Source organism: Nocardioides marmorisolisilvae, assembly GCF_003725775.1.
GTDB lineage: Bacteria > Actinomycetota > Actinomycetes > Propionibacteriales > Nocardioidaceae > Marmoricola > Marmoricola marmorisolisilvae.
In genome coordinates this window covers 185-110,185 of record NZ_RJSG01000003.1, presented here as the reverse complement: position 1 = coordinate 110,185, position 110,001 = coordinate 185, and the positions used below count along the sequence as shown (strand labels likewise).

General features: G+C 69.5%; 117 protein-coding genes, 1 tRNA gene and 1 riboswitch. Of the genes, 66 read left to right on the top strand and 52 right to left on the bottom strand.

What is annotated here, in order from left to right; genetic code table 11:
• A partial coding sequence (locus EFL95_RS19605; RefSeq protein WP_183407218.1) for a hypothetical protein occupies nucleotides 1-890 on the bottom strand: 890 nt, incomplete at its 3' end.
• A 448-nt stretch (nucleotides 891-1,338) separates the two neighbouring features.
• Here EFL95_RS19605 and EFL95_RS15990 point away from each other — a divergent pair.
• From EFL95_RS15990 to EFL95_RS15975, 5 genes are all read left to right on the top strand, one after another.
• Nucleotides 1,339-1,542, top strand: a complete 204-nt coding sequence (locus tag EFL95_RS15990; RefSeq protein ID WP_123235114.1) for a cold-shock protein — start codon at nucleotides 1,339-1,341, stop codon at nucleotides 1,540-1,542.
• A gap of 131 nt (nucleotides 1,543-1,673) precedes the next feature.
• Nucleotides 1,674-1,820 carry a hypothetical protein gene (locus EFL95_RS19600; protein ID WP_183407251.1) on the top strand — a complete coding sequence of 49 codons (147 nt, stop codon included), beginning with the start codon at nucleotides 1,674-1,676 and terminating at the stop codon, nucleotides 1,818-1,820.
• Between the two features lie 107 nt (nucleotides 1,821-1,927).
• Nucleotides 1,928-2,545, top strand: coding sequence for a DUF47 domain-containing protein (locus tag EFL95_RS15985; RefSeq protein ID WP_123235113.1), 618 nt, complete (start codon nucleotides 1,928-1,930; stop codon nucleotides 2,543-2,545).
• A 3-nt stretch (nucleotides 2,546-2,548) separates the two neighbouring features.
• Nucleotides 2,549-3,553: an inorganic phosphate transporter gene (locus EFL95_RS15980; RefSeq protein WP_123235112.1), complete on the top strand. Its 1,005-nt coding sequence runs from the start codon at nucleotides 2,549-2,551 to the stop codon at nucleotides 3,551-3,553.
• Between the two features lie 156 nt (nucleotides 3,554-3,709).
• Nucleotides 3,710-4,600 (top strand): DUF559 domain-containing protein, encoded by an 891-nt coding sequence (locus tag EFL95_RS15975; RefSeq protein WP_183407217.1) that lies wholly within the window; start codon nucleotides 3,710-3,712, stop codon nucleotides 4,598-4,600.
• Between the two features lie 69 nt (nucleotides 4,601-4,669).
• On the opposite strand, the gene pstB is transcribed toward EFL95_RS15975, so the two are convergent.
• From pstB to EFL95_RS15950, 5 genes are all read right to left on the bottom strand, one after another.
• Nucleotides 4,670-5,449: a phosphate ABC transporter ATP-binding protein PstB gene (gene pstB, locus EFL95_RS15970; RefSeq protein WP_123235110.1), complete on the bottom strand. Its 780-nt coding sequence runs from the start codon at nucleotides 5,447-5,449 to the stop codon at nucleotides 4,670-4,672.
• Between the two features lie 12 nt (nucleotides 5,450-5,461).
• Nucleotides 5,462-6,532, bottom strand: coding sequence for a phosphate ABC transporter permease PstA (pstA, locus tag EFL95_RS15965; RefSeq protein WP_123235109.1), 1,071 nt, complete (start codon nucleotides 6,530-6,532; stop codon nucleotides 5,462-5,464).
• Nucleotides 6,529-7,464, bottom strand: coding sequence for a phosphate ABC transporter permease subunit PstC (gene pstC / locus EFL95_RS15960; protein WP_246005000.1), 936 nt, complete (start codon nucleotides 7,462-7,464; stop codon nucleotides 6,529-6,531). Before pstC ends, pstA begins: the two co-directional genes overlap by 4 nt.
• A gap of 24 nt (nucleotides 7,465-7,488) precedes the next feature.
• The gene (pstS, locus tag EFL95_RS15955; protein WP_123235108.1) at nucleotides 7,489-8,580 is read right to left on the bottom strand and encodes a phosphate ABC transporter substrate-binding protein PstS; all 1,092 of its coding nucleotides are present in this window, start codon (nucleotides 8,578-8,580) and stop codon (nucleotides 7,489-7,491) included.
• A gap of 154 nt (nucleotides 8,581-8,734) precedes the next feature.
• Nucleotides 8,735-9,637 carry an NUDIX hydrolase gene (locus tag EFL95_RS15950; RefSeq protein WP_246004999.1) on the bottom strand — a complete coding sequence of 301 codons (903 nt, stop codon included), beginning with the start codon at nucleotides 9,635-9,637 and terminating at the stop codon, nucleotides 8,735-8,737.
• Nucleotides 9,638-9,689: 52 nt separating this feature from the next.
• Here EFL95_RS15950 and EFL95_RS15945 point away from each other — a divergent pair, with 52 nt between their 5' ends.
• Nucleotides 9,690-10,766, top strand: coding sequence for a hypothetical protein (locus tag EFL95_RS15945; RefSeq protein WP_123235107.1), 1,077 nt, complete (start codon nucleotides 9,690-9,692; stop codon nucleotides 10,764-10,766).
• A 9-nt stretch (nucleotides 10,767-10,775) separates the two neighbouring features.
• Here EFL95_RS15945 and EFL95_RS15940 read toward each other — a convergent pair whose 3' ends face one another.
• Nucleotides 10,776-11,714, bottom strand: coding sequence for a sulfotransferase family 2 domain-containing protein (locus EFL95_RS15940; protein WP_123235106.1), 939 nt, complete (start codon nucleotides 11,712-11,714; stop codon nucleotides 10,776-10,778).
• 31 nt (nucleotides 11,715-11,745) lie between these two features.
• Nucleotides 11,746-13,917, bottom strand: coding sequence for an RNA degradosome polyphosphate kinase (locus EFL95_RS15935; RefSeq protein WP_123235105.1), 2,172 nt, complete (start codon nucleotides 13,915-13,917; stop codon nucleotides 11,746-11,748).
• Between the two features lie 51 nt (nucleotides 13,918-13,968).
• On the opposite strand from EFL95_RS15935, the gene EFL95_RS15930 reads away from it, so the two are divergent.
• Complete coding sequence (locus tag EFL95_RS15930; protein WP_123235104.1) at nucleotides 13,969-15,021, top strand: alpha/beta hydrolase; 1,053 nt, start codon at nucleotides 13,969-13,971, stop codon at nucleotides 15,019-15,021.
• Between the two features lie 112 nt (nucleotides 15,022-15,133).
• Here EFL95_RS15930 and mshD read toward each other — a convergent pair whose 3' ends face one another.
• Together mshD and EFL95_RS15920 are read right to left on the bottom strand one after the other, a co-directional pair.
• Complete coding sequence (gene mshD, locus EFL95_RS15925; RefSeq protein WP_123235103.1) at nucleotides 15,134-16,042, bottom strand: mycothiol synthase; 909 nt, start codon at nucleotides 16,040-16,042, stop codon at nucleotides 15,134-15,136.
• Nucleotides 16,039-16,755, bottom strand: a complete 717-nt coding sequence (locus tag EFL95_RS15920; protein ID WP_123235102.1) for a response regulator transcription factor — start codon at nucleotides 16,753-16,755, stop codon at nucleotides 16,039-16,041. Before EFL95_RS15920 ends, mshD begins: the two co-directional genes overlap by 4 nt.
• Before the next feature lie 40 nt (nucleotides 16,756-16,795).
• Here EFL95_RS15920 and EFL95_RS15915 point away from each other — a divergent pair, with 40 nt between their 5' ends.
• From EFL95_RS15915 to fabG, 3 genes are all read left to right on the top strand, one after another.
• A complete protein-coding gene (locus tag EFL95_RS15915) occupies nucleotides 16,796-17,098 on the top strand; it encodes a MoaD/ThiS family protein (RefSeq protein WP_246004998.1) in 303 nt (100 codons plus the stop codon).
• A gap of 100 nt (nucleotides 17,099-17,198) precedes the next feature.
• Nucleotides 17,199-17,441, top strand: a complete 243-nt coding sequence (locus tag EFL95_RS15910; RefSeq protein WP_123235100.1) for an acyl carrier protein — start codon at nucleotides 17,199-17,201, stop codon at nucleotides 17,439-17,441.
• Entirely contained in the window at nucleotides 17,441-18,181 is a 741-nt protein-coding gene (fabG, locus tag EFL95_RS15905; protein ID WP_123235099.1) for a 3-oxoacyl-ACP reductase FabG, read from the top strand. The genes EFL95_RS15910 and fabG overlap by 1 nt, the downstream gene beginning before the upstream one ends.
• On the opposite strand, the gene EFL95_RS15900 is transcribed toward fabG, so the two are convergent.
• A complete protein-coding gene (locus EFL95_RS15900) occupies nucleotides 18,171-19,529 on the bottom strand; it encodes a lipopolysaccharide biosynthesis protein (protein WP_183407216.1) in 1,359 nt (452 codons plus the stop codon). The two genes, fabG and EFL95_RS15900, sit on opposite strands and share 11 nt — an antisense overlap.
• A 96-nt stretch (nucleotides 19,530-19,625) precedes the next feature.
• On the opposite strand from EFL95_RS15900, the gene EFL95_RS15895 reads away from it, so the two are divergent.
• Nucleotides 19,626-20,330 (top strand): FkbM family methyltransferase, encoded by a 705-nt coding sequence (locus EFL95_RS15895; protein ID WP_123235097.1) that lies wholly within the window; start codon nucleotides 19,626-19,628, stop codon nucleotides 20,328-20,330.
• Nucleotides 20,331-20,510: 180 nt separating this feature from the next.
• Nucleotides 20,511-21,512: a class I SAM-dependent methyltransferase gene (locus EFL95_RS15890; RefSeq protein WP_183407215.1), complete on the top strand. Its 1,002-nt coding sequence runs from the start codon at nucleotides 20,511-20,513 to the stop codon at nucleotides 21,510-21,512.
• A gap of 18 nt (nucleotides 21,513-21,530) precedes the next feature.
• On the opposite strand, the gene EFL95_RS15885 is transcribed toward EFL95_RS15890, so the two are convergent.
• From EFL95_RS15885 to gmd, 3 genes are all read right to left on the bottom strand, one after another.
• The gene (locus EFL95_RS15885; protein ID WP_123235095.1) at nucleotides 21,531-22,337 is read right to left on the bottom strand and encodes an SGNH/GDSL hydrolase family protein; all 807 of its coding nucleotides are present in this window, start codon (nucleotides 22,335-22,337) and stop codon (nucleotides 21,531-21,533) included.
• Between the two features lie 62 nt (nucleotides 22,338-22,399).
• A complete protein-coding gene (locus tag EFL95_RS15880; RefSeq protein WP_123235094.1) occupies nucleotides 22,400-23,203 on the bottom strand; it encodes an SGNH/GDSL hydrolase family protein in 804 nt (267 codons plus the stop codon).
• Between the two features lie 18 nt (nucleotides 23,204-23,221).
• On the bottom strand, nucleotides 23,222-24,199 hold the full coding sequence (gene gmd / locus EFL95_RS15875; RefSeq protein ID WP_123235093.1) for a GDP-mannose 4,6-dehydratase: 978 nt from the start codon (nucleotides 24,197-24,199) through the stop codon (nucleotides 23,222-23,224).
• Nucleotides 24,200-24,364: 165 nt separating this feature from the next.
• Between gmd and EFL95_RS15870 the strand changes: the two genes are divergently transcribed.
• From EFL95_RS15870 to EFL95_RS15845, 6 genes are all read left to right on the top strand, one after another.
• Complete coding sequence (locus tag EFL95_RS15870) at nucleotides 24,365-25,342, top strand: NAD-dependent epimerase/dehydratase family protein (RefSeq protein ID WP_123235092.1); 978 nt, start codon at nucleotides 24,365-24,367, stop codon at nucleotides 25,340-25,342.
• A gap of 23 nt (nucleotides 25,343-25,365) precedes the next feature.
• Nucleotides 25,366-26,556 (top strand): glycosyltransferase family 4 protein, encoded by a 1,191-nt coding sequence (locus tag EFL95_RS15865; RefSeq protein ID WP_123235091.1) that lies wholly within the window; start codon nucleotides 25,366-25,368, stop codon nucleotides 26,554-26,556.
• Between the two features lie 274 nt (nucleotides 26,557-26,830).
• Nucleotides 26,831-27,331, top strand: coding sequence for a DUF4395 domain-containing protein (locus EFL95_RS15860; protein ID WP_123235090.1), 501 nt, complete (start codon nucleotides 26,831-26,833; stop codon nucleotides 27,329-27,331).
• The gene (locus EFL95_RS15855; RefSeq protein WP_123235089.1) at nucleotides 27,328-28,176 is read left to right on the top strand and encodes a sulfurtransferase; all 849 of its coding nucleotides are present in this window, start codon (nucleotides 27,328-27,330) and stop codon (nucleotides 28,174-28,176) included. Before EFL95_RS15860 ends, EFL95_RS15855 begins: the two co-directional genes overlap by 4 nt.
• Complete coding sequence (locus EFL95_RS15850) at nucleotides 28,176-28,472, top strand: DUF1416 domain-containing protein (protein WP_123235088.1); 297 nt, start codon at nucleotides 28,176-28,178, stop codon at nucleotides 28,470-28,472. Before EFL95_RS15855 ends, EFL95_RS15850 begins: the two co-directional genes overlap by 1 nt.
• Nucleotides 28,473-28,577: 105 nt before the next feature.
• Nucleotides 28,578-29,429, top strand: a complete 852-nt coding sequence (locus EFL95_RS15845; protein ID WP_123235087.1) for an NADase-type glycan-binding domain-containing protein — start codon at nucleotides 28,578-28,580, stop codon at nucleotides 29,427-29,429.
• Nucleotide 29,430: 1 nt separating this feature from the next.
• Here EFL95_RS15845 and EFL95_RS15840 read toward each other — a convergent pair whose 3' ends face one another.
• The 3 genes from EFL95_RS15840 to dtd all read right to left on the bottom strand — a co-directional run bounded on the left by EFL95_RS15840 (nucleotide 29,431) and on the right by dtd (nucleotide 32,799).
• On the bottom strand, nucleotides 29,431-30,795 hold the full coding sequence (locus EFL95_RS15840; protein WP_123235086.1) for an O-antigen ligase family protein: 1,365 nt from the start codon (nucleotides 30,793-30,795) through the stop codon (nucleotides 29,431-29,433).
• Nucleotides 30,796-30,820: 25 nt separating this feature from the next.
• A complete protein-coding gene (locus EFL95_RS15835) occupies nucleotides 30,821-32,194 on the bottom strand; it encodes a tyrosine-protein kinase domain-containing protein (RefSeq protein WP_123235085.1) in 1,374 nt (457 codons plus the stop codon).
• 176 nt (nucleotides 32,195-32,370) lie between these two features.
• On the bottom strand, nucleotides 32,371-32,799 hold the full coding sequence (gene dtd / locus EFL95_RS15830) for a D-aminoacyl-tRNA deacylase (RefSeq protein ID WP_123235084.1): 429 nt from the start codon (nucleotides 32,797-32,799) through the stop codon (nucleotides 32,371-32,373).
• 66 nt (nucleotides 32,800-32,865) lie between these two features.
• On the opposite strand from dtd, the gene EFL95_RS15825 reads away from it, so the two are divergent.
• On the top strand, nucleotides 32,866-33,687 hold the full coding sequence (locus EFL95_RS15825; protein WP_123235083.1) for a beta-keto acid cleavage family enzyme: 822 nt from the start codon (nucleotides 32,866-32,868) through the stop codon (nucleotides 33,685-33,687).
• Nucleotides 33,687-34,613 (top strand): DUF1707 SHOCT-like domain-containing protein, encoded by a 927-nt coding sequence (locus tag EFL95_RS15820; protein ID WP_123235082.1) that lies wholly within the window; start codon nucleotides 33,687-33,689, stop codon nucleotides 34,611-34,613. The genes EFL95_RS15825 and EFL95_RS15820 overlap by 1 nt, the downstream gene beginning before the upstream one ends.
• A gap of 58 nt (nucleotides 34,614-34,671) precedes the next feature.
• On the opposite strand, the gene EFL95_RS15815 is transcribed toward EFL95_RS15820, so the two are convergent.
• The gene (locus tag EFL95_RS15815) at nucleotides 34,672-35,031 is read right to left on the bottom strand and encodes a DsrE family protein (protein WP_123235081.1); all 360 of its coding nucleotides are present in this window, start codon (nucleotides 35,029-35,031) and stop codon (nucleotides 34,672-34,674) included.
• A 142-nt stretch (nucleotides 35,032-35,173) separates the two neighbouring features.
• Here EFL95_RS15815 and EFL95_RS15810 point away from each other — a divergent pair, with 142 nt between their 5' ends.
• Both EFL95_RS15810 and EFL95_RS15805 read left to right on the top strand, forming a co-directional pair.
• Entirely contained in the window at nucleotides 35,174-35,680 is a 507-nt protein-coding gene (locus tag EFL95_RS15810; RefSeq protein WP_123235080.1) for a heme-binding beta-barrel domain-containing protein, read from the top strand.
• 5 nt (nucleotides 35,681-35,685) lie between these two features.
• Nucleotides 35,686-36,120, top strand: a complete 435-nt coding sequence (locus EFL95_RS15805) for a Fur family transcriptional regulator (RefSeq protein ID WP_123235079.1) — start codon at nucleotides 35,686-35,688, stop codon at nucleotides 36,118-36,120.
• Here the strand turns inward: EFL95_RS15805 and EFL95_RS15800 are convergent.
• On the bottom strand, nucleotides 36,072-37,547 hold the full coding sequence (locus EFL95_RS15800; protein ID WP_148045073.1) for a flavin-containing monooxygenase: 1,476 nt from the start codon (nucleotides 37,545-37,547) through the stop codon (nucleotides 36,072-36,074). The genes EFL95_RS15805 and EFL95_RS15800 overlap by 49 nt on opposite strands.
• A gap of 95 nt (nucleotides 37,548-37,642) precedes the next feature.
• Between EFL95_RS15800 and ygfZ the strand changes: the two genes are divergently transcribed.
• The 4 genes from ygfZ (at nucleotide 37,643) to EFL95_RS15780 (ending at nucleotide 40,893) form a co-directional block, all read left to right on the top strand.
• Nucleotides 37,643-38,593 (top strand): CAF17-like 4Fe-4S cluster assembly/insertion protein YgfZ, encoded by a 951-nt coding sequence (gene ygfZ / locus EFL95_RS15795; RefSeq protein WP_123235077.1) that lies wholly within the window; start codon nucleotides 37,643-37,645, stop codon nucleotides 38,591-38,593.
• Between the two features lie 95 nt (nucleotides 38,594-38,688).
• A complete protein-coding gene (gene manA, locus EFL95_RS15790; RefSeq protein ID WP_123235076.1) occupies nucleotides 38,689-39,909 on the top strand; it encodes a mannose-6-phosphate isomerase, class I in 1,221 nt (406 codons plus the stop codon).
• A 10-nt stretch (nucleotides 39,910-39,919) separates the two neighbouring features.
• Nucleotides 39,920-40,309: a PPOX class F420-dependent oxidoreductase gene (locus tag EFL95_RS15785; protein WP_123235075.1), complete on the top strand. Its 390-nt coding sequence runs from the start codon at nucleotides 39,920-39,922 to the stop codon at nucleotides 40,307-40,309.
• Between the two features lie 131 nt (nucleotides 40,310-40,440).
• Nucleotides 40,441-40,893 carry a hypothetical protein gene (locus tag EFL95_RS15780; protein ID WP_123235074.1) on the top strand — a complete coding sequence of 151 codons (453 nt, stop codon included), beginning with the start codon at nucleotides 40,441-40,443 and terminating at the stop codon, nucleotides 40,891-40,893.
• 307 nt (nucleotides 40,894-41,200) lie between these two features.
• On the opposite strand, the gene cysN is transcribed toward EFL95_RS15780, so the two are convergent.
• From cysN to EFL95_RS15750, 6 genes are all read right to left on the bottom strand, one after another.
• A complete protein-coding gene (cysN, locus tag EFL95_RS15775; RefSeq protein ID WP_123235073.1) occupies nucleotides 41,201-42,499 on the bottom strand; it encodes a sulfate adenylyltransferase subunit CysN in 1,299 nt (432 codons plus the stop codon).
• On the bottom strand, nucleotides 42,499-43,413 hold the full coding sequence (gene cysD, locus EFL95_RS15770) for a sulfate adenylyltransferase subunit CysD (RefSeq protein ID WP_123235072.1): 915 nt from the start codon (nucleotides 43,411-43,413) through the stop codon (nucleotides 42,499-42,501). The genes cysN and cysD overlap by 1 nt, the downstream gene beginning before the upstream one ends.
• Before the next feature lie 142 nt (nucleotides 43,414-43,555).
• Nucleotides 43,556-44,233: a histidine phosphatase family protein gene (locus tag EFL95_RS15765; RefSeq protein ID WP_123235071.1), complete on the bottom strand. Its 678-nt coding sequence runs from the start codon at nucleotides 44,231-44,233 to the stop codon at nucleotides 43,556-43,558.
• A 9-nt stretch (nucleotides 44,234-44,242) separates the two neighbouring features.
• Nucleotides 44,243-45,205: a sulfite exporter TauE/SafE family protein gene (locus EFL95_RS15760; protein ID WP_221176471.1), complete on the bottom strand. Its 963-nt coding sequence runs from the start codon at nucleotides 45,203-45,205 to the stop codon at nucleotides 44,243-44,245.
• 21 nt (nucleotides 45,206-45,226) lie between these two features.
• On the bottom strand, nucleotides 45,227-46,384 hold the full coding sequence (cysC, locus tag EFL95_RS15755; RefSeq protein WP_123235070.1) for an adenylyl-sulfate kinase: 1,158 nt from the start codon (nucleotides 46,382-46,384) through the stop codon (nucleotides 45,227-45,229).
• 23 nt (nucleotides 46,385-46,407) lie between these two features.
• Nucleotides 46,408-47,397: an asparaginase gene (locus EFL95_RS15750; RefSeq protein ID WP_123235069.1), complete on the bottom strand. Its 990-nt coding sequence runs from the start codon at nucleotides 47,395-47,397 to the stop codon at nucleotides 46,408-46,410.
• Between the two features lie 188 nt (nucleotides 47,398-47,585).
• Between EFL95_RS15750 and EFL95_RS15745 the strand changes: the two genes are divergently transcribed.
• The 5 genes from EFL95_RS15745 (at nucleotide 47,586) to EFL95_RS15725 (ending at nucleotide 51,612) form a co-directional block, all read left to right on the top strand.
• Nucleotides 47,586-48,038 (top strand): helix-turn-helix domain-containing protein, encoded by a 453-nt coding sequence (locus EFL95_RS15745; protein ID WP_123235380.1) that lies wholly within the window; start codon nucleotides 47,586-47,588, stop codon nucleotides 48,036-48,038.
• A gap of 1 nt (nucleotide 48,039) precedes the next feature.
• Nucleotides 48,040-48,630 carry a hypothetical protein gene (locus tag EFL95_RS19595; RefSeq protein ID WP_183407214.1) on the top strand — a complete coding sequence of 197 codons (591 nt, stop codon included), beginning with the start codon at nucleotides 48,040-48,042 and terminating at the stop codon, nucleotides 48,628-48,630.
• A 141-nt stretch (nucleotides 48,631-48,771) separates the two neighbouring features.
• The gene (locus EFL95_RS15735; RefSeq protein WP_183407213.1) at nucleotides 48,772-49,077 is read left to right on the top strand and encodes a DUF2516 family protein; all 306 of its coding nucleotides are present in this window, start codon (nucleotides 48,772-48,774) and stop codon (nucleotides 49,075-49,077) included.
• A complete protein-coding gene (locus tag EFL95_RS15730) occupies nucleotides 49,074-50,555 on the top strand; it encodes a sugar transferase (protein WP_123235067.1) in 1,482 nt (493 codons plus the stop codon). The genes EFL95_RS15735 and EFL95_RS15730 overlap by 4 nt, the downstream gene beginning before the upstream one ends.
• A gap of 7 nt (nucleotides 50,556-50,562) precedes the next feature.
• Entirely contained in the window at nucleotides 50,563-51,612 is a 1,050-nt protein-coding gene (locus EFL95_RS15725) for a hypothetical protein (RefSeq protein ID WP_148045072.1), read from the top strand.
• A 71-nt stretch (nucleotides 51,613-51,683) separates the two neighbouring features.
• On the opposite strand, the gene typA is transcribed toward EFL95_RS15725, so the two are convergent.
• Complete coding sequence (gene typA / locus EFL95_RS15720) at nucleotides 51,684-53,585, bottom strand: translational GTPase TypA (protein ID WP_123235065.1); 1,902 nt, start codon at nucleotides 53,583-53,585, stop codon at nucleotides 51,684-51,686.
• 91 nt (nucleotides 53,586-53,676) lie between these two features.
• Between typA and EFL95_RS15715 the strand changes: the two genes are divergently transcribed.
• Nucleotides 53,677-54,228: an arsenate reductase/protein-tyrosine-phosphatase family protein gene (locus EFL95_RS15715; RefSeq protein ID WP_123235064.1), complete on the top strand. Its 552-nt coding sequence runs from the start codon at nucleotides 53,677-53,679 to the stop codon at nucleotides 54,226-54,228.
• A gap of 28 nt (nucleotides 54,229-54,256) precedes the next feature.
• Nucleotides 54,257-55,123 (top strand): N-acetylmuramoyl-L-alanine amidase, encoded by an 867-nt coding sequence (locus EFL95_RS15710; RefSeq protein ID WP_246004997.1) that lies wholly within the window; start codon nucleotides 54,257-54,259, stop codon nucleotides 55,121-55,123.
• Here the strand turns inward: EFL95_RS15710 and EFL95_RS15705 are convergent.
• Nucleotides 55,120-55,887 (bottom strand): SDR family oxidoreductase, encoded by a 768-nt coding sequence (locus tag EFL95_RS15705; protein ID WP_123235063.1) that lies wholly within the window; start codon nucleotides 55,885-55,887, stop codon nucleotides 55,120-55,122. The genes EFL95_RS15710 and EFL95_RS15705 overlap by 4 nt on opposite strands.
• 49 nt (nucleotides 55,888-55,936) lie before the next feature.
• Between EFL95_RS15705 and EFL95_RS15700 the strand changes: the two genes are divergently transcribed.
• The 6 genes from EFL95_RS15700 (at nucleotide 55,937) to EFL95_RS15675 (ending at nucleotide 60,018) form a co-directional block, all read left to right on the top strand.
• Complete coding sequence (locus tag EFL95_RS15700; RefSeq protein ID WP_123235062.1) at nucleotides 55,937-56,341, top strand: hypothetical protein; 405 nt, start codon at nucleotides 55,937-55,939, stop codon at nucleotides 56,339-56,341.
• A 96-nt stretch (nucleotides 56,342-56,437) separates the two neighbouring features.
• A complete protein-coding gene (mshA, locus tag EFL95_RS15695; RefSeq protein WP_123235061.1) occupies nucleotides 56,438-57,748 on the top strand; it encodes a D-inositol-3-phosphate glycosyltransferase in 1,311 nt (436 codons plus the stop codon).
• Nucleotides 57,745-58,242: a type III secretion system chaperone family protein gene (locus tag EFL95_RS15690; RefSeq protein WP_123235060.1), complete on the top strand. Its 498-nt coding sequence runs from the start codon at nucleotides 57,745-57,747 to the stop codon at nucleotides 58,240-58,242. Before mshA ends, EFL95_RS15690 begins: the two co-directional genes overlap by 4 nt.
• A 74-nt stretch (nucleotides 58,243-58,316) precedes the next feature.
• Nucleotides 58,317-59,246: a DMT family transporter gene (locus EFL95_RS15685; protein ID WP_123235059.1), complete on the top strand. Its 930-nt coding sequence runs from the start codon at nucleotides 58,317-58,319 to the stop codon at nucleotides 59,244-59,246.
• A gap of 87 nt (nucleotides 59,247-59,333) precedes the next feature.
• A complete protein-coding gene (locus EFL95_RS15680) occupies nucleotides 59,334-59,609 on the top strand; it encodes a hypothetical protein (RefSeq protein ID WP_148045071.1) in 276 nt (91 codons plus the stop codon).
• Nucleotides 59,610-59,700: 91 nt separating this feature from the next.
• Nucleotides 59,701-60,018: a hypothetical protein gene (locus EFL95_RS15675; RefSeq protein WP_148045070.1), complete on the top strand. Its 318-nt coding sequence runs from the start codon at nucleotides 59,701-59,703 to the stop codon at nucleotides 60,016-60,018.
• Here the strand turns inward: EFL95_RS15675 and EFL95_RS15670 are convergent.
• The 5 genes from EFL95_RS15670 to EFL95_RS15650 all read right to left on the bottom strand — a co-directional run bounded on the left by EFL95_RS15670 (nucleotide 59,981) and on the right by EFL95_RS15650 (nucleotide 64,564).
• Nucleotides 59,981-60,802: an NAD-dependent protein deacetylase gene (locus EFL95_RS15670; protein ID WP_221176470.1), complete on the bottom strand. Its 822-nt coding sequence runs from the start codon at nucleotides 60,800-60,802 to the stop codon at nucleotides 59,981-59,983. The genes EFL95_RS15675 and EFL95_RS15670 overlap by 38 nt on opposite strands.
• 20 nt (nucleotides 60,803-60,822) lie before the next feature.
• Nucleotides 60,823-61,383: a hypothetical protein gene (locus EFL95_RS15665; RefSeq protein WP_123235055.1), complete on the bottom strand. Its 561-nt coding sequence runs from the start codon at nucleotides 61,381-61,383 to the stop codon at nucleotides 60,823-60,825.
• A gap of 64 nt (nucleotides 61,384-61,447) precedes the next feature.
• Nucleotides 61,448-62,731, bottom strand: coding sequence for a serine hydrolase domain-containing protein (locus EFL95_RS15660; RefSeq protein WP_123235054.1), 1,284 nt, complete (start codon nucleotides 62,729-62,731; stop codon nucleotides 61,448-61,450).
• A 16-nt stretch (nucleotides 62,732-62,747) separates the two neighbouring features.
• Entirely contained in the window at nucleotides 62,748-63,425 is a 678-nt protein-coding gene (locus tag EFL95_RS15655) for a response regulator transcription factor (RefSeq protein WP_123235053.1), read from the bottom strand.
• On the bottom strand, nucleotides 63,422-64,564 hold the full coding sequence (locus EFL95_RS15650; RefSeq protein WP_123235052.1) for a sensor histidine kinase: 1,143 nt from the start codon (nucleotides 64,562-64,564) through the stop codon (nucleotides 63,422-63,424). Before EFL95_RS15650 ends, EFL95_RS15655 begins: the two co-directional genes overlap by 4 nt.
• 122 nt (nucleotides 64,565-64,686) lie before the next feature.
• Here EFL95_RS15650 and phoU point away from each other — a divergent pair, with 122 nt between their 5' ends.
• Nucleotides 64,687-65,340 (top strand): phosphate signaling complex protein PhoU, encoded by a 654-nt coding sequence (phoU, locus tag EFL95_RS15645; protein WP_123235051.1) that lies wholly within the window; start codon nucleotides 64,687-64,689, stop codon nucleotides 65,338-65,340.
• 108 nt (nucleotides 65,341-65,448) lie between these two features.
• Here phoU and EFL95_RS15640 read toward each other — a convergent pair whose 3' ends face one another.
• The 3 genes from EFL95_RS15640 to EFL95_RS15630 all read right to left on the bottom strand — a co-directional run bounded on the left by EFL95_RS15640 (nucleotide 65,449) and on the right by EFL95_RS15630 (nucleotide 67,514).
• Nucleotides 65,449-66,192, bottom strand: coding sequence for a phosphoglyceromutase (locus EFL95_RS15640; RefSeq protein WP_123235050.1), 744 nt, complete (start codon nucleotides 66,190-66,192; stop codon nucleotides 65,449-65,451).
• Nucleotides 66,189-66,698, bottom strand: coding sequence for a hypothetical protein (locus EFL95_RS15635; protein ID WP_123235049.1), 510 nt, complete (start codon nucleotides 66,696-66,698; stop codon nucleotides 66,189-66,191). Before EFL95_RS15635 ends, EFL95_RS15640 begins: the two co-directional genes overlap by 4 nt.
• An 87-nt stretch (nucleotides 66,699-66,785) precedes the next feature.
• A complete protein-coding gene (locus EFL95_RS15630; RefSeq protein WP_123235048.1) occupies nucleotides 66,786-67,514 on the bottom strand; it encodes a UbiA family prenyltransferase in 729 nt (242 codons plus the stop codon).
• 191 nt (nucleotides 67,515-67,705) lie between these two features.
• Between EFL95_RS15630 and EFL95_RS15625 the strand changes: the two genes are divergently transcribed.
• Both EFL95_RS15625 and EFL95_RS15620 read left to right on the top strand, forming a co-directional pair.
• The gene (locus EFL95_RS15625) at nucleotides 67,706-68,191 is read left to right on the top strand and encodes a CarD family transcriptional regulator (protein ID WP_123235047.1); all 486 of its coding nucleotides are present in this window, start codon (nucleotides 67,706-67,708) and stop codon (nucleotides 68,189-68,191) included.
• Between the two features lie 63 nt (nucleotides 68,192-68,254).
• The gene (locus EFL95_RS15620) at nucleotides 68,255-68,809 is read left to right on the top strand and encodes a glycosyltransferase family protein (protein ID WP_246004996.1); all 555 of its coding nucleotides are present in this window, start codon (nucleotides 68,255-68,257) and stop codon (nucleotides 68,807-68,809) included.
• Here the strand turns inward: EFL95_RS15620 and EFL95_RS15615 are convergent.
• From EFL95_RS15615 to ispF, 3 genes are all read right to left on the bottom strand, one after another.
• Nucleotides 68,790-69,479 (bottom strand): IspD/TarI family cytidylyltransferase, encoded by a 690-nt coding sequence (locus tag EFL95_RS15615; protein ID WP_123235045.1) that lies wholly within the window; start codon nucleotides 69,477-69,479, stop codon nucleotides 68,790-68,792. The genes EFL95_RS15620 and EFL95_RS15615 overlap by 20 nt on opposite strands.
• Complete coding sequence (locus EFL95_RS15610; protein WP_123235044.1) at nucleotides 69,476-70,345, bottom strand: alpha/beta fold hydrolase; 870 nt, start codon at nucleotides 70,343-70,345, stop codon at nucleotides 69,476-69,478. Before EFL95_RS15610 ends, EFL95_RS15615 begins: the two co-directional genes overlap by 4 nt.
• A 65-nt stretch (nucleotides 70,346-70,410) precedes the next feature.
• A complete protein-coding gene (gene ispF / locus EFL95_RS15605; protein WP_123235043.1) occupies nucleotides 70,411-70,908 on the bottom strand; it encodes a 2-C-methyl-D-erythritol 2,4-cyclodiphosphate synthase in 498 nt (165 codons plus the stop codon).
• Between the two features lie 94 nt (nucleotides 70,909-71,002).
• On the opposite strand from ispF, the gene EFL95_RS15600 reads away from it, so the two are divergent.
• Genes EFL95_RS15600 through EFL95_RS15575 form a run of 6 tightly spaced genes read left to right on the top strand, consistent with a single transcriptional unit; the run spans nucleotide 71,003 to nucleotide 77,705 of the window.
• Nucleotides 71,003-72,529 carry a molybdopterin-dependent oxidoreductase gene (locus EFL95_RS15600; protein ID WP_123235042.1) on the top strand — a complete coding sequence of 509 codons (1,527 nt, stop codon included), beginning with the start codon at nucleotides 71,003-71,005 and terminating at the stop codon, nucleotides 72,527-72,529.
• 16 nt (nucleotides 72,530-72,545) lie between these two features.
• Entirely contained in the window at nucleotides 72,546-73,328 is a 783-nt protein-coding gene (locus EFL95_RS15595; protein WP_183407212.1) for an SDR family NAD(P)-dependent oxidoreductase, read from the top strand.
• Between the two features lie 22 nt (nucleotides 73,329-73,350).
• Entirely contained in the window at nucleotides 73,351-74,736 is a 1,386-nt protein-coding gene (gene cysS / locus EFL95_RS15590) for a cysteine--tRNA ligase (RefSeq protein WP_123235041.1), read from the top strand.
• A 2-nt stretch (nucleotides 74,737-74,738) separates the two neighbouring features.
• The gene (rlmB, locus tag EFL95_RS15585; protein WP_123235040.1) at nucleotides 74,739-75,695 is read left to right on the top strand and encodes a 23S rRNA (guanosine(2251)-2'-O)-methyltransferase RlmB; all 957 of its coding nucleotides are present in this window, start codon (nucleotides 74,739-74,741) and stop codon (nucleotides 75,693-75,695) included.
• A 7-nt stretch (nucleotides 75,696-75,702) separates the two neighbouring features.
• Complete coding sequence (locus EFL95_RS15580; protein WP_246004995.1) at nucleotides 75,703-77,196, top strand: metallophosphoesterase family protein; 1,494 nt, start codon at nucleotides 75,703-75,705, stop codon at nucleotides 77,194-77,196.
• A gap of 44 nt (nucleotides 77,197-77,240) precedes the next feature.
• Nucleotides 77,241-77,705, top strand: coding sequence for an RrF2 family transcriptional regulator (locus tag EFL95_RS15575; RefSeq protein ID WP_123235039.1), 465 nt, complete (start codon nucleotides 77,241-77,243; stop codon nucleotides 77,703-77,705).
• Nucleotides 77,706-77,768: 63 nt separating this feature from the next.
• On the opposite strand, the gene EFL95_RS15570 is transcribed toward EFL95_RS15575, so the two are convergent.
• Nucleotides 77,769-79,529 carry a glycoside hydrolase family 13 protein gene (locus EFL95_RS15570; RefSeq protein WP_183407211.1) on the bottom strand — a complete coding sequence of 587 codons (1,761 nt, stop codon included), beginning with the start codon at nucleotides 79,527-79,529 and terminating at the stop codon, nucleotides 77,769-77,771.
• A gap of 104 nt (nucleotides 79,530-79,633) precedes the next feature.
• On the opposite strand from EFL95_RS15570, the gene EFL95_RS15565 reads away from it, so the two are divergent.
• The 4 genes from EFL95_RS15565 (at nucleotide 79,634) to EFL95_RS15550 (ending at nucleotide 81,125) form a co-directional block, all read left to right on the top strand.
• A tRNA-Thr gene (locus EFL95_RS15565) sits at nucleotides 79,634-79,706 on the top strand.
• A gap of 27 nt (nucleotides 79,707-79,733) precedes the next feature.
• Complete coding sequence (locus EFL95_RS15560; RefSeq protein WP_148045069.1) at nucleotides 79,734-80,048, top strand: hypothetical protein; 315 nt, start codon at nucleotides 79,734-79,736, stop codon at nucleotides 80,046-80,048.
• Nucleotides 80,049-80,280: 232 nt separating this feature from the next.
• A complete protein-coding gene (locus EFL95_RS15555) occupies nucleotides 80,281-80,682 on the top strand; it encodes a hypothetical protein (RefSeq protein WP_123235036.1) in 402 nt (133 codons plus the stop codon).
• On the top strand, nucleotides 80,649-81,125 hold the full coding sequence (locus EFL95_RS15550; RefSeq protein ID WP_183407210.1) for an ImmA/IrrE family metallo-endopeptidase: 477 nt from the start codon (nucleotides 80,649-80,651) through the stop codon (nucleotides 81,123-81,125). Before EFL95_RS15555 ends, EFL95_RS15550 begins: the two co-directional genes overlap by 34 nt.
• Here EFL95_RS15550 and pdxY read toward each other — a convergent pair.
• Entirely contained in the window at nucleotides 81,115-81,984 is an 870-nt protein-coding gene (gene pdxY, locus EFL95_RS15545; protein ID WP_123235034.1) for a pyridoxal kinase PdxY, read from the bottom strand. The genes EFL95_RS15550 and pdxY overlap by 11 nt on opposite strands.
• A gap of 107 nt (nucleotides 81,985-82,091) precedes the next feature.
• On the opposite strand from pdxY, the gene EFL95_RS15540 reads away from it, so the two are divergent.
• Nucleotides 82,092-83,714, top strand: coding sequence for a GMC family oxidoreductase (locus EFL95_RS15540; RefSeq protein WP_123235033.1), 1,623 nt, complete (start codon nucleotides 82,092-82,094; stop codon nucleotides 83,712-83,714).
• Nucleotides 83,715-83,816: 102 nt separating this feature from the next.
• Here EFL95_RS15540 and EFL95_RS15535 read toward each other — a convergent pair whose 3' ends face one another.
• The 5 genes from EFL95_RS15535 to EFL95_RS15515 form a co-directional block, all read right to left on the bottom strand.
• Nucleotides 83,817-84,596: a dioxygenase family protein gene (locus EFL95_RS15535; RefSeq protein ID WP_183407209.1), complete on the bottom strand. Its 780-nt coding sequence runs from the start codon at nucleotides 84,594-84,596 to the stop codon at nucleotides 83,817-83,819.
• An 83-nt stretch (nucleotides 84,597-84,679) separates the two neighbouring features.
• Nucleotides 84,680-85,348 (bottom strand): uracil-DNA glycosylase, encoded by a 669-nt coding sequence (locus EFL95_RS15530; RefSeq protein ID WP_123235376.1) that lies wholly within the window; start codon nucleotides 85,346-85,348, stop codon nucleotides 84,680-84,682.
• 45 nt (nucleotides 85,349-85,393) lie between these two features.
• Nucleotides 85,394-86,284 (bottom strand): SGNH/GDSL hydrolase family protein, encoded by an 891-nt coding sequence (locus EFL95_RS15525; RefSeq protein WP_183407208.1) that lies wholly within the window; start codon nucleotides 86,282-86,284, stop codon nucleotides 85,394-85,396.
• Nucleotides 86,285-86,311: 27 nt separating this feature from the next.
• Nucleotides 86,312-87,178, bottom strand: coding sequence for an SGNH/GDSL hydrolase family protein (locus EFL95_RS19590; protein ID WP_183407207.1), 867 nt, complete (start codon nucleotides 87,176-87,178; stop codon nucleotides 86,312-86,314).
• The gene (locus EFL95_RS15515; protein ID WP_123235030.1) at nucleotides 87,175-88,524 is read right to left on the bottom strand and encodes an alpha/beta fold hydrolase; all 1,350 of its coding nucleotides are present in this window, start codon (nucleotides 88,522-88,524) and stop codon (nucleotides 87,175-87,177) included. The genes EFL95_RS19590 and EFL95_RS15515 overlap by 4 nt, the downstream gene beginning before the upstream one ends.
• A 67-nt stretch (nucleotides 88,525-88,591) precedes the next feature.
• Between EFL95_RS15515 and EFL95_RS15510 the strand changes: the two genes are divergently transcribed.
• Complete coding sequence (locus EFL95_RS15510) at nucleotides 88,592-90,136, top strand: FMN-binding glutamate synthase family protein (protein ID WP_123235029.1); 1,545 nt, start codon at nucleotides 88,592-88,594, stop codon at nucleotides 90,134-90,136.
• Nucleotides 90,137-90,181: 45 nt separating this feature from the next.
• On the opposite strand, the gene EFL95_RS15505 is transcribed toward EFL95_RS15510, so the two are convergent.
• On the bottom strand, nucleotides 90,182-91,570 hold the full coding sequence (locus EFL95_RS15505) for a WS/DGAT/MGAT family O-acyltransferase (protein WP_123235028.1): 1,389 nt from the start codon (nucleotides 91,568-91,570) through the stop codon (nucleotides 90,182-90,184).
• A gap of 52 nt (nucleotides 91,571-91,622) precedes the next feature.
• On the bottom strand, nucleotides 91,623-93,095 hold the full coding sequence (locus tag EFL95_RS15500; RefSeq protein WP_123235027.1) for an alpha,alpha-trehalose-phosphate synthase (UDP-forming): 1,473 nt from the start codon (nucleotides 93,093-93,095) through the stop codon (nucleotides 91,623-91,625).
• A gap of 195 nt (nucleotides 93,096-93,290) precedes the next feature.
• Between EFL95_RS15500 and EFL95_RS15495 the strand changes: the two genes are divergently transcribed.
• From EFL95_RS15495 to EFL95_RS15470, 6 genes are all read left to right on the top strand, one after another.
• A complete protein-coding gene (locus EFL95_RS15495) occupies nucleotides 93,291-93,587 on the top strand; it encodes a DUF3263 domain-containing protein (protein WP_123235026.1) in 297 nt (98 codons plus the stop codon).
• 98 nt (nucleotides 93,588-93,685) lie between these two features.
• Nucleotides 93,686-94,159 (top strand): LytR C-terminal domain-containing protein, encoded by a 474-nt coding sequence (locus EFL95_RS15490; protein WP_183407206.1) that lies wholly within the window; start codon nucleotides 93,686-93,688, stop codon nucleotides 94,157-94,159.
• Nucleotides 94,160-94,193: 34 nt separating this feature from the next.
• On the top strand, nucleotides 94,194-95,045 hold the full coding sequence (otsB, locus tag EFL95_RS15485; RefSeq protein WP_123235024.1) for a trehalose-phosphatase: 852 nt from the start codon (nucleotides 94,194-94,196) through the stop codon (nucleotides 95,043-95,045).
• Nucleotides 95,046-95,109: 64 nt separating this feature from the next.
• A riboswitch (SAM riboswitch) is annotated at nucleotides 95,110-95,260 on the top strand.
• An 11-nt stretch (nucleotides 95,261-95,271) separates the two neighbouring features.
• On the top strand, nucleotides 95,272-96,537 hold the full coding sequence (gene thrC, locus EFL95_RS15480; RefSeq protein WP_246004993.1) for a threonine synthase: 1,266 nt from the start codon (nucleotides 95,272-95,274) through the stop codon (nucleotides 96,535-96,537).
• 24 nt (nucleotides 96,538-96,561) lie between these two features.
• Nucleotides 96,562-96,840 carry a MoaD/ThiS family protein gene (locus EFL95_RS15475; protein WP_123235022.1) on the top strand — a complete coding sequence of 93 codons (279 nt, stop codon included), beginning with the start codon at nucleotides 96,562-96,564 and terminating at the stop codon, nucleotides 96,838-96,840.
• Nucleotides 96,841-96,877: 37 nt separating this feature from the next.
• Nucleotides 96,878-97,264: a hypothetical protein gene (locus tag EFL95_RS15470; protein ID WP_123235021.1), complete on the top strand. Its 387-nt coding sequence runs from the start codon at nucleotides 96,878-96,880 to the stop codon at nucleotides 97,262-97,264.
• Nucleotides 97,265-97,416: 152 nt separating this feature from the next.
• Here EFL95_RS15470 and EFL95_RS15465 read toward each other — a convergent pair whose 3' ends face one another.
• On the bottom strand, nucleotides 97,417-97,971 hold the full coding sequence (locus EFL95_RS15465; protein WP_123235020.1) for a hypothetical protein: 555 nt from the start codon (nucleotides 97,969-97,971) through the stop codon (nucleotides 97,417-97,419).
• Between the two features lie 124 nt (nucleotides 97,972-98,095).
• Here EFL95_RS15465 and EFL95_RS15460 point away from each other — a divergent pair, with 124 nt between their 5' ends.
• A complete protein-coding gene (locus EFL95_RS15460; RefSeq protein WP_123235019.1) occupies nucleotides 98,096-98,740 on the top strand; it encodes a Pr6Pr family membrane protein in 645 nt (214 codons plus the stop codon).
• Here EFL95_RS15460 and EFL95_RS15455 read toward each other — a convergent pair.
• From EFL95_RS15455 to EFL95_RS15445, 3 genes are read right to left on the bottom strand one after another with little or no spacing between them, the layout of a single operon-like run.
• Nucleotides 98,715-99,602, bottom strand: a complete 888-nt coding sequence (locus EFL95_RS15455; protein ID WP_123235018.1) for an alpha/beta fold hydrolase — start codon at nucleotides 99,600-99,602, stop codon at nucleotides 98,715-98,717. The genes EFL95_RS15460 and EFL95_RS15455 overlap by 26 nt on opposite strands.
• Before the next feature lie 29 nt (nucleotides 99,603-99,631).
• Nucleotides 99,632-100,849 (bottom strand): RNA polymerase sigma factor, encoded by a 1,218-nt coding sequence (locus EFL95_RS15450; RefSeq protein ID WP_123235017.1) that lies wholly within the window; start codon nucleotides 100,847-100,849, stop codon nucleotides 99,632-99,634.
• Between the two features lie 4 nt (nucleotides 100,850-100,853).
• A complete protein-coding gene (locus EFL95_RS15445) occupies nucleotides 100,854-101,210 on the bottom strand; it encodes a YciI family protein (protein WP_123235016.1) in 357 nt (118 codons plus the stop codon).
• A 116-nt stretch (nucleotides 101,211-101,326) separates the two neighbouring features.
• On the opposite strand from EFL95_RS15445, the gene EFL95_RS15440 reads away from it, so the two are divergent.
• Nucleotides 101,327-102,379: an amidohydrolase family protein gene (locus tag EFL95_RS15440; RefSeq protein ID WP_123235015.1), complete on the top strand. Its 1,053-nt coding sequence runs from the start codon at nucleotides 101,327-101,329 to the stop codon at nucleotides 102,377-102,379.
• A 45-nt stretch (nucleotides 102,380-102,424) separates the two neighbouring features.
• Here EFL95_RS15440 and EFL95_RS15435 read toward each other — a convergent pair whose 3' ends face one another.
• Entirely contained in the window at nucleotides 102,425-103,954 is a 1,530-nt protein-coding gene (locus EFL95_RS15435; RefSeq protein WP_123235014.1) for a family 16 glycosylhydrolase, read from the bottom strand.
• A 107-nt stretch (nucleotides 103,955-104,061) separates the two neighbouring features.
• On the opposite strand from EFL95_RS15435, the gene EFL95_RS15430 reads away from it, so the two are divergent.
• The 4 genes from EFL95_RS15430 to EFL95_RS15415 form a co-directional block, all read left to right on the top strand.
• Nucleotides 104,062-104,883 carry an ATP-grasp domain-containing protein gene (locus EFL95_RS15430; protein ID WP_123235013.1) on the top strand — a complete coding sequence of 274 codons (822 nt, stop codon included), beginning with the start codon at nucleotides 104,062-104,064 and terminating at the stop codon, nucleotides 104,881-104,883.
• Nucleotides 104,884-105,113: 230 nt separating this feature from the next.
• Entirely contained in the window at nucleotides 105,114-106,739 is a 1,626-nt protein-coding gene (groL, locus tag EFL95_RS15425) for a chaperonin GroEL (protein ID WP_123235012.1), read from the top strand.
• A gap of 172 nt (nucleotides 106,740-106,911) precedes the next feature.
• The gene (locus tag EFL95_RS15420) at nucleotides 106,912-108,654 is read left to right on the top strand and encodes an Ig domain-containing protein (RefSeq protein WP_123235011.1); all 1,743 of its coding nucleotides are present in this window, start codon (nucleotides 106,912-106,914) and stop codon (nucleotides 108,652-108,654) included.
• 120 nt (nucleotides 108,655-108,774) lie between these two features.
• Nucleotides 108,775-110,001: putative Ig domain-containing protein (locus EFL95_RS15415; RefSeq protein ID WP_183407205.1), on the top strand; the 1,227-nt coding region annotated here is incomplete at its 3' end.

The following is a 110,001-nucleotide window of genomic DNA, read 5'->3' as shown; positions in this document are numbered from 1 at the left end:
TCCTCGGCGGCGATCCGGTCCGCGTCGTCCGTGACCGGCTCGGCGGCCTGCGCGGGCTCGTCCTCGGACGGCTCGTCGCCCAGGTAGGAGGTGAGGAAGCTGGCGGGCTGCTCGCCGCCGTCCTCCTCGGTGTCCCAGGCAGCGTCCTCGACGTGCACGACCGGCTCGCTCGTCTCCGGGTCGGTGAGCTCGAGGTTCTCCAGGATCTCTGCCTCGGCCGGCTGGTCGCTGATCGGCTCGTCGACCTCGTCGGCGTCCTCGGCTCCGCGGCGGCGACGGCCTGCGCGTCGGCGACGAGCGGCAGGCTCCGGCGTACCGGCCTCTGCTTCTTCGGTGACAGCCTCGGCCTCGGGCTCCTCGGCGGGGGTCTCTTCGACGACCCGCGGGATCTCTCCCGTGGCCCACGCCTGACCGGCGAAGGTGTCGTCGGCGACGTCGTCGGCCCAGGTGGTGACCCGCGGAGCATCCGCGGCCGGCGGCTCCGGGACCACCGGAGCAGGCGTGGCCAGCGGGTCCTCGCCGTTGAGGACGGGCGGGGTCAGCGGTGCCGACATCGGGCCCTGCTCCGCCTTCGGGCGGTTCCGGCGTCCGAAGAGTCCGCGGCGCTGGGTCTGCTCGGGCTCGTCGTTCACCGGCCCACCGCCGGCGTCCTCCTCGTCCATGGCCGCCGAGAGGGTGGCCAGCGGGTCGTACGGGGCGAGCTCCTCGCGCTGGACCGCCTGGCCCTTGACGCTGCCCTCTTCCTCTTGGACGTCCTCGAGGCCCTCGAAGGCGATGCGCAGCGGGTCGATGACCTCGTCGCCCTCGTGCGCGTGCGACGAGGACGGCGCGGGGGTCTCAGCCGTGGGCTCCGGAACGGGTTCGGAGCCTGCGCGGCGGCCTCGTGCCACGACCCACTCCTTCCCTGGTGCGCCCGAGTCTTCGGACGATGCTCGTCTGCAACCTGAACCCTTGCATGTTTGCAGGCCGAATGCCGCACTTCGCAATGAATTGTCGCGGCTGGATTCGGTACCTGTACCCAACGATGCACCGGTCGGATCGGCACGGTCGAGCGGGCCCGGTTGGGTGCCCTAGGCCAGCTTCTCAGCCCGGGCCTGGGCGAACGGACGGAGAACCTTCGGCCAACGCGCTCAGATCAGTGGTCTCCGAAGGGTGACAGAACGGCGTCTGTTGGTAGTGTCGGGGCTGCAGGTGCAAGTTCCAGCGTTAAACAACGCAGTTGGAGTTTGTGATCCAACGGCGTTTCTTCTCTTTGCGAGGCGGGACGACGTATCACCGCACCTGTGCAGAGGCCGCTGATGTGGTGGTCTCCCGCCCGATACAAGGAGAAATACGAGCATGGCTCAGGGCACCGTTAAGTGGTTCAACGCTGAAAAGGGCTTCGGCTTCATCGCCCAGGAGAACGGCGGCGACGACGTCTTCGTTCACTACTCCGCGATTCAGTCGCAGGGTTACAAGTCGCTGGACGAGAACCAGAAGGTTGAGTTCGACGTCACCCAGGGTCCGAAGGGCCCGCAGGCGGAGAACGTTCGCGCGATCTGATCTCAGCGTTTACGCGCTCAAATCATTTCTGAGGGCTTCGACCATTCGGTCGGAGCCCTCAGTCTTTTGGGGTTAGGTTCGTTCCGGGACGACGTACGCCGTCCTGCGACCCGCGAGGCCGAGGAGGCGCAGTGTCCGGTGACCCGTTGGACGTCGAGCTCGAGGACACCGAGCTCCTCGCCGAGGTCGACCTCACCACGACGCTGATCGCCGCGGCCAACCAGTCCGAGGGTCCACTGGATTCCGCGGAGATCGACCGGTTGCTCGGTCTGGACTGATTCGTCCGGCTGTGACCCTTCTAACGGGGTCGGCCTCCGGTTGCGGTCTGAACGGGGGATGCACCTAGCATGTGTGGCGTTCGGGTCCACCTCCCCAGGAGTCTTCAGTGGCGTTGCGGTTCAAGCCTGTCGACACGGCTTTCTACACCTTGCTTGCCACCCAGGCGAGCCACCTCGTGAACGGTGCCAGCCTCGTCGCCGAGCTCCTCGACGAGGGCGGTGACCGCGAGGACCTCTCGAAGCGGATGCGCGCGGCCGAGCACGAGGCCGACGAGACCACCCACGAGGTCGTGCGCCGGGTCAACAGCACCTTCGTCACGCCGTTCGACCGGGAGGACATCTATGCCCTGTCCTCCAGCCTCGACGACGTCATGGACTTCATGGAGGAAGCCGTCGACCTCGTCGTCCTCTACGAGGTCGAGAGCCTGCCGGGTGGCGTCGCCGACCAGATCGAGGTGCTGCAGCGCTGCGCCGAGCTCACCGCCGAGGCGATGCCGCGGCTGCAGAGCATGAAGGACCTCGAGGAGTACTGGATCGAGATCAACCGGCTGGAGAACGCCGGCGACAAGAGCTACCGCCGGCTGCTGGCCAAGCTGTTCAGCGGTCAGTACGACGCCCTCGAGGTGCTCAAGCTCAAGGACGTCCTCGACGCGCTCGAGCACGCCATCGACGCCTTCGAGAAGGTCGCGAACATCGTGGAGCAGATCCACGTCAAGGAGTCCTGACCGGTGGAACTCGCCATCGTGATCACGGTGGTCGTGGTCGCCCTGGCCTTCGACTACACGAACGGCTTCCACGACGCCGCCAACGCGATCGCCACCTCGGTCTCGACGCGGGCGCTCACGCCGCGGATCGCGCTGATCCTCGCCGCCGTCATGAACTTCGTCGGTGCGCTGCTCGGCCAGGAGGTCGCACACACCGTCGCCGACACGATCGGGTCGATCAGCGGCAAGGACGGCCTGGTCGTCATCCTCTCGGCCCTGCTCGGGGCGATCGCCTGGAACCTGATCACCTGGTACTTCGGCCTGCCGTCGTCGTCCTCGCACGCGCTGATCGGTGGCCTCGTCGGCGCCGGCATCGCCGCCGGCGCCACCATCAACTGGACCACCATCAAGGAGAAGGTCCTGATCCCGATGGTGCTCTCGCCGATGCTCGGCTTCGTGCTCGCGTTCCTGCTGATGCTGACCTTCATGTGGGTGCTGCGTCGTCGCAACCCGCACGCCGTGAACCGCAACTTCCGCTTCCTGCAGACGATCTCCGCCGCCGCGCTGGCGCTCGGCCACGGTCTCCAGGACGCGCAGAAGACGATGGGCGTCATCCTGCTCGCGCTGGTCACCTTCAAGCCCGAGACGTTCAGCATCGACCACCTGCCGATCTGGGTGGTGCTCGCCGCGGCGAGCGCGATCTCGCTGGGCACCTACTCCGGTGGTTGGCGGATCATGCGCACCCTCGGCCGCAAGATCATCAAGCTCGACCCGCCCTCGGGCTTCGCCGCCGAGACCGTCGCCACGAGCGTCCTCTACGTGATGGCGATCCACTTCAAGGCCCCGGTCTCCACGACCCACACCATCACCTCGGCCGTCATGGGTGCCGGCGCCACCCGCGGCCGGGCCGCGGTGAAGTGGAACATGGCCGGCTCGATCGTCATGGCCTGGGTGCTCACCTTCCCTGCCGCCGGGCTCGTCGCCGCCGCGACGTACGGCGTGCTGCGGTACGTCCTCCAGCTCCCGTAGTCCCTGCCGCGCCGCCCGGGGACATGCGAATGTCGCGGGTGGGGCAGCTGGGGTGTTCTCGCCACCTGCCGTCCACATTCGCATGTCCGGCGGTCAGCGATGGGGTGCTGTGGAGCAAGCAATCCGTACGACGGAACGCCGCAGCACGCTGCCGCGATGGATCTCATCAACCACATGAAGGTGCTCGGCGGGGCAGCCACTCGGGGCGAGCTCGTCGAGCGTTGGGGGCGAGCGGCCCTGGAACGGGCGGTCCGGGCGGGCACGATCGTGCGCCTAGCACGCGGCCGTTACGCCCTGGCCGTCGCGGACAAGTCGGTTCGAGCAGCTGCGACGTACGGGGGTGTCGTCTCGATGCGGAGCGCCGCCAACCTGCACGGGTGGGGACAGCGCCTCGTGCCGAACCGGCCAGACGTGACGTTCCCTCGCAACCGACGCCTGGAACCCGAGGCCAGACGCTTTCTCGTTCCGCACTGGTCCGACCTCGCGCCCGAGGACGTTGAGCGGGGAGTGACCACCAAGAGGCGCACCCTGATCGACTGCATGCGGAACCTTCCCCTCGCAGATGCCGTGTCGATCGCCGACAGCGCGCTGCGAAGGAAGGACATCACCAAGAACGAGCTGGTCCGCCTGGCGTTCGGTCTGCGGGGCCGCGGGCGCACCCGCGCCATCTTGGTCGCCGCGATGGCCACGCGGCAGGCGGCCAACGCGTTCGAGTCGACACTGCGGGCGATCGCCTCGACGGTGCCGGGACTCTTCGTCCGGCCACAACAGCCGGTGCGGGTCGAGCGCGACCACGTGCTCCACCCTGACCTGATCGACGACCGGCTGAAGATCGTCATCGAGGCGGAGAGTTTCGAGTGGCACGACCGAAAGCAGCTCGCGATCGACTGCTGGCGCTACAACGCCTTCCAGAACCTGGGCTACCAGGTCATCAGGTTCAGCTGGGAGCAGGTCATCCTCAACGCGCCGTACGTCGTGAAGGTGCTCGTGCGCGCCGTCCGACGTGCACACCGACATGCGAATGTCGCGCAGGTGGCGGCTGCCTAGCGCAAAGGGCCCTCCTGCCACATTCGCATGTCCGGCGGCAGGGGGGCCCGTGCGGGGGGAGAAGCAGGCTCAGCCGAAGCGGCCGGAGATGTAGGCCTCGGTGGCTTCCTCGTCGGGGACGGAGAAGATCTTCTTGGTCGGGTTCATCTCGATCAGGCGGCCGGGCTTGCCGGCGCCGGCGAGGTTGAAGAACGCGGTGTCCTCGGAGACGCGGGCGGCCTGCTGCATGTTGTGGGTGACGATGACGATCGTGTACTGCTCCTTGAGCTCGTGGATCAGGTCCTCGACCGCGGAGGTCGAGATCGGGTCCAGGGCGGAGCAGGGCTCGTCCATGAGCAGGACCTGCGGCTCGACGGCGATGGCGCGGGCGATGCAGAGGCGCTGCTGCTGACCGCCGGAGAGGCCCATGCCGGGCTTGCCGAGGCGGTCCTTGACCTCGTTCCAGAGGTTCGCGCCCTGGAGCGAGCGCTCGACGACGTCGGCAGCCTCGGACTTCGTCAGCTTCTTGTTGTTCAGCCGCAGGCCGGCGAGAACGTTCTCGGCGATCGACATCGTCGGGAACGGGTTCGGGCGCTGGAAGACCATGCCGACCATCCGGCGGACCTCGACCGGGTCGACCGCCGAGTCGTAGAGGGACTGGCCGTCGACGGCCACCTTGCCCTCGACGCGGGCGCCGGGGATCACCTCGTGCATCCGGTTCAGGGTGCGCAGGAAGGTCGACTTGCCGCAGCCGGACGGGCCGATCAGCGCGGTCACCGAGCGGGCCTTGATCGTCATGTTGACGTTCTCGACCGCCAGGAAGTCGCTGTAGTAGATGTTCAGGTCAGAGACGTCGATGCTCTTGGCCATGGGTTGACTCTCTCAGTGTCCGGTCTTGGGGGAAAGGACCTTGCCGAGGACTCGGGCAAGGATGTTCAGGGCCATCACGATGATGATCAGCACCAGCGCGGCGCCCCAGGCCATCTGTCGCAGGACCTCGGGGTTGGCGCCCGGCGACTGGTAGCTGGAGTAGATGAACACCGGCAGGCTGGCCATCTGGCCGCTGAACGGGTTCAGGTTCACCGAGTCGGTGGCGCCGCAGATGATCAGCAGCGGTGCGGTCTCGCCGATGACGCGGGCGATCGCGAGCGTGACGCCGGTGATGATGCCGGCCATCGCGGTCGGGATGACGACTTTGAGGATCGTCTTCCACTTCGGCACGCCGAGCGCGTACGACGCCTCGCGGAGGTCCGTCGGGACGAGCTTGAGCATCTCCTCCGAGGAGCGCACCACGATCGGGATCATCAGGATCGAGAGCGCGACGCTGCCGCCGAAGCCCATCTGGGTCCCCGGTCCGACGATGATCGAGAACAGTGCGTAGGCGAAGAGGCCGGCCACGATCGAGGGGATACCGGTCATCACGTCGACCAGGAACCGGATCCAGCTCGCCAGCCGCGAGTGCTGGCCGTACTCGACCAGGTAGACCGCGGCGAGCAGACCGATCGGCACCGAGATGATCGCGGCGCCCAAGGTGATGATCAGCGTGCCCATGATGGCGTGGTAGATACCGCCGGGCCCGTCGAGGACGTTGCGCATCGACCAGGTGAGGAACTTGGCGTTGATCGAGCTGCTGCCCTTGCTGATGACCGTGTACAGCAGGGAGATCAGCGGGATCAGGGCGATCACGAGCGCGGTCCACACCAGCGAGGTGACCAGGCGGTCGGTCGCCGCGCGGGCGTTCTCCACCAGGCGCGACCAGGTCGACAGCCCGACCAGGTAGATGAGGCCGCCGGTGACCACGATCGGCGCGACGCCCCAGCCCAGGGACAGGCCGAGCAGGACCGCGGCGGCGGCGGCGATCACGGCGGCGATCAGCGGCGCGAGCTTCGGCAGCCGCGGGCGCTGGAGCGGGTGCTCGACCACGAGGGACGGCTCGGGGGCGACGGCGGTCACTTCTTCCTCCCGGGCTCGTAGCGGGCCACGATCGCGCGGGCCGCGAAGTTGACGACGAAGGTGATCACGAACAGCACCAGGCCGGAGGCGATCAGCGCGTTGCGCGCGGTGCCGGTGGCGTCGGAGAACGTCAGCGCGATGTTCGCGGCGATCGTCGACGGGTTCGTCGAGGAGATCAGGTTCCAGGTGACGACGTTGCTGGCGGACAGCACCAGGGCCACCGCCATGGTCTCGCCGAGCGCGCGGCCCAGGCCGAGCATCGCCGCGGACACGATGCCCGAACGGCCGTACGGCAGCACGGCGAGCCGGATCATCTCCCAGCGGGTCGCGCCGAGGGCCAGCGCGGCCTCCTCGTTCAGCCGCGGGGTCTGCATGAAGATCTCGCGGGTGATCGCGGTGACGATCGGGATGACCATGAGGGCGAGCACGATGCTCGCGGTCAGGATGGTGCGGCCGGTGTTCGAGTACGGGCCGGCGAAGAACGGCAGCCAGCCGACGTGCTTGTCCAGCCACTCGTAGAGCGGGACGATCTTGGGGCCGAGGACGCCGATGCCCCAGAGGCCGTAGACGACCGAGGGCACGGCGGCGAGCAGGTCGACCAGGTAGCCGATCACGGTCGCCAGCCGGCGGGGCGCGAAGTGGGAGATCGACAGCGCGACCCCCAGCGCGAGCGGAACCGCGATCAGCAGCGCCAGGACGGCGGCGAGCAGCGTTCCGAAGACGAGCGGGGCGACGTACGAGAGGAAGTTCGCGTGCCCGCGGAGGTCCTCCTTGCCGGCGGTGAGCCCGGGGGCTCCCTGGGCCAGCAGGAAGATGCCGACGCCCGCGAGGGCGACGAGGATGGTCAGGCCTGCGGCCCGGGTCAGGTTGGAGAAGACCAGATCGCCCAAGCGTCGCTTGGGCGATCCGGCCTTCATCACTTCGGTGCTCACGGGATCAGTGTGTCCCTCGTGGGCTTACTTTGCAGCGATCGTGTCGATGATCGCGGCGGCCTTCGTCTGCAGCGAGGCCGGCAGCGGGGCCGAGCCGGCGTTGCTCGCCGCGGCCTGCTGGCCGGCGGTGCTGACGACGTACTTCAGGAAGCCCTTGACCAGGTCCAGCTTCGCGGCGTCGTACGTCGGGCAGGCGATCACGTACGAAGCCAGGAACAGCGGGTAGGCGCCGGCCTCGGTCGTGGTGCGGTCCACCTTGATCGCGAGGTCACCCTCGGTGCGGGTGTCGTCGATCGGGGAGACCTCGAGCGCCTTGGCAGCACCCTCGGCGGACGGCGCGGTGAACGCGTCGCCGACCTTGATGTTGGCCTTGGAGAGGTCACCGGCCTGGCTCTCGTCGGCGTAGCCGATCGAGCCTTCCTTGATGGCGGCGATGACGCCGGAGGTGCCGGTGGCGGCCTCACCCGACTTCAGCGGCCACACCTTGTCCGGGTCGTACTTCCACGCGCCCTCGCCGGCCTTGCTCAGGTAGTCGGTGAAGTTCTTGGTGGTACCCGACTCGTCACCGCGGTGGACCGTGGTGATGGCGGTGGACGGCAGGGTCACGCCGGAGTTGTCGGCGGCGATCTCCGCGTCGTTCCACTTGGTGACCTTGCCGGAGAAGATGTCGGCGATGGTCTTGGCCGACAGGTTCAGCTTGTCGACGCCGTTGAGCTTGTAGACGACCGCGATCGGGCTGACGTAGCTCGGGACCTCGAGGGCGTTCTTGCCACCGCAGCGGGCCTTGGCAGCGTCGACCTCACCCTTGGTCGGGTCGAGAGCGGCGTCCGAGGCGGCGAAGTCGATCGCGCCGGCGTTGAACTGCTCGACACCCGCGCCCGAGCCGGACGGGTCGTAGTTGACGGTGACCTTCGGGTTGTCGGTCTGGAAACCGGCCCGCCAGGCCTTCATGGCAGCCTCCTGGGCACTGGAACCCGCGCCCTTGATGGTGCCGGAGAGGTTGCTGGTCTTGCTTCCGGTGTCTTCGTTGCCGGCACCACACGCCGACACCGCGAGGCCGAGCGCGAGGGTGGCGATGCAGGGGGCGGCCACGCGCCGGAGGACAGTGCGGTTCACTTGAATCTCCTGTTGTCGTAAGCGACTTGTCACCAGCGAAGGTAGGAATCCGAAGTGACCGGTCCGGTCGGCTCGGGTGAACGGAAGGTGAACGGGGCGCGGCCATGTGGCGTCGTCCACGCGGGGATGAGGCCTGGATCACGCTTTCCGGGACTCACCGGACCAGGTAGCGCTCCGTGGCCACGACCCGGCCCTTGCGGTGGTGCACCACGACCAGCTCGCCCGGCGAGAGCGGCTCCTCGGAGACCCCCAGGGCGGTCATGATCCCGGGCAGCACCGGCCGGTGGCTGCACAGCACCGCGTTCTCCTTGGTGGCCAGCAGCGAGTCGACCGTGGTGGACACGGTGACGGGCGTCGAGTCCTCCTCGTTGACCCCGGGCACCGCCTCGATCCCCAGGACGTGGTCGCGTGCGTACGGCGCGACGGTGTGCATGCAGCGCAGGCTGTCGGAGGAGACCACCCGGGTGACCCCGTACGCCGAGAGCACCGGGATCAGCGCCTTGGCCTGCATCCGGCCGACCGTCGTCAGCGGCCGCTCGTCGTCCGAGCCGGTCCAGGTGCCGCGCTTGGTGGCCCGCCCGTGCCGCACGACGGCCAGCGCCGTGGTCCGCTTGGGCTGCTTCTCGACCTCGTCGAGCAGCTCGATGTCGTCGGCGTAGGTGAGCATCGCCCGGGCCTTGTCGAAGCTGAACCAGGCGACCTGGTCGATCTCGTCGTTGACGGCGTAGCTGGACACGTCGGAGTCGCCGACCACACGGCCGACCCAGTAGTGCACGGTCTTCGCCTTGGCGCCGGAGACCAGGTAGACCTGGCGCGGCAGCGGCCGGTCGAGACGGATCTCGACGCCGGTCTCCTCGAGCACCTCGCGGACCGCGGTCGTGGTGATGTGCTCGCCGGACTCCTGCTTGCCCTTCGGCCAGGCCCAGTCGTCGTACTTGGGTCGGTGCACGAGCAGGACCTCGCCGCCGTTGTCCTTGCGGACGACCACCGCTCCCGCGGCGACCACATCGGGGCCACGAGCCGGGATGGGGATGGTGGGCAGGTCCTTGGCGGCCATGCGGATAGTGTCACCGCCAGTCAGCAATTGGGGAAGTCGGAGGACCTGAGTAGTGGCTGAACGTCGGCGGAACGTCACGGTCGCGGTGATCGTGCTGGTCGTGCTGGGTGGTCTGGCCGTGGTCGGTGCCCGGATCTGGTCCGCGCACGACCGCACCGACCTGCGCCGGGCGCTGGACGTGGTGCCGTCCTCCACGCTCCGGCTGTCCTTCACCGACTGGGCGGCCGTGCGCACGACGCTCGGGTCGGATCCCGGCGAGGACCCGACCACCGACGACATCCAGAAGCTGATCAGCAAGGGCTACGACACCGACTTCACCGCCGTCTCGAGCATCGAGGACTCCGCCGAGGCGCTCCAGGAGCACTTCGGGTTCTCGCCCGCGACGATCGAGTGGGAGGCGTTCGCGCAGGGCCGTTCCGGCGCGACCATGGTCGTGCGCATGCCCGACGGCTTCGACTTCGACGCGGTCCGGCGCAAGCTGGAGACGGCCGGCTTCACCAAGCCCAAGGACGACGACGGGGTGTGGAACGGCGGCGTGGACCTGGTGGCCTCGCTCGACGAGACGATCAGCCCCGAGCTCCAGTACGTCGCGGTGCTGGCCGACCAGCACCTGATCGTCACCAGCGACACCGAGAGCTACGCCAAGAAGGCGGCGCAGGTCGCCCAGGGGCACGGTCGGTCGCTCGGCGACAACGCCTCGGTGCGGGACACGATCGCGCCCCTCGACGAGCCGGCCGCAGCGATGCTCTGGGCCAACGACTTCGCCTGCAGCGACCTGGCGATGTCCCAGGCCGCCACCGACGACCAGGACACCGGCAACCAGCTCGTCAACCAGGCCGGTGGCATCACGCCGCTCTCGGGACTGGTCATGGCACTCGGCGCGGACCGCAGCCTGACCGTCTCCGAGCTCTTCGAGAGCAGCCGGATGGCCAAGGACAACCTGCGGCCGCGGGCGAAGCTGATCGTCGGGCCGGCGGCTGGGCGCGGAGGCTCGTTCAGCGACGACCTGAAGCTGACGAAGTCGCACACCGACGGCTCGACCGTCCAGCTGGTCCTCGAGCCGAAGACGAAGACCGGCTTCGTGCTCTCCGCGCTCGACAGCGGGCCGGTGCTCTTCGCGACCTGCTGAGCGAAACGGTCAGCCGGTGACGCGCTTGAGCGTGTTGTAGCCGAACGCCACCACCCGGCGGATCGGGCGACCCGTCGGTGGGGTGTTCTTGAACGACTCGACGTACCGGCCCACCGCCTGCTCCAGGCCCTGGGCCAGCACCGCGTCCAGGTCGGCGTCCGGGAGCACCTTCTGCGCGACGTGACGCCACAGCGCCTCGTCGATCCGGGTCCGCTGCGCGAGCAGCTCCTCGGCCGCGGCCAGCTCGGGGCCGAAGTCGGGGCGCATCCGCCGGGGGATGAAGGTGCGTTCGTTGAGCCGGGTGTCCGACAGCTCGGTGCCCAGCCAGGCGGCGACGCCGCTGACGAACGCCGGGTTCTCCATCACGTCGACGTGGGCCATCGCGTCCAGCCGGGCGAGCGCGGCCGCGGTGATCTCCTCGTCGTGGGCCGGGTCGATGTACCCGTCGGCAGGCATCAGCGGGTGCGGCCACGCCAGGAAGCGGGCGATGGTGTTGTCGGTGTTGGTGGCCACCAGCGGTTCCTGGAGGTACTGCACCAGCGGCTTCCAGCCGACCCGGAAGTTCTCGGCGCCGGAGCCGAAGTGCCGGATGTCGAACTCGGTGACCGCACGGCTGTGCATCCACTGCGACAGGATCCGCGAACGCGGGTTGCGCAGGAACGTGATGTGGTCGGCGCCCGGGTAGCGGGTCATCGTGGTGAACGGGCCGATGTGCCCGGCGACCAGCGTCGCGTCCGCCGGCAGCTCCTCGGGCGTCAGGTACATCATGTCGCGGGCGACCTGGCTGAAGTCCTCGAAGTCGTCGAAGCCGCCGGCCAGCGAGGTGTCCATGCCCTGCACGAAGACCTCGGGCTTGAGCGCGTCGTAGAGCGCCGCGGTGAGCGAGGTTCCGGCCGTCTTCGGGATGTGGCTGAACACCAGGGGGTTGCCCGGTCCGTACGTACGCATGCGGGCGACCCTACAACTGGCCGGCGGTCGGTCAGCGTCGGCGGTGGTGGGCGGCGACCAGGGTGTCCTGCAGGTTGGCGAGCGGCTCGTCGCCGACCGGCTTGGTCTGCGCCCAGGTCCCGTCGGGTCCGAGCTCCCAGGCCGACGTCCCGGGGTCGAACGCGAGGTCGAGCACGGCGCCGACCTCGTCGGACAGGTCGGCGCTGGGCAGCTTCACCAGCACCTCGACGCGGCGGTCCAGGTTGCGGTGCATCATGTCGGCCGAGCCGATCCAGGCCTGCGGCTCGCCGCCGTTCTCGAACCAGTAGATCCGGCTGTGCTCCAGGAACCGTCCGAGCACCGAGCGCACCCGCATGGTCTCGCTCAGACCCGGTACGCCGGGCCGGGCGGCGCAGATCCCGCGGATCAGCAGGTCGACCGGTACGCCGGCGCGCGAGGCCCGGTAGAGCTCGTCGATGACGGCCTCGTCGACGACGGAGTTCGCCTTGATGCGCACCCGTGCCGGCAGGCCGGCCTGGTGGTGGGCGATCTCGGCACGGATCCGGTCGATGAGGCCGGAGCGGACCGAGTCCGGGGCCACCATGATCTGGTCGTACTCGGCGTTGCGCGACCAGCCCGAGAGGTTGTTGAACAGGTGGGCGATGTCCTCGCCGATCGCCTCGTCGGTGGTCAGCAGGCCGAAGTCCTCGTACATGCGGGCGGTCTTCGGGTTGTAGTTGCCGGTGCCGATGTGGGTGTAGCGGCGGATGCCGTCCGGCTCCTCGCGGACCACCATCGCCAGCTTGCAGTGCGTCTTCAGACCGACCAGGCCGTAGACGACGTGGCAGCCGGCCTGCTCGAGCTTGCGGGCCCAGCGGATGTTGGCCTGCTCGTCGAAGCGCGCCTTGATCTCGACGATCACCAGCACCTGCTTGCCGGCCTCGGCCGCGTCGACCAGGGCGTCGATGATCGGGGAATCGCCGGAGGTCCGGTACAGCGTCTGCTTGATCGCGAGCACGTGCGGGTCGGCCGCGGCCTGCTCGATGAACCGCTGCACCGAGGTGCTGAACGAGTCGTAGGGGTGGTGCAGCAGCACGTCCGAGCGGCTGACCGCCTTGAACACGTCGACCGGCGAGGCCGACTCCACCGGGGCGAGCAGCCGGTGCGTGCTGGGCAGGAACGCCTCGAAGCGCAGGTCCTGGCGGTCCAGGTCGGCGATGCTGTGCAGGCCGCGCAGGTCCAGCGGCCCGGGCAGCCGGACGACCTCGTCCTCGCGGACGCCGAGCTCGGAGACCAGCAGGTTCAGGACCCGCTCGTCGATGCTCTCCTCGACCTCGAGCCGCACCGGCGGTCCGAAGCGTCGGCGCAGGAGCTCCTTCTCCAGCGCCTTGAGCAGGTTCTCGGCGTCGTCCTCCTCGACCTCCAGGTCCTCGTTGCGGGTGACCCGGAAGGTGTGCACCGCGCGCACGTCCATGCCGGGGAACAGCCGGCGCAGGTGCTCGCCGATCACGTCCTCCAGCGGCACGAAGCGCTGGTTGCCCAGGGAGATGAACCGGGTGAGGCTCTGCGGCACCTTGACCCGGGCGAAGTGCTCCTTGCCGGTCTTGGGGTTGGCGACGAGCACGGCCAGGTTCAGGGACAGGCCGGAGATGTAGGGGAAGGGGTGCGCCGGGTCGACGGCCAGCGGCGTCAGCACCGGGAAGATGCGCTCCTTGAAGAGCTTCTTGCAGAGCCGCTGCTCCTCGCGGTCCAGGTCCTCCCAGCGCACGAGCTGGATGCCCTCCTCGGCCAGCGCCGGGATCAGCTGGTCCCGGAAGACCTGCGCCTGACGGGCCATCAGCTGGGCCGCCTCGGTCCAGATCTGCGCCATGACCTCCTTGGGCATCAGGCCGGAGGCGGAGCGCACTGCGACGCCCGCGGCGATGCGGCGCTTGAGGCCGGCGACCCGGACCATGAAGAACTCGTCGAGGTTGCTGGTGAAGATCGCCAGGAAGCGGGCCCGCTCGAGCAGCGGGACCTCAGGGTTCTCGGCCAGCTCGAGCACCCGCTGGTTGAAGCGCAGCCAGGACAGCTCGCGGTCCAGGAAGCGGTCCTCGAAGCCCGCGGTGTCGAGATCGTCGATCTCGGCCTCGTACGGCGGGTCGACGTCGAAGGGCGCCACCACCCGAAGCGTGGACTCCAGGGGTCCCTCGCTCGCGTCGGCCGGGAAGGTGTCGGTGCTCATGGGGGCAGTCTGACAGCAGCAGGTGAACTCGGAGTGAAGTAGTTTCCCCCTATGTCGTCAGCGCAGATCGCCTTCGAAACGCTCGTCCTCCGTGCCGCCCTCGGGCTGCCCGAGCGCGTCCAGCGCGCGCTGCTGCGTCGCCCGGTGGTGATCGACGGCCAGACGCTGGCCGCCGAGACCCAGATGATGCTGAAGCTGCAGGCGCTGACCAAGCAGCCCGGTCTCGGGATGCTGCCCGACCTGCAGGCCAACCGCGAGCAGGTGATCACCCAGGGCGGGATGGTCGGCGGCAAGCAGCCGATCGGCGCAGTGCGCGACCTGACCGTCGACGGCGGCGACGGACCGATCGCGGCCCGGCTGTTCATCCCGACCGCGCGCCTGCGCGACGACCAGGTGCCGACGCTGCTGTTCATCCACGGTGGCGGGCACGGGTTGGGCGCGATCGACAGCCACGACGGCGCCTGCCGGGTGCTGGCCGAGGAGTCCGGCGTGCAGGTGCTCTCGGTCGAGTACCGGCTCGCGCCCGAGCACCCGTTCCCGGCCGCGGTCGACGACTGCTTCGCGGCGTACCAGTGGCTGGTGAAGAACGCCGACAGCATCAACGCGGACACGACGCGGCTCGCGGTGGGCGGCGACTCGGCCGGCGGCAACCTCTCGGCGAGCACGGCCCTCCAGGCGGCGGAGGCCGGTCTGCCGATGGCGTTCCAGCTGTTGATCTATCCGGTGACCGACTTCGTGAACCGTTCGCGGAGCCGCGAGCTCTTCGACGGCGGCGGCTTCTTCCTGGAGAAGCCCGGCATGGACAAGCTGCACCGCTGGTACCTCCCGGACGCGGCCCAGGACACCCACCCGCTGGCCTCGGTGCTGCTCCGCACCGAGTTCCCGCCCGGACTGGCGCCGGCGTTCGTGGCCACCGCCGGGTTCGACCCGCTGCGTGACGAGGGTGAGGCCTACGCGCGGCTGCTCGCCGAGCACGGCGTCCAGGTCGAGCTGAAGCGCTACCCGGCGATGATCCACGGGTTCTTCAACATCGTCGGTGCGGGTCGGGAGTGCCGGGCCAACGCGCTCGACATCGCCGACCGGCTCAAGGCCGCCATCGGCTGACCTCAGCCGGCGAGGTTCCCGACCACCACGAACACGACGACCATCAGCAGCAGGGCGACGGCCACCCCGCCGAAGACCAGCAGCTTCAGCCGGCGTTCCCGCTCGTCGTCGTTCACCCGACGGCGCCGCGGTACTGGACCTCGGTCCGCACCGTGGTGAACCCCTGCCGCTCGTAGACCGCGATCGCCGGAGCGTTGTCGCCGTCGACGTACAGGATCACCTCGCCGACGCCCTTGGTCGCCAGGTGGCTGAGGCCGACGTTGGTGAGCACGCTGCCCAGACCCCGGCCGACGGCCTTGGGGTTGGTGGCGACCACGTAGACCTCGCCGTACGGCGGGTTCTCGTCGAGGTGGACCTTGGTCCAGTGGAAACCGAGGATCTCCGGGTTCGCCGGGTCCTCGTCGTCCGGCACGGCCAGGAACAGCCCGTCGGCGTCGAACCAGGCCTCCTTGCTCCGCTCGAGGAAGTCCTCGTGGGTCATGTGGCCCTGCTCGGGGTGGTGCGAGAAGGCGGCGGCGTTGACCTCGAGAACACCGGTTTCGTCGGCCGGCGTGAACGACCGGATCTTCACGCCGGCAGGCGGGTCGATCGGGACGACGGGCTCGCTGGTCGGACGCGCCATGATCCGCAGCTCGCGCTCCTTGTGGATCCCGAGCTTGGACGCGATCCGGCCGGCCGAGGGGTGGTCACCGTGCGACCAGGCCTCGATCTTGCCGACCGTCGACGCCGCCTCGGCCAGTGCCAGCCGGGCGAGCTCGCTGCCGGTGCCGCGGTTGCGAGCCATCGGGTGCACCGCGATGTCCAGGATCTGCCCGTGCAGCAGGGCGAAACCGTCGTCGCCCAGCCACAGCGCAGCGTCGCGCAGGCCGCGGTACTTCAGCTGCAGGCAGGCCTGCTCGTTAAGGGTGATCACGCCGTCGGCGACGTCGCACGCCTCCGCGATCCGCCGGACCTCGTCAGCCGGGGCGCTGCCGCCCTGATCGTCGAAGAAGGTGTCAGGGTCGATCCGGTTGATGCTCAAGCTTGCACGTCCTCGCGCTCGCGGGCCTTGTCCTTGGGGGGCAGCACGAACCGGTAACCGACGTTGCGCACGGTCCCGATCAGCGACTCGTTCTCGGGCCCGAGCTTGGCGCGCAGCCGCCGGACGTGCACGTCGACGGTACGCGTACCGCCGAAGTAGTCGTAACCCCACACCTCCTGGAGCAGCTGCTCGCGGGTGAAGACCCGGCCCGGGTGCTGCACGAGGTACTTGAGGAGCTCGAACTCCTTGAAGGTCAGGTCGAGCGTGCGGCGGCCCAGCTTCGCGGTGTAGGTGGCCTCGTCGACGACGACCTCGCCGCCGCGGATGATGTGCGCCTCGGGGTCGTTGCCGTCCCGGGAGGCATCCATGCGGCCCAGTGCGAGGCGGATCCGGGCGTCGATCTCCGCGGGTCCGGCGCTGACCAGCAGCACGTCGTCGATGCCCCAGTCCGCGGCCACGACGGCCAGTCCGCCCTCGGTGACCACCAGCAGCACCGGCTGGTCGGACCCGGTGGTCCGGATCAGCCGGCAGAGGTCGCGGGCGTGCGCGAGGTCGCGGCGCCCGTCGATGAGGACCAGGTCGGACGACGGCGCCTCGAGCAGCGCGCTGCCCTCGGCGGGCAGGATCTTCACCTGGTGCGGCAGCAGGGCCAGCCCGGGAAGGACCTCGGCGGACGGCTGCAGCGCGCTCGTCAGCAGCAGCAGGACGCTCATGCGCACCTCCTCCGTCGGCCGATGCGGAAGGATATCGAACGTGAGCACCTCGTCTGCGCAGGATCAGCCAGTCCGCGGACAGGTCACCCTGCGCTTCTGGGCCGCAGCCCGGGAGGCGACCGGGCTCACCGAGGAGCTGGTGCCGGTCGACGGCCCCGTCACGTTGGCGGTCCTGGTGGCCGACGCGCTCGCCCGGCACGGCGACTCGGAGCGGCTGCGCCGGGTGCTGGACAGCTGCTCGGTGCTGATCGGGGACCGACCGGTGGCGAGCGCCGACCCCGCGACGGTGCTGGTCGAGCCGGGGGAGTCGGTGGAGTTCCTGCCGCCCTTCGCGGGAGGCTGAGCCCGGCGGCTGACTTCTGGAACCGACCCCGGCACCGGTGCGGAGTCGGCTATCGTCACGCCGTTACCCCGACCCCCTGGTGAACCAGAGAGCTGAGTCCATGAGCACCGTCTCCGTCGAGCAGGTCCTGTCCGACTTCCTGAACCGCGTCGAGAAGATGCCGGAGTCCCTGACCCCCGACCTGAACCTGTACGCCGACGGCATCGGCCTGGACTCCCTGGACGCCGCCGAGCTCTCCGCGGTCCTCGAGGACGAGCTGGGCTCGAGCCCGTTCGATGCCGACGAGATGCCGGAGACCGTCGGCGACGTCATCGCGTTCTACGACGCGGCAGCCGCGTCCTGATGGGTCGCGAGCCGCGCGTCGTCATCGTCACCGGCGGGAGCCGGGGGCTCGGCGCCGGGATCGTCCGGTCCTACCTGGAGAGCGGTGACCTGGTCGCCACCTGCGCCCGGTCGATCACTCCCGAGGTCGAGGCCTGGCAGTCGGACCCGGCGACGGCCGACCGCTTCCTGTGGGGCGCAGCTGACCTCGCCAAGGTCGAGGACGCGGACGCCTTCGTGAAGGCGGTCGTGGAGAAGTGGGGACGCGTCGACGTCCTCATCAACAACGCCGGTGTCGCCCGCGACGGCATCCACAGCCAGTTCTCCGACGAGGACATCGACACCGTCGTCGACCTGAACATCAAGGGCACGCTCTACGTGACCCGCGCCGTCGGCCGGAAGATGCTGGTCAAGCGCAGCGGCCACATCGTCAACATCTCCTCGATCGTCGGCCTGTCCGGCTACCGCGGCCTGGCCACCTACAGCGCCACCAAGGCGGCGCTGGACGGGATGACCCGCGCGCTCGCCCGTGAGCTCGGATCGCGCGGCATCGTCGTCAACGGCGTGGCGCCGGGCTACCTGAAGACCGAGATGAGCCACGGCCTGGACGCCGACCAGCTGAACCAGATCGTGCGCCGCACGCCGGCCGGCCGGCTGGGCGACCCGGAGGACATCGCGCGGGTCTGCCAGTTCCTCACCGACCCGGCGAACACCTACCTGACCGGTCAGGTGATCGTGGTCGACGGCGGCCTCACGTCGTAACCGGCGTCTCCAGCGCGGTCTCGTCGGTGGGTTCGTCGCCGTGGTGACCGCCACCCGGGCGTGACCGGTACGCGCCCACCCAGAGCGTCAGGCAGCTGATCACGCCGACCGCTGCCATCGTGATGCCGGCGGCGACCAGGCTGTTGATGTGCGAGGCCCACCAGACGCCGAGCACCACGAACGGGGTCAGCGCGACCTCGATCCAGGACGCCCAGCCGCCGTGCCCGCGGCCCTGCAGGATCGCGATCAGCACCCGCCGGAAGCTCAGCAGCCCGCCGGCCGCGATCAGCCACCGGGCGCACTCGGTCGCCCCGGTGAACTCCTCGCCGAACGCGATCCGGATCGTCGGCGCCGCGATCAGCTCCAGGCCGACCACGGCGACCACGATGATCGCGGCCGAGAGCACGATCCAGCCGCGCACCACCAGGCGCTCGCGCGGCGGGTCGTTCTGCACCACGGCGATCCGCGGCAGGGCGACCATCGCCAGGCTGCCGCCGAGGATGTTGGTCAGGCTGGCCAGCGAGAACGCAGCCGAGTACAGGCCGAGCTGGGCGTTGCCGAGCAGCGATCCGACCAGGGTGCGGTCGATGGAGAGACCGTCGATGGGGCCGACGCTGCCGATGTGGGTCTTCTTCGTCAGGTCCCAGAGCTCGTGGCCGTCGAGGCGGTGGGTCGGGTCGTGGGTCGGCTTGCGCAGGGCGAGCAGCCGGACCAACGAGGTCAGCAGCGCGCTGCCGATGATCAGCGCCAGCGTCTCCACGGCGTCGAGGTCCGCGCCCACCCCGAAGGCGACCACGAACGCGAGGGTTGTCACCGCCTGCGGTGCCAGGTTGGTCATCGCGAACGACAGCAGCGGGGTGCCCTCGCCGAGCATCGAGCCGATCAGCACCCGCAGGCCCATGGTCTGCAGCGCCATCAGCGCGAGCGCGACGGCCAGGGCGTACTTGGTGCCGCCGTCGGAGTGGCGCTCGAGGAAGAGCAGGTAGCCGGCCGCGAGCGCCGAGGGCACGACCGAGATCGTCACCAGCCGGGGCAGCAGGTGCCCGAGGCCGTCGCGCGCGGTGTAGCCCTTGTCGGCGAGCAGCTTGGTGATCGCGTTCGGCAGACCGCCGCCGAGGGTCAGCTGCGAGGCCATCATCGCCAGCGAGGTGACCAGCACGACCTGGCCGCGGCCCTCCACGCCGAGCATCCGGGAGGCGAGCACCGCGTTCACGGTGGAGAGCAGCTGGGTCAGGATCGAGGCGCCGACGACCGCGAGCCCGGTGATGGCGCCGCCGGCCTGCTTGGGCCGTTCCGGCGCCGGAGCCGCGTCGGCCGCGGGCGCGGCGGTGGTGTCGGGCTCGGGCACGCAGAGCAGCATACGTTCGACCGTTCGTGCTCGGACGACGAACGCACATGCCAGACTGTCCGCGCCCGTACGCCGTTCGCAGAAGGAGCCCCGAGCTTGTCGTCGCTGACCCACAAGGCGCTGATGTTCCTGTACGGGCGCGGCTACGAGGTGCGCCGGCACCCGGCCGTCCGACGGGCGGCGATGTTCGCCCAGCACGGCATCGACCTGGTGATCGACGTCGGTGCGGCGCACGGCGGTTACGGCGAGCAGGTCCGCAAGTTCGGGTACGCCGGGAAGATCGTCTCGTTCGAGCCGCTCGACTCCGCCTACGCCGAGCTGTCGAAGGCGATCGCCGGGGACGCCGCGTGGTCCGCGCGCCAGGTCGCGCTGGGCAGCGAGCCGGGCGAGGCCGTCATCAACATCGCGTCGAACAGCGACTCCAGCTCGCTGCTGCCGATGGAGTCCGCGCACACCGAGGCCGAGCCGAGCGTCGGCTACGTCGGCCAGCAGACCGTCACGGTCGCCCGCCTCGACGACCTGATCGACGAGATCGCCACCCCGGACAGCAAGATCTTCCTGAAGATCGACGCCCAGGGTTTCGAGAAGGAGGTGCTGGCCGGCGCGCAGGAGACCCTCAAGCGCTGCCAGGGGATCCAGCTCGAGCTCTCCTTCGTCCCGCTGTACTCCGGCGGCATGCTGATCGACGAGGCCGTGTCCACGGCGTACGCGGCCGGCTTCCAGATGGTCAGCGTCGAGCAGGGCTGGGCCGCGGCGTCCGGTCAGATGCTCCAGGCGGACGGCGTTTTCTTCCGCTTGTAGTCCAGTAACACTGTTTTTGTAGACCAGGGACGGGAATTCGTCTCCCGGCGACCTTCCGGACATATCGATCCGGTATCGTCTGGTCTCGCATGGCGGGGGAGCCGTGCACAGCACCGCGGGGGATCGGTGTGCTGGACGGGGGAATGTCCACATCTTCGGGGGATGAGGGAGCTTTCTCGGATGTCTACGACTGCACCCGCGCAGGTCAGTCTGAAGCAGCGAGCGGCCAAGGTGCTGCCATCGACCCTGGTCGAGCTGCTCGACGGGTTCGTGTTCTCGCTGCGACGGAACCGGATCCGGTTCACGCACTGGTTCTTCGGGCTCTTCGGCCAGAACGTGGTCGGCCGCAAGGACTACTACTCCACGCTGCCGGTCCTCGCCGAGATCGAGGCCACCCGCGAGCGCTGGGAGAAGCCCAGCGAGCTGGCCGGGCTGAACATCAACGTGAACGCGCTGGAGAAGAACCTCGGCGAGCTCGCGGAGAACTGGGAGGCCGAGTTCCGCAGCGTCGCCCCGTCCCACGCGGCGAACGCGGCCAAGGGCTTCGGCCCCGGCTACCCGGCCTTCGACGCCCGGACCCTCTACTACACGCTGCGCGAGCACAAGCCGCGCCGCTACCTCGAGGTCGGCTCCGGTCTCTCGACCTACTACGCGAGCCTGGCCGCGGCGAAGAACGCCGAGGACGGCCGCCCGCTCTCGATCACCTGCATCGAGCCCTACCCGTACGACGCCCTGCGGACCCTCGACGGCTTCGAGCTCGTCGAGAGCGTCGTCCAGGACGTCCCGGTCGAGAAGTTCGAGGAGCTCGGTGCCGGTGACGTGCTGTTCATCGACTCCTCGCACGCGTTGAAGATCGACAGCGACGTCGCGTACCTGTTCCTCGAGGTGCTGCCGCGGGTGAAGCCCGGTGTCTTCGTGCACATCCACGACGTGCCGTTCCCGTTCAACACCCCGTTCCCCGCGTCCAGCTGGATCTTCGGCGAGCGTCCGCCGGTGTACTGGAACGAGGCGATGATCGTGCAGACGTTCCTGGCCTTCAACGACGCCTTCGAGATCCTGCTCTCGACGCCGATGGTGCGGCACTACGACGAGCAGTTCCTGGTCGAGAACTTCGACGACTACACGCCGCTGGAGCAGGACCCCAACCCGCCGTCCTCGCTCTGGCTGCAGCGCACCCGCTGACCCGCGAACCTCGAAGGATCAGTCGCGCGGCGCGAGCCGCGGGTACTGCTTGGCCCACGACCGGATCTCGTCGGCGATCTCCTCGCCGATGAACCGGTGCACGTCCGGGTTGAAGTGGAACCCGTCGTTGTTCGGCTCGGTGCCCGGCGGCAGGTGCCGCTCGACGATGTCCGGGAGGCGCACGAGCACGATCTCCGGGTCGTCGTAGTCGGCCACCATCTGCCGGATCATCACGTTCATCATCTCGACCCGGGCTTCCATCCCCGGGAACCAGTCCCGGCCGCGGGCGCCCGGCCCGAGGAACTCGAAGACCATGACCAGCGGCTGCCCGACGAGCCGGGTGCGATCGATGTAGGCGACCAGGTCGGCGTGGGCGCGACGTACGGTCCGGCCGAAGAAGCGAGCCCCGACCCGTCGGTCCACCTGGCGCTGCAACCGCGCCAGGCTCTTCCAGACCGGGCGCAGCAGGTAGTGGCGGTAGAGCCCGCGCACCGGCCCCGGGCGAGCCTTCAGCGAGTTGGCGTGCCGTTCCAGCCAGCGCGGCAGGAACAGGTGCAGCGGCTCGAAGTAGCCGGCATTCGTGATCACGACGTCCGGGGACCAGGCCTTGACCTGCTCCTCCCAATTCTTGAAGAGGTGCGACGTCTTCGAGCTGGCGACCGCCGGCGCCCACACCACGGCGCCGTGCCCGGCGGCGAGCAGCTGCTCCTCGATGACCCGGCTGAAGGTGAAGTCCTCGCGCAGCTGCGGCCGCGCGGAGATGTCGTGCGTCAAGGACGCGCCCTTCACCAGGACTCGGATCGGCAGCGGCTGCGGCACGGACATCAGGTGGTCACTCCTGGAGGATCGATCGGCGGTTCGTCGGTCGACGGGCACTTCGCCCAACTTTATCCGCGCGCGGGTCCGCCTGAGGCGGGAATCGCGGTGTCGATCTCGCCCGCGATCCAGTCGCCGATGAGGCGCCGCATCCGCGGCGAGTAGTGGAAGCCGTCGGGCACCGGGTCCTCGCCGCCGAGCTGCTCGGCGAGCTCGGGCACTGGCACCAGCCGCACGCCGGGGCTGTCGAACGTCGCGACCATCGCGGCCAGCGCGGTGTTCATCAGGTCGATGCGCGCCTGCATCCCGGGGAACCAGTCCCCGGCCTTGCCGCCCGGCCCGAGCAGCGCGAGCACGAAGACCTGCGGACTGGCCGGCGCCACGGTCCGGGTGCGCTGGATGAGCAGCTCGTAGTCGTGGACGATCCGGCGGGCGCGACGGCGGAACAGCCGGTCGGCGACGTGCCGGTCGAGCACCCGCTGGACCTGCGCCAGCAGCTTCCAGGTCGGTCGCAGCACCCACCCGCGGAAGCGCGTCCGGAACGGCCCGGTGCGGCCGTTGAAGGTGTTGACCTGCCGTTCCAGCCAGTGCGGCAGCAGCCCGTGGATGCACTCGTAGTAGCCGTAGCCGAAGACCGCGACGTCCGGCGACGTCGCCATCACCTGGTCCTCCCAGTCGCCGAGCGCGGACCGGGTCAGCTCGCCGGCGACGCCCTTGTTGTCCAGCTCGCAGGGGCGGCCGCGGTCCAGCAGGCCGTTCTGGATCCAGCGCGGGAACGTGTACTCACCCGGCTCGCCGTTCCAGTCGGGGACCATGACGACCAGCGACGAGCCCTTCACCAGGACCCGGATCGGGTGCGGCAGTGCGTCGGTCACGAGTCCCCCTTCGGTCCTCTAGTCGCTGTGCAGCAGGCGGTCGACGTCCTTGCGGTCGGCATCGACCATCAGCCGGGCCAGGTCCAGCGCGGTCGTCTGCGCACGCCAGTCCAGCACCTCGGCGGCGCGGGAGGCGTCACCGATCAGCGCGTCCACCTCGCTGGGTCGCTCGAAGCTGTCGTTGTGCTGCACGTAGTCGCGCCAGTCCAGGTCGGCGTGCGCGAAGGCCGCCTCGCAGAAGTCGCGGACCGTGTGCCCGACGCCGGTGGCCAGCACGTAGTCGCCCGGCTCGTCGACCTGCAGCATCCGCCACATTCCCTCGACGTACTCGGGCGCGTAGCCCCAGTCCCGGATCGCCTCCAGGTTGCCGAGCTCGACGTGGTCCTGGATGCCGGCCGAGATGGCGGCGACGGCCTTGGTGATCTTGCGGGTCACGAAGTTCTCACCGCGGCGCGGGGACTCGTGGTTGAACAGGATCCCGGAGACGGCGTACAGGCCGTAGGCCTCGCGGTAGTTCACCGTCACCCAGTGCGCCTGCAGCTTCGAGGCCCCGTACGGCGAGCGCGGGTGGAACTTGGACTCCTCGTTCTGCGGAGGCGGCGTCGAGCCGAACATCTCCGAGGTCGAGGCCTGGTAGAAGCGGCAGTCCAGCCCGGCCGCGCGGATCGCCTCGAGCAGGTTCAGGGTGCCGATCGAGTTCGTCGAGGCCGTGTAGTCCGGCATCTCGAAGGAGACCTTCACGTGGCTCTGCGCGCCCAGGTTGTAGACCTCGTCGGGGCGGATGTCGCGGATCAGGTTGACCAGGCCCACCCCGTCGGTGAGGTCGCCGTAGTGCAGGTGCAGGGTCTGGTCGGTGTGCAGGTGGTCGATCCGCCCGCGGTTCATCGAGGAGGACCGCCGGACCAGCCCGTGCACCTCGTAGCCCTTGCCCAGCAGGAGCTCGGCGAGGTAGGAGCCGTCCTGGCCGGTGATGCCGGTGATGAATGCGCGCTTCATGGTGTGGCGCAGCCTAGCGGGGGCCTTCCGGCGGGTGGTCACGCGTTGCCCGAATCTGCTGCGCTAGACCGGCCCCCCACCTAGAGTTAAGTGCCGGACCGATAGGTTCCGCCTCAGCGCGCGTTCTGGGCGCGTGCCCTGACCAATTTCTTGTGGAGGATCCCCGTGAGCAATGTCGATGTGCTGGTTGCCGGTGGTGGCGGGTTCATCGGAGGCCACCTGGTCGCCGACCTCGTCGCGCAGGGCAAGACGGTCCGCTCGGTCGACGTGAAGCCGATGGACGAGTGGTACCAGGTCCACGAGGGCGTCGAGAACGTCGTCTCCGACCTGTCCAAGCTCGACAACGCGCAGTCCGCGACGGCCGGGGCCAAGGAGGTCTTCCTGCTGGCTGCCGACATGGGCGGCATGGGCTTCATCGAGAACAACAAGGCGCTGTGCATGCTCACGGTGCTGACCAGCACGCACCTGCTCGAGGCCGCGCGCGACCAGAACGTCGAGCGCCTCTTCTTCTCCTCCTCCGCCTGCGTGTACGCCGCCGGCAAGCAGACCGACACCAACGTGACCGCGCTCGTCGAGGCCGACGCCTACCCGGCGATGCCCGAGGACGGCTACGGCTGGGAGAAGCTCTTCACCGAGCGGATGTGCCGCCACTTCGAGGAGGACTTCGGTCTGACCACCCGGATGGCGCGCTACCACAACGTCTACGGCCCGAACGGCACCTGGACCGGCGGCCGCGAGAAGGCGCCCGCCGCTGTCTGCCGCAAGGTCGCGACCGCTGCGATCACCGGTGACCACAACATCGAGATCTGGGGCGACGGCGAGCAGACCCGCTCGTTCATGTACATCGACGACTGCGTCAAGGGATCCCAGATGATCCTGGCCGGCGACAGCAACGAGCCGGTCAACCTGGGCAGCGACGAGCTGGTCAGCATCAACCAGCTCGTGGACATCGTCGAGGGCATTGCCGGGATCAAGACCACGCGCAACTACAAGCTGGACGCCCCGCAGGGCGTGCGCGGTCGCAACTCGGACAACACCCTGATCAAGGAGATCTACGGCTGGGCGCCGTCGATCACCCTGGCCGACGGCCTCGCGAAGACCTACGCCTGGGTGTACGACGAGGTCAAGCGCTCGCTGGGCTGATCCAGAAGCTGCTGACCCCACACATGCGACTGCTCGCCCACGACTACGCCGGGCACCCGTTCCAGGTCGAGCTGAGCCGGGAGCTGTCCCGGCGCGGTCACGACGTCGTGCACTCCTACTGCGCGGCATACACGTCCGGGAAGGGTCACCTGACCGCTGAGCCGGGGGAGTCGCTGCGGTTCTCGGCGATCGGTGAGAACAGCTCGATCGCGAAGACCGACTTCGCGCGTCGGCTGTTCCAGGAGGCCGGCTTCGGCTTCCAGCTGATCCGCCAGGTCCGCCGCGAGCGGCCCGACGTGGTGATGTTCGCGAACACCCCGATCCCCTCGCTGATGATCGTGGTGGCCTACCTGGCGCTGCGCCGGATCCCGTGGGTGCTCTGGCACCAGGACATCCAGGCGGTGGCGATCTCCTCCTTCGCCGGCAACAAGCTCTCCAAGGCCTTCGTGTACGCCGGCAAGGCGATCGGGCTGGGCGAGAAGTGGTGCTCGCGGCGGGCGGCGGCGATCGTGGTCATCGCCGACTCCTTCTACGCGGTGCACCAGGAGTGGGGCACCGCCGCCAAGACCTCGGTGATCCCGAACTGGGCGCCCCTGGAGGAGATCTACCCGGTCACCCGGACCAACAGCTGGTCGCACGAGCAGGGGCTGGACGACGTCCGCACGCTGCTCTACTCCGGCACGCTCGGCCTGAAGCACAACCCGGCGCTGCTCGTCGGTCTGGCGGCCGCGGTGCGCGACGGCGGCACCCCGGTCCGGCTCGTGGTGGTCAACCAGGGCCCGGCCGAGGAGGTGCTGCGCGCCGAGGCGGATCGCCTCGACGTGCCGCTGACGCTGCTGCCGTTCCAGCCCTACGAGCGGCTTCCCGAGGTGCTCGGCAGCGGCGACGTGCTGGTCGTGCTCCTCGAGCAGGACGCCGGCGCGTTCTCGGTCCCCTCCAAGACGCTGTCCTACCTCTGCGCCGGGCGGCCGGTGCTCGGCCTGATGCCCGCTGAGAACCTGGCCTCGCAGCTGGTCAACGCGGTCGACGGCTGCGTGCTGCCGCCCAACGAGGGCTCGCTGCCGGCCGCGGCCGAGTGGATCCTGAAGGTGCTCGCCGACGACGAGGAGCAGGCCCGGTTGGGCAAGCAGTCACGGGCGCTGGCCGAGCGGGAGTTCGCCCTGGAGGGCTGCGCGGACCGCTTCGAGGAGATCCTCACCCGCGTGGCCCGCTGACCCGGTCTCACTTCGTGGACGCAAGTCCCATATTCCGAGATGATCGTTTCCGGTGGGTAGCAAAGCCCCCTAGGCTTCCTTCCGTGTTCTCGACCATGCTGACCAAGCGCCGCGCAGTGGACCACTGCCGCGTGCGCTCGTCGCTGTGTCGAATGTCCTGACGGGACGCTCCAGCCTCGTGTGACCCGGTCGCCGGTGCGACCCCGCGATGCACTCCCACGTCCCGTTCCGACGCCTACGTCCTGGACATCTTCGACCCTCCTGGGGAGGAACCATGAGCGCGAGCTCAACCCAGATCGACCCGCGAGGACCTCGGTTCACCGCGAGCGTGACCCTGGTCGTCTTCGCCGTCGTGCTGCTCACGGCGCCGGCGACGGCCGGGATCGTGCTGCTCGCGATCCAGACCGTGTTCTTCGCGATCGGCGCCGCCCGGGGCGTGCAGTTCACCCCGACGGCGTACGTGTTCAAGAAGCTGGTCCGTCCGCGGCTGTCCGCGCCGGACCACCTCGAGGACCCGCAGCCGCCGCGCTTCGCCCAGACCGTCGGTCTCGGCTTCTCGCTGGTGGCGCTCGCCGGCTACCTGACCGGGGCCACGCTCCTCGGTCAGATCGCCTCCGGCTTCGCGCTGGCGGCGGCAGTCCTCAACGCAGTCTTCGGCTTCTGCCTGGGCTGCGAGCTCTACCTGCTGCTGGTGCGGGCCCGCCCGTCCAGCGCACGCACCAACAGCACCAACCCCACCACCAATGAATCGAACAAGGAAGAAGTAGCCGCATGAGCCGCGAAACCTCTCTCGTCTCCGCCGACTGGGTCCAGGAGCGCCTCGACGACCCGTCGATCGTCCTGGTCGAGGTCGACGAGGACACCTCCGCCTACGACCGCAGCCACATCCGCGGTGCCATCAAGCTCGACTGGACCACCGACCTGCAGGACCAGGTGCGTCGCGACTTCGTCAACAAGGCCCAGTTCGAGGCCCTGCTGTCCGAGAAGGGCGTCAGCAACGACCACACCGTCGTGCTGTACGGCGGCAACAACAACTGGTTCGCGGCGTACGCGTACTGGTACTTCAAGCTGTACGGCCACCAGGACGTCAAGCTGCTCGACGGCGGCCGCAAGAAGTGGGAGCTGGACGCCCGCGAGCTGACCGACGAGCCGGTCAAGCTGGAGGCCACCTCCTACACCGCGAGTGAGCAGGACGGCGCCATCCGGGCGTTCCGCGACGAGGTCGTCGCCGCCATCGGCACCCAGAACCTGGTCGACGTGCGCAGCCCCGACGAGTACGCCGGTCGGCTGCTCGCCCCGGCCCACCTGCCGCAGGAGCAGGCGCAGCGCGCGGGTCACATCCCGACCGCTGCCAGCGTTCCGTGGAGCAAGGCGGCCAACGACGACGGCACCTTCCGCAGCGACGACGAGCTGCGCGAGATCTACACCGAGGCCGGCGTCGACTGGAACAAGGACACCATCGCCTACTGCCGCATCGGCGAGCGCTCGAGCCACACCTGGTTCGTCCTCAAGGAGCTGCTGGGCCAGGACAACGTCAAGAACTACGACGGCTCCTGGACCGAGTACGGCTCGCTGGTCGGCGTCCCGGTCGCGCTCGGCGACGAGCCTGGTGACGCCTGATGTGCGGCGCGGTCAAGGGCGGTCTGCCGCTCGACGGTGTCGACATCAACAAGGAGGCCGTGATCCAGGGCCAGGTGCTCAAGGGCGGCGAGCCGGTCGGTACCGCGTACGTGCGGCTGCTGGACCGCACCGGTGAGTTCACCGCCGAGGTCCCGACCTCGGCGAGCGGTCACTTCCGGTTCTTCGCCGGCGAGGGCGACTGGACGCTGCGGACGCTCGCGCCGCAGGCCGAGCCGATCGACACCGCGGTGACCGCTGCCAAGGGCAGTGTCGCCGAGGTCGAGATCAACATCTGACGCACCTCGACCAGCTCGTTCGGCCCGTCACCCGGTGGTGGCGGGCCGAACGGCTTTTCCGGGTGCTTCCGCGCCGGTGAGGACGTTTGGGTAGGCTCACGCGACATGTCGGGCATCGATGAGCCGGGCACCCCGCCGGAGGTTCCCCAGGAGTACGCGGACGTCTACCGCGACGCCTACGAGCGCGCCCTGGCGGACGGCGACCTCGCCGACGAGCTGATGGCCACCTCGGTCGTCGAGCGCGAACCGGCCGAGCGACCCGCCTGGCTGGTCCCGGCCGCGATCGGCGGCGCGCTGGTGCTGGTGCTGTGCGCTTTCGTGCTCGGCAAGATGCTCTCCTCGGACGACACCAGCACCGACACCGTCGGGGTGACGGCTCCGACGACCAAGGTGCCGCCGACCGGGCAGACCACGCCGACCAAGAAGCCGACGCCGTCGAAGAAGCCTTCCCCGACCAAGAAGCCCAGCACGAAGGCCTGGACCGGCGCGGTGACCCCCGTCGCCATCAACGCGGTCACGGCCACCTGCACGTCCGCCCCCGGCGTCGACTCGGCCGGCAAGACCGTCGACTACGAGGCCGCCAACACCGTCGACGGGGACCCGAGCACCGCCTGGCGCTGCGACGGCGAGGCGACCGGCACCAAGCTCACGATCACGCTGCCTGCGGACACGCAGGTCGGCCAGGTCGGCCTGATCCCCGGCTACGCGAAGACGGACGCCAAGAGTGGCGCGGACCGGTACGCCGAGAACAACCGGATCACCAAGGTCCGCTGGACGCTCGCCGACGGCACCGTGATCGAGCAGAAGCTGGACCCGAGCAAGACCGACCGCAAGATCCAGCTGATGCGCGTACCGAGGACCGCCACCGGTGAGGTGACGCTCGAGATCCTGGCGGTCGACCGAGGATCGCGGAACACCACCGCGATCAGCGAGCTCCAGGTCTTCGCCGCCGAGTAGGTCAGGCAGTCGGCCGGTTGACCGGCTCGCCGTCCAGCGTGGTCGGCAGCGCGTCGCCGCGCAGGTCGAACCCGCGCCGCGGCCCGCGGAGGGAGCGCTTCGCCACCGGTTCCGGCTCAGGTTCCGGCTCGACCTCGTCGGGATGCTGGTCGTAGGTGACCAGGATCAGGCAGAGAACCGCCCAGACGATGCGGTCGTAGAGCGTCGGCCCGATCATGCCGAACGCGGCGTACGAGAGGCCCGCGTAGGCGAGCCGGTTCGGCGGTCCGTTCTGGAACAGCGGCTTGATCAGCGAGGCGATGATCAGGACGAAGCCGACGAGGGTGAGCACGCCACCGGCGACCGCGACCTCGAGGTAGGCGTTGTGGTACAGCAGCACCGTCGCCCAGCCGTTGCCCTGGATCGGATGCTTCCAGAACAGGTCGAAGCCGTCGTTGAGCAGCTGCTCGCGCGCCTGGTCGGAGTACTGCGCCGAGATGTTGCCGGTCAGGCGGTCCAGCGTGGTGGTCTGCCCCAGGGCCCGCAGCGCGACCTCACCGCCGATCGCGGCGAGGAACGCGCCGGAGATGACGACGTACCAGGTCATCGCGGAGCGCTCGACGATCGGCCACACGATCGTAACGATGGCGCAGCAGAGCAGGCTCGCCCGGCTGCCGCTGTTGAGGACCGAGTAGCCGACCGGCACCATCGCCCCGATCACGATCCAGCGGTGCTTCGGGTTCACCCGGTAGAACAGGTAGATCAGCAGCGCGTAGGCGAGCTGACCGCCGAGGCCGTAGAAGTTCGGCTGCGTGGTGAGACCGATCGCGCGGCCCTGTGCGGTGCCGGCGGCACCCTTGGCCACCGAGTAGAGGGTGCTGATGATCTGGCCACCGACGTAGGCCCAGGCGAACGCGTCCACCAGCTTCACCGACGGGTGCACCACGTTCATGATGAAGACCAGGATCACCGCGGCTGCGACCACGCGCAGGAAGCCGCCGAGGCTGGCCAGCACGCCCGGGACGAGCAGGCTGGAGACGATGCCGCCGACGAAGAGGATCGTGACGCCGATCAGGTAGAGCGGCGGCAGCTTCGGACGGCCGCGGGCCAGCATCCGCGGCAGCAGCAGGCCGAAACCGAGCACGAAGCACAGGTCGGAGAACGTCACGTTGCCGGTGATGCTGAGCGCGTTCAGCGGTGCCAGCGCCATGCCGAGCACCATCAGGCCGATGCCCATCTTCTCCGGCCCGAACCCGACCAGGGCGGTCAGTCCGACGGCCAGGATCACCGCGGCGATCGCAGCGATGAGCGAGTTCGGAGTCAGTCCGACGATCAGCAGCATCAGCAGCACGCCGAGGCCGACGAAAGTGGCGATGGGCCCCTTCATCGGACGACCCGAGCGGCGGCCAGGGTCACGACTTGTGCTTCTCCGGGCCGTAGCCGTACGCGTAGCCGTACCCGTAGCCGTAGCCCGAACCCTTGCCGCCGCGCTTCGGGGTCATGTTGACCATGACACCGAGCAGGTTGGCGTCGACCTGGTTGAGGCGCAGCGCGGCCTGCTTGAGCTGCTCCTTGGTGGTCTTGCCGTGGCGGACCACCAGGATCGCGCCGTCCACGTCGCGCGCCATGATCGCGGCGTCGGAGACGGGCAGCAGCGGCGGGCCGTCGATGATGACCATGTCGAACATCTGGCTGACCCGGTCGAAGAGCTCCTGGGCCGCACGCGACTGCAGGACCTCGGTCGGATTCGGCGGGATGGGGCCGCTGGCCAGGAAGTAGATGCCGGAGTCGGTGTGCTTCTGGATGCTGTCCTGAAGCTCACTGCGGCCGACGAGCACCGTCGTCATACCGACCGAGCGCTCCAGGCCGAGCACACTGGCCACCTTCGGTCGGCGGAGGTCGCCGTCGACGAGCAGCACCCGCAGGCCGGTCTGGGCGAGCGCGATCGCGAGGTTGGTCGCGGTCGAGGTCTTGCCCTCGCTCGGCACGGCGCTGGTGATGACCAGTGCGCGGGGCCGGGCATCCAGGTCGAGGAACTGGAGGTTGGTCCGCAGCAGCCGGAACGCCTCGACGCGGGTCGAGTGGCTGCCGACCTCGGTGAGCAGCGGGTGCTTCGGCACGTCGGCGTCGTAGGCGACCGAGGACAGCACCGGGGCGTCGATGGTGTTCTCGACGTCGCTGGCCGAGCTGACGGTGTTGTCGAGCAGGTCGCGGAGCAGCGCCATACCGGCACCGAGAATCAGGCCGAGCACACCCGCGATGACCAGGTTCAGCGCCGGCTTCGGGCTCACCTGGGCCGGGTTGTACGAGGCCGGGTCGACGATCGTGGCCTTGACCGGCGAGGTCTCCAGCTCGGTCAGGTAGCTCGTGAACGCCTCGGACTCGGCCTTGGCGATCTTCTGCGCCTGGGCGGGGCTCTCGTCGCTGACCTTGAGCTGGATGATCACCGTGTTCACGTCGACCGAGGAGCTGATCTTCGAGGACAGCTGGGCCGGGGTGAGGTTCAGGTTGGTCGCCGAGATCACCCGCTGGAGGAGCTCGCGGCTCGTCGCCAGCTGGGCGTAGGACTGAACCCGCTGCTGGGCGAAGTAGCTCGCGAAGATCGGGTCCTGCGCGTTGCTGTCACCGCTCGAGGAGTCGGCGGCGATGAACACCTTCGAGGTCGACTCGTACTGCGGCGTCTGGAAGTACGTCAGCGCACCGCCACCGAGGAGCCCGAGGAGGAAGAAGACGACGATGGTCAGCCAACGGCGCTGCACGATACGCAGCAGTTCCTTGAAATCCACGCTGAACTTTCTGGCTCGAAGGCAGTGGCACTCGACCCCCGGAGTCTAGTAGGCACGCGTCTCGTAAACGTGACGGCACTACGTGGGGGGCCGAGACAACAACGATCATGCCGGTCAAATGGCATGGGTCCACCCAAAATGCACAGGTTCACCCAGGAAATTCGCCCCCGCCGGGGTCAGGGAGTCTCGAGCGTGAGCGTGAAGGGCCCGTCGTTGACCAGGCTCACCTCCATCTGGGCTCCGAAGACCCCGCGCTCCACGTGAGTTCCCAGGTCTTCCAGCTCGCCGCAGAGCGCCTCGTACAGCGGCTCGGAGATCTCGCCGGGGGCTGCCGCGCTCCAGGTCGGCCGGCGGCCCTTCCGGGCATCGCCGTAGAGCGTGAACTGGCTGATCACGAGCACGGGGGCACCCTCGTCGGCCACCGAGCGCTCGTCCCGGAGCATCCGCAGGTCCCGGATCTTGCGGGCCATCCAGCTGACCTGCTCGGGACCGTCGTCGTGGGTGATGCCCACCAGGACCACCAGGCCGGGGCCGGTGAGCTCGCCGACGACCTCGCCGTCCACGACGACCGAGGCCCGGCTGGCTCGCTGGAGGACCGCGCGCATGGGCCGAGGCTATTGCGCTGGTTGAGCTTGTCGAAACCCGGTGACGTTTCGTGGTGGACTCAGCCCATGGGAGACCTGTTGATCACGGTCGCGCCGACGGGAGCGGAGACCACCAAGGCGGACTGCCCGCAGCTGCCGACGACCCTGGCCGAGCTCGTGGAGACCGCCCAGCGCTGCGAGGCGGCCGGCGCGGCGATGGTGCACGTCCACATCCGCGACGACGACCACGCCCCGACGCTGGAGCCGGCTCGGCTGGCCGAGACGGTCGCCGCGCTGAAGGAGGGCACCGGTCTCGTCGTCCAGCTCTCGACCGGCGGATCGGTGCACGACCCGCTGGAGGACCGTCTCGCCGTCCTCGACGCCCAGCCCGACTCCTGCAGCCTCACGATGGGTACCACCAACTTCGGTGACGACGTCTTCCTGAACCCGTGGCCGTTCGTGTGCGACCTCTACCAGCTCAGCCAGGAGCGGGAGGTCGTCCCCGAGTTCGAGCTCTTCGACCTCGGCCAGGTCGCCGCGCTGCACCGGCTGCTCGACTCCTACGGCCTCCCGTACGGCGGCAAGGTGCACGTCGACCTGGTGATGGGCGTCCCCGGCGGCATGCCCGGCACCGCGGACGCACTGGTCGCTGCGGTGGCCGCTCTCCCGGCCGCCACGACCAGCTGGTCGGCCACCGGGATCGGGCGCAGCACGCTCGCGGTCGGGCTGGCCAGCCTGAGCAAGGGCGGCCATCTGCGCGTCGGCATGGAGGACGTGCTCACCCTCGCCCGCGGCGTACCGGTCCAGCACAACGAGGAGCTGGTCAGCCGGGCCGTCGAGATGGGACGGCTCGCCCAGCGCACGCCGATGACCGGCGCCGAGGCCCGGGTCCTGCTGGGGATGGCGTGATGGACGACCACAGCCGGACGCCGAAGGACAGCGACCGGAGTCCGCTGCGCGACCGGATCAAGCGCGCCGTCGCCGACGGGCGGATCAGCACGGCCGACGGGGACATCCGGCTGCGCAACGTCGATTCCGCGCAGAGCATGGGCGAGCTCGGACTGATCGTGCGGGACCTCGACCAGCTCGAGTCCTCGATCGCCCCGGCGCCCGCCCCGGTCTCCACCGGCACCGCCTCGTACGCGACGCCAGCCGCCACCATCGCAGCCGCGGCGGTCAAACCCACCCGCAGGTGGTTGGCGCCGGTGATCGCGGCCGTCGTGCTCGTGATCGTCGGCGCCGCGGGTCTGCTGGTGTTCGTCTCGTCAGGCGACCCTCAGGCCGCGACTCCGCTCAACGATCCGGTCCCGTTCACCGCCTCGGTGTCCCCGACCACCGACACCACGGACACCACCGCGCCGTCGACCGGTGGCAAGCCGCCGACGGCGTACTCGCTCTCGGCAGACGGGGTGCGGACCTTCATCGCCACCTACCGGCAGCGGTTCGGCACGACCCGAACCGTGAGCGCCACCTTCTACGGCGACTACGTGGTGGTCCAGGTCCCGGTCGCCGGCGGCAAGCGCCACTCCGGCTGGGTCTACCGGCAGGCCAGCGGCTTCACCGACTTCGGCGGGACCACCGCGAACTTCCCGGGCTCGGCCGTCATCGACCTCAAGAAGCTCGACGTGGCGGCGATGATGAGCAACGTCGCGCGGGCCAAGCGGGTGCTCCACGTTCAGAACGCGACCCAGAACTACGTCACCATCGACTACCGGCCGCAGTTCGACCCGGCGCCGAACGTGAACATCTACCTGACGAACCAGTACGGCGAGGCCGGCTACCTGGCCACCCGATTGGACGGCAAGGTCGAGCGCGCCTATCCCTTTGCTGGTTGAGCTTGTCGAAACCCGCGCTGTGCTGGTTGAGCTTGTCGAAACCCGGTGACGAACGCGCTCAGTAGACGAGCGCCTGAACCCCGTCCTGAAGTACCGACTCGGCGAACGCCACGGCTCCGGCGATCCGTGCCCCCGGCACCAGGTCACCCTCACCGATCTCGCGCCGCGCGGCGCACTGCGAGCAGACGATCAGCTCGCCCTCCTCGATCACCAGGTCGCGTGCATCGGCCAGTGATCCGGCCAGCGGCAGGTCGAAGTCCTCGGCTCGACCCGGGACGCCGAACCACGCAGCCTCACCGGTGAGCCACAGCGTCACCCGCGCACCGGAGGCGATCGCCGCGGTGGCAACGGTGAACGCCTGGTTGCACCGTTCCGGATCGTCGGCGCCAGCAGTGCACTTGATGACCAGGGATCGCATGCGGCAACCCTATGCTGGTGGCCGTGGAAGCCTTCTTCGTCGTGGTGATGGCCGCTGTCCTGGCTGGAGTCGGGCTGTGGGCGCTGGCCATGATCCGGCAGGCCCGCACCCTGACCGACCGAAGCCCCGGAGACGACTGACCTTGCCGTTCCAGATCCCCGACAACATCCACCCGAACTGCGCGCGGCTGGCCTGGCTGATCGGCACCTGGGCCGGCAACGGCCACGGCGAGTACGAGGGCATCGAGGACTTCCAGTTCGGCCAGGAGATCATCTTCCAGCAGGACGGTCGGCCCTTCATCCACTTCATGAGCCGCTCCTGGATCGCCGACGCGGAGGGCAACCACGTGCGCGAGGCCGCTCAGGAGACCGGATTCATCCGGCCTCAGGAGGACGGCACCCTCGAGGTCGTGATGACCCACAACACCGGGTTCGTCGAGATCTGGCACGGAGCGGTCGACCCCGAGGCCCCGCGCTTCGAGATCGTCACCGACGCGGTCGCACGCACGGCCACCGCCAAGGAGTACGCCGGCGGCAAGCGCCTCTACGGCTACGTCAACGGAGACCTGCTCTACGCCTTCGACATGGCGGCCATGGGCAAGGAGCTCCAGCCGCACACCCATGCCCAGCTGGTGCGCCAGGAGCGTTGACGACGATGAGCGACTGGCAGGAGCGGCTGCGGGCGAGTGGGCACCGGCTCACCCCGCAGCGCGAGCTCGTGCTGGCCGCGGTCGAGACGCTCGGCCACGCCACCCCTGACGAGGTCTACGCGGAGGTGCGCACGCGGTCCGAGGCGATCAACCTCTCCACCGTCTACCGGACCCTCGAGCTGCTCAACGAGCTCGGCCTGATCAAGCACGCGCACCTCACCGATCGGGCTCCGACGTACCACGCAGCCGGCGGGCACGAGCACGCCCACCTGGTCTGCCGCGGGTGCCACAAGGTGATCAGCGTCGGAACCGGCAAGTTCGAGGCTGCGCTGAAGTCACTGGTGGACGAGCAGGGGTTCACGCCCGACTACGGGCACCTGAGCGTCTTCGGTCAGTGCGCCGACTGCGCGGCCGGCACCGGGGACTCCACGAACTCGTAGTCCGAGAACACCGGAGCGCCGAGGACCTCGCGCCACCGCTTCAGGTCGTAGGGCCAGAGCACCGGAGTGGTGCCCTCACCGACGTACCAGCTGTGACAACCGGTCGCCCAGATCGTGTCCGGCATCCCGGCGGTGATCGAGTCCAGCCAGCGTCCGGCGGCTTCCGTCGTCGGCATCGCGGCCAGCAGGTTCTTCTCGTCGAGGTGGTCGAGCACCTGCAGGATGTAGCGCGACTGCAGCTCGGCGCTGCCGTGGATGCTGATCGAGACCAGCGGGCTGTGCGGGCCGAGCACCATGAACAGGTTCGGGAAGCCCGGGATCCCGATCGAGGTGTACCCGTACGGACCATCGGCCCAGGCCTCGTCGAGGGTGACCCCGTCGACACCGGTCACGGCGATCGGCCGCATGTAGTCGTGCGCCCGGAAGCCCGTAGCCAGGATCAGCACGTCGAGCTCGTGGGTGGTGCCGTCCTCGGTGACCACGCCGGCGGGAGTGATCTCGCTGATCGGCGCCGTGCAGACTTCAACATCTGGGTGTTGAACTGCCTTGTAGAACCTCGTCGAGACGATCGGGCGTCGGCACAGCGGCTTCTCGGTCGGGGTGAGCTTGGCGCGCAGCTCAGGGTCCTTGACCGTGTTGAGGTTCTTGAGGGCGATCCTGCCGAGCACCTTGCGCTTGATGCCCGGCCGGACGGTCGCGCCGCCCAGGATCCGGTCGGCGATCCAGTCGACCGTGTGCACGGTTCGCTCGATGATCTGCGGGGAGTTGCGGAACCATCGGCGCAGGCGCTCGGACATGTCGAAGTTCGGGAGCGGGAACACCCACTGCGCGGTCCGCTGGAAGCTCGTCAGGTGCGAGGCCACTCCGCTGAGGGCGGAGACGAGCTGGATGCCGGTCGACCCGTTGCCGATCACGCCGACGCGGCGGCCCTCAACGACGATGTCGTCGCGCCAGCACGCCGAGTGCACGGTCTCGCCGGCGAACGTCTCGAGCCCGGGGATCGACGGGTACGCCGGGTGGTGCAGGAACCCGGAGGCGAAGACAACGGCCGGAGCCCGGTACGTCGCCCCGTCCCGGGTGGCGATGACCCATTCCGAGCCGGTCCAGTCAGCGGAGACGACCTCGGCGTTGAACCGGATGTGCTCGCGCAGTCCCGACTCGATGCTGACGTCGCGGTGGTACTCGAGGATCTCGCGGTGGCCCGGCATGAACCGGGTCCAGTCCGGGTTGCGGTGCCCGGAGTAGGTGTAGATCGCCGCCGGCACGTCGATGGTCAGGCCGGGGTAGCGGTTCTCCCGCCAGGTGCCGCCGACCTCCCCGGCCTTCTCGAGGACGACGAACGTCCGGTCGGTCTCTTGCAGTGCCAGGCCCATCGCCATTCCGGAGACGCCGGCACCCACGACCACGACGTCGAAGGTCTCGTCCATGGGGAGAACGTCGAACACGGGGACGGTCGTGTCAAGGGCTGCCGCCCGCGGACCTCGGCCCCGCCAGGAATGTTGCGGTGCGCGACACTGTTCCCATGAGCATGACCAGTCCGCTCCTGACGCTGCCCGGAGCCGTCGCCGGCGACGGCGTCGACGCCCCGGTTGCGGCCCACTACGGGTCGTTCAACGGGGAGCAGCGCGCACTGGAGGCGGGCGAGGGTTTCGTTGACCTGTCGCACCGCGGGGTGATCCGGGTCAGCGGGCCCGACCGGCTCGAGTACCTGCACTCGCTGACCACGCAGTACTTCCTCGGGCTTGAGCCCGGTACGCCGACCGCGGCGCTGATCCTGTCGCCCAACGGCCACGTCGAGCACGCGATGTACGGGACGGACGACGGCGAGGCGTTCACCGCGCACGTCGAGCCCGACGCGGCGCCGGCTCTGGTCGAGTTCCTGGACAAGATGCGCTTCCTGATGCGCGTCGAGGTCACCGACGTCACCGACGGGCTGGCGGTCGCCTGGCGCCCCGGTGCCGATGGCGCAGGCAAGTACGACTTGCTGTCGCGCACCGAGCTCCCGGCGTACGCCGAAGCAGCCGGCCCGGCTGCCGGGCTCTGGGCCTTCGAGGCGCTGCGGATCGCGCGCGGCGAGCCGCGGTTCGGGCTCGACACCGACCACCGGACGATCCCCAACGAGGTCGGCTGGATCCCGAGCGCGGTGCATCTGGACAAGGGTTGCTACCGCGGCCAGGAGACCGTCGCGCGCGTGCACACCCTCGGCCGGCCGCCGCGCCGGTTGACCCTGCTCCACCTGGACGGCTCCGACAACCGACTCCCGAAGCAGGGTGCGCCGATCGTGCTCGCCGACCGGGAGATCGGCGTGGTCGGCACCGCCGCCCGTCACTACGAGCTCGGCCCGATCGCACTGGGTCTGGTCAAGCGCAACGTGCCTCTGGACGCGACCCTGCAGGCCGACGGCATCGCCGCCGCGCAGGAGGTTGTCGTCGACCCCGAGGTGGGCCTGCACGTGCGTCCTCAGCTCGGCTGACCGACCTCGCTGGTGCTGACCGCCCTCGCTGGTTGAGCCTGTCGAAACCTCGATCCTTCAGCGCAGAGTCAGGGCCCCGAACTAGGCTGGAACCCATGCACTTGCTGCGCAACGGGATCAAGCACTACGACTGGGGTTCGGTCGACGCCATCCCGCAATTCCTGGGTGACCGCCGTGACGGCAACCCGGTCGCAGAGGTGTGGATCGGCACGCACGCGCTGAGCCCGTCGGCCGTGGTGTGCGAAGACGGTCGCGAGAAGCCGCTCTCCGATGTTGCCGGAGACCTGCCGTTCATGGTGAAGCTGCTCGCGGCCGAGCGTCCGCTGTCGCTCCAGGTGCACCCCTCGCTCGCGCAGGCCGAGGCTGGCTACGCCCGCGAGGAGGCCGAGGGCATCCCGCTGGACGCCCCGCACCGCGTCTACAAGGACCCGAACCACAAGCCCGAGATGGTCTACGCGCTGACCACCTTCGACAGCCTGATCGGGTTCCGGCCGAGTGCCGAGATCCTGCGCGTGATGGGACCGCTGAACACGCCGCTCAGCAACCGGATCGCCGACGAGCTGCGGGCCAAGACCGGCTTCGCGACCATCGTCCGGGTCATCGAGATGCTGCTCAGCGAGGACGTCTCACCCAACGAGGTCCACCAGATCGTCGGTGCCTGCCGGACGCTCGCCTCCCTCGGGCTGGACATCAAGCGCGCCTACCAGACTGCCGTCGAGATCTCCGAGCACTACCCGGACGACGTGGGCGTGGTCATCTCCCTGATGCTCAACCGGATGACGCTCCAGCCCGGCGAAGCCGCCTACCTCGAGACCGGCGTGATCCACGCCCACCTCAAGGGGCTCTGCATCGAAGTGATGGCCAGCTCGGACAACGTGCTGCGCGCCGGTCTGACCACCAAGCACATCGACACCGCAGGCCTGGTGGCCTGCCTGGAGAGCGGCATGGCCCGCGTCGCGCGGGTCACCCCCGACTTCCTCGAGTACGACACCGAGGTGTTCTCGCCCGCCGGCGGCGGCTTCGCGCTCGCGGTCACCCAGATCTCACCGGCCGTCGCCGAGGGCGTCGCCCTGGTCCGCTCCGAGGGCAGCGTGCTCGTCTGCACCGGGGGAGAGGTCACGGTCACGACCGACGCCGGCGAGAAGATCGCCCTGGGCCGGGGTGAGTCGCTCTACCTGTCGCCTGAGGACAGCGGCGTCGCGGTGCACGGCCTCGGCGAGGTCGCCCAGGCCTACGTGCCGTCGTCGGCCGACCTGACCTCCCGCCTGGTCGAGGCAGTGCCCACCTGGCGCGACCCGTCGCTCCCGCACGAGTGAGGACTCCGGCATGACCGACGAGCAGGCATGGGCCGAGGTCGGCCGCGCGCAGTACGTCTCGTTCACCAGCTACCGCAAGGACGGCAGCCCCGTCTCCACTCCCGTGTGGATCGCCCCCGACGGTGACGACCTCTACTTCTTCTCCGACACCGGTGCCTTCAAGGTGAAGCGCGTTCGCAACAACCCGGCCGTCACGCTTCAGCCGTGCGACGTCCGGGGTCGGGTCAAGGACGGCGCCGTGATCGTGTCCGGTCAGGCTGAGGTGCTCGAGCATGCGGACACCAAGCGGGTGCGGGCGATCGTGAACCGGAAGTACCGCATCCAGGGGACCATCGGCACCTTCTTCAGCCGGCTGCGTGGAACCGAGGCGTCGATCGGGATCCGCATCCGGAGGGCGTGAGCATTTCAGTCGCTGCCGGCTGAATCCTGGCGCGTCAGCTCGCCCCGTCTCGGACGCCGCAGGATCTGCTCAGGTGCGTCGGTATACGCGAGCGGCGTCTGCGGGGACCCGTGCACGAATAGGCTCGGGCCATGTCTGGGCTTGCAGAGGGCGTCGGCACGGTGCTGGCCGTGGGGATCCTCTACCTTCCTGGCTTCGTCTTCGTCTGGTCGCGAACCTTCGCCCATTTCAAGAGTCGATCTGCAGTCTTGGCCGTCGTCGCTGCCACGATCGCTGGCCTCTACTGGCCTATTTCGATCTTGGTCATAGCCCTCGCACGCGTATCTCTTGTTGGCGAGCGCAAGAGGATCCAGAGGGACTACAGCGACGCCCCGATTGAACTGGTCGCGCTCGACGTGCCCTTTGCCGGGGCAATTTCGGCACAGCGGAAGGGCGAACCGAGTTTCGAGCACGTCAATGGAGTCTCTGACGCAATCATGGCCGCGCTTAGCCGGGGCGTTGACCTCGTCATCCCCCGACGAGTGTTCGAGGAGATCCGTGACGACCTGCCGCAGGAACTGCCGTCGTACATCAAGATCCGGTGAACCAGGCTCCGCGAGCTAGGTCGTCGGTTCTACGCGAAGAAGACCGAGCTCTTCGTCCGGTAGGACCAGTGTCATCTCGGCTGAGCCCTGTAACGATGACGACGTGGACATCACGACAGTTCAGAACACAAAGAACAAGAAGGTTCACTTCTTCACGGGCGGGAAGACGCTCTGCGGGATGTCCGGGGCCGAGATCCCCGGCTTTGCCCAAGACGGAGTTCAGCCCGACCACGCTGCCTGTCGACTGCAAGCTGTGCTTGCGGAGGAACTCAGAGTCGGCTTCGTAAAGCGTGCCGGTCCCGGACGTTCAGCTGCCGCTGTTGATCATCCCGGCACCGACGGTGACCCCGGTGGCCTCGTCGATCAGGATGAACGAGCCCGTTGTCCGGTTCTTGGCGTACGGGTCGCACAGCAGCGGCACCGTCGTACGGAGCTGAACCCGACCGATCTCGTTGAGGCCGAGCTCGCCGGTCTCCTGGTCGCGGTGCAGGCTGTTCACGTCGAGCCGGTACTGGATGTCCTTGACCAGCGCACGCCCGGTGCGGGTGGTGTGCTTGATGGCGAGCTTCTGGCCCTTGCGCAGCGGCTCGGTCGTCATCCAGCAGACCATCGCGTCGATGTCCTGGCTCGGCGTCGGCGCGTTCTTGATCCGGGCGATCATGTCGCCGCGGGAGACGTCGACGTCGTCGGCCAGGCGGATCGTGACCGACATCGGCGGGAAGGCCTCGTCGATCTCCTGGTCGAACAGGTCGATGCCAGCGATGGTCGAGGTCATGCCCGAGGGGAGCACGACGACCTCGTCGCCCGGCTTCAGCACGCCGGAGGCCAGCTGGCCGCCGTACCCGCGGTAGTCGTGGAAGTCGTCCGACTTCGGCCGGATCACGTACTGCACCGGGAAGCGGGCGTCGACCAGGTCGCGGTCGGAGGCGACGTGCACGTTCTCGAGGTGGTGCATCAGCGACGGGCCCTGGTACCAGGGCATGTTCTCGCTGCGGTTGACCACGTTGTCGCCCTGGAGCGCGGAGATCGGGATGACCTCGAGGTCCGGGATGTTCAGCTTGGTCGCGAACGAGGTGAACTCGGCGTGGATCTTCTTGAAGGTGTCCTCGTCGAAGTCGACCAGGTCCATCTTGTTCACCGCGAGCACCAGGTGCGGGACGCGGAGCAGCGAGAGGATCACCGCGTGCCGGCGGGACTGCTCGGTCAGGCCCTGGCGGGCGTCGACGAGCACCAGGCCGAGGTCGGCGGTCGAGGCGCCGGTGACCATGTTGCGGGTGTACTGAACGTGGCCCGGGGTGTCCGCGATGATGAACTTGCGGGTCGGGGTCGCGAAGTAGCGGTAGGCGACATCGATGGTGATGCCCTGCTCGCGCTCGCTGCGCAGACCGTCGGTCAGCAGCGCCAGGTCGGTGTAGTCGTAGCCCTTGGACTGGCTGGTGGCCTCGACGGCCTCGAGCTGGTCCTCGAAGATCGACTTGGAGTCGAGCAGCAGGCGACCGATGAGGGTCGACTTGCCGTCGTCCACCGAGCCGGCCGTCGCGAAGCGGAGCAGGTCCATGTTGCGACCGACGTTCTGGGCGGTCTCCAGTGCGTTGTCGGCACCCATCAGAAGTACCCCTCCTTCTTGCGGTCTTCCATGGCTGCCTCGGAGAACCGGTCGTCACCGCGGGTGGCGCCGCGCTCGGTCAGTCGGGCGACGGCGATCTCGTCGATGATCTCGTCGATGGTGGAGGCGGTGCTCTCCACGCAGCCGGTCAGGGTCAGGTCACCCACGGTGCGGAACCGGACGGTCCGCTCAGCGGCTTCCTCGCCCGGCTTGCACGGGTTGAACTCCGACTCGGTCAGAAGCATCCCGTCGCGCTCGAAGACCCGGCGCTGGTGGGAGAAGTAGATCGAGGGGATCTCGATGCCCTCGCGGCCGATGTAGTGCCAGATGTCGAGCTCGGTCCAATTGCTGATCGGGAAGATCCGCATGTGCTCGCCGGCGTGCAGGCGGCCGTTGTACAGGCTCCACAGCTCGGGGCGCTGGTTCTTCGGGTCCCACTGGCCGAACTCGTCGCGGTGGGAGTAGACGCGCTCCTTGGCGCGGGCCTTCTCCTCGTCGCGGCGGCCACCGCCGAAGGCGGCGGTGAAGCCCTCCTCCTCGATGGCGTTCAGCAGCGTGCCGATCTGGTGGCGGTTGCGCGAAGTCTTGCCGTCGTCGACGACGATGCCCTTGGCCAGGGCCTCCTCGACCGAGGCGACGATCAGTCGTACGCCGAGGCGGTTGACCCAGTTGTCCCGGGTCGCGAGCACCTCGGGGAAGTCGTAGCCGGTGTCGACCTGCAGCACCGGGAACGGGATCTTGGCCGGGTAGAACGCCTTCTCGGCCAGACGCATCATGACGATGGAGTCCTTGCCGCCGCTGAACATCAGCACCGGCTTCTCGAACTCCGCCGCGACCTCGCGGAAGATGTGGATCGACTCCGCTTCCAGCTGGTCGAGCTGACTGAGCTGGTAGTCGACGTGGGTCTGCGTCATGAAAGGCCTCTCGTGGGACTGCATGCCCTTTCGGGGCAGCGCACATCGTATCCAGCGGAACCGGTACGCCGAACCATCATCTCACGTGAGTGGAACACGTTCTATTTTTCTGGATTTCGACAGGCTCAATCACCGAAAACGGTCAGGGCTCGTCGAGGACCTCGTCGGTCCCGTGGCCGGTCGGGTCCGGGGCGGCCTCGTCGGACAGGAACGATCCGCCGATCGGCTCGGAGGTCCAGGACAGGATGCTCCACCCCGAGGCGAAGTCGCCCTCGAGCTCGATCAAGGCGGTGTTGGCGAGGCCTTCGGTCGCCATGGCGTGCGTCGCGGCATCGGTCGCGCGGGCCGAGAGCCAGGTGCGGATCGCGGCCCCGTGGCTGACCACCAGCGCTGCCTTGTGGCCGGAAGTCAGGATCTCGGCGATGGCGCCGTCGTACCGGGCCAGGAACTCGTGCCCGTCCTCACCGCCGGACATCCGGGTGTCGAAGCGGCCCTCGATCCAGTCGGCGACGGTCCCGATGTAGCCGAGGATCGACTCCTCGTCGGTGGCCATCTCGTAGTCGGCGGCGGCGATCTCGCGGAGGCCCTCGAGGATCACCGGCGCGATCCCGGTCAGCGTGGCCAGCGGCGCCGCGGTCTGCTGGGTGCGCACGAGCGGCGAGACGTAGATGCCGTCGAGGCCGGTGCTCTCCAGCACCCGCGCCGCTGCCTCGGCCTGGCGCTCGCCGAGGTCGGTCAGGTCCAGGCCCGGGAACGCGGTGTCGAGCGCGCCGGAGGTGTTGCCGTGCGTCTGACCGTGACGCAGCAGGAGGAGGCGCATGGGCCGACTCTACGGAGTCGCGGTCTCGTCCTCGTCCTCGGGCAAGCGCCAAGCAGTTGAATCGTTGTCGAAATTCGGGAGACCGTGCATCTGCCGGATGAAGCCCCAGGCGAGCGGGCCGAGCAGCAGGATGCCGGCGCCGATGAAGCCGATCGTCTCCGGTGGGACGCCGAGCATCTTCAAGCCGGTGAGGGTCAGCACGATGACGATGCCGCGTCGGATCACCGACTGGGAGACCCAGTTGGTCATCTTCGCGCCGAGGAACGTGCCCGGGCTGCCGCCGAGGACCAGCGGGATCAGCACGACCCATTCCACGCCCTCGTTCACCACGTGTCCGACCGCAGCCGCCAGCACGAGCGGGACGGCCTGCACCAGGTCGGTGCCGACCAGGCGCAGCGCGGTCATCGTCGGGTAGAGCAGCAGCAGCGCGACCATGATCAGCGATCCGGATCCGACGCTGGTGATACCGACGAGCAGGCCGCCGAACGCGCCGACGAGCACGGTCGGGACCGCGCGGATGTGCGGCTCCTCGGCTGGGACCTCGTTCCCGTTGGCCACGAGCCGCAGCTGGAGGTAGATCCGCAGCGCGTAGCTGCCGGCGGCGAGCAGCAGGGCCCAGCCGATCGCCGTGGTCAGGAAGTCGGTGCGTGCTTCCTCGTCGCCGACCGCCTTGACGATGAAGCCGCCGGCGAACGCGAACGGCACCGAGCCGGCCATCAGCAGCCCGGCCAGCCGCAGGTTCGGGGAGCCGTTGCGCCAGTGCACCGCGGCACCGACGGTCTTGTTCACGCTGGCCGCCACCAGGTCGTTGGCCACCGCGGTCGCCGGGTTGATGCCCAGGAAGATCAGCGCCGGCGTCATCAGGGCGCCACCGCCCATCCCGGTCAGGCCGACGACGATGCCGACGCCGAAGGCGACGAGAAGGATCCGGAGCGCGTCAGTGGTCCAGAGATCGATCAGCAGGGGGGTCATGTCTGCTTCCGGGTGGGTTGATCAGAGGTCGAAGGGCAGGACGGCGAGCACGTCGCCCAGTGCATCCTCGATGGTGCGTCCGGTGGTGTCCACCCGAACGGCTGCATCGGTCGGCTCCTCGTACGGGCTGGAGATGCCGGTGAACTCGGGGATCTCGCCGGCGCGGGCCTTCGCGTAGAGGCCCTTGCGGTCGCGACGCTCGCACTCCTCCAAGGGGGTGGCGACGTGCACCAGCACGAACTCGCCACCCGCAGCCTCGACCATCGCGCGCACCTGCTGCCGGGTCTCGTCGAACGGCGCGATCGGGGAGCAGATCGCGATGCCGCGGTGCCGCGCGATCTCGGCGGCCACCCACCCGATGCGGCGGATGTTGGTCTCGCGGTCGGCCTTGGAGAACGTCAGCCCGGCCGACAGGTTCCGGCGCACGACGTCGCCGTCCAGGCTCGTCACGGTGCGCTGGCCGGCCTCGAGGACGAGGTCGAGCAGCGCCTGGGCGAGAGTCGACTTCCCGCTGCCGGACAGGCCGGTGAAGAACACGACCACTCCCGGCTCCTCGGGCTGGTCGGTGTCGACGATGCCGGCGATCTCGATCGGGAGCTCGCCGGAGCCGGTGACGGCGAGGACGTCCCCGGAGGCGTAGTTGGCGGCGACCCGCTGGCCCAGCTCGTGATCGGCCTCCGGGTCACCGTGCGCCGCCAGGGTCGCGGCGACCACGTAGGCGTTGCCGAGCAGCTCGGCGGCGGCCAGGGACGCGCGCACCAGGCCGACCGGGCTGATGTCCTGCGGCGTACCGGATCCGACGAAGGCGAGCAGCACCACGTCGCGGCCCTCGCGTGCCTCCTGGATGGCGGCGAGGTCGTCGTCGGTCAGCGCCGCCGCGACCGGGACCGTCAGGGCGCCGGCGTGCTGGGCGCGGGCGCTGGTCGGGTCGAGGTGCAGTCGGCGGAACGGCCCGTACGACGGGGCGCTCAGCGGCGTGAGTCCGCCCGGCGTCCACGTCGCCAGCGGCAGACCCTCGGGGTCGACGATCTCGATCTCGGCCTCGTCGGCGAGCTCGGCCGGCAGGGCGAGCCGGATCGGGCCCTCGTCGTCGAAGTTGGTCTGCGGCGCGAACCCGCCGTTGAGCAGCAGCTCGAGGTCGTCGAGCGCGCACGGGGTCGGGCAGAACTGGGCTGGCACGCGGTCATCGTGCCAGAGAAGGATCAGAAGGCAGCGCGGATCTCGCCCACGACCACAGAGCCTCCGAGCAGCGGTGCGGCGCCGGTCGAGCGGACCGCAGCGGTGTCGACACCGGCTTCGACGTCCACGCCGAGCCGGGTCAGCAGGGCGGCCATCACCACCGGTCTCGCCCGGGCTGCGCCGTCGGAGATCTTCAGGGCGAAGGCCCGACCGTCGTCGAGCGCCACCACGTAGCAGGCCTCGGCGCCGGCCTTCGCGATCGCACCCGGGATCGCGCGCAGCAGCACCAGCTCGTCACGCGTGGTTCCCGAGACCCACTCCGGGTGCGCACGGATCGCACCGGCGACGCGTTGGGCCGCGGGCTCCTCGCTGGTGGCCAGCACGGAGAACGCACGCGCCAGTCCGGTCACCGACGTGGACAGCAGCGGGGCACCGCACCCGTCGGTCGCGGCCACCTCGACCGCGATGCCGGTCAGCTCGGCGATGGTCGCCGCGATCGCCTGCTGGAGCGGGTGTGCGGGGGAGAGGTAGTCGTCGGTCGACCAGCCGTTCGCGACGCAGGTGGCCAGCATCGCCGCGTGCTTGCCGGAGCAGTTCATCGCCAGCACGCTCTGCTCGCCGCCCGCGCGGATCAGCGCTTCCTCGGCGGCGTCCGCGAGCGGCCAGCCCGGTGGGTTCTGCAGGGCGGACTCGTCCAGGCCGACGCCGGCCAGGATCCGCCGTACGCCGTCGAGGTGGAACGGCTCCCCGGAGTGCGAGGCGCAGGCCAGCGCCAGCAGCTCGCCGTCGAGGTCGAGGCCGGCACGGACCATCGCGAGCGCCTGGAGTGGCTTGCTGCACGAGCGCGGCAGCATCGTGGCGTCGGCGTCGCCGATCTCGAGGGCGCGGCTCCCGTCAGCGGCCAGCGCGACCACGGTCCCGCGGTGGGCTCCCTCGACGAATCCGGAGCGGACCACCTCGGCCACGACGGCATCCGGTCGGTCGCTCCGCTCCACCAGGACTGCGTCTGCCATGCATCTCACCTTAAACGGACGTTTGGGCCCCGTTCGGGACGGGTAGTCATGCTGGTTGCTAGCAGGCGGATCAGGGCATTTGACCTTGTTTTCAGGGGGTGATGTGACCCGTCTCACCGGCCCTCGAGTTGCGAGTGCTAGCAATAGTTAGCAAGGATGGGCACGTGGCCAAGAAATCCAAGGTCGGGATGACCGTCGAGACGCTCGGAGGGTACCTGCGCGAGCAGCGGGTAGCCGCCGAGATGTCCCTGCGTCAGCTCGCCGAGTTGGCGGGGGTCTCGAACCCCTACCTGAGCCAGATCGAACGCGGTCTTCGCCGGCCGTCGGCCGAGGTGCTGCAGCAGCTTGCCAAGGCACTTCGGATCTCCGCGGAGCAGGTCTACGTCCAGGCCGGGATCCTCAACCCGGACGACGACCAGGTCCGTTCCGTGGAGCTTGCTGTTCTTGCTGACCCCGGTCTCACGGAGAAGCAGAAGCAGGCCCTGCTCGCGGTGTACCAGTCCTTCCGGGCTGAGAACGCGAGCACGGCGACCGAGCAGGACGAGAGCACTGACGCTCCGAGCACCACCACCCCCACAGAAAACCCCACCGACGTCCGGCCGGATGACTCCGTGTCGGCGAACCCAACCGAAGGAAATTGAGATGGCTAAGACCCAGTTCAATGCCGAGCAGATCAAGACCGAGGCCGTGAAGCCGCTGTTCGCCGTCGCCGGCGCCACCGAGCTCGCTGTCGAGTACGCCCGTGGCTACGCCACCGAGGCCCAGAAGGTCGCCCAGGCCCGCATCGAGAAGCTGCAGGCCGACGCGAAGAGCGCCCAGGCGCGTGCCTCGAAGGTCGACTTCGACACCAAGAAGGTCCAGGCGGACGCCAAGGCCCGCGTGGAGAAGCTGCAGGCCGACGCCAAGGACGCCCAGGCCAAGTTCGAGGCCCGCATCGCGGACCTGCAGAAGGACGCCAAGGAGTTCCCGGCGAAGTTCGAGGCCAAGCTGAACGAGGCCCTCGAGGAGCTGAACAGCACCTACGCCGACCTCGCCGCCAAGGGTGAGAAGTTCGTCGCCGCGGTCCGCAAGGACGGCGTCAAGGCTGTTGCGAACGTGAAGGCCAAGAAGGTCGCGAAGAAGGTCGCCAAGAAGGCTCCGGCCACCAAGACCGCTGCCAAGAAGGCTCCGGCCAAGAAGGCTCCGGCCAAGAAGGCCCCCGCGAAGAAGGCTGCCGCCAAGAAGGCTTCCTGATCGCACCGGTGCGGATCGTCTGATCCGCGTCGAACGAAGAGCCCCCGGGTCGCCGCCCGGGGGCTCTTCCGTGTCTCGACATCCGAGCCGACATGTCCCGGTAGTCGGGACGGCGCAGCGCGCGCACTCTAGGCTGGGGTGGTGCAGACCTTCCAGCTCGAGAGCTCCGTCCTGGGGCTGATCTTTCTCGCGCTGACCGTCGTGAAGATGTGGGCGCTCATCGACGCGCTGACCCGTCCGGCCGCTGCGTTCCCCGCGGCCGACAAGCAGACCAAGACCGCGTGGCTCTGGATCACCGGCCTGGCCTTCGCCGCGCACATCATTCCCGCCGTCGTCTACAACGACCAGCGCCCGTACGGACTGCTGTCGCTGATCGGCACCGTCGCCGCGTTCGTGTACCTGGTCGACGTGAAGCCGGCGCTGGCCGCAGTCACGCGGCGCCGATGAGCAGCGACGTGGCCGACGAGACCGGGCAGAGCCAGTTCATCGATCCCGACGTGCCCAAGCGGCAGCGGCTGAACCAGCGCATCCGCAACATGCTGATCGGCGTCTTCCTGCTCGACGCCGGCGTGCTGTTCGTGACCTCGGTGCTTGCCTGGGAGTGGCAGCGCTCGGTCGACAAGTACTGGGCCGAGCCGCCGTACCCGTTCCACTGGGCGCCGCTGCTCGGACCGGGCCTGATCGCGATCTGGCTGCTGATGCTGGTGCTCTTCGGCGCCTACCGCACCCGCAACTACGGGGCCGGGTTCGAGGAGTTCCGCGCGATCACGATCGCCTCGGCGGTGACCTTCGGCATCGCCTGCATGGGCGGCTTCCTGTCCTACAACCAGCCGACCCGCGGCTACCCGATCATCTTCCTGGCGCTCGGTGCGCCGCTGCTGCTGCTGGTCCGCTACATCGACCGCCAGACGCTGCACAGCGCGCGCCGTGAGGGCCGGCTCTCGATCCGGATGATCGCCGTCGGCTCACCGACCGCCATCGCCGAGATCGTCGAGGTCCTCGCCCGCGCGCCGTGGATGGGCTACCGCCTGGTCGGCATGTGCGTGCCCGGCGGCCAGGACACCTCGCACATCGGTGTCCCGGTCTTCGGCGACATCGAGGACGTCCGTCGGGTCGCCATCGACACCGGCGCCGACGGCGTGATCGTGGCAGGTGGCTCCTACTCCTCCGGCGCCGACCTGCGTCGCCTGGGCTGGGAGCTCCAGGGTCTCGACCTCGACATGCTCGTGGTGCCGGCGCTGACCGACATCGCCGGCCCGCGCGTGCACATGCGCCACGTCGCGGGACTGCCGTTCGTGCAGGTCGAGGAGCCGCAGAGCGACCGCGCCGGCGGCTGGATGAAGCGCATCTTCGACCTCACCGCGGCGACCGCGGTGGTCACGTTCCTCTCGCCGCTGCTGTTCGTCACCGGGCTGATCATCTGGCTGCAGGACCGGGGGCCGATCTTCTACCGGCAGACCCGCGTCGGCATCAACGGCGAAGAGTTCCAGATGGTCAAGTTCCGCTCGATGATCGTGAACGCCGATGCGTTGAAGGCCGATCTCGCCGAGCACAACGAGTCCGACGAGGTCCTCTTCAAGATGGCCAACGACCCGCGGATCACCCGGTTCGGACGGTTCATCCGCAAGTACTCGATCGACGAGCTGCCGCAGCTGGTCAACGTCTTCCGCGGGGAGATGAGCCTGGTCGGTCCCCGACCGCGGCTCCCTGCCGAGGTCGAGCTGTTCGAGAAGGACACCCACCGCCGGATGCTGGTCCGGCCGGGCATGACCGGCCTGTGGCAGGTCTCCGGTCGTTCCGACCTGACCTGGGCGGAGTCGGTCCGACTCGACCTCTACTACGTCGACAACTGGTCGATGGTCATCGACCTGGTCATCATCCTGCGGACCGTCAAGGCGGTCATCGTCTCCCACGGCGCGTACTAGGTCGGCGATGCGCTGGCGAGTGGTCGGGAGCCTGGCTGCTGCTGGCGTGCTGCTCACCGGCTGCTCGATGGGGAGCGCGATCCCCGCACCCGAGGAGAGCTTCGGCGCCACCGCTCCGGTCGTCACCGGCCCGCAGCCGGCACCTGCACGTCCGGCCACCACGCTGAACCTCGCGGCAGGGACGTGCTGGACGGGTGAGCTGCTCGGCGAGGACCCGCAGCTCGCGCTGAAGCTGGCCGCCACGTTCGCGATCTCCTACTTCGACGCGGCGTACGCGACGAAGGACCGGCCCGCGTTCCTGGAGAAGCGGCGTTGCTCGGCCAAGCACGCGATCGAGGTGTACCGGCTGGTGCAGGCGGCCGCGGTCACGCCGCTGGTCAGCGACTACGGGCAGCTGATGCGGACGCAGACGCTCGACTTCGCGCTGCTCTCGGCCGCGGTGAACCAGGCCTGCATGGACGACACGCTGTCGTCGGCAGCCACCCGCAGCGGCGTCGCCGGAGCCTCGCTCCAACCCGCGCTGCCCGCCGGCTACCGCACCACCTGGGCTCCCGCCACCCTCGAGCAGTGGCAGCGCGGGCAACGCCTGTTCGCGTGCCTGCTCGTCCAGGACGAACCGAGCCCGCTCCGGTACGCCGCCCTGCGCACCAGCTCGCTGCCGACGGTGCTGCGCACCTGCATCGCCAGCGGGCCGCGGATCTACGTCGACTGCGCCCGTCCTCACGACCGCGAGCGGATCGCCTACCTCGACGTCAGCGGAGCTGTGGCCAGCGGCCTGTTCCCGGGTCACAGCGCCCTGCGTCGGTCGTCCGGCGGTGCCTACCTGGACGAGGGTGCGGCTTTCTACGCCCCGCTCGACCAGGCCTGTACGGCGTACCTGCGGTCGGTCTCGTCAGACCCACGCCTCAGCGGCGTCGCCGAGATCGACGTGAACGCCTGGCCCGATGCGGTCGGTCGCTACGCGATCAGCTGCGAGGCGGACACCCCGGCGAACAAGCCGTCGAAGGTCACCCAGGGCTCGGTCTACAACTCGGTCTACGACCGCCTCGGTGGTTGAGGTGCTCCGGACGGTGGTTGAGCCTTCCAGCCGTGTTGGTTGAGCTTGTCGAAACCTGACGAGCTCTGTGCTCAGCCCTTGTTCGCCGCGCGCGCCCGCGCAGCGGTCTTGGCCCGGTCGTTCTTGTCCAGGTCGACCTTGCGGATCCGCACGGCGTCCGGGGTGACCTCGACGCACTCGTCGTCGCGGCAGAACTCCAGGCACTGCTCGAGGCTGAGCTTCTTCGGCGGGATGAGCTTCTCGAAGTTGTCCGAGGTGGAGGAGCGGACGTTGGTCTGCTGCTTCTCCTTGGTGATGTTCACGTCCATGTCGTCGGCGCGCGAGTTCTCGCCGACGATCATGCCCTCGTAGACGTCGGTCGTCGGCTCGACGAACATGACGCCCCGCTCCTGCAGGTTCGTCATGGCGTACGCCGTCGCGGCGCCGGACCGGTCGGCGACCAGCGAGCCCTGCGAGCGCGACTGGATCGGACCGGCCCACGGCTCGTAGCCCTCGGAGATGTGGTGCGCGATACCGGTGCCGCGGGTCTGGGTCAGGAAGTCGGTCCGGAATCCGATCAGGCCGCGCGAGGGAACCAGGAACTCCATCCGCACCCAGCCGGTGCCGTGGTTGGTCATCTGCTCCATGCGGCCCTTGCGCAGCGCCAGCAGCTGGGTGATCGCGCCGAGGTGCTCCTCGGGGGCGTCGATGGTCAGGCGCTCGGTCGGCTCGTGCAGCTTGCCGTCGATCTCCTTGGTGACCACCTGCGGCTTGCCGACGGTGAGCTCGAAGCCCTCGCGGCGCATCTGCTCGACCAGGATCGCCAGCGCCAGCTCGCCACGTCCCTGGACCTCCCAGGCGTCCGGGCGCTCGGTCGGGAGGATCCGCAGCGAGACGTTGCCGACCAGCTCGGAGTCGAGGCGGTCCTTGACCAGGCGGGCGGTGACCTTGGTGTTCTTGGTCGGGCCCTTGCCGGCCAGCGGCGAGGTGTTGGTGCCGATGGTCATCGAGATCGCCGGCTCGTCGACGTGGATCAGCGGCAGCGCGACCGGGTTCTCCGGGTCGGCCAGGGTCTCGCCGATGGTGATCTCCGGGATGCCGGCGATGGCGACGATGTCGCCCGGGCCCGCGGACTCGCCCGGCTTGCGCTCGAGGCCCTCGGTGACGAGCAGCTCGGTGATCTTGACGTTCTTGCTGGTGCCGTCGCGCTTCATCCAGGCGACGTTCTGGCCCTTCTTCAGGGTGCCCTCGTGGATGCGCAGCAGCGCGAGCCGGCCGAGGAACGGGCTGGAGTCGAGGTTGGTCACGTGGGCCTGGAGCGGCGCGCCCTCGGTGTACGTCGGCGCCGGGATGGTCTCCAGGATCGTCTTGAACAGCGGCTCGAGGTCGCTGCCCTCGGGCATCGTGCCGTTCTCGGGCTGCTCCAGCGAGGCGATGCCCGCACGACCCGAGGCGTAGACGACCGGGAAGTCGAGGGCGTCCTGGCTGTGCGACTCGTCGAGCAGGTCCATGAACAGCTCGTAGGTCTCGTCGACGACCTCGGAGATGCGGGCGTCGCCACGGTCGGTCTTGTTCACGACCAGGATCACCGGCATGTCGGCGTTGAGCGCCTTGCGCAGCACGAAGCGGGTCTGCGGCAGCGGGCCCTCGGAGGCGTCGACCAGCAGCACGATGCCGTCGACCATCGACAGGCCGCGCTCGACCTCGCCGCCGAAGTCGGCGTGACCGGGGGTGTCGATGATGTTGATCGTCATCGGCTTGCCCTCGGCGGCCGGACCCGCGTAGTGCACCGCGGTGTTCTTCGCGAGGATGGTGATGCCCTTCTCGCGCTCGAGCTCACCGGAGTCCATCGCCCGCTCGGCGACGCCCTCGGCCTGGTGGGCGGAGAAGGCGCCGGCCTGGAGCAGCATCGCGTCCACCAGGGTGGTCTTGCCGTGGTCGACGTGCGCGACGATGGCGACGTTGCGCAGGTCTGCGCGGGTGGTGGAGGACATGCTGCTGGTGCCTTTCGGGCAGGGGTGAGACGGGTCACGTGTATCGGTGAGAGTGCGTCGAACGACGACCCCGAAGTCTATCGTGGATCGCATGTCCTCTTTGCCAGCAGCGAATCAGGCCCCGGTCTTCCGGGTGCTGTTCGTGTGCATCGGCAACGTCTGCCGCTCCCCGGTGGGTGAGCGCCTGCTGGCTGCGCGCCTGCCCTCAGACCGGTTCGCGGTCAGCAGCGCCGGTGTCGGGGCGATGGTCGGTTACGCGATGAGCAAGTACGCCGCGGCCGAGCTGGAGGGCTTCGGGGGCAACTCCAAGGGCTTCGCGGCCCGCCAGCTGCTCCCCGAGATGATCGAGGACGCCGACCTGGTGCTGACCGCCACCCGCGACCTGCGCTCGCAGGTCCTGGCCGAGAACCCGGGTGCGCTGCGCCGGACCTTCACGATCCTCGAGTTCGCGGCCCTCTCCGACATGGGCGAGGGCAGCAGTGCCGAGGAGCTGGTCCGGTGGGCCGGGGCGCACCGCTCGGCCGCCGGCAACGTCGAGCAGGACGTGCCCGACCCGTTCCGCCGGGGTGCGGAGATCCACGCCGCCGCGGCCACCGCGATCAACGAGGCCGTCCAGCGCATCGCCAAGGGCTTGGATCGATGATCCTCGCTCCGCTCGTCAACGGCGCTTCGTGTCCTCGGCATCGAGCAAGCTCGTGCGCTCGGACGCTCGCGCCGTGATGGCCAAGGCGGCCGCGCTCCTGGCCGCCGCGGCCGGTGCGGTCGCGCTGGTCGCGTCAGCGCCCGGCCCGTCATCGGCCCAGCGTCCGACCGACCCGGGCGTCCCGGTTCCGCCGGTGGCGGCCGCGCCGCGAGTCGCCGCGCCCGAGCTGCCGCTGGCCGGCGTACGGATCGCCCTGGACCCCGGCCACCAGCTCGGCAACGGCCGGTTCCCGGCCATGATCCAGCGGCTGGTGCCGGCCGGCGGGTTCGTGAAGCAGTGCAACACCACCGGCACCGAGACCAACGGCGGCTACCCCGAGGCGACGTTCAACTACACGGTGATGCGCCTGGTCCAGGCGCGCCTGGAGAAGCTCGGCGCGACCGTGCTGCTCGACCGCACCACCAACAGCGAGTCCGCCTGGGGGCCGTGCGTCGACCAGCGCGGCCGGTTCGGAGCCACGGTGCACGCCGACCTCACCGTCAGCCTGCACGCGGACGGGGCCCCCGCCTACGGTCACGGGTTCCACGTGATCACCCCGGCTGCACGGAACGCCCGCAGCACCGAGGTGGTGGCGGCCTCCCGCCGGCTGGCGCTCGCGCTGCGCTCCGGGTTCGACGACGCCGGCCTCGCGCGGTCGAACTACATCAACCACGGGTTCGGGCTGGACACGCGCTGGGACCTGGCGACGCTGAACCTGTCCGACGTCCCGGTCGCGATGGTCGAGGCCGGCAACATGCGCAACGCCGGTGACGCGCGACGGATGACCAGCCCCGTCGGACGCGCTCGGTACGCCGGGGCCCTGGTCGCCGGGATCCGCGACTACCTCGGGCGTTAGCCGAAGATCGGCCCGCGGTGCAGCTGGTGCTGCGCGGCCTGGGCGACGGGGCGGATCACCAGCTCGTCGACGTTGACGTGCTCCGGCAGGCCCGCGACCCAGCGCACGGCCTCGGCCACGTCGCCGGCGACCAGCGGACGGTCCACGTCGGCGTACACCGCGTCGGCCCGGTCCTGGTCGCCGAAGCGGACCAGCGAGAACTCCGCGGTGTGCACCATCCCGGGGGCGATCTCGGTGACCCGGATCGGCTCGCCGTTCAGCTCCAGGCGCAGCGTCTGGCTGAGCGCGTGCAGGCCGTGCTTGGCCGCGGTGTACCCGCCGCCGCCGGCGTAGGCGACCTGTCCGGCGGTCGAGCCGATGTTGACCACGAGGCCGCCTCCGGTCGCCCGCAGCGCCGGCAGCAGCGCCTTGGTCACCCGGACGACGCCGAGCACGTTGACCTCGAACATCTGCGACCAGTCGTCCAGGTCGGCGCCCTCCACCTTGTCCGCGCCGTACGCACCGCCGGCGTTGTTCACCAGGACGTCGACGCGGTCGCCGGCCGCGGCGGCGAGGGCGGCCACCGACTCCTCCGAGGTGACGTCGCAGGTCACGGCCACCCCGCCGATCTCCGCGGCCAGCGCCACGACGCGCTCGGTGCGCCGAGCGGCGCAGACCACCCGGAAGCCGTCCGCGGCCAGGGCCCGGGCGGTCGCCTCGCCGATGCCGCTGCTGGCCCCGGTGACGACGGCGGTGCGGGCGTTCGACGATGCAGTGGCGTTCAACGCGTTTCTCCTGGTTTGGAACGGGGTACGGCGGAGCAATTATCTTGGCATGAGCACGCGACTCGGAGCTGCTGTCCTCGGAGCCCTGGGAGGGGTCCTTCTCGCCGCCGGTGGCGGCCTGTCCTTCATCACCGGTCAGGAACCGGAGTGGCACCGCCTGCTGGCCGTCGCCGGCTACACGATCGCGGTCTGGGCGCTGGTGCTGCTCGGCTACGGCGTGGCGCTGGCGGCGCCGGTCTGGCTGCGGCTGCTGGTCTCGGTCGCGGTCCCGGCGCTCGGGATCTCGATCTGGCAGGTGGTCGACCAGGCGATCCACGACGCCGGGAGCGGCTGGCGCGCCAATGCGGCCAGCTGGGTGCTCGCCGGGCTCCTCGTGCTGGTCATCGCCGTGCTGAGCGGGCGCGCCGCGACCCAGGTGCACGGGGCGCACGGGTACCGCCCGACCCACCGCTGACCGTTTCACCGCCTCGCCCGCTGGCCGCATCCTCCCGGGAATGGGAGAGAATCGCAGGCGGTTGTGATTGGCGTTGTGGCTGGCGGAGGTGAACCGATGACCGATCTCGTGCTCGGTGCTGCTCCCGTCGCGGACCTGGTGTCCGGGCGTGGGCCGCTGCGCCGACTCGCGATGATCAGCCTGCACACCTCGCCGCTGGACCAGCCGGGCACCGGTGACGCCGGAGGCATGAACGTCTACGTCACCGAGGTGGCCCGCCGCCTGGCGGCCCGCGGCATCGAGGTCGACATCTTCACCCGCGCGACCGACTCGCAGCTGCCGCCGCTGGTCCCGGTCGAGCCGGGCGTGAACGTGCGGCACATCGTGGCCGGACCGTTCGAGGGCCTGGCCAAGGACGAGCTCCCCGGCCAGCTCTGCGTCTTCGCCCGGGAGGTGCTGCGCGCCGAGGCGCAGTTCGACCTCGGCCACTACGACGTGGTGCACAGCCACTACTGGCTCTCCGGCCAGGTCGGCGCGCTCGCCCGCGACCGCTGGGGCGTGCCGCTGGTGCACTCGATGCACACCATGGCCAAGGTGAAGAACGGTCTGCTGGCGGAGGGCGACACCCCGGAGCCGCAGGCCCGCGTCATCGGTGAGGAGCAGGTCGTCGCGGCCGCCGACATGCTGATCGCCAACACCGCGGCGGAGGCCGCCGACCTGGTCACCAGCTACGGCGCGGACCCCGAGCGGGTCGAGGTGGTCCACCCCGGCGTCGACCTGGACAAGTTCCGCCCGACGTCGATGGCGGCGGCCCGTGCCCGGCTCGGGCTGCGCCAGGACGCCGCCGTGCTCGCCTTCGTCGGCCGGATCCAGCCGCTGAAGGCCCCCGACGTCCTGCTCCGTGCGGCCGCCGAGCTGCTGCAGCGCGAGCCCGGACTGCGCGAGCGCCTGGTGGTCGCCGTGGTCGGCGGCCCGTCGGGCAGCGGGCTGGAGCACCCCACAGCGCTCGTCGACCTCGCCGCCTCGCTCGGCATCGCCGACATCGTCCGCTTCGTGCCGCCGGTGCGTCGCGACGAGCTCGTCGACTGGTACGCCGCGGCGACGCTGGTCTGCGTGCCGTCGTACAACGAGAGCTTCGGGCTGGTCGCCGTGGAGGCCCAGGCGGTCGGCACCCCGGTCGTCGCCGCTGCCGTCGGTGGCCTGACCACCGCGGTCGACGACGGCCGGTCCGGCTTCCTGATCGAGGGCCACGACCCGGCCGACTACGCCCGGGTGTTCGCCTCGGTGATCGCGTCCCCGGACCTGCGCGCCGCGCTCTCGGTCGGCGCCGTCGGCCAGGCGGCCGGGTTCAGCTGGGAGCGCACCGCCGACGAGACCCTCGCGGTCTACCAGCGCGCGGTCGCGCGGATGGGCGTCGAGGTCCGATGACCGACGCCGCCGCCGTCATCCGGCAGGTCCTCACCGACGGCGAGCTCGAGCACGAGGAGCCGAGCCCCGGGGTCTTCGACGTCGTGCTTCCGGGCGAGCGCAAGCTCAAGACGCCGGTGCGGCTCGAGGTCGGGGCGCACGCGCTCAGCGTGCACGCGTTCGTCTGCCGCAAGCCGGACGAGAACTTCGAGGCCGTCTACCGCTGGATGCTCGAGCGGAACATGAAGCTGTTCGGGATGGCGTTCGCGTTGGACGCGGTCGGCGACATCTTCCTCGACGCCCGGCTGCCGTTGAGCGTGGTCAGCCCCGACGAGGTCGACCGCCTCCTCGGCTCGGTGCTCAGCTATGCCGACGAGTCGTTCAACGTGCTGCTCGAGCTCGGCTTCGCCTCCTCGATCCGCAAGGAGTGGGAGTGGCGGATCGCCAACGGGGAGTCGACCGCGAACCTCGAGGCGTTCCGGGGCTGGCTCGAAGCCGGCCAGGCCGCTGACTGAGTCGTCCGGATATCAACGCACGACGGCCGAAATCCGCGTGCCGCCGGGCTCCTCGCTCACCTAGATTCGGCCGTGTGACCACGACGCCGCGCACCGCCGAACCCACTGCGACCGGTACGCCGCCGGCCTGGCAGCCGGTGGCCGCGATCGGGGTGACCCTGCTGCTGTGGGCCTCGGCCTTCGTCGCCATCCGGCACCTCGGCCACGACGTCACCGCGGGGGCGCTGTCGCTGGGTCGATTGCTGATCGCGGCTGTCGCGCTGTCCCTGCTGCTGGCCCGCGCGCCCCGGACCCGGTTCACCCGCAACGAGGTGCTGCTGCTCCTGGGCTGCGGCATCGCCTGGTTCGGGATCTACAACCTGGCGCTGAACGCGAGCGAGCAGAAGATCGATGCCGCGACCGCGGCGATGGTGGTCCAGGTCGGACCGATCCTGATCGCGCTGCTGGCGGCGCTGTTCCTCGGCGAGAAGCTCACCGGCTACCTGCTGCTCGGCATGGCGATCGCCTTCGGCGGCGTCGTCGTGATCGGCAGCGCGATGCGCGGCGACGGGGGATCGGACCTCGACGGCGTGCTGCTCTCGCTGCTCGCCGCGGCGACGTACGCGATCGGTGTGGTCTGCCAGAAGGTGCTGCTCCGCCGCCTCTCCGGCCTCGAGGTGACCACCTACGCCTGCTGGATCGGGGTCGTGGTCTGCCTGCCGTGGGCCGGCGACCTGGTCGACGTGGTCCAGCACGGGTCCGGCAAGAACCTGCTGCTGATCACCTACCTCGGACTGTTCCCGACGGCGCTGGCTTTCAGCACCTGGGCCTTCGCGCTCCGCTACACCGATGCCGGCAAGCAGGCCCTGACCACGTTCCTGGTACCGGCCATCGCCGCGGTGATGGCCTGGCTGCTGCTCGACGAGGTGCCCCCGGCCCTGGCGTTCGTCGGCGGGGCGCTCTGCATCGTCGGCGTCCTGGTGACCCGGCGGAAACCCCGGGTGCCGGTGGCGGCCCAGGAGTAGCGGGCCAACCCCTCCCCAAGATCCGGCAATTCAGGCATACTGGACACAAGGGGGTCGTGCGTGCGCACGGCGAAGAAGGGGTGCCTGATGAGTTCAGGATCGTCGGCGCAGGTGACCGTGGGGTCGGCGCTCGCGCGAGCGTGGGACCAGGGCCAGGAGGTCGACCTGCTGGTCGAGGGGGTCTGGCTGGGAGGCCGGATCTCGGCCCTGGACGGCATGGGCGTGGCTATCGACGGCGGGGACTTCGAGCGCTACGTGGTCCGCCTCGAGCAGGTCTCGGTGGTCCGCATCCGTGCGTTCGCGACGGCGCCGGCGGTCAGTGGGCGGCACTCGGACCCGCTGGGCATCGAGGACGTGGCCTAGCCCAGAGGGCGGCTTATCGGACAAAACGCTCCCGGGTCCGGCACACTTGTCCGACGGCGTGCACCACGCACGCACCAGGGGCGGGGGCCGGATGAGCACGTACAGCACGTCGATGCAGTACACCATCGGGACCGCCTTGGGACGCGCCCTGGACGCGGGCCACGACGTCGAGGTCCTGATCGAGGGTCAGTGGTTGGGCGGCCGGGTCGTCGCCAACGACGGCGTGGGCCTCGTGCTGGAGAACTCGGAGACCGAGCACAGCGTCGTGCGCATCGAGAACATCAACGCTGTCCGGGTGTTCGCGGCAACTCCGCACCGCCACCGGCTGCGGGCTGCGCCCCAGCCGACCGAGGAGCGGTTGCAGGACGGCTCTATGCCGATGCCAGGTCCTCGGGTGCCGGCTGAGTGATCCGGACGTAGTCGCGCAAGGTCTCGGCACAGCCCGCGTCGAGCTTGAGCGTCGCCAGGTCGTCGGACCGGGTGATGCCCCGGTTCACGATCACGATCGGGATCCCGCGCTGGTGCGCCTGCTTCACGAACCGTCGCCCTGAGAAGACGTGCAACGACGATCCCAGGACGACCAGCGCCTCGGCCTCGTCGACCAGCTGCTTGCACTCCAGCACCCGCTCCTCGGGCACGTTCTCGCCGAAGAAGACGACGTCCGGCTTGAGCTCCCCGCCGCAATCGACGCAGTCGGCGAGCACGAAGTCGGCAGTGGACTCGAACGCGACGTCGCCGTCCGGCAGCACCTGGAGATCGGTGGCGTCGAAGTCGGGATTCAGGTCGCGGAGCCGGTCCTGCAGAACTGCCCGACCCGACGTGGTCCGGCAGCCCAGGCAGATCACCCGGTCGACCCGGCCGTGCAGGTCGACGACGCGGCGCTGACCGGCCGCGGTGTGCAGGCCGTCGACGTTCTGGGTGATCACCGCGTCGACCCGGCCAGCCGTCTCGAGCTCGGCGAGCAACCGGTGGGTGGCGTTCGGCCGTGCGGTGCCCATCGCGGTCCAGCCGAGGTAGGCGCGCGCCCAGTAACGCTGGCGGGCCAGCAGGCCGGAGCGGAACTGCTGGCCGGTCATCGGCGTGCGCGGGACCGCGTTCGGTCCGCGGTAGTCCGGGATCCCCGAGTCGGTGGAGACGCCGGCGCCGGTCAGCACCGTCCACCGCAGGTCGCCCAGGACCTCGTCGATGTTCACGGACCCAGTATCCGGGCCGGTCAAGCCGCCTGATCGGGATCCTCGTCGCGTCGGCTCCACTGGACCAGCGCGACGCCGGTGAGCACCAGCAGCAGACCCAGGGGCCCGAGGACGGGCGGGTCGTCGAGGCCGGTGGGAGCCAGCGTCCGCTTCCCGGTGCTCTTGTCCGGACTGGCGGGCCTGGTGACGGTGCCGTCGGAGGCGAGCGCCACGATCGCGTTCACGGTGCTGCCGTCGCTCGCGGTGGCGATCGCCTCGACCTGGACGCTGGTCAGGTCGAAGGCCAGCACCACCCCCTTCGTGAAGTGGCCCTGTGCGTCCGGCTCGACCGCGATCGGGTCGCCCTGGTCGATCCGGATCACCACCGACCTGATCGTGGTGGGGCCGGAGCTGATCCGCGCGGTTCCGTGCGTGACGAGCTGGGGTTGGTCGAGTCCGGAAGCGCCGACGGTGATGCTCAGCGTCTGCCCGCTGCGGGTGGTGATGCTGTCCGCCGATGCAGGTGAGGCGACCACGACGAGCGCGAGCACGGCCGCAGCGACCGCAGCCGTTCGCACGGTCGGGAGTCCGAGGATCCGCATGCCCAGCAGCCTGAACGATGAACGGGGCCCGCGAAAGGGGACCGCCCCAATCTGTGGGCAACCGTTACCCGAGCGGCTTGGCCTCCTTGCCGATCCGGTTGCCGACCTCCCAGAACCGCACCAGCTCGGGGTAGAGCACGGACTTGCCGGTGGTGATCAAACCGACTGAGAGGCGGCGCTCCGGATCGGCCCAGCCCATGATGTTGATCCAGCCCAGGTGTCCGAACGCCTGCGTGGTGTTCGGGCCGTAGAGGCTGAGCACCTTGCCGCCGAGCATGTAGCCGTAGGAGAAGGCGATCGGCAGCCCCAGGCTCAGGTCGACCTCGAGGTGCGACTGCTCGATCCGGGCGCGACGGATGGTCCGTTCCTCCATCACCCGTACGCCGTCCAGCTGGCCGCCCTGACGGAGCATCTCGTAGAACCTGCCGAGCTCGTTCGCGGTGCTGACCCCGTTCGCCGCGGGCAGCACGCCGGTGAGGAACCGCGGGTCGTTCGACATCCGGGTCGCCTCGTCCGGGTGCACGCCGAGCGCCCGGGTCAGGAAGGTGCTCAGCGGCGGCATCGGCGGCGGACCGGTCGGGTAGTTCTGGCCGACCAGCGGGACGTCCTCGGGTGCGACGCCGTAGTTCATCCAGCGGAACCCGAGCGGGTCGAGGATCTCGGCGGCGAGCACGTCGCGGATCGACTTCCCGGTGATCTCGCGGACGACCTCGCCGAGCAGGCTGCCGCCGGAGACCGCGTGGTAGGCCTGCCGCTTGCCGGCGCGCGACATCGGCTTCGCGTCGTACATGTACTCGCGCTGGAGCTCCCAGTCGTTGATCGTCTCCAGACTGAGCGCCTCCTTCGGCGCGTTCGGGATGCCGGAACGGTGCGCGAGCACGTGGCCGATGGTGATGCCGGCCTTGCCGTTGCGGGCGAACTCCGGCAGGTACTCCGCGACCGGGTCGCCGATGTGCAGCAGGCCGCGCTCGTCGAGCAGGTGGATCAGCGTCGCGGTGGTGCCCTTGGAGGCGGAGAAGATGCAGAACGGCGTGTCCGGGGTGGCCAGCACCTTCGCGGCGTCCTTGGCGTCCGCCGGACCGTTGCCGCTCGCGTGCCCGATCGCGCGGTCCAGGACGACCTCGCCGTCGCGGCGTACGCAGAGGGCGATCGCCGGGTGGATGCCCGAGCGGTAGAGGTGCTCGACGGCCTTCCAGATCGACTCGACGTTGTCGACGCTCATGCCGACCGGACGCGGGTCGGCCTCCTCGCCGATCGTGGTGACCGAGCCGAGGTCCTTCGGGATCCGGGCACGGCGGAGCGGATCGGGGACGCCGAGGCTGTCGTGCAGCAAGGAGGATCGGGCCACGGCCCGACCCTAGTGCTCAGAGGTCGAGCTTGTACCCGAGCCCGCGCACCGTCGTCAGGTACTTCGGCTCGGCCGGGCTCGGCTCGATCTTCGCGCGCAGCCGCTTCACGTGGACGTCGAGGGTCTTGGTGTCGCCGACGTAGTCCGAACCCCAGACCCGGTCGATGAGCTGACCGCGGGTCAGCACCCGGCCCGGGTTGCGCAGGAACATCTCGAGGAGCTCGAACTCCTTGAGCGGCAGCCGCACGTCTTCGCCGTCGATGGTGACCACGTGGCGCTCGGTGTCCATCCGGACCGGACCGGCCTCCAGCGTCATCGGCGCCAGGTCGGGCTCGGTGCCGCGGCGCAGCACCGCGCGGATCCGGGCGACCAGCTCGCGCGGGCTGTAGGGCTTGGTGACGTAGTCGTCGGCGCCGAGCTCGAGGCCGACCACCTTGTCGACCTCGTCGTCCTTCGCGCTGACCATGATGATCGGCACGTTGGAGGTCTGCCGGATCTGGCGGCACACCTCGGTGCCGGGCAGGCCCGGGAGCATCAGGTCGAGCAGCACGACGTCGGCGCCGGCACGGTCGAACTCGGCGAGGGCGTCGGGTCCGGTCGCGGTGATCGCGACCTCGAAGCCCTCCTTGCGGAGCATGTAGGCCAGGGCGTCGCTGTAGGACTCTTCGTCCTCGACCACAAGGACTCGGGTCATGGTGTTGCCTCCAGGCTGGGGATGGATGACTTGCGCGGCAGGGTGAGGGTGAACGTCGAGCCCTGGCCCTCCACGGACCAGACCCGTACGTCGCCGCCGTGCGAAGCCGCCACGTGCTTGACGATGGACAGGCCGAGGCCGGTGCCACCGGTGGAGCGGTGGCGAGCCGGGTCGACCCGGTAGAAGCGCTCGAAGATCCGGTCGATCTCGCTCGCGGGGATGCCGATGCCCTGGTCGGTCACCGACAGGTCCACGGTGGTGTCGGCCTCCTTGGCGGACACCACCACCGAGGAACCCTCGGGGGAGTAGGCGATCGCGTTCGCGACCAGGTTGCCGATCGCGACCGCGACCTGCTCCCGGTTGCCGAGGAGGCTGAGGCCCTTGGTGCCGTTGGCGACCAGGGAGATCTGCTTGGCGCCGGCGTCGGTCAGGTTCTCGTCGATCACCCGGCTGATCAGCCCGTCGACCTCGACGGCGACCGGCTCGTCCAACGGGTCGTCGCCCTGGAGCCGGGAGAGCTCGATGATCTGCTGCACCAGGCGGGCGAGGCGCTCGCTCTCGGTGTGCATCCGGCCGGCGAAGCGCTGGACGGCCTCCGGGTCGTCGGCGGCGTCGATGACGGCGTCGGACAGGAGCCGGATCGCGCCGATCGGTGTCTTGAGCTCGTGGCTGACGTTGGCCACGAAGTCGCGGCGGATCGACTCGACGCGACGCTCGCGCGTGCGGTCCTCGACCAGCGCGAGGACCAGGGTCGAGGAGAGCGGGGCGACCCGGGCGGTGACGTGGCGCGGCGGGATGCCCGGTGCGCGCTGCATGACGACCTCGGTCTCGCGGATCTGGCCGTCGCGGCGCACCTGCTGGACGAGCTCCTCGAGCTCGCGCACGGCAATGTGGCGTTCACGCACCAGACCCATCGCGATGGCCGGCGCGGAGGCCTTGAGGACCTCGTCGCTGGCGTCGACGACCAGTGCGCTGCTGCGCAGCACCGAGAGAACCGCGGCCACGCCCGGAGGCAGGGTCGGGGAGGTCGTCACGGGAGGGCGCGTCTGCGACTCGCTGATCCTCCAGGCCAGCACGACCCCTGCACCGAGGGTCGCACCGAGAAGGGCGAACAACAGCGCTTGCGTCGTCGGGCTCACACCAAAATCGTACGCATGGTTTCACCTGCTGTTTGACCGCCAGAGGTCGCTTTCAGGGACTGTTCGCCCCCCGTTCACGCTCCGTCGCCTTCCGTTCACCCGATTCCAACTACTCTGAAGCCATGCGCGACGCCTACGCCGACCAGCTCGACTCGATCCGGGAGGACCTGCTGTCCATGACCCGACTGGTCGGGACAGCGGTCACGCACGCCACCAGCGCCCTGCTCGACGGAGACGCCAGCGTCGCGGAGCAGGTCATCTCGGACGACGCCGCGATCGACGCTCTGCGGGTCAAGATCGAGGACCACAGCTTCGAGCTGCTCTCCCTGCAGAACCCCGTCGCCGGCGACCTGCGGATGCTGGTCGCCTCGCTGCGGATGGTCAGCGAGTTCGAGCGGATGGGTGACCTCGCGGTGCACGTCGCGAAGATCGCCCGGCTGCGCGTCCCGGACCTCGCCGTCCCGGACGAGGTCGTCCCGACCATCGCGCGGATGGCTGCGGTCGCCGAGGTGATGATCGCTAAGGTCGGCCACGTGATCGCCGACTCCGACGTCGCCGCTGCCGAGGAGCTCGAGCAGGTCGACGAGGAGATGGACAAGCTGCGCCGGTCCTCGTTCCGCGAGCTGCTCGGCTCGGACTGGAAGCACGGCGTCGAGCCGGCCGTCGACATCGCCCTGCTGGGTCGCTACTACGAGCGGATCGCCGACCACGCGGTCTCGATCGCCCGCCGGGTGGTCTTCCTGGTCACCGGCGAGCAGCCGACCTACGTCGACTGATCAAGGACGCGTCAGCGGACTTGATCGATGGTGGTTGAGCAGCGAGCGCCGGAGCGAGGTACGAGTTCGGCGACCGAGCGTGTCGAAACCTGGTGACGTGCGCAGGGACTACTTCCCCTGGTTGGCGACGGCCGCGGCAGCCGCGGCAGCAGCCTCCGGGTCGAGGTAGCGCCCACCGGCAACGGTCGGGCGCTGGTTCTCGTCGAGCTCGTAGACCAGCGGCATGCCGGTCGGGATGTTGAGCCCGGCGATGTCCTCGTCGCTGATCTGGTCGAGGTGCTTCACGATCGCGCGCAGGCTGTTGCCGTGGGCGGCGATCAGCACGGTGCGTCCGGCCTGAAGGTCCGGGACGATCGCGGACTCCCAGTACGGCAGCAGCCGGGCGATCACGTCCTTGAGGCACTCGGTGCGCGGCAGCTCGTCGCCGAGGTCGGCGTACCGGGGGTCACCGGCCTGGGAGTACGGGTCGTCGTCGGACAGCGGCGGCGGCGGGACGTCGAACGAGCGGCGCCAGAGCATGAACTGCTCCTCGCCGTACTCCTCGAGGGTCTGCTTCTTGTCCTTGCCCTGAAGCGCGCCGTAGTGGCGCTCGTTGAGGCGCCAGGACCGCTGCACCGGGATCCAGTGCCGGTCGGCCGCGTCCAGGGCGAGGTGAGCGGTGGTGATCGCACGACGCTGGAGCGAGGTGTGCAGCACGTCGGGCAGCAGGCCGGCCTCGACCAGCTGCTCGCCGCCGCGGACGGCCTCAGCGCGACCCTTGTCGGTCAGCGCCACGTCCACCCAGCCGGTGAACAGGTTCTTCGCGTTCCACTCGCTCTCGCCGTGGCGGAGCAGGATCAGCGTGGCCATCACTCAGCGGCTGCGGAGGACGGGGCCCCCGACGGCAGCGGCACGTTCGCGTAGTCCTCGGAGTTGCTCACGATCGGGACCAGGACCTGCGAGGACTGGCCGCTGGCGAAGGTGAACGTGAGGCGCACCCACTTGCCCGCCTGGACCGCGGCTCCGTCGATCTGGACCTGGACCGGGTTGCCCTTGGCGGCCGGCAGGGCCAGGTTGGCGACGCCGTCGGCGGGGATGTCGACGCCCTCGCTCGTGGAGGTCACGCCGGTGCCGGTGATGTTGATCAGCTTGTCGGCCTTGGTCGCGTTGTTGTCCAGCGCGGCGATGAAGGTGCCGGTGCCGTCGGTCGCGCTGACGATCTGCGCGTTCAGGATCTCGACCACACCCGCGCGGTCGTTCACCCCGGCGGCCGGCTGGTAGACCTTGTCGGTCTGGGCGCCGAAGCCGCAGGCGGCCACGGTCGGGGCGAGGAGCAGGGCGGCGGCGATCGCGACGCGGCGCTTGATCGGGGACTTCACGAGACCTCGGATCCTCTCGGGAGGGCGTGTTTCTGGGCCGGCGGGGAGCGCGGCTTCTGCTGGTCGAACCGGCTGAAGCCTACCGTCTCACTGCCGCAGTCCGACCGTCAGCCCTGCAATCACGAGACCGGCCACCGACAGGGTGCTCAGGGTGATCGTGAGCAGCAGCAACCGGGGTGCTCCGACCCGCATCGCGACCAGCAGCGGCAGGGTGCGCGCACCCGACTTGTTGTCGTCGACGAGGTCCCCCAGCGAGGTCATGAAGTGGGCGCAGAAGCCGACGGCGGCGGCCGCGCCGGTGATCGCCCAGGTCGGTGCGTCACCGTGCATGCCTCCGGCCCAACCGCCGTAGGCGAGGAAGGCCGGCAGGAACGCGGCCGTCAGGGTCCAGCCCACGAACGAGAACGCGGTGCGGTGCAACCAGCGGTTGTGGATCCACCCGATGGGCAGGGTGGCGAGCAGCGCCAGGCCGGCGACGCCGCCGTTCTGCACCGACAGCGGAACGGCGAGGAGGACCAGCACCATCATCCAGTAGCTGGCACTCGCAGCGGCCACAATCCCTTGTGCAATGGGCTTTCTGGGTGTCTGCGCCCGGTAGTCGTGCGCCTGGTCGTTGACGTCGTTGGAGAGCCCGAGCGCGAGCTGGACCGCGAGCACGGCAGCACCGGCGGAGAGGAACTCCCGCGGCGGCCGACCGTCAACAGCGGCGAGCACGCCGATGGTCACCGCGAGGAAGACTGCCTGCTTCGGGTGGCTGCAGCGGATCAGGTCCCTGATCCGGGCCCGTGAACCGACCAGGGGAACGGCGTCGCTCATGGACGCAAACTACCCACACCGGACGCAAACGCATCGGTACGACGCCGAGCAGGTTGTGGACGACGGATCGGCAGGACGCATATCTGCTGGATCCTTGTCAAGCCCCCATTAGCCGTCTGACCTGCGCAAACGCGAAATCGACACTCCCGAGTGCGTGTTAGACTGGTCACCTTGAAAGGGGTTTTCTGCACATGACCTTTACCGTCGGCGAAACGGTTGTTTATCCAAATCACGGGGCTGCCATCATCGAGGACATCGAGATGCGCACGATCAAGGGCGAAGCGAAGGAGTACCTGGTACTTCGCATCGTGGCCCAGCAGGATCTCGTGGTGCGAGTACCCGCCTGCAACCTCGATCTTGTCGGGGTTCGCGACGTGGTCGACAAGGAAGGACTGGACCGGGTCTTCGACGTGCTTCGCGCGATCGTCCCGGACGAGCCGACCAACTGGTCGCGCCGTTACAAGGCAAACCTGGAGAAGCTGCACTCCGGCGACGTGATGAAGGTGTCCGAGGTCGTCCGCGACCTGTGGCGCCGTGAGCGTGACCGTGGCCTGTCGGCCGGCGAGAAGCGGATGCTCGCCAAGGCCCGCCAGATCCTCGTCTCCGAGCTTGCGCTGGCCGAGCACACCAACGAGGACAAGGCTGAGGCCATCCTCGACGAGGTGCTCGCCTCCTGAGGCTTCGAACACGACAACCCCCGGCCGACCGGCCGGGGGTTTCGTGCTTCTAGGGTGGTTTCCGTGGACGAGGACCTGCAGGCACTCGGGTGGGTGCCCACCGACGGCCGCGGTTCCCTGCCGTTCGCCCTCGTGCACGGGGAGTCCCTGGTCGCCGCGGCCTCCTGGGCGGTGGGTGAGGCCGGCGTCCGGCTGATCGACGCCAGCTCCACCTTCGAGCAGGTGCGCAGCGCCGGCCTGCCGCTGCTGTTGCACGACCCGCTCTGCCCGCTGACGCCGGTCGACTTCCTCGAGCGTGCCGTGCAGACCTGCGTGGAGACCGGTGCGGTCGTCGTCGGCTACCGCGAGGTCACCGACACCATCAAGGTCCGCGACGGCGACGTGCTCGGGGCGACCGTCGACCGTTCCCGGCTGCGGTCGGTGACCAGCCCGGTGGTGATCCCGGCAGAGGTCCTCGCCGGCCTCGGGGCGCTGGACAGCACCGACCTGGCCGCACTGGTCGGACGGCTTGCCGAGGTCGCCGAGATCCACTGGCTCCCGGCTCCGCCGATCGCTCGTCGGATCGCCGGCAAGGACGACCTGGTCGTGCTGGAAGCGCTCAGCCGTTCGCTGACGTGACCAGCTCGGTCGCCAGCGCGAGGTCCTCGGGGAAGGTGACCTTGAGGTTCGCCGCCTCGCCGTCGACGGCGTGGATCGCCACGTCGGTGTAGCGCTCGAGGCAGGCGGCGGTGTCGGTGCCGACGAAGCCGTCGGTCGCGGCGAGCGAGTAGGCCGTCAACAGCTCCGGGGCGCGGAACGCCTGCGGGGTCTGCACCCCGACGAGGTCGCCGGCCACCGGGGCTCCGTCGAGGGCGACGAGGCCGGTGGCGCCGAGCGCCGGTACCGCGGCACCGTGCTGCTGGGCGACGTCGATCGCGGTGCGGAAGAGCGCGGCGCTGGCCAGCGGTCGGGCACCGTCGTGGATCGCGACGACACCGATCTCGCCGCTCTCGATGTCGGGGCGCAGCGCCTCGAGGGCGCGGGTCTCGGAGTCGTGCCGCTCGGCGCCGCCGTCGACCAGCCAGACGTCGTGCGCCCCGAGGTAGGGCGCCAACGCGGCCGCGACCTGGTCACGGTCCTCGGGCCGCACGACCACGACGATCCGGTGGACGTCCTCGACCTCGAGGGCGGTGCGCACGCTGTGGGCGAGCAGGGGGATGCCGTCGAGCGGCAGCAGCACCTTGTTCATCTCCGCGCCGACGCGGCTGCCGGCGCCGGCAGCCAGGACGACGATCGCGGAGCCGGTCACAGGTGCGGGCGGATCAGCTTGATCAGGGTTCCGGTCACCAGCTCGTCGCGCTCGAGCGGCAGCATGTGGCCGGCGTCCGGGGCGACGGTCAGCACCGCCCCCTCGAGGTTGTCGGCGATCCGCTTCGCGTGCTCCGGCGGGGTCAGCACGTCGCGGGTGCCGACCAGGACGTGGGTCGGGATGCCGTCGAAGACCTTGAGGGCGTCGGTGCGCTCGTGCAGCAGGCAGTTCTCGTAGAAGCCGACCATCGTGGCGGCCGGGGAGTTGATGATCCCCTCGACCGTGAGCGCCGCGTCGACCAGGCGCAGCGGCCGGCCGATCAGGAACCGACGCACCACCTGGCGCTCGATGATCGGCGCCCGGCGCCGGGCCTTCTTGGTCAACGTGCGCGACCGGAAGGCGAGCACGCGCGGGATCTGGTTGCGCAGCGCCGTGCCCATCTCAGGGAGGCCCAGCGTCACCGTGTCGAGGCGACCGGAGGAGGTCGCGACGAACGCGGCCCCGACCAACCGGTCGTAGATCTCCGGCCGCTGTTCGGCCAGCCCCATCATCGTCATGCCACCGATCGAGTGGCCGGCGACGACGAGCTTGCCGTTCGGCGCGTAGGTGTCGATCACGTCGCCCATGTCGCGGGCCAGGTTGTCGATCGTGCAGTCGACCTTCGGGGTCGGGTCCGAGGCGCCGTGACCGCGGTGGTCCCAGGTGACGATCCGGATGCCGTGGCCGAACTCGCGCTGCAGGTCGCGCACCTGGTACATCCAGTCGCCCTGGTTCAGCGTCCAGCAGTGCGCCAGCACGACGGCGAGCGGCGCGTCCACAGGGCCGTAGGTGCGCACGTCGAGCCGCAACCCGTCAAAGGTCTTCATGGGCCGAGTCTGCCCTCTCGGAGGGTCGTTGGTCAGCGAATGTGAAGTATCTGACACACGGTGTCTCAGGTACTTTCGGACCCGATCGTGCCGGGGCGGTGCAGCAGAGCCGTGGCCACGGCGGCCAGGCCCTCGCCGCGGCCGGTCAGGCCGAGCCCGTCCGTGGTCGTTGCCGAGAGCGTCAGCGTGATGCCGTGCGCCTCCGCGATGGCCTGCTCAGCCTCTGCGCGGCGGCCGCCGATCCGCGGGCGGTTGCCGATCAGCTGGACCGCCACGTTCGCGACGTCCCAACCCGCTGCGCGCACCCGGCGCAGGGTCTCCGCGAGCAGGTCGTGGCCCGGCGCACCCGCCCACTCCGGTTCGGACGTGCCGAAGTTGCTGCCGAGGTCGCCGAGGCCGGCCGCGGAGAGCAGGGCGTCGCAGGCGGCGTGCAGCACGACGTCGCCGTCGGAGTGGCCCTCGGGACCGACCTCCTCCTCGGGCCAGTCGAGCCCGGCGATGCGCATCGGGCGTCCCGCCACGAGGCGGTGCACGTCGGTGCCGATCCCGGTTCGCAGGTCCACACCCTGATCATGCACCACCGCTCGTGCCCGGCCGTCACACTTCGGTAAGGCGTGAACGCGGGTCGTGCTTGCACCCCTGAGTGATCATGGAGGAGTGGATCGCAGCTCACGTGGGGCACTGGCGCTCGCCGGTGTCCTGACCGGCATCGCCGGCCTGGTCGCCAGTCAGGCGACGGTGTGGATCCTCCAGGCGAAGAACGGCCCGATCGTCGCCGTCGCCAGCGCCGTCCGGGACAAGACCCCCGGCGACCTGGCTGTGAAGCTGGTGCACCTGGTCGGGCACAAGGACAAGCCGCTGCTCATCGCCAGCACCACCGTGCTGCTGCTCCTGCTGTGCGCCTGGCTCGGGACCCAGGCACGACGCCGCCCGGTGCTGCCCGAGCTCGCCTTCTTCGCCCTCGCCGTCGTCGGCCTGGTCTCGGTGCTCCGGCTCAAGGACTCGTCCGCGGGGTCGAGCTTCGGGGTCGTGGTCGGCCTGATCACCTGGCTGGTCGTTTTCCGGGTGCTGACCTCGCCCCTGGTCGCTCCGGCTGCCGATGCGGCGCCCGAGGTCTGGGCCGGCTCGCGCCGGGCCTTCCTGCAGCGGGTCGGAGGCGTCGGAGCCGGGGTGGTGCTGGTCGGCTGGATCGGCCGGGTCAGCAGCCGCGGTCGTCGCCGCGCCGAGCAGGCACGCCGGCTGCTGCGGCTCCCGGTCAGCGCCGGCAAGCCGCCCGCCGGGGTGAGCGTCGGGGTCCCGGGCGTGGCCGCGTGGCGGACCTCGAACGACGACTTCTACCGGATCGACACCGCACTGACGGTGCCGACGATCACGCCCGGAGACTGGTCGCTGCGCATCCACGGCCAGGTCGAGAAGGAGCTGACCATCTCCTACAACGACCTGGTCAGCCGATCGCTGACCGAGGACTGGATCACGCTGTGCTGCGTGTCCAACGAGGTCGGCGGAGACCTGATCAGCAACGCCTACTGGTCCGGCGTACCGATCCGCGACCTGCTCGCCGAGGCGGGGGTCAAGGACGGGGCCGATGCGGTGCTGCAGACCTCCAAGGACGGCTGGACCTGCGGCACCCCGCTCGCGGCGCTGACCGACCCGAAGCGCAACGCGATGCTGGCGCTGGCGATGAACGGACAGCCGCTGCCGCTCGAGCACGGGTTCCCGGTCCGGATGGTCGTGCCCGGCCTGTACGGCTACGTCTCGGCGACCAAGTGGCTGGTGGACCTCGAGGTCACCAGCTTCGACCAGTTCGACGCCTACTGGACCGTCCGCGGCTGGTCGGCGAAGGGCCCCGTGAAGACCGAGTCGCGCATCGACGTCCCGCGCGACGGTGCCGGCACCAAGACCGGTTCGCTCAAGGTCGGCGGCTCGGCCTGGGCGCAGCACACCGGCATCGAGAAGGTGGAGTTCCAGCTCGACGGTGGTCCCTGGCAGGCGGCCCGGCTCGGTTCGGTGCCCGGCAACGACACCTGGGTGCAGTGGGCCGGCGACGTCGAGGTCGGCAAGGGCAAGCACCACCTCGCGGTCCGGGCCACCGACAAGTCCGGCTACACCCAGACCGCCGTCCGCCGCGACGTCGTCCCCGACGGCGCCACCGGCTGGCACACCATCGAGTTCCAGTCCGGGTGACCTCTACGCTGCGTCCATGACTGAGCAGGACGCGGACTTCGCCGACCGGACCGGTGCGGCGCTGGTGATCGGCGGCAGCGGCGGACTCGGCCGGGCCATCGTCCGGATGCTCGGTGAACGCGGCAGCGCGGTGGTCGCGACCTACCGCGGCAACCAGAGCAAGGCCGAGCTCGCGGTGACCGAGGCCCGCGCGTACGGCGTCCGCGGCGAGGCGCGCGCCCTGGACACCCTCGACACCGCGGCGGTGCGTGCCCTGGTCGCCGACGTCGTGGAGCGCTTCGGTGGCCTGCACACGCTCGTGTACGCCGCCGGCCCGCACGTCCCGATGAAGCACCTGTCGAAGGTCGACCCCGACGACCTCGCCGCCCAGCTCGACGTCGACGCCGGGGCGTTCTTCCGGGTCGCCTCGGCCTGCCTGCCCGCGCTGCGGGAGAGCGCCGGGAACATCGTCGCGGTCACCACGGCGGCAACCTCCCGGTTCCCCGTGCGTGACGGGTTGTCCTCGGCGCCGAAGGCTGCGGTCGAGGCGATCGCGCGCGGGTTGGCCGCGGAGGAAGGCCGGTTCGGGGTGCGGGTCAACTGCGTCGGCCCCGGCATGCTCACCGACGGCATGGCCGAGGTGCTGATCAGCTCCGGCGAGCTCGACGAGGTCGCCCTGGAGATCACCCGCGGCAACATCCCCCTGCGCCGCTTCGGCCAGGCCGTCGACATCGCCGAGGCGGTCTGCTTCCTGGCCAGCGACCGCGCCGGATTCATCAGCGGCCAGAAGCTCGACGTCGACGGTGGCTATTCGGTCTGATCCGTCCCACTAGACTTCCCCGGTGACTCTGAGGCTCTACGACACTGCTACCGGCGAAGTCCGTGACTTCGTGCCCCTCGCTGCGGGCAAGGCCGGTATCTACGTCTGCGGTCTGACCGTGCAGAGCGAGCCGCACGTCGGTCACGTCCGCTCCGCGGTGAACTTCGACGTGCTCCGCCGCTGGCTCGCCGCCACCGGGTCGGACGTCACCTTCATCCGGAACATCACCGACATCGACGACAAGATCCTCACCAAGGCCGCCGACCAGGGTCGTCCTTGGTACAACCTGGCCTACGACATGAAGCGCGAGCTCGACCGCGCCTACGCCGACCTGAACGTGCTGCCGCCGACCTACGAGCCGGCCGCCACGGGTCACGTGCCGGAGATGATCGAGCTGATCGAGCTGCTCATCTCCAAGGGCCACGCGTACGCCGCGGAGGACGGTTCGGGCGACGTCTACTTCGACGTGCGCTCCTGGCCGTCGTACGGCGAGCTGACCCACCAGGGCATCGACGACATGGAGGCCGCGACCGACGCGGACCCGCGCGGCAAGCGCGACCCGCGCGACTTCGCGCTCTGGAAGGGCTGGAAGTCCGACTCCGAGCCGCGGACCGCGTCCTGGCCGGCGCCGTGGGGCCGCGGTCGTCCGGGCTGGCACATCGAGTGCTCGGCGATGGCCGGCAAGTACCTCGGCGAGGCCTTCGACATCCACGGCGGTGGCGTCGACCTGCGGTTCCCGCACCACGAGAACGAGCAGGCGCAGTCGCGTGCGGCCGGTGGCGCCTTCGCGTCGTACTGGCTGCACAACGCCTGGATCACCACCTCCGGCGAGAAGATGAGCAAGTCGCTCGGCAACTCGCTGCTGGTGCCCGAGGTCCTCAAGCGGGTCCGCGGCATCGAGCTGCGCTACTACATGGTGGCCGCGCACTACCGCTCGCACGTCGAGTTCTCGTTCGAGGCCCTCGACGACGCAGCGTCGGCGTTCCAGCGGATCGAGCGGTTCGTCGAGCAGTACCCGGGTGTCGTCGGCGAGCTGCCCGACGCCTTCGTCGCTGCGATGGACGACGACCTCGGTACGCCGGCCGCGGTCGCGGTGATCCACACCCTCGTGCGCGAGGGCAACGCCCAACCCGGCGCCGCCGCGAAGCTCGCCGGTCAGGTGCGAGCGATGCTCGCGGTGCTCGGCCTCGACCCGGCCGACCCGGCGTGGGCCGCGGGTGGTTCGGGCAAGGCGGAGACCGCGCTGGCGGCCGCGATGGAGCTGGTCATGCAGCAGCGCGCGAAGGCCCGTGCGGACAAGGACTGGCCGACGGCCGACGCGATCCGTGATGCCTTGGCGGCAGCGGGTATCGATGTCGAGGACACCCCCGACGGCGCACGGTGGTCCATTCAAAACGGGAGCGTGTAGAGATGGCAGGCAACTCGCAGCGCAAGGGCGCGATCAAGAAGACCGGCAAGGGCAACCCCACTGCCGGCTCGGGTGGTCGCGTGCGCCGCGGACTGGCCGGCAAGGGCCCGACCCCGAAGGCCAAGGATCGCGAGTACCACCAGGCGCACAAGACCGCCAAGCGCGCGGCGAAGAGCGCCGAGATGAAGCAGAAGCGCCGCCCGAAGCCGGGCGAGGCCGAGTGGATCGCCGGGCGCAACTCGGTCGTCGAGGCACTGCGGGCGAAGATGCCGATCACCGCGGTCTACGTCGCCGAGGGTGCCGAGCGGGACGGCCGGCTCCGTGAGGCGTTCGGGCTCGCCTCCGAGCAGGGCGTCTCGCTGATGGAGGTGCCGCGGATCGAGATGGACCGGATGACCGGCGGTGCGGTCCACCAGGGTCTCGCGGCCCGGGTTCCGGCGTACGAGTACAGCCACCCCGACGACCTGCTCGACGTGGCCGCCGAGCGCGGCGAGCCGGCGCTGATCGTCGCCCTGGACTCGGTGACCGATCCGCGCAACCTCGGCGCGATCGTCCGTTCCGCCTCCGGGTTCGGTGCCCACGGCGTGCTGATCCCCGAACGACGTGCGGCCGGCATGACGCCGTCGGCCTGGAAAACCTCGGCCGGTGCCGCAGCTCGCGTTCCGGTGGCGCAGGCGGTCAACCTGGTCCGGCAGCTCAAGGAGTACCAGAACGCGGGGTGCATGGTGATCGGCCTGGCCGCGGACGGCGAGGTCTCGCTGCCCGATCTGGACCTGGCCGACGGCCCGCTGGTGATCGTGGTCGGCTCGGAGGGCAACGGCCTGGGTCGCCTGGTCTCGGAGACGTGCGACCAGCTTGTCTCGGTGCCGATGAGCTCGGACCTGGAGTCCCTGAACGCCGGTGTCGCCGCGTCGATCGCGCTCTACGCCGTGTCCCAGAAGCGAGCCGGCGGAGCGTAGCCGCCCCGTGCGCCGGATTCTCGGTCTCACCGCTGCCTGGTTGATCCTGGCGGCGCCGATCTGGGCTGCGCTCTTCGTCCGTTCGGACGCGGCGATGGTGGTGGCCGGCCACGACGCGGTCGTCCAGCCGACCTTCGACCATCACGTCCGCCTCGTCACCGGCCCCTACCTGCCGGACTTCCGGATGCCGAGCGACAGCCAGGTCGGCGTACGGATCACGATCGGCAAGACGGAGGCGCGCAGCACCGACGAGCTGATCCAGCGCTACGCGCTGATCGCCAGCCACACCGATGTCGAGGCGCGCGCGGTGACACGTGAGGTGAAGCGCCTGGCGATCGATGCGGCCGTCCGGGCAGCCGTGCTGGCACTGGTGCCGGTACTCGTCTGGGAGCTGCTCGGGTCCCGTCGCCGCACCGAGCTGCGTCGACCCACCCGCACGGGGCTGGTCATCACGTTGGCGTTCGTGGTCCTCGCCGGCTTCTCGGCGTGGCAGCCGTGGCGCCCGGCCCTGCCGCGCGTCGACGCCGGTGACTGGGTCAGTCTCCCGGACGCACTCCCGGGGGTGACGGTGCCGCCGGACCTGCGCAAGGTCGAGGTGCAGAACGAGGTCTTCACGCAGAGCACCAAGGGTCTGGTCGCGGACCTGTTCGGCTACTACGACCGGAGCAAGGCGTTCTACAAGGCGCTGGTGGCGAAGGTGCCCGACGCGGCCCGCGCGCTGCACCCGCCCGCGCCAGGGCAGACCGTCGCGCTGCTGATCAGCGACCGGCACGACAACATCGACATGGACCAGGTGGTGCGCGCGTTCGCGGACCAGGCGAAGGCCACCGCCGTGATCGACGCCGGTGACGACACCTCGGCGGGGCAGTCCTGGGAGTCGTTCAGCCTCGAGTCCCTCGACGACTCGCTGAAGGGGATCGGCAACCGGATCGCGATCTCGGGCAACCACGACCACGGCTCGTTCGTGAGCGGCTACCTCGCCAAGCACGGCTGGACCCACCTCGACCACCGGGCGACGGAGAAGTTCGGCGTCCGGTTCTTCGGGGTGGACGACCCGCGGGCGAGTGGTCTCGGCGCGTTCATCCCGGTGAAGGGCCCGACGTTCGCCGAGGAGACCGCGACACTGGCCGACGAGGTCTGTGCCCTGGATGCGAAGGGTGAGCGGGTGGCCACCGTCGTCGTGCACGACGCCACGATGGCGCGCACGGCGCTGGAACGCGGCTGCACCGACCTCGTGGTCGCCGGGCACGTGCACGTCCAGCTCGGCCCGGACCGCGTGGTGGGCGAGAACGGCAAGGCCGGGTACACCTACACGAACGGCACCACCGGCGGCGCCGCCTTCGCCGTCGCTGCGGTCGGCAAGCTGCGCCGGGAGGCGGAGTTCACGTTCGTGACCTACCAGGACGGGCGCCCGGTCGGGATCCAGCCCGTGCGGGTGAGCACCCACGGGCAGTTCACCGTCGACCCCTACATCGTGCTGAATCTGGACGAGCCACACTGACCCGCTCGACTAAATCTAGTCAGGCGAGATGAGAGACTTGGTCCATGCGCGTCACAGCGAAGGCCGACTACGCCCTGCGAGCCCTGATCGAGATCGCCCGTCGCGACGACGGCTCCCCGGTCAGCGCCGAGGAGCTCGGCCGTCTCCAGGACATCCCGCACGGGTTCCTGCAGGCGATCCTCGCCGACCTTCGTCGGGCCGGGTACGTGATGGCGCAGCGCGGTCAGTCGGGCGGGTGGCGCCTGAACAAGGACGCCGCTGACGTCTCGGTCGCGGACGTGATCCGCGCGGTCGACGGCCCGCTGGTCTCCGTCTACGGCCTGCGTCCCGAGGCCGTCACCTACAACGACTCCGCCGCCGTGCTCCAGCACGTCTGGATCGCCGGCCGCTCGGCGCTGCGCGACGTCTTCGAGCACGTCTCGATCCGCCAGCTCGCCGACGGGAAACTCCCGAAGGCGGTCACCTCGCGCACCGCGGACGACGACGCCTGGCAGAGCGAGAACCGCTGACGGTTCCGGTGGTTGAGCCGGCTGGTGCTGGTTGAGCCTGTCGAAACCCGGTGACGTACCCGCTCAGCTGACCTTCCAGATCGAGGCCCGCGGCGACCTGCCGCTGTCCCCGACCTGGATCAGCCGCTCGCCCTTCACGATCCCGGGCAGCTCCGGCTCCGTCGTACCGGTCCGGGTGGCGGTGACCAGCACCGTCCCGTCCGGGTGCTCGCGCAGGTAGGCGACCTCGTCGGCACCGACGTGCACCCAGCGCAGACCGCCGCGGCGCAGCGCCACGTGCTCGGCGCGCAGCCGCGCCAGGGCGGCGTACACCCCCGCGGTCCTGGTGCTGAACGCAGCTACGTCGTCCCAGGGCATGGTGCGCCGGGAGTCCTCGCCGTCGACGCCCTCGAAGCCGAGCTCGTCGCCGGCGAAGACCATCGGTACGCCGGGCAGGGTGAACTGGAGGACCGCAGCGACGTGGTGCAGATCGGCCGATCCGGTGGTGGTGCGGATCCGCGGTGAGTCGTGCGAGCCGAGGATGTTCCAGCTCGCGCCGACGGCGTCCCACCCGAAGCTGGCGGTGAAGTCGCGCATCGCGGCGACCATCGCGGTGCCGTCGCGGCGCGGCACGTCGACCGGCAGCCCGAACGAGGGCACTGGCCGGCGCGGGTCGCGCAACCACTCCCAGACCGGGAACGAGAAGCCGTAGTAGTTCATGGTCCCGTGCCAGCCGTCGCCGTCCAGGTCGCCGGTGGCGTCGTGCCCGTGCTCGGCCAGCACCAGGGCGTTGGGGCGTACGTCGGTCGCGGTCGCGCGGATCTCGCGGGCGACCTGGTGGGCGACGTCGACGTCGACGTGCCGACCGGTCATGTTGGCCACGTCGATGCGCCAGCCGTCGATGCCGAACTCGAGCCAGCGGGCGACCACCGCACCGAAGCGCTCGCTCAGACCGGGCGCGGTGTGGTCGAGCTTGGGCAGGGTGTCGTAGCCCTTCCAGCCCTCGTGGCTGCCGTCGGCGGCGAAGTAGTAGTAGCCGCGCTCCTCGCTGCCCTCGTCCGCGACCGCGCGTTGGAACCACTCGTGGGTGTCGCCGGTGTGGTTGCTGGTCAGGTCGCCCAGGACGTGCAGTCCGCGCTCGTGGGCGGCGTCGATGAGCCGGCGGTAGGCGTCGTCGCCGCCGAGAAGCGGGTCAACCGTCTCGAAGGTGCTGGCGTTGTAGCGGTGGTTGCTCTCGCCGGGGAAGACCGGTGTCAGGTAGATCGTGGTGACACCGAGCGCGACGACGTGGTCGAGGTGCTCGGTGATGCCGTCGAGGTCGCCGCCGTAGAACTGCAACGGCGTGTGCGGCCCGGAGTGGATCGGTGCGTCGTCCCACTGCGCCGGCACCGCCCAGTCCGGGATCGGCCGGTCGTCGGCAGCAGCCGAGCGCGCGAACCGGTCCGGGAAGATCTGGTAGACGACGGCGTCACGGCCCCAGTCCGGGGCCGCCTCGTGACAGCTGACGGTGAAGTCGTGCGCGTCGGTGACGTCGCGGTCGAAGACGCCGGCCTGATTGAGCCAGACGAAGGTGTCACCGAAGGCCACCAGGAAGCGGTAGCGCTGGACCGGGTTGTGCAGCCGGACGGAGCCCACCCACCAGGTCGTGTCACCCTCGGTCCGCTCGACGGTGCACGCGGCGAAGAACGGTTCGGCGTCCTCGACGGTGCGCAGCCAGACCGCGTCGGGGAGCAGGTGGTTGCTGGTGCGGACCCGGACCTGGACGGTGTCACCGAGCGGTGCGTGCTCAGGGCGTCGGTACAGCGGCGACCCGTCGTGGTGGGGGAAGTGCAGCAACGGGTCCACGTCTCCATCCTCCCTGATCACCGGTCCCCGTGTCCGGAATGTCCTCGGATCGGGTCGGGCCTGCGCGCCGGTACGATTACCGCCGCCGGTCCGTACGACGGCATGCCGGTGTAGCTCAGTTGGTAGAGCGCCTCTCTTGTAAAGAGGATGTCGCGGGTTCGACTCCTGTCACCGGCTCGGAACCCTTTCGTGGAGGAGGAGCCGATGTCCGACGAGCTCAAGCCGTGCCCGTTCTGCTTGGCCGAGATCCCCACGGCGGCGCGGAGGTGCCGGCACTGCACTGCGGACCTCGATACGTGGGAGCCGCCGTCGCTGGGTGCCCTGTGGATCGCCGGGATCGTGCTCTGCGTCATCGGTTCCCTGATCGGTTCCGGCGACGACGGGGAGTGGTTCGGCTGGTTCCTGTTCTCAGTCGGCGCCGTGGTCCTCCAGATCTGCATCATCGCGCTCGGCGTCTCGCTCGGGGTCCGGGACCGGGACTGGAAGGCCGTCATCGGCCCACGCCGAGAAAATTCTTGAACTAATTCTTCCAAGAACTTCCCACGCTCTTTGGGTGTTTTCACCTGATGTGGTCTCCAGAATTGCCCACTTCTGCGAAGAATCTGCGGCATTACACGGCTATTCCAAATCCGAAGTGCCCGGTTCGGCACTGGTCTTCCCTTGGATCTGCCTTGGTGTTCAACTCTCTTGACGGTGCGGTTGCCTTGGTTGTCCAAGACGATCCCCGGTACTCGTACGGAGCGTTCAGCCCATGGCTCAGACCTCGAACCAGCAACGCGCGGCCCACGCTGTTGCGGCTCGGATGGCCCGGTTGGAGTGGAACAACACCCAGCTGGTCGCCGCGACCGGTGCCGACCCGGGCACGATCGGCGACTTCCTGAACGGGAAGCGCTGGCCGAAGATCGGAACCCAGGGAAAGATCGAGCGCGCCCTGGAGTGGCCGCCCGGCACCCTGCGCTCGATCGCCTCCGGCGGCGCCGCCCCGGATCTCTCGATTCCTGTCGGTGGTCGCCGTGAAGATGGTGACCAGTACGACGACGCGCTCCGATTCCGTCGTCCGGCCGGACTCACCGACCAGCAGTGGGAGCGGGTCACGGCAGAGGCCCGGGAGTTCATCGAGTGGCAGATCGAGAAGGCAGTTCGCCGCACCTGAGCTACGACCCGGCCGCCGATGCGGCCGCCCGCTACCCGGACTGGGTGATCTGCTCGGTCGACCTCGGCGGTGTGATCCCCGAAGTGCTCTCCCGCAGTCGTCGCGTCATCCTGCTCGAGCGCGATCATCCGCCGGCACAACGCCGCAGCTCGCTCGCGCACGCCCTCGCCCACCTCGACCTCGGGCACGCCGAGACGCCCAGCGGGTGGTTCGAGCAGCGTGAGGAGGTCGAGGCCGAGGACCTGGCGGCGCGCCGGCTGATCCCGTTGCCGGCGCTGGCCCGGGCGCTCGCCTGGTCGCGCGAGCCCGACGAGGTCGCCCGCGAGCTCGGGGTGGACGACGCGATGCTGACGCTCCGGCAGTCGCGGATGGCCACGGACGAGCGACGGAGACTGCGCCGGATGCTCGCCCGGTCCGATCGGGCGACCTGGGTCAATCGCTGACCCGGACCACCTCGAACTGCAGCCTCGGGTGGGCGAAGGTCTCCTGGCTCTCGACCAGCCGGAGCTCGCGGGACTTCGCCTCCAGGGTGTTCTCCAGGAGGTCGAAGACGCTCGACGCGGTCCGGGCGAGCGCCGTCGCGACGTCGCCGGTCTCGACCAGGTGGGCCGAGAACAGCGCGGCCGTCACGTCGCCCGAACCGTTGCTCTTCAGGGGCAACCGGGGTGTGGTCACCGACCAGGTGCCGTCGCCGGTGACCGCCAGCAGACCGATCTCCTCCGGCCCGGACCCGGCATGCTCGACGCTGGTGACCAGGACCGTCACCGGCCCGAGAGCGCGGGCGGCGTGGGCTGCCGCGACGACGGCGGCCAGCTCCGGGCGCTCGTCCCCGGTGTCGAGCAGGCCGGTGAGGAAGCCGAGCTCGAACTGGTTCGGGGTGATCAGGTCGGCCCGGGGGATGACCTGGTCGCGCAGCAGCGGCGGGATCGCGGGGTCGACGAAGCAGCCGCTGCGCGCGTTGCCCATCACCGGGTCGCACGCGTAGATCGCGGCCGGGTTCGCCGTCTTGACGCGCTCGACCGCGTCGAGGACGACCTCGGCGATCTGCGGGCTGCCCTGGTAGCCGGAGAGGACCAGGTCGGTGCCGGCCATCGCGCCGCGTTCCTCGATGCCGAGGATCACCTCGTGCACGTCGTCGCCGGGGATCACCGGCCCGCGCCACGCGCCGTACCCGGTGTGGTTGGAGAAGAGCACCGTGTGCACCGGCAGCACCTCGTGGCCCAGGCGCTGAAGCGGGAAGACGGCGGCGCTGTTGCCCACGTGCCCGTAGCTGACCGAGGACTGGATCGAGAGGACCTGCATCCCTCGATCCTGCCACCGGGACCGATCTAGCCCCTGAAACTAGAACTTGTTACAGTTGCACGGCCCGGGTCAGAACCGGCACTCCAGCGCGCACGAATGAGGTTTTCATGGCGAAGAAGCGGTCCACCGAAGCTGACTACGTCGTCGTCGGATCCGGCAGCTCGGGAAGCGCGATCGCCGGTCGCCTGGCCGAGGCCGGGCACAGCGTGATCCTGCTCGAGGCGGGCAAGAGCGACGAGAAGTTCCTGGTCAAGAAGCCGGGCATGATCGGCCCGATGCACGCGGTCCCGCAGATCAAGAAGACCGTCGACTGGGGCTACTACTCGGTGCCGCAGAAGCACATCCTCGACCGCAAGATGCCGGTCCCGCGCGGCAAGGTCGTCGGCGGCTCGAGCTCGGTCAACGGCATGGTCTACGTGCGCGGCAACCGCGCCAACTACGACTCCTGGGCCGCCGAGGGCAACGAGGGCTGGGACGCCGACTCGGTCAACGCCGCGTACAAGCGGATGGAGGACTTCGAGGGCGGGGCCGACGACTACCGCGGCGCCGGCGGACCGATCCGGGTCAGTAAGTGCAAGTTCCCGCAGGAGGGAACCCACCAGTTCATCAACGCGGTCTCCAACGCGCTCGACGTGCCGGTCAACCCGGACTACAACGGCGCGTCCCAGGAGGGCGTCTCCTACATGCAGCAGAACGCTGCCGAGGGCCTCCGCTACAGCGCCTCGCGCGGCTACGTGCACAACCTCGCACCGGCCACGCTGGAGCTGCAGAGCGAGGTGCTGGTCACCAAGGTCAACATCGAGAACGGCCGCGCCACCGGTGTGAACGTGACCGACAAGAACGGCTCCCAGCGGACCATCCGCGCCGGCAAGGAGGTCATCCTCTCGGCCGGCTTCGTCGGCTCGGCGCAGATCCTGATGCTCTCCGGAGTCGGTCACGCCCAGCACCTGAAGGATCACGGCATCCAGGTCGTCTCCGACCTCCCGGTCGGCGACAACCTGCACGACCACATGTTCCACGCGATGACCTTCCACACCACCTCGACCAAGCAGAAGGGCAGCCCGGCGTTCTTCGCCAAGGGCGTCATCAAGGAGGTCCTCCGCCCGGGCTCGACGTTCCTGGCCAACTCGGTCTTCGAGTCGGTGGGCTTCGTGAAGACCTCGCACTCGGTCAACGGCGTCCCGGACCTGCAGCTGCACATGCTGCCGTGGGCCTACGTCTCGCCGAACCAGGACGAGCCGATCATGCACGACGTCGACCCGCGCACCGCGATGACCGTGCTGGTCTCGCTGATCTACCCGCGCAGCCGCGGAACGCTGCGCCTGGCGAACGCCGACCCGACCTCGGCGCCGCTCATCGACTTCAACTACCTCGCCGAGACCAGCGACCTGGACACCCTGCTCGAGGGCTCGGAGATGACGCGCGCGATCATGGCGGACCCGGCCTTCGGCGGGCACGTCAAGGAGGAGATCCACCCCGGCATCGACCTGCAGGGCAGCGAGCTGCGCAACGCGATCCTCAACCGGGCGACCTCGATCTACCACGGCGTCGGCACCTGCCGGATGGGCGTGGACGAGCTCTCGGTCGTCAGCCCGGACCTGAAGGTGCGCGGTGTCGAGGGTCTGCGCGTCGCGGACGCCTCGATCATGCCGAGCATCACCGGCGGCAACACCAACGCGCCGGCGATCATGATCGGCGAGAAGGCCGCGGCGATCATCCTCGGTCGCTGACGCGGCGGTCGGTTTCCCTAGGCAAGACGTGAAACCAGCACTTCCGACCTGAAGCATCGGGTCGTTCGCGCAGATTCACGTCTTGCCTAGGGATTCCGCGCGTCAGGCGACCAGCAGGCTCCGCTTCGACAGCCCCATCCAGTACCCGTCGATCACCTGGTCGCCGGGCGCCTCGGGGTCGAGGGCTGCGCCGAGGGTGACGAACAACGGCGTGTAGTGCTCGACGGTCGGGTGCGCGTAGGGCATGCCCGGGGCATTGGTCCGGTACGCCGCGAGCTCGGCGACGTCGCCGCGAGCAAGCGCGTCGGCGGCCCAGAGGTCGAAGTCGACCGACCAGCCCGGGGCCTCGGCGTCGATGCGGAACTCCTTGAGGAACGGCAGGCCGTGGGTGAGGAAGCCGGACCCGATCACGAGAACGCCCTCGTCCCGCAGCTCGCGCAGCCGGCTGCCGAGGGTGAGGAGCTGGTAGGGGTCGTGGGTCGGCAGCGACATCTGGATCACCGGGATGTCCGCCTCCGGGTACATGATCGTCAGCGGCACCCAGGCGCCGTGGTCGAGCCCGCGACTGGCGTGCTGGTGCACCGGCTCGGTGTCCGGCATCATCGCCGCGATCCGCTGGGCCAGCGCGGAGGCGTCCGGGGTGTCGTAGCGCATCCGGTAGTACTTGGGGTCGAAGCCGCCGAAGTCGTAGACCAGCTCGGTGCCCGGCCCGCTCGCGGAGAGCGAGAGCGGGGCGGACTCCCAGTGCGCGCTGACGATGAGGATCGCCCGGGGACGTGCGAAGGTCCCGGCGAGGTCGCGCAGCTGGCCCGACCAGGTCGGGTCGTCGAGGAGCGGCGGTGCGCCGTGCCCAATGTAGAGCGCAGGCATCCGATCAGTCATGGCGGTCATGTTAGTTCAAACTTAAACTAGTTGGCAATCATTCCCGAGCGGAGCGAGGTCCTGAGGAGGTTGCGAAGCAACCGTCACGAAGGGCGGACTAAGGCCGGCAGCGACCAGTCCACCGGCTCGCCGCCCTGCTCGACCAGCAGCCCGTTCACGGTGCTGAACGGCTTGGACCCGAAGAACCCGTTGCGGGCCGAGAGCGGGCTCGGGTGCACCGACTCGACGCAGGGGACCGAGCCCAGGCGCGGTCGCAGCTTGCGGGCGTCGGCACCCCACAGGATCGCGGCGAGCGGTCCGCCGCGGGAAGCGAGTACGTCGATCGCCCGCTCGGTGACCGGCTCCCAGCCCTTGCCGCGGTGCGCGTTCGAGACGTTGGGCGCCGTCGTCAGCGTCCTGTTCAGCAGGAGAACTCCTGCGTCGGCCCAGGGAGAGAGGTCCCCGTTCGCCGGGATCGGGACGCCGAGGTCGGCGACCAGCTCCTTGTAGATGTTCATCAGGCTCGGGGGCAGGGGCCTGACCTCGGGGGCGACCGAGAAGCTCAGGCCGACCGGGTGGCCCGGGTTCGGGTAGGGGTCCTGCCCGACGATGAGGACCCGTACGTCGGCGAGCGGACGCTGGAACGCCCGCAGGACCTTCTCGCCGCTCGGCTGATAGCCGCGACCCGCGGCGATCTCGGCGCGCAGGAACTGGCCCATGCGGGTGATGTCGTCCTCGACCGGGGTCAGGGCCTCAGCCCAGTCCTCGGCCATCAGGCCTTGCGAGACGAGGTCGGCGAGGGGGCTCACCGGGGCAGGCTACTTCTTCAGCAGCGCGACGATCTTGTCGGCGACCGCCCGGGCGTAGGCCGGGTAGGGGTGGAACTGCAGAGCCTTGCCCGGCACGTTCAGCTCGCCGGCCATCCACGGGTCGTTCGAGCAGAGCTCGTGGCCCGGCGATGCCGCGTACATGTCGATGTAGTCGACCTTGGAGCTCTTCGCGGTCCTGGCCAGGTCCTGGTTCACCAGCTTCAGGGCGAGACGCAGGCGGGTTGCCGCGGCCGCCGGCAGCGGGAGCGCCTGGCAGTCCTTGTCGTCGGCCAGCACCCGGGGGTAACCGACCAGCACCACGCGCGCGTTCGGGGCGGCCTTCTTGATGGCCTTCAGGTTCGCCTTCACCTCGGAGGCCATCGTCGCGATCGCCTCGGTCACCGAGCTGTCGGTCGCCTTCAGGTACTGCGAGCACTGCGGCAGCGTGATCCCGTTGACCGGCAGGCAGACGTAGAGGAGCAGGTAGGAGATCGGTGTCGACCCGTTGTTCAGGCCGATGCCCAGGGTCACGAGCTTGGTCTTCTTGCTCAGCGCCTCGAGCTGGGGTGGTCGGGAGGCCGGCGGGTTCTTGATCGCCTGGTCCTGGGTCAGGTTCGCCGACGTGGCACCGCCGCAGGAGGCATCGGTGAACGTCGTGATGCCCAGGTCGGCCGCGACCAGGTGCGGGTAGTTCACCTTGGCCCGCTTGCACGCGTTGTCGACGAACGGTCCGGCTCCGGCGAGCGCGGTGTAGGAGTCGCCCAGCGCCACGTAGCTGTCCAGCGTCTTCGGGTGCGGGTTCCCCTTCGCTCCGCAGGCCGCGAGGGCGAGCAGCGCGACGGCGAGCAGCACGCTCACGGCGACGCGGGCGTGCGGACGTGCGCGGTTCACGGAAGTCATGACCCGGCCAGTATTACGGGGCGCTGGTCAGCGGGTGTTGACCTGCGCGACGACGGCGGTCGCGACGGCCTGCTGCTCGAGCGGCTTCGGGTGGTAGGCCACTCTCTTGCCCTTGATCGCCTTCTGCCCGTTGACCCACGCCTGCTTGCTGCACGGAGCGTGCTCGGCCGAGAGGCGCTGCACGTCGAGGAAGGAAGCTCCGGCCTGGCGGGCGGCCGAGCTGAGCGAGGTGGTGAACTTCTGCCACGCCAGCTGGGCGAGGCTCCACTGGTCGTCGGTCATCCGCGGCAGCGACTTGCAGCCGTTGTCGAGCGGCAGCAGCTCGGGATAGCCGACCACGACCACGTAGGCGTTCGGCGCCTTCGCGACCACGGCGCGGATGGTGGCCGGCAGGTCGGTCGCGATCTGGTTCAGCCGGTCGATGACGTCCTTGGCGAGGATCTGCCCGGTGCAGGGCGCCTCGGTGCAGATGCGGAACATGCTGTTGAGCAGGTCGCCGTCCGAGACCCCGACCGTGATGGTCACCAGGTCGGTGTCCGCGGTGACGGCGTCGAGCTGCGCCGGCACGTCCTTCTTGGTGCCCGGCGGCCGGTAGGGGTCGGTGATCGCCTTGGTCGAGGCCCCGACGCAGGAGACGTCCTTGAAGTCGGTGATGTGCAGCGCGTTCGCGACCTGTTGGGGGTAGTTCAGCTCGGCGCGCAGGCAGCCGTCCTTGCTGGTGGTGCGGCCGACGTACGGGGCTGCGGCGAAGCCGTCGCCCAGCGCGACGTAGCTCTTGATGGTGGTGTCGAGGGTCTGCGGCTCCTTGCTGCCGAACCCGCCGCAACCGCTGAGGACCAGTGCGAGCACAGCGAGGAGGGCCAGGCCGGCGGCCCGGGTGCGAGAGCCCGTCATCGCTTCTGCGCCAGGCTTCGCGAGGACTGGGAGCTGAACCGACGCTCGCGGTTCGAGCCGATCGCGGAACGGTCGGGCGCGACCTCGGCGACAGCGCGGGTCTGCTCGGGCACCTTCTGACCTGCCTTCTTGGCAGCGGCGGTCTTGGCCGGCGCCTTCTTGCCATCGGTCGCGGCGCTCTTCTTGGCGGCCGTCGTCTTCTTGGTCGTCTTCCTCGGTGCAGCCTTCTTGGCGGCCGCCTTGCGCGGTGTCGCCTTCGCCACCGGCTGCTCGGGCTCGTCCGGGGTGGAGTACTGCTCGATCCACTCGTCCATCACGACCCACGTCGTGTTCCGCGCAGCGCGGCCGGTGAGCATGCCGAGGTGTCCACCGGGGACGATCTCGAAGCGCACCTCGCGCGAGTTCGGCAGCAGCGGCACGATCGCCTTGACCGAGGGGATCGGCGCGATTCCGTCGGTGTTGCCGGCGAAGACCAGCACCGGCACCTTGATCGCCTTCAGGTCGATCTGGTGGCCGGACAGGTTCACCTTCCCGGTGTTGAGCTGGTTGTGCTTCAACATCCGGTGGTAGAGCTGCCCGAAGGTGCGACCCGGGTAGGCGAGCATGTTCGCGGTGAACCGGTCGACCGCCTCGATCTGGGCGAGCCACTCGGCGTCGTCGAGGTTCTGGAGGATGGCGATCGGCTTGGTGAGCAGCTTGGTGCCGCTGCTGAGCTTGAAGGCCTGGCGGACCAGCGGCTTCGGCGCGCCACCCATCGCCCGGTAGATCTGGGTGACGATGCCGCCGTCGGTGATCTTGAGGATCGGGCGCAGCGGCGCGACCAGCGGCACCTGGGTGACGTCGAACGGCGAGCCCACGACGGTGAGCGACGCGATCGGGAGCTTCGCGTCGGCGGCTGCGGTGAGCACCGAGAAGATGCCGCCCAGCGACCACCCGATCACGTGCACCGGACGGTCGCCCGCGTGCCGGCTGACCTCGCGGATCGCCTCGGGGACGACCTCGTCGACCCAGTGCTCCATGCCCAGGTTGCGGTCGCGGAAGGAGATCTCGCCGTACTCGACCAGGTACGTCGGCCGCCCGGCCTTGACGAAGTGCTCCACCAGCGAGCAGTCCCGGCGCAGGTCGAAGCAGATGGCGGGGGCCGCGAGCGGGGTGACCAGCAGCACCGGGTCACCGGTGGCCTTGACCTGCTTCTGCGGCCGGTAGTGGTAGACCTCGCGCAGCGGCCCGTCGTCGATGAGCGTCCGGGGCATGGGGCGCAGATCGGCCAGCCCGCCGTAGAACACCTTGTGGGCGACGTTGCTGGCGGCGGAGGCGACCTGGTCCGGCTTGGGGATCAGATCCATGGGACGAGGTTACCGACACCTCGGGGACCATGGACACGACTGCCCAAACGACGGTAGGACAAGGCCCATGAAGCTGAGTCGTCTGGTCGGGGGAGCGGTCGTCGGGGTGGCCGCACTGGCGGTGCGCGACCTCACCCAGAAGAAGCACGCCCTGCAGCGCAACTACCCGGTGATCGCGCACGCGCGCTACTGGCTGGAGACCATCGGGCCGGAGCTGCGCCAGTACATCGTGACCAGCAACGAGGAGGAGCGCCCCTTCACGCGGGACCAGCGCACCTGGATCTACGCCTCCTCCAAGGAGGAGAACAACTACTTCGGGTTCGGCACCGACATGGACGTCGAGCACACCCAGGGCCACGCCTACATCAAGCACCGGACCTTCGCCGACCAGCTGCCCGACGACCACGACAAGTCCGGTCGGCTGCCCAGCGCGAAGGTGCTCGGCGGGCCGCGCGGTCGGGCCAAGGCCTTCCGGCCGGCGTCGGTGGTGAACATCTCGGCGATGAGCTTCGGGTCGATGTCCTCGGCCGCGATCACCGCGCTGAACAAGGGTGCGGCCGAAGCCGGCTGCATGCACAACACCGGCGAGGGCGGGCTCTCGCCGTACCACCGCAACGGCGCGGACATCGTGCTGCAGATCGGCACCGCCTACTTCGGCTGCCGCGACGAGGCCGGCAACTTCAACCTGGCGAAGCTGAAGGAGGTCATCGACTCCGCCCCGGTCAAGGCGATCGAGATCAAGCTGAGCCAGGGCGCCAAGCCCGGCCTCGGCGGACTGCTGCCGGCGGCCAAGGTCACCCAGGAGATCGCCGACATCCGCGGCATCCCGGTGGGCAAGGACTGCGCTAGCCCGTCGCGGCACACCGCGTTCGGCGACGTCGACAGCATGCTCGACTTCGTGGAGCTGCTCGGTGCCGAGACCGGACTGCCGGTCGGCATCAAGTCCGCCGTGGGCGAGATGCAGTTCTGGCACGACCTCGCCCGTTTGATGTCGTCGCGGGACCGTGGCGTCGACTTCGTCACCGTCGACGGCGGCGAGGGTGGCACCGGTGCCTCGCCGCTGATCTTCGCCGACTCGATCGCGCTGCCGTACCGGATGGGCTTCTCCCGGGTCTACGGCACCTTCGCCGAGCTCGGGCTGACCGACGACCTGACCTTCATCAGCTCGGCCAAGCTCGGCCTGCCCGACAACGCGATCGTCGCGTTCGCCCTGGGCACGGACATGATCAACGTGGCCCGCGAGGCGATGCTCTCGATCGGCTGCATCCAGTCGCAGAAGTGCCACACCGACAAGTGCCCTACCGGCGTCGCGACCCAGAACCCGTGGCTGGTGCACGGCCTGGACCCGGTCTCCAAGGCCGAGCGCTGCGCGCACTACATCACCACGCTGCGCAAGGAGCTGGTCAAGGTCACCGCTGCCGTCGGCGTGGCCCACCCGGGCCTGATCACCGCCAACGACGTGGACATCTTCTGCGGCGACTACGAGGCCCGGTCGCTCGCCGCCGTCTACGGCTACAAGGACGGCTGGGGTGAGCTCGGGCCAGACCTCGCCGACGAGATCACCCGCCTGATGCACCCGCAGGCCACTTTCAACGAGAAGACCCCGTCGTGATCCCTTCGAGACGGTTGCTGCGCAACCTCCTCAGGGACCCAGGGGCTAGAGCCCCAGCGCCGCCTCGAGCTCCTCGAGCTCCTCGCCGGCGTTGACCGCGATCTTCTGCAGCGACGGGATCGAGTCGCGGCACCCGGTGAAGCCGATGTTGAACTCCCCGTCGTACGAGACACCGGTGATGTTCAGCGCCTGGCCGTTGAACAGCAGCGAGACCGGGTACAGCTCCAGCAGCCGGGACCCGTCCAGGTAGCGCGGCTCCATCGGGCCGGGCACGTTCGAGATCACCACGTTCGACGCCGGCCGACCGCGGCCCCCGAAGCCGAGGATCGACTGCGACAGGAACGGGGCCATCAGCACGGCGGTGTAGGCGTCCATCGCCAGGCCGTCGACCGCGGGCAACCGCTCCTTGCCCAGCCGGGTCGATTCCTGGATCGCGCGGATCCGGCGGATCGGGTCGGCCACGTCGGTGCCGAGGCTGGAGTAGAGGAAGGTGATCGCGTTGCCGACACCGGGCTGGTCGCCGGGGCGCACCGAGACCGGGACGTTGGCGATCAGCGGCTCGGTCGGCAGCTCGCCCGCGTCGGCGAGGTAGCGCCGCAGCGATCCGCCGCAGATGGAGAGGAAGACGTCGTTGAGGCTGCCGCCGGTGGCCGAGGCGACCGCGCGCATCCGGTCGATCGGGTAGTGCTGCGTCGCGAACCGGCGCGGTGTGTGGATCCGACCGTTGAACAAGGTCTTCGGCGCCCGGAACGGCACGGCTCGCGCCTGGTCACCGCTGCCGACCAAGGACTCGGTGTAGGTCCGCCCGAGCGAGCCGACGACGGCTGCGCCGGCCCCGGCGACCGAGCCGATCGAGATGGTGTCGCGCTCGAGGGCGGGAGGCCTGGCCTTGCGCGGGATCCCGGACTGGTCAGGTCCGCGCGTGCCGACGGCCCACGGCGGCAACATGTCGCGCGCGTCGTGGTCGATGCTCAGCATCCGCTTGAGCAACCGGATGCCGCCGACCCCGTCGATCTGGGAGTGGTGCACCTTCATGTACATCGACCACTGGTTGTCCTCCTGGCCCTCGATGAGGTGGCACTCCCACAGCGGGTAGCGCCGGTCGAGCTTGGCAGAGTGCAACCGGGAGATCAGGACACCGAGCTCGCGCTGGGACCCCGGACGGGGAAGAGCCGAGTGCCGGAAGTGGTAGTCGAGGTCGATCTTCTCCGGCGGGAGCTCCTTCCAGCTCGGCACCGGAGCCATCGTCAGCAGGTAGTTGAACGGCGGCTGGTACTCGCGCACCTCGCGCCACCGGGCCACCAGGTCGTGCACGAAGTCGGGCCGGTCCTCGGGCACCGCGAAGGTCGCCAGCATCGCGACCTGCATCGGGGTGCGGTAGGACTCGGCGTACAACCAGGCCGAGTCGTTGACCTTCAGCACGTGCCTGCTCATCTGCGCAGCGTAGGGGGAATCGAGCGGCTCAACCAGGGACGAGGCACAGGCCTCAGGAGCGCTTGGCGGGCTTGACCTGCTTCGCGTGACCCGGCCGTACGGCGGACAGGTCGGCCAGGAAGTTCGACGCCCAGTTGTCCACGTCGTTCTCGGCGACGGTCTTGCGCATCGCCTTCATCCGCCGCGTCAGCTCCTTCTCGTCGGCCTCGAAGGCCTCGAGCATCTGCGCCTTCATCCCGTTGATGTCGTACGGGTTGACCAGGTAGGCCTGCCGCAGCTCCTCCGCGGCGCCGGCGAACTCGGAGAGCACCAGGGCGCCGTCCTCTTCCATCCGGCAGGCGACGAACTCCTTGGCGACCAGGTTCATGCCGTCGCGGAACGGGGTGACCACCATGATGTCGCTGGCGACGTACAGGGCGGCCATCTCCTCCTGCGGGAAGGACGCGTTGAGGTAGGAGATCGCCGGGCGCCCGAGCCGGCCGAGGTCGCCGTTGATGTGGCCGACCAGCCGGTCGATGTCGTCGCGCAGGATCCGGTACTGGTCGACCCGCTCGCGCGAGGGGCTGGCCACCTGCACGAAGGTGGCGTCCTCGACGGTGAAGTGCCCGTCGTGGATGAGCTCGCTGAACGCGCGCAGCCGGGCGTAGATGCCCTTGGTGTAGTCGAGCCGGTCGATGCCCAGGAAGATCCGTCGCGGGTTGCCGAGGTCGTCGCGGATCTGCGCGGCGCGCTTCTGCACCGACTCCGACTGGGCGAGCTCCTCGAACTTGTCGACGTCGATGGAGATCGGGAACGCCTTCGCGGTGACGATCCGGCCGTCGGGCAGGTAGACGGAGTCGCGGTGCGTCTTGTGGCCCACCCGCTGGCGGACCAGTCGGATGAAGTTCTGCGCGGCCCCCGACAGCTGGAAGCCGACGAGGTCGGCGCCGAGCAGTCCCTCGAGGAGCTGGCGGCGCCAGGGCAGCTGGCTGAACAGCTCGGCCGGCGGGAACGGGATGTGCAGGAAGAAGCCGATCCGCAGGTCCGGGCGCAGGTCGCGCAGCAGCGCCGGGACCAGCTGGAGCTGGTAGTCCTGGATCCAGACCACGGCGCCCTCGGCCGCGATGTCGGCAGCCGCACCGGCGAAGCGCTGGTTGACGTCGATGTAGGAGTCCCACCACTCCCGGTGGAACTCCGGCTTGGCGACGACGTCGTGGTACAGCGGCCACAGGGTCGCGTTGGAGAAACCCTCGTAGTACTCCTCGTACTCGAGCGCGGAGATCGAGACCGGAACGAGGGTCATGCCCTCGTGCTGGAACGGCTCGAGGTCCTCCTCGTCGGCCGAGACGTCGCCGGGCCAGCCGATCCAGGCGCCCTCCTGGGCGGTCATCACCGGGGCGAGCGCGCTGACCAGACCGCCGGGGGAGCGCCGCCAGCTGGTGCTGCCGTCCGCCTCGACCACCCGGTCGACCGGGAGCCGGTTCGCCACGATCACGACGTCGGCGCGCGGGACCGAAGCGGAGCGTCGGCGCCTCGTCGGGGTCACGTCACCACCCTAGGGCGTCGGCGGGGGCGCGCGAGCGGCGGGACGCGCGGGGTCACGCTCGGGGTGTACCCACCCACGGCCGGAAAACGCCTCGAAAAACCCTCCAGGACGCGCCCGGACGGATCGAATGACATCGCTGTGGTTTGTCGCCTAGGATGGGACGAGTCCACCCGCAGCACCGAGGAGTCGACGACGATGGTCGCCACTGAAGCCTTCAGCGCCGGGCAGCCCGAGGAATCCGGGGCCCTGTCCGAGCGCGACCGAGGCATTCTCGACTTCGAGCGCCAGTGGTGGAAGTTCGCGGGCGCCAAGGAGAGCGCGGTCCGGGAGAAGTTCGACATGAGCTCGACCCGGTACTACCAGGTGCTCAACGCCCTCATCGACCGTCCCGAGGCGCTGGCCCACGACCCGCTGCTGGTCCGTCGGCTGCGCCGGCTCCGGGCCGCCCGTCAGCGCCAGCGCTCGGCCCGCCGGCTCGGCTTCGAGCTCTGAGCCGAATGGGGTTCGGCCCGAGGTATGCGCGCCGTCGGGTGAGGGGCGAGGGCGGCGTGGTCCTGCCCAACCGGCTTATGGTCTTCAGCATCTCGGCCGTGGCTCTCGCCGGACTGGTGTTCGTCGCCACCCAGGGCAACGACGACTCCGACAAGGCCGCGCCGGCAGCGTCGCACTCCCAGCAGCAGCCGACCATCGGCCCGCGTGACAACACCGCGCCGACGATCACCACCGCGCCCCCGAGCCCGACGGCCACCGCGACGAAGACGCCCAAGCCGCCGCCGGTGATCGACAAGGCCAAGACGAACGTCGTCATCTTCAACAACTCCAACGTCAAGGGCCTCGCCGGGCGCACCGCGACCAAGGCGCAGACGCTGACCTGGAACGTCGTGGCCACCGACAACTGGTACGGCACCGTCGACGCGACGACCGTCTACTACGGCAAGGGCCTGAAGTACGCCGCCCAGTCGCTGGCCGAGGACCTCGGCATCGCCCGGGTGAAGCCGGCGGTCGCGCCGATGCAGGCCGACCGCCTGACGGTCATCCTCACCGCGGACTACAAGCCCGCGTAACCCGCGCGTCGTCCGGGTCTGGTTGGCTTGACCCATGGAGTTCTGCTCCGCCGTCGGCTCCGACCAGTACGACGCCGTGGTCCGCGCGGGCCGTCGGCTCCTGGTCGCGCTCGACTTCGACGGCACCCTGGCGCCGATCGTGGACGACCCGACCGCCGCGCACATCCACCCCGACGCGCCGCTCGTCCTCGACAAGCTGGCGGCGGAGGTGCGCGGGATCGCGGTGATCACTGGGCGACCGGCGCGTCAGGTGCTCGCGCTCGGTGGCCTGGACGAGGTGGGCGACGCGATCGCGGAGCATGACCGCGAGCTGGTGGTGCTGGGCCAGTACGGCAACGAGCGCTGGACCTCCTACGAGCGACGGGTCATCACCCCCAAGCCGCCGCCGGGCCTCTCCGGACTGATCCGCGAGCTGCCCCGGCTGCTGCGCGAGGCCGGGGTCCCGGACGCCTGGATCGAGGAGAAGGGTCTCGCCGTCGCGGTGCACACCCGGCGGCTGGCCGACCCGGAGGCCGCCTTCGCGCAGCTGCTGCCGGCGCTGGCCGAGGCCGCCCGCGAGCGGCGGCTGGCGATCGAGCCCGGCCGGATGGTGATCGAGATCCGGGCCGGCGGGATGGACAAGGGCCGGGCGCTCTCCTCGCTCGTCTCCGAGCTGGAGGCGAGCGCCGTGGTCTTCGTCGGCGACGACCTGGGCGACGTACCGGCGTTCGAGGCAGCGCTGAAGGTGCGCGAGGCCGGGTTCCCGGCGCTGCTGGTCTGCTCGGGTTCGGAGGAGCAGCGGGCGTTGCGGGAGATCGTCGACCTCGTCGTCGACGGGCCGGACGGCGTGATGCAGTTCCTGCGGGTGCTGGCGGCGGACGTGGCTGCCGCTCACGTGTCCAAATAATGAACATTGATCTCATATCCCGGAATCGATGTGCACTTTCGGGAGGCGCTCCCTAGGCTTGTCCTGCTCATCGAGAGGGACTGAGGGAACGGCCCGTTGAAGTCCCGGCAACCGCCGCTCGAGCCTCCGGTCCCTCCGCTTCATCCAGGGGACGGATTCGAGGGTGTGGTGCCAAATCCGTCCCAGGTCGAGAGTCGGCCCGGGGAAGATGAGAAGGAGGCCTCCTTTGAGCAGCGTCACCACGACGGGCACCGTTCTTCGCGACGGCGCCTTCGGCCACGCCACCGGACTCGTCTGTCGCGAGTGCGGAGCCACCCAGGAGCTCGGCCCGCACTACGCCTGTGCGGAGTGCTTCGGTCCGCTCGAGATCGCCTACGACTTCCCGGCGGTCACCCGTGAGCAGATCGAGGCCGGCCCCGCGAACATCTGGCGCTACAAGGCGCTGCTGCCCGTCCCCGCGGACATCGAGACCTCCCCGAACACCGAGCCCGGTTTCACTCGGCTGCTGAAGGCCGACAACCTCGGCCGCGAGCTCGGCATCACGAACCTCTGGGTGAAGGACGACTCCACCAACCCGACCAACTCCTTCAAGGACCGGGTCGTGGCCTGCGCTCTCAGCGCCGCCGTCGAGTTCGGCTCGAAGGTGTTCGCCTGCCCCTCGACCGGCAACCTGGCCAACGCGGTCGCCGCTGCCGGCGCCCGGGCCGGGATCAAGACAGTCGTGTTCATCCCGAGCAACCTGGAGACGCCGAAGCAGGTGAACTCGGCGATCTTCACCGAGTCGCTGGTCGCGGTCGAGGGCAACTACGACGACGTCAACAAGCTCGCCTCGGAGATCGCGGGTGAGGAGGACGGCTGGGCGTTCGTGAACGTCAACGTCCGTCCGTTCTACGCCGAGGGCTCCAAGACGCTGGGCTACGAGATCGCCGAGCAGCTCGGCTGGCGGCTGCCCGACCAGATCGTCATCCCGGTGGCTTCCGGCTCGCAGCTGACCAAGGTCGACAAGGCGTTCCAGGAACTGATCAAGCTCGGCCTGGTCGAGGACAAGCCGTACAAGGTCTTCGGTGCGCAGGCCGAGGGCTGCGGCCCGGTCGCCACCGCCTTCAAGGCCGGTGTCGACGCGATCCGCCCGGTCAAGCCGGACACCATCGCCAAGAGCCTCGCGATCGGCAACCCGGCCGACGGCATCTACGTCCTGGACATCACCCGGCGCACCGGCGGTGCCGTCGAGGAGGTCACGGACGAGGAGATCCGCGCCGGCATCGTGCTGCTCGCCCGGACGGAGGGCATCTTCACCGAGACCGCCGGCGGCACCACGCTCGCGGTGACCAAGAAGCTCGTCGAGTCCGGCCTGCTCGACCCGGAGCTGGAGACCGTCGTCATCAACACCGGCCACGGCCTCAAGACGCTGGACGCGATCAGCGACCAGGTCGGCCCGGCCGCCACCATCGCCCCGACCTACGAGGCCTTCGCGGCCGCGGGCATCATCTAAGTCAGTCGAGAACCAGGAGCACCCGTGAGCGTTTCCGTCCGCATCCCCACCATCCTGCGCACCTACACCGGTGGTGACTCGGAGGTGACCGCCGAGGGCGCTGACCTCGGTGCGGTGCTGGAGAACCTGGAGGCGAACCACCCGGGCATCCGGGCGCGGATCCTGGACGACGGCGGCGAGATCCGCCGGTTCGTGAACGTGTACGTCGGCAACGAGGACGTGCGCTTCCTCGACGGCCTGGCCACCGCGACACCCGACGGCGTCCAGCTCTCGATCATCCCGGCCGTCGCGGGCGGCGCCTGACCTTGGTCATCGAGCCTGTCGAGATGCGGCGATCGAGGTGAAGAACGCGATCGCCCTGGTCGGCGGTGCCGCTCTGGGCTGGGCCAGCGCCGAGACAGTACGCCGCCTCGGCGGACGCGGTTCGGTGGTCGGAGCCGGTGCCGCCCTGGTGACCGCAGCAGTCATCTACCCGGCGGCGCGGCGCGACCGGTCGCTCTCGCCGGCCCTCGCCGTCGAGGGCGCGGTGGTCGCCGCGACGACCGGCCTGGCGATCGCCGCCGCCACGACGGACGTCCCCCAGGGTCGCAGGTGGCTGGCCGCGGGCTGGGCGGCGCACGCGCTCTTCGATTTCGGCCAGGGCCCGAGCGCGGACTCCCGGCTGCCGGACTGGTACGCGCCGCTCTGCGCGGGGTTCGACGTCGCCTACGCGGCGCGGTTGCTCTAGATCCCCCGTGCCACTAGTCCCGACGGGCCCACCCCCAGATCCGCGGGCCCCTCGGAACCAGTGGCCGCCCTCTCAGAGCGTCGTCGGCGACGCTTGATACATCGGGCGGCGAAAAACCCCCGGACGCCTGGTCCGGGGGTTTCCCACGTAGGTCAGCAGACCGCGATGGCGCTGAAGCCGGCGTCCTGCGGGTCGTTGTTGTCGTTCATGTTGCGCACGCCCACCAGGACCTCGTTCGGCTGGTTCAGCACGTCCGCGACGCCCATGTTCACGTAGGTCGGGAAGTAGTTCGTCGGGGAGGCCTGCGAGACCACGACCGAGCACGACTGGACGCTCCGCGGGAACTTGATGCGGTAGCCACCCTCGGTGAAGTGGTCCACGGTGATGCCGCCGCTGCTGTAGGCGACGTCGCCGTCGGACTCCACCGACACGTTGAACACGTTGATGTCGGCGTTGTTCAGCGAGCCGTTCTTGATGTCGTAGCCGGTCAGCGAGTTCGCCTTGACGTCGCTGCCGGTGAGCGAGCTGTTCTTGACGTCGCTCCCGGTCAGGCCGCTGTTCTTCACGTCAGCACCGACGATGGTGCTGTCCTTGATCTGGGCGCTGGTGATCAGGCTGCCCGCGACGGCGGTGCCCCCACCGAAGACGGCCAGCACAGCGGCGCCGGCGACGACGGTGGCGAACCGACCCTTGTTGATCTTCTTCATGTCCACTCCTGGTGTTCCGGCGAGCCGCTGCGGCTCGCTCGTGCGTTTTGGTTGACACCGGTGTGAGGACCTGGGGGGCGGGTTCTTGCAACTTTCCGACGAACTTCTTCCCTAATCTGATCGGGTGACCCGGGATCGCTGGTTCCACCTGCTCACCTTCGCCGTCGCGACGTTCGCCGTCGTGTTCCAGCTGGTGCTGGTCCTCGAGGGGCACCACGTCCTCGACGAGCACAGCCGCCCGGACGAGGCCACCCGCCTGGTGCGGTTCTGGTCCTACCTGACGATCTGGGGCAACGTGCTCGTCGCCGGTTCCGCGCTCGCCCTCGCCCTCGGGCGGCTGCCCGGGTCGCGGGTCGCCCGGGCGCTGCGGCTCGACGCCGTGGTGCTGATCGCGGTGGTCGGGGTGGTGCACTTCCTGTTCCTGCGCCCGCTGCTGGACCTGAGCGGGGACGACTGGGTCGCGGACAAGCTGCTGCACATGGTCGTGCCGGTGCTCGGCGTGCTCGGCTGGGTGCTGTTCGGGCCACGCGGCCGCGCGGCGTGGTCGGACCTCGGCGGGTTCCTGGTCATCCCGGTGGTCTGGCTGGCCTACACCCTGGTCCGCGGCGAGATCGTGGAGTGGTACCCCTACCCGTTCATCGACGTGAACGAGCACGGCTACGGCGTGGTGCTGCTCAACTGCGCGGGCGTCGCCGCGCTGATGACCGCATTCTTCGCCGGTGCCCTCTGGCTCGACACCCGGCTCAGTCGAGACCGGCGAGGTCCTTGAGGTCGGCGAGGATCTCGTCGAGCTTGGCGAACACCGAGATGTGACCCTCGTCCTCGAAGAGGTGCGTCCGCGCACCCGGGACGTTGGCCGCCAGCCACTGACCGTGGCTGAACGGGACCATCGCGTCCTGGCCTCCCTGCCAGATAGCCACCGGCACCCGGACGTCGTGGAGCGAGAACTCCCACGGCCCCATGATCGCGATCCCGTCCTCGCGCCAGCCGATCACGCCCTGGACCGCAGCGTGCCGGAAGGTCGCGGCCAGCCACTCGGCGAACTCCCCGGTCACGGCAGCGGCGTCGACCGGGGTGATCAGCTCGCCGAGCGACGCCGCGACCTGGTCGCCGGTGACGGTCGCGAGCTCGGCGACGGGCTCGGCGAGAAAGGCGCTGTAGGCCTCCGGACCGGCCACCGCAGCCGCGAACTCCTCCACGTTCTCCGGCCCCATCCCGGCGGTGAAGTCGAGGTCGGGTGCATCCGCCGGAGCCACGCCGGCCAGCGACGTCGCAGCCCGGCACCGCCGCGGCAGCAGCGCCGCGCAAGCCAGCGCCCGCGGGCCGCCGCCGGACCAGCCGAGGGTGACGAACTGGTCGACGCCGAGCCCGTCCAGGACGACGACCGAGTCCGCGAGGTCGTCCGCGATCCGGGGCCGGGGCCAGGGCCTCGGGGTGGACCGGCCGTAGCCGGGGCGTGAGTAGGTGATCAACCGCAGGCCGGCGTCACGAGCTGCCCGGTCGAGGATGTCCGAAGCGACCGCAGCGCTGGGAGTGCCACCGTGGTAGAGCCACGGGAAGCCGTCGGGGTCGCCGCCGACGAGGACCTCCAGGTCGCGGCCGTCGCGTGCGTCGATGAGCAGCTCGTCCATGGTCCGACCCTAGATCCTCGGTGGCGGCCTCAGTGGTCCGCGAGGCGGCTCGCCAGGTGCCGGCGCTCGGCGGCGTTGTCGCACAGCGAGATCGCCAGCTCCCACTGGCCGCGGGCTTCCGGGATCCGGCCTGCGCGGGCGAGCAGCTCGGCGCGCGTTCCCGGGAGCCGGTGGCCGGACAGGTCGAGCCCGTCGAGCAGCGCCAGGCCGGCCAGCGGACCGTCGACCTCGGCGACCGCGACCGCGCGGTTGAGCCGGACCACGGCCGACCCGGTCAGCTCCTCCAGCTCGGCGTACAGGTTCGCGATGCGCAGCCACGCCGTCTCTGCAGGACTCGGGGCGACCGCGTGCTCGGCGGCGATCAACGCCTCCAGCAGCCACCGGCTCGGCGGTGTGTCCACCAGCGGGGTGAGCAGGTCGAAGGCCTCGCCTGCCTCGTCGGCGTTCCAGCGGGTTCGGTCCTGGTGCGGCAGCAGCACCACCTCTCCGTCGGCCACGCGCGCGTCGCGGCGCGCGTGCTGGAGCAGCATCAGAGCGAGCAGCGCGTCCAGCTCGGCACGTCCGGGAGCGACCTCGCGGAGCACCCGGACCAGTCGGATCGCCTCGGCCGCCATGTCGGGCCGGTGCACGTCGTCTCCGGTGCCGGGGGCGTAACGGGCGGTGAACGCGAGGTAGGCGATCCCGGCAGCTCCGTCGATCCGGTCCTCGAGCTCGGTGCGCGAGGGGACCGCGAACCGCTCTCCGGCCAACCGGTGCCGGGCGCGGGTCAGGCGGGCGGCCATCGTGGCGGTGGGCACCAGGAACAGCCGGGCGATGTCGGGGGTGGGGACGCCGAGCACCAGGCGCAGGGTCAGCGCGGCGGCCGACTCGGGTGCCAGGTTCGGGTGGGCGCAGAGCAGCACCAGTCGCAGCCGCTCGTCGCGTACTGCCTCACCGGCATCGGCCATCACGCGTTGCGCCTCCTCCTGAAGGTCGGCCTCGACGCCGAGCAGCGGCATCTTGCGGGCCAGCACCTCGTCCGAGCGCAGCCGGTCGATGATCCGGCGACGGGCCGCGGTCAGCAGCCAGGCCGGTGCGTTCTCGGGTACGCCGTCGACGGGCCAGGTGCGACTGGCCGCCTCGAACGCGTCGGCCAGCCCGTCCTCGGCGAGGTCGAGCCGGCGGTACTGCGCGACGAGGAGGGCGAGCAGCCGCCCCCACTCGTCGCGCCAGACCTGCTCGATCCGGTCGTCCGGACCGACGGTCATGCCCTCAGGCGGTGTGGTCGACGGTGGCACGCACCTCGACCTTGCCGCCGCCCTCGGCGAGGATGCCGCAGATCTTGAGCAGGTCGTCGAGGTCGTCGGTCTTCACCGTGTAGAAGCCGGTGAGCTGCTCGGTGGTCTCGGCGTACGGGCCCTGGGTCACCGAGACCTGGTCCAGCGAGCCGGTGACCGTGCGGGCGGTGCTGCTCGCCTGGAGCTCGTTGCCCCCGGTGACCTGGTGGCCGCGCGCCGCCAGCAGTTCGGCGAACTTCATGTGCTTGGCGTACATCTCGGCACGCTCCTCGGCGGAGGCCTGGGCCCACTTGCTCTCGTCGCCAGGGAGGAGGACGGCGTACTCGGTCATGGTGGTTCCTCTCGATCAGGTGGAGTCTGTCACCGGGATGACGGGCGGGACAGGGGCCGATCGACAGCAGCGCCAAAGAAATTCCACGATCTTTCCGGGCCTGGCACGCTGACCCCATGACCGACCTGCCCGCGGGCCTGAGGATCGTCGACCCGCACATCCACCAGTGGGACCCGTTCACGACGCCGAAGGAGGTCTCAGGTCCGGCGAAGCTGGTACGCCGGCTGCCGTTCCTGCGACCGGTCCTGATGAAGCTGTTCCCGCAGCGGGACCGGGAGTTCGTGGGCGACCCGACGCACGTGATCAACACCTACCTCCCGGCCGACTACCGCGCCGACGCGGGCGACCTCCCCGTGGAGACGGTCGTCCACATCGAGGCCGGCTGGGCCGACCACAGCCCCGAGGGGACCGCGGGGGAGACCGCCTGGGTGGAGACGCTGCCCTTCGGCACCGCCGGCCCCGCGCTGGGAGCGGTCGTGTGCCACGCCGATCCCCGGGAGGCGGGCATCGCCGACGTCCTCGACCGCAACCTCGCCGCCAGCCCACGGCTGCGCGGCATCCGGTGCTCCGCCGCGCACCACCCCGACCCCGGCGTACGCGACTGGAACGACGAGGGCCTGCTCTCGAGCCCTGACTTCCTGCGGGGTTTCGCCGCCGTCGCCGAGCGGGGCCTGAGCTTCGAGGCGTGGGTCTACTCCCACCAGCTCCCGGAGGTGGTCGGGCTGGCTCAGGAGTACCCCGAGACCACGTTCGTGCTCGACCACTACGGAACCCCCGTCGGGCTGTTCGGACCGCGTGGACGCCGTACCGGTCACACCGAGGCCGACCGCCGGGAGATCCTCGCCCGCTGGTCCGACGACATCGCCGCGGTCGCGGCGCTGCCCAACGTCGTCGCCAAGCACTCCGGTCTCGGGATGCCGGTGCTCGGCTGGGACGGACCGGTCAGCACCGCGCAGTTCCGCGACACCGTCGCGCCCCTGGTCTCCCGGACCCAGGAGCTGTTCGGGGCCGAGCGCACGCTGTGGGCCTCGAACTTCCCGATGGACAAGCCGATCGTGCCGATCCGCGGCCTGATCGAGGCGCTGCTGGAGATCCTCGGACCCGATGTCGACTCGCACCAGCTGCTCGGCGGTAACGCCCGCCGGGTCTACCGTCTCGACAACGGCTGAGCTCCGCGGGCGGCCGGACCAGGATGGTCCGACCGCCCGAGAGGCTCACTGCCAGATGTACACGTAGTCGATCTGCGTGCTGTAGGTCTGGGTGCCCGCTCCCGGGACCGGGAACAGGTTGTCGAAGCCCTGGTTCACGCCGAACGCCTGGCGCAGGTCCAGGAAGAACGGCACGTTGAACGGCGCCGGACTGCCGGTCGGCTGGTTGGCCGCCTGGTAGTTGTCGTTGATGCACAGCACGCCGTTGATGTAGGTCTTCAGGTTCCCCGGCGACCACTCGAAGGTGTAGCGGTTGAACTGCCCGTAGTTGATCGGGCAGAAGGCCGTCGAGCCGCCCTCCGACGTCCCGTCGTAGTAGTGGAAGTACGGGAGGTCGTTGTTCGGGTAACCGCTGTAGAACTCGGAGAAGTCGATCTCCCGGCCGTCCTGGTCACCGGTGTTCTTGGGCCACAGCCAGAACGTCTCCTGCAGACCCTTGGTTGCATAGTCGGGCAGCTTCGCCATGACCTCGTAGCGCCCGTAAGTCTGGGAGTAGGAGTTCAGGTGCATGACTTCTCCGGAGACCAGCCGCGAGCTCGTCCCGTCGCCGCAGTCGACCGGTTGGTCGAGAACCTTCGCGAACAGCTGCAGGTACCCACCCGAGACCTTGATGGTCTGGTCGGGCCCAGCCGCCTGGTTGTCCATGATGCAGGAAGGGTTCGTCGGCTCGCCGGGGTGCTTGTGGGTGTACTTCGACTGCTGTGCGAACCAGTCCGAGCTGAGTGCGTTCCCGTCGAACTCGTCCTCGTACTTGCACGTCCAGGTGCCGCCGCCCGGCTTGGCGATCGTGGTGCCACCGCAGTCCGCAGGTGGCTTGGTCACGGTCACCAACGAGTACGTCGCGCTGGTCGCTGCGTTGTGCGCGGCGGTCTTGGCGATCGTCGCCTGGTACTTCGTCGTGCCGGCTGCTGTCGGTCGGACGGTCCAGGTTGCCTGCGAGTTGGTGTCCAGGTTCTGGGAGCTGACTGTCGACCAGGACAGGCCGCTGAACTTCTGGAGCTTGACCGACTCTCCCGCCGCGTTCGGTGCCGAGACCGACACGGTCAGGGTCTGGTCCTCGTTCACGTAGGACGGAGCAGGGTTGCTCTTGGTGACGGTGACCGTCGGCGTCGGCAGCTTCGCCGCCACGCTGAGCGTGTTGCTGGTGCCGGCCTGGTGGGTCGTCGTGGCCTTGAGGGTGACCCGGTACTTCTGGGTGCTGGTCGACGTCGGCGTGATGGTGAAGGTCGCCTTCGAGGATCCGTCCAGGAGCGCCGACTGGCCGGTGGACTGGTAGATCAGACCGGTGTTGCGTTCCAAGGTCGCCAGCTCGCCGGGGATCGACATGTTCGTCACGGCGACCGTCAGCGTGTAGGTCTGGCCGACGATCGGCGAGCCGGTCCCGGTCAGTGTCACCGTCGGCTTCGGGAGTGCGGCGGACGCGGTGCCGCTCAGCACAGCGATGAGGACCCCCGTGAGCAGGAGGAGGGCGGCTGCCGCCGAAAGGCGGCGGGTCCGCGGGCGCTTGCCGGGGAGGGGTGCGGCTTCACGAGACATTTTCGTTCCTTTCCGAGTTGCCGGAGTCTCGCATCTCTGAGACCTGTGGGTAAGGGTCCGAACGGGCTACCCGTAACGCCCGATCGGTTCCCTGGCAGGCTGGGTGGATGACCGACCTGCTGCTGGTGACCTGTCGGGACTGGCCGGACGGCGAGCCCGGTGCGGCAGCGCTCGACGCGGCACTCGCCGAGCGCGGCGTCGCGGCCCGGTGGGTCCTCTGGGACGACCCCGAGGTCGACTGGGACGGCCCGCTGGTCGCGGTCCGCTCGACCTGGGACTACGACGCGCGCCGGGAGGAGTTCATGGCCTGGGTCGCCTCGGTGCCGCGGCTGCTGAACGGCGTGGAGGTCTTCGCCTGGAACACCGACAAGGCCTACTTGGTCGAGCTGGCCGACGCCGGCCTGCCGGTGGTGCCGACGATCGGGGTGGACGAGGAGGGCGGGTTGCCTGCTGCGGTCGCCTCCTTCGACGGCGCGGTGATCAAGCCCCGGGTCGGGGCCGGTGGACGCGGTGTGGTCGTTGCCGGGGCCGAAGCCCCCGGGCCCGGGCCGTGGGTCGTCCAGCCGCTGGTCGACTCGGTGCGCACCGAGGGGGAGACCTCGGTGTTCGTGCTCGGCGGCGAGCCGGTCTCGATGGTGCGCAAGCTGCCCGCCGGTGAGGAGATCCGGGTGCACGAGCACTACGGCGGTACGACCGTCGCGGTCGTCCCGACCGAGGAGGCGACCCGGCTGGCGCGCCACACCGTCCAGACCGCCGAGCGGATCCTCGGGCGGCCGCTGCACTACGCCCGGGTGGACCAGATGCGCCTGGCCGACGGCGTCCTTGCGGTCAGCGAGCTGGAGGTCACCGAGCCCGGTCTCTACCTCGAGGAGCTGCCCGCCAACGGGGCGGCGTTCGCGGACCTCGTCGTACGGCTCCTGGACGCCTGACCCTTCGACAAGCTCAGGATTTCGCGGGCTCAACGTTTGTTTGCACTCTCCGGTGCCGAGTGCTAACAATTGGGGTTGGCACTCTCCCTGTGAGAGTGACAACGCACCACCCAGGGCCGAGTGAGTCGAGGTCCAGGCGCCGTCGGGAAGGGTCCGGCGGGTCAGCCCGGATCGTCCGTCGCGGGCGACGCACCGGCCGTCCGACTTCTGCGTGAGGAATCGCAAGAGTTATGCCGAAGCTGATTGCTTTCAATGAGGAGGCCCGGCGCGGTCTCGAGCGTGGCATGAACACGCTCGCCGACGCCGTCAAGGTCACCCTCGGCCCCAAGGGCCGCAACGTCGTGCTCGAGAAGAAGTGGGGCGCCCCCACGATCACCAACGACGGCGTCTCCATCGCCAAGGAGATCGAGCTCGAGGACCCCTACGAGAAGATCGGCGCCGAGCTGGTCAAGGAGGTCGCCAAGAAGACGGACGACGTCGCCGGTGACGGTACGACGACCGCGACCGTCCTGGCGCAGGCGATGGTCCGTGAGGGCCTCCGCAACGTCGCCGCGGGTGCCAACCCGATGGCGCTCAAGCGCGGCATCGAGCAGGCCGTGAAGGCCGTCTCCGACGCGCTGCTCGAGATGAGCAAGGACGTCGAGACCAAGGAGCAGATCGCGGCCACCGCGTCGATCTCCGCCGCCGACACCACCGTCGGTGACGCCATCGCCGAGGCGATGGACAAGGTCGGCAAGGAGGGTGTGATCACCGTCGAGGAGTCGAACACCTTCGGCCTCGACCTCGAGCTCACCGAGGGCATGCGGTTCGACAAGGGCTTCATCTCCCAGTACTTCATGACCGACCCGGAGCGTATGGAGGCCGTCCTGGACGACCCGTACATCCTGATCGCGAACTCGAAGGTCTCCACCGTCAAGGACCTGCTGCCGCTCCTGGAGAAGGTCATGCAGTCCGGCAAGCCGCTGCTGATCATCGCCGAGGACGTGGACGGCGAGGCGCTGTCGACCCTGGTCGTCAACAAGATCCGTGGCACCTTCAAGTCCGTCGCCGTCAAGGCCCCGGGCTTCGGTGACCGTCGCAAGGCGATGATGCAGGACATCGCGATCCTCACCGGTGGCCAGGTCATCTCCGAGGACGTGGGCCTGAAGCTGGAGTCGACCGGCATCGAGCTGCTCGGCCAGGCGCGCAAGGTCGTCATCACCAAGGACGAGACCACCGTCGTCGAGGGTGCGGGCGACGCCGACCAGATCCAGGGTCGCGTCAACCAGATCCGTGCCGAGATCGAGAAGAGCGACTCCGACTACGACCGCGAGAAGCTGCAGGAGCGCCTGGCCAAGCTGGCCGGCGGTGTTGCAGTCATCAAGGTCGGCGCGGCCACCGAGGTCGAGCTCAAGGAGCGCAAGCACCGCATCGAGGACGCCGTTCGCAACGCGAAGGCGGCCGTCGAGGAGGGCATCGTCGCCGGCGGCGGCGTCGCCCTGGTGCAGGCTGCCGACAAGGCCTTCGAGAAGCTCGAGCTGACCGGTGACGAGGCGACCGGTGCCGCGATCGTGAAGTTCGCGTCCGACGCCCCGCTGAAGCAGATCGCGATCAACGCCGGCCTCGAGGGCGGCGTCGTGGCGGAGAAGGTGCGCAACCTCCCCGCCGGCCAGGGCCTGAACGCGGCCACCGGCGAGTACGTCGACATGATCGCCACCGGCATCATCGACCCCGCCAAGGTGACCCGCTCGGCGCTGCAGAACGCCGCGTCGATCGCCGCGCTGTTCCTCACCACCGAGGCCGTCGTGGCCGACAAGCCGGAGAAGGCTGCCCCGATGGGCGACCCGACCGGCGGCATGGGCGGGATGGACTTCTGATCCCGAGGATCTGAATTCCGTCCAACATCGGACAAAGGGGCGCCAGTACCGGGAAACCGGTGCTGGCGCCCTCCTGTTTTTGGCGCGTTGGTCCCGAGCCGTGACGAAATGGGACGTATCGTCGTTAACTGCTCGTGTGCGGGGTGCACACAAGTCTCAGGGGGTTTTTCCGATGGTTCCGTCGCGTCTTCGCCACTGGTCGCCGATAGCGCTCGTCCTCGCGGTCCTGCTCGCGCTCGGCGCCGTCGCAGCACCCGCCCAGGCCACGACCACCCGCAAGATCAGCCTGCACGCCAGCGCCACCACCGTGGCCACCGGTGCCACCGTCACCTTCTCGGGGACCCTCGCGCCCACGCCCACCGGCAGCGGGCTCAAGCTGCAGATCCAGGCCGGCGGCTACTGGCTGGACGCTCGCAGCAACCTGAAGACGACCGACGCGGCCGGCACCTACAAGATCGCCGTGGTGATGCCGACCTACACCGGCAAGTACTACTTCCGGACCGTCGCCGCAGCCTCCAGCGGCCGTTCTGCGGCCACCTCGAGCACGGTCGCCATCACCGTGCTGAAGAAGGTGACCGTCTCGATCAAGGCATCGAGGACCACGGTCCCGCAGGGCGGCTCGACGACCTTCACCGGCCACGTGAGCTCGTGCCAGGTCGGAGCCTCGGTCGCGCTGCAGCGGTTCTCGACCTCCGGCTGGGTGAAGATCTCCAGCGCCACGCTGAACTCCAACTGCAACTACTCCAAGTCGACCAGTCCGTCTGCCAACGGCTCGTACCGCGTCTACGCCTCCAAGCACGGCGCCTACGCACCGGCGAACTCCTCGAGCGTGCGGATCACCTACAACGGCCCGGCCCCGATGCCGCCGACGATCACCACGACCTCGCTGCCCGGCGGTTCGGTCGGTACGGCGTACAGCCAGACCCTGACCAAGACCGGCAACGTCGGCACCTGGTCCAAGGCCTCCGGCGCGCTGCCGAACGGACTGACGCTGTCCTCCAGCACCGGTGAGATCTCCGGGACGCCGACCTCGGGTGCCACCTACAACTTCACCGTCAAGTTCACCGAGAACGCCTCGAAGCTCTCCGACACCCAGGCGCTGTCGATCACCATCGTAAGTGGCCCGGCCATCACGACGACCTCGTTGCCCGACGGCAAGCGCGGCGTTCCCTACGCGGCGACGCTGACCAAGACCGGCGCCGACGGGACTTGGTCCGCCCTGCACCTGCCGAACGGCACGAGCCTGAACGCCGACACCGGTGAGATCTCCGGGACCCCGGTCGTGGACGGTGACTTCACCGTCGCCGCCACCTTCACCGAGACGGTCTCCGGCAAGAAGGCCAACGCGTCCTTCCCGCTGCACATCGCGGTCTCGCCGCCGCCGGTGATCACCACGACGACCCTCCCGGACGGCGTGAAGAGCGCCGCCTACTCGACGACCCTCGCCGAGACCAGCGACTCCGGTCTCTCCGGCACCTGGGCGGTCACGCAGGGCGCGCTGCCTCCGGGTGTCACGCTCGATGCCGCCACCGGCCACCTCTCCGGGGCGCCGACCGCGTCCGACGACTACGCCTTCACGGTGACCTTCACCGAGACCGCGGCCCAGACCTCGGACAGCCAGGGCCTGATCCTGCACGTCTCGCCGGCAGCGAACTCCCCGGAGATCACCACCACGACGCTGGCCAACGGAACCGTCGGCACCGCCTACCCGACCCAGCAGCTCCAGGGCTCGGGGGCCGGCACCTGGTCGATCACCAAGCTCGCGCTGCCGCCGGGCCTGAACCTGAACGGGCTCACCGGGCAGATCACGGGCACCCCGACGGCGGCCGGTGACTACGTCTTCCAGGTCAAGTACACGACGCTCACGGGGACCAACACCAAGATCCTGAGCATCCACGTCGATCCGGCCCCGTGACCGCCGCATCCCAGTTCCGCGGTTCGGGTCAGATCGTCCCCGAGGAGAACGTAGCCTCGGTACCTGCACGCACAGATGGGGCGCGTTCTCGGAACGCACGGAACAAAGGTTGAGCGCACGATGAGTTCACTTCGGCGGCGGCTCTGGTCAGCGATCGCGATCTCGATCGGCGTCCTGCTGGTCCTCGGCGGCCTGTCCGCGCCCGCCCAGGCGGTGACCTCGCGCTCGATCTCGCTCTCGTCCAAGCCGACGGCAGGGGTGGGCGGCAGCAAGGTCGTGCTGTCCGGCACCGTGTCCAAGACCCCGACCGGCAGCACCGTGAAGCTGCAGCGCAAGTCGGGAAGCAGCTGGGTCACCTCGACGCTCACGAAGACCAAGACCAGCTCGGGTTCCTTCTCCTTCACCGTGACGCTGTCCAGCACCGCGGGCTCGTACTACTACCGCGCCACCGTGAGTGCGACCAGCAAGCTCGGTGCAGCCACCTCGAAGACCGTCACCGTGACGTCCCTGCACAAGGTGACGGTCAGCCTCAAGGCCAGCCCGACCACGATCACCAAGGCGCAGAGCGTCAAGCTCTCCGGCACCGTCAAGCCGTTCGTCTCCGGCGACGTCGGGTTCGTGCAGCGCTTCAACGGGGCCAAGTGGATCGACCTGACCACGGTGATCCTGTCCAAGACCGGCACCTTCTCCCGCTCGTTCACGGTCAGCGCGTCCACGACGTACCGGGTCTACGTGCCCCGGCACGGTCTCAACGCCACGGGGCTGTCCGCAGCCACCAAGGTCTCCTTCGACACCGGTCCGCAGAACCCGGTCATCACCACCACGTCGCTGCCCGGTGGGTTCACCGACACGTCGTACTCGCAGACGCTCACCAAGACCGGCGAGGCCGGCACCTGGGCGATCACCGCCGGCGACCTGCCGCCGGGCCTCAACCTGGGTGCGTCCTCCGGCACCATCACCGGTACGCCGACCAGCGGCGGTACCTTCAACTTCACCGTCACGTTCAGCCAGACCAGCAACCTGCTGTTCGACAAGCAGGACCTGAGCATCACTGTTCAGGTGAAGCCGCGGATCACGACGACCGCGCTGCCAGACGCGACCGCGTTCTCGAACTACACGACGACGCTGGCCAAGACCGGCCAGCCCGGCACCTGGTCGATCACCTCGGGCACCCTGCCGACCGGCATCACCCTCGACGGGTCGACCGGCACCCTGTCGGGCAAGCCGACCGTGGCCGGCAGCTACCCGCTGACCTTCAAGTACATCGAGACGAGCTCCGGCCTGTTCGTGACCAAGTCGCTGCCGCTGACGGTCGACCCGGCTCCGAACCCGGACATCACCACGACC

Bases quoted from the DNA above. Each gene is read 5' to 3' on its own strand.
- manA (WP_123235076.1), top strand. From the start codon at position 38,689: ATGCACTTGCTGCGCAACGGGATCAAGCACTACGACTGGGGTTCGGTC.
- EFL95_RS15845 (WP_123235087.1), top strand. From the start codon at position 28,578: ATGTCGGGCATCGATGAGCCGGGCACCCCGCCGGAGGTTCCCCAGGAG.
- phoU (WP_123235051.1), top strand. From the start codon at position 64,687: ATGCGCGACGCCTACGCCGACCAGCTCGACTCGATCCGGGAGGACCTG.
- EFL95_RS15715 (WP_123235064.1), top strand. From the start codon at position 53,677: ATGTCCTCTTTGCCAGCAGCGAATCAGGCCCCGGTCTTCCGGGTGCTG.
- cysN (WP_123235073.1), bottom strand. From the start codon at position 42,499: ATGGGTGCCGACAACGCACTGGAGACCGCCCAGAACGTCGGTCGCAAC.
- EFL95_RS15860 (WP_123235090.1), top strand. From the start codon at position 26,831: ATGAGCGCGAGCTCAACCCAGATCGACCCGCGAGGACCTCGGTTCACC.
- EFL95_RS15680 (WP_148045071.1), top strand. From the start codon at position 59,334: ATGAGTTCAGGATCGTCGGCGCAGGTGACCGTGGGGTCGGCGCTCGCG.
- EFL95_RS15930 (WP_123235104.1), top strand. From the start codon at position 13,969: ATGTCGTCAGCGCAGATCGCCTTCGAAACGCTCGTCCTCCGTGCCGCC.
- EFL95_RS15445 (WP_123235016.1), bottom strand. From the start codon at position 101,210: ATGACCGAGTACGCCGTCCTCCTCCCTGGCGACGAGAGCAAGTGGGCC.
- dtd (WP_123235084.1), bottom strand. From the start codon at position 32,799: ATGCGCGCGGTCCTCCAGCGAGCCAGCCGGGCCTCGGTCGTCGTGGAC.
- EFL95_RS15655 (WP_123235053.1), bottom strand. From the start codon at position 63,425: ATGACCCGAGTCCTTGTGGTCGAGGACGAAGAGTCCTACAGCGACGCC.
- EFL95_RS15760 (WP_221176471.1), bottom strand. From the start codon at position 45,205: ATGACCCCCCTGCTGATCGATCTCTGGACCACTGACGCGCTCCGGATC.
- EFL95_RS15430 (WP_123235013.1), top strand. From the start codon at position 104,062: ATGACCGACCTGCTGCTGGTGACCTGTCGGGACTGGCCGGACGGCGAG.
- EFL95_RS15665 (WP_123235055.1), bottom strand. From the start codon at position 61,383: ATGCGGATCCTCGGACTCCCGACCGTGCGAACGGCTGCGGTCGCTGCG.
- mshA (WP_123235061.1), top strand. From the start codon at position 56,438: ATGACCGATCTCGTGCTCGGTGCTGCTCCCGTCGCGGACCTGGTGTCC.
- EFL95_RS15435 (WP_123235014.1), bottom strand. From the start codon at position 103,954: ATGTCTCGTGAAGCCGCACCCCTCCCCGGCAAGCGCCCGCGGACCCGC.
- EFL95_RS15745 (WP_123235380.1), top strand. From the start codon at position 47,586: ATGACCGTCGAGACGCTCGGAGGGTACCTGCGCGAGCAGCGGGTAGCC.
- gmd (WP_123235093.1), bottom strand. From the start codon at position 24,199: ATGAAGCGCGCATTCATCACCGGCATCACCGGCCAGGACGGCTCCTAC.
- EFL95_RS15825 (WP_123235083.1), top strand. From the start codon at position 32,866: ATGGGAGACCTGTTGATCACGGTCGCGCCGACGGGAGCGGAGACCACC.
- EFL95_RS15450 (WP_123235017.1), bottom strand. From the start codon at position 100,849: ATGACCGTCGGTCCGGACGACCGGATCGAGCAGGTCTGGCGCGACGAG.
- EFL95_RS15990 (WP_123235114.1), top strand. From the start codon at position 1,339: ATGGCTCAGGGCACCGTTAAGTGGTTCAACGCTGAAAAGGGCTTCGGC.
- EFL95_RS15530 (WP_123235376.1), bottom strand. From the start codon at position 85,348: ATGGCCGAGGACTGGGCTGAGGCCCTGACCCCGGTCGAGGACGACATC.
- EFL95_RS15515 (WP_123235030.1), bottom strand. From the start codon at position 88,524: ATGGATCTGATCCCCAAGCCGGACCAGGTCGCCTCCGCCGCCAGCAAC.
- pstB (WP_123235110.1), bottom strand. From the start codon at position 5,449: ATGGCCAAGAGCATCGACGTCTCTGACCTGAACATCTACTACAGCGAC.
- fabG (WP_123235099.1), top strand. From the start codon at position 17,441: ATGGGTCGCGAGCCGCGCGTCGTCATCGTCACCGGCGGGAGCCGGGGG.
- EFL95_RS15730 (WP_123235067.1), top strand. From the start codon at position 49,074: ATGAGCAGCGACGTGGCCGACGAGACCGGGCAGAGCCAGTTCATCGAT.
- EFL95_RS15750 (WP_123235069.1), bottom strand. From the start codon at position 47,397: ATGGCAGACGCAGTCCTGGTGGAGCGGAGCGACCGACCGGATGCCGTC.
- EFL95_RS15495 (WP_123235026.1), top strand. From the start codon at position 93,291: ATGGTCGCCACTGAAGCCTTCAGCGCCGGGCAGCCCGAGGAATCCGGG.
- groL (WP_123235012.1), top strand. From the start codon at position 105,114: ATGCCGAAGCTGATTGCTTTCAATGAGGAGGCCCGGCGCGGTCTCGAG.
- EFL95_RS19590 (WP_183407207.1), bottom strand. From the start codon at position 87,178: ATGACGGGCTCTCGCACCCGGGCCGCCGGCCTGGCCCTCCTCGCTGTG.
- EFL95_RS15555 (WP_123235036.1), top strand. From the start codon at position 80,281: ATGGCTCAGACCTCGAACCAGCAACGCGCGGCCCACGCTGTTGCGGCT.
- EFL95_RS15525 (WP_183407208.1), bottom strand. From the start codon at position 86,284: ATGACTTCCGTGAACCGCGCACGTCCGCACGCCCGCGTCGCCGTGAGC.
- EFL95_RS15865 (WP_123235091.1), top strand. From the start codon at position 25,366: ATGCGACTGCTCGCCCACGACTACGCCGGGCACCCGTTCCAGGTCGAG.
- EFL95_RS15690 (WP_123235060.1), top strand. From the start codon at position 57,745: ATGACCGACGCCGCCGCCGTCATCCGGCAGGTCCTCACCGACGGCGAG.
- rlmB (WP_123235040.1), top strand. From the start codon at position 74,739: ATGGCAGGCAACTCGCAGCGCAAGGGCGCGATCAAGAAGACCGGCAAG.
- EFL95_RS15800 (WP_148045073.1), bottom strand. From the start codon at position 37,547: ATGGACGAGACCTTCGACGTCGTGGTCGTGGGTGCCGGCGTCTCCGGA.
- EFL95_RS15765 (WP_123235071.1), bottom strand. From the start codon at position 44,233: ATGCGCCTCCTCCTGCTGCGTCACGGTCAGACGCACGGCAACACCTCC.
- EFL95_RS15630 (WP_123235048.1), bottom strand. From the start codon at position 67,514: ATGAGCGACGCCGTTCCCCTGGTCGGTTCACGGGCCCGGATCAGGGAC.
- EFL95_RS15510 (WP_123235029.1), top strand. From the start codon at position 88,592: ATGAAGCTGAGTCGTCTGGTCGGGGGAGCGGTCGTCGGGGTGGCCGCA.
- EFL95_RS15455 (WP_123235018.1), bottom strand. From the start codon at position 99,602: ATGGACGAGCTGCTCATCGACGCACGCGACGGCCGCGACCTGGAGGTC.
- EFL95_RS15850 (WP_123235088.1), top strand. From the start codon at position 28,176: ATGTGCGGCGCGGTCAAGGGCGGTCTGCCGCTCGACGGTGTCGACATC.
- EFL95_RS15890 (WP_183407215.1), top strand. From the start codon at position 20,511: ATGTCTACGACTGCACCCGCGCAGGTCAGTCTGAAGCAGCGAGCGGCC.
- ygfZ (WP_123235077.1), top strand. From the start codon at position 37,643: ATGAGCATGACCAGTCCGCTCCTGACGCTGCCCGGAGCCGTCGCCGGC.
- EFL95_RS15505 (WP_123235028.1), bottom strand. From the start codon at position 91,570: ATGAGCAGGCACGTGCTGAAGGTCAACGACTCGGCCTGGTTGTACGCC.
- EFL95_RS15465 (WP_123235020.1), bottom strand. From the start codon at position 97,971: ATGAAGAAGATCAACAAGGGTCGGTTCGCCACCGTCGTCGCCGGCGCC.
- EFL95_RS15975 (WP_183407217.1), top strand. From the start codon at position 3,710: ATGGATCTCATCAACCACATGAAGGTGCTCGGCGGGGCAGCCACTCGG.
- EFL95_RS15935 (WP_123235105.1), bottom strand. From the start codon at position 13,917: ATGAGCACCGACACCTTCCCGGCCGACGCGAGCGAGGGACCCCTGGAG.
- EFL95_RS15700 (WP_123235062.1), top strand. From the start codon at position 55,937: ATGAGCACGCGACTCGGAGCTGCTGTCCTCGGAGCCCTGGGAGGGGTC.
- pdxY (WP_123235034.1), bottom strand. From the start codon at position 81,984: ATGCAGGTCCTCTCGATCCAGTCCTCGGTCAGCTACGGGCACGTGGGC.
- EFL95_RS15910 (WP_123235100.1), top strand. From the start codon at position 17,199: ATGAGCACCGTCTCCGTCGAGCAGGTCCTGTCCGACTTCCTGAACCGC.
- EFL95_RS15595 (WP_183407212.1), top strand. From the start codon at position 72,546: ATGACTGAGCAGGACGCGGACTTCGCCGACCGGACCGGTGCGGCGCTG.
- EFL95_RS15535 (WP_183407209.1), bottom strand. From the start codon at position 84,596: ATGACTGATCGGATGCCTGCGCTCTACATTGGGCACGGCGCACCGCCG.
- typA (WP_123235065.1), bottom strand. From the start codon at position 53,585: ATGTCCTCCACCACCCGCGCAGACCTGCGCAACGTCGCCATCGTCGCG.
- EFL95_RS15610 (WP_123235044.1), bottom strand. From the start codon at position 70,345: ATGAAGACCTTTGACGGGTTGCGGCTCGACGTGCGCACCTACGGCCCT.
- EFL95_RS19595 (WP_183407214.1), top strand. From the start codon at position 48,040: ATGGCTAAGACCCAGTTCAATGCCGAGCAGATCAAGACCGAGGCCGTG.
- EFL95_RS15855 (WP_123235089.1), top strand. From the start codon at position 27,328: ATGAGCCGCGAAACCTCTCTCGTCTCCGCCGACTGGGTCCAGGAGCGC.
- EFL95_RS15885 (WP_123235095.1), bottom strand. From the start codon at position 22,337: ATGTCCGTGCCGCAGCCGCTGCCGATCCGAGTCCTGGTGAAGGGCGCG.
- EFL95_RS15920 (WP_123235102.1), bottom strand. From the start codon at position 16,755: ATGAGCGTCCTGCTGCTGCTGACGAGCGCGCTGCAGCCGTCCGCCGAG.
- EFL95_RS15780 (WP_123235074.1), top strand. From the start codon at position 40,441: ATGTCTGGGCTTGCAGAGGGCGTCGGCACGGTGCTGGCCGTGGGGATC.
- EFL95_RS15540 (WP_123235033.1), top strand. From the start codon at position 82,092: ATGGCGAAGAAGCGGTCCACCGAAGCTGACTACGTCGTCGTCGGATCC.
- EFL95_RS15805 (WP_123235079.1), top strand. From the start codon at position 35,686: ATGAGCGACTGGCAGGAGCGGCTGCGGGCGAGTGGGCACCGGCTCACC.
- cysD (WP_123235072.1), bottom strand. From the start codon at position 43,413: ATGACGCAGACCCACGTCGACTACCAGCTCAGTCAGCTCGACCAGCTG.
- EFL95_RS15785 (WP_123235075.1), top strand. From the start codon at position 39,920: ATGACCGACGAGCAGGCATGGGCCGAGGTCGGCCGCGCGCAGTACGTC.
- EFL95_RS15820 (WP_123235082.1), top strand. From the start codon at position 33,687: ATGGACGACCACAGCCGGACGCCGAAGGACAGCGACCGGAGTCCGCTG.
- EFL95_RS15675 (WP_148045070.1), top strand. From the start codon at position 59,701: ATGAGCACGTACAGCACGTCGATGCAGTACACCATCGGGACCGCCTTG.
- otsB (WP_123235024.1), top strand. From the start codon at position 94,194: ATGGAGTTCTGCTCCGCCGTCGGCTCCGACCAGTACGACGCCGTGGTC.
- EFL95_RS15575 (WP_123235039.1), top strand. From the start codon at position 77,241: ATGCGCGTCACAGCGAAGGCCGACTACGCCCTGCGAGCCCTGATCGAG.
- EFL95_RS15840 (WP_123235086.1), bottom strand. From the start codon at position 30,795: ATGAAGGGGCCCATCGCCACTTTCGTCGGCCTCGGCGTGCTGCTGATG.
- EFL95_RS15940 (WP_123235106.1), bottom strand. From the start codon at position 11,714: ATGCGTACGTACGGACCGGGCAACCCCCTGGTGTTCAGCCACATCCCG.
- EFL95_RS15725 (WP_148045072.1), top strand. From the start codon at position 50,563: ATGCGCTGGCGAGTGGTCGGGAGCCTGGCTGCTGCTGGCGTGCTGCTC.
- EFL95_RS15625 (WP_123235047.1), top strand. From the start codon at position 67,706: ATGACCTTTACCGTCGGCGAAACGGTTGTTTATCCAAATCACGGGGCT.
- EFL95_RS15440 (WP_123235015.1), top strand. From the start codon at position 101,327: ATGACCGACCTGCCCGCGGGCCTGAGGATCGTCGACCCGCACATCCAC.
- EFL95_RS15420 (WP_123235011.1), top strand. From the start codon at position 106,912: ATGGTTCCGTCGCGTCTTCGCCACTGGTCGCCGATAGCGCTCGTCCTC.
- EFL95_RS15560 (WP_148045069.1), top strand. From the start codon at position 79,734: ATGTCCGACGAGCTCAAGCCGTGCCCGTTCTGCTTGGCCGAGATCCCC.
- EFL95_RS15815 (WP_123235081.1), bottom strand. From the start codon at position 35,031: ATGCGATCCCTGGTCATCAAGTGCACTGCTGGCGCCGACGATCCGGAA.
- EFL95_RS15950 (WP_246004999.1), bottom strand. From the start codon at position 9,637: ATGGCCGCCAAGGACCTGCCCACCATCCCCATCCCGGCTCGTGGCCCC.